Source organism: Arthrobacter sp. MAHUQ-56 (assembly GCF_019710585.1).
Lineage (GTDB): Bacteria > Actinomycetota > Actinomycetes > Actinomycetales > Micrococcaceae > Arthrobacter.
Window position 1 is genome coordinate 1 of the sequence record NZ_JAIFZQ010000021.1, and the last position, 113643, is coordinate 113643.

Below are 113643 nucleotides of genomic sequence, written 5' to 3' on the forward strand. Positions count from 1 at the left end.
AAATCGGTATCAACAAACATGGCACACTATTGAGTTCTCAAACAACAGACACACCCGGCACCACCCAAACCAAACATTCAGGATCGCTCCGGAGCAACTTTCCAAACTTACCCGACCCACCAGCACTTGGCAAATCCACGTTTCCGCGACCACCAACACCAGGATCAGCCCCCACCCACACAACAGCACGCTCAAAAGCGAACCATTTTCCAGGCCGTTCAGAAGGGGGTTTGGCCGCTATTTTTCCGCTTCAGCGGCGGCGACTCAGAAAACAATACACGCCCCACAACCCCACCGCAAATCCACCCTCCGGCGCCTCCGGTCCCCCGGAATTCCGCGGCAGAAGGGGCCATCGGGGCACCCCGCCGGCCCTCCGCCGTCGCAATGTCTTTGTGTGGGCTGCGGCACAGAAAGAGCAATGCCGTGGACACCTCCCGGAAGAGGTGTCCACGGCAGGATTCCCGAAGTCAGCTACTGACGCCAGCGGGATCGCGTATCTGTAGCCGACGGCTTACAGGTGTAGGTGGTCCCCTTGGCGCTTAGACCCATGGCCCCAGTCGGGGAACAAAACGCACCGGGGGTTACTCCGTCGACGGTCGCTTGCGCTTGTGCCGGTGCTTGGACCGGAGCGGGGACAGCCTTCTGGGCAGCTGCTTGCTCGGCGGCTGCCTTGGCAGCGGCATCCCGCGCGGCCTGGTCCGCGGCAGCCTTCGCCGCAGCGGCCTGTTCGGCAGCGGCCTTATCAGCGGCAGCCTTCGCCGCAGCGGCCTGTTCTGCTGCGACCTTGTCGGCTGCAGCCTTCGCCGCAGCGGCCTTCTCCGCAGCGATATCGTCAAGGCTCTTGACGCCGAGATGCACTGCGGAGCCCTTGGCCGCCTGTGCGCCGTTGGCGGGGTCCTGTGAAATCACCTGCCAGTTCTTCTTGACGATGACCGACTTGCCGTGGGCGGTGTCCACGGCCTCGACCTTGAGCCCGAGGCGTTCCAGCTGATCGGTCGCTTTGTCCAGGGTGAGGCCAACCACCCCGGGAACTGTGACGTTCTCCGTTGTCTGCGAAACAGCGGTTGCCGTGGCTGCCGGCTGCGTCGCCTCCTGCTTCCCGCCGCATCCAGTCAGCAGAAGCCCGGTCAGCACGGCCAGCGCCAGCGTCTTCTGCAACGTGCCGACGGCAGGTTTGGAACTTTCTTGCATGTTTCCCCCTGGGAATGGTTGTGATGGTGATGGAAGGACGTGGGCGCCGCTACTCGCAGGCAATGCCGTCGGAGTCACGGTCAAGTGCGGAGCGGTAGCCTGCCTGGCCGGCGTACAGCGGCGCAGCTCCCGCCGCCCGTGCCGCCGCGCAGTTGGCGTAGTAGGCAGCGGCCGGCGCAGGAGCCGGTGCAACAGGTGCCGGAGCAACAGGCGCCGGAGCTACAGGAGTGGCGGGAGCCACGGCAGCAGGGGCCGGAGCCGGTTCAATGACAGGTGCGGTCTGGTTTGTTGGCGCCAACTGCCCCGCGCAATCGCCCAGGATGCGGGCCATCGCGTCGTGTTCCGCCTGGGTGACCCACAAGCCGTACGTCGCCTTGACCGAAATCTGCCGGGCTACGTACTCGCACCGGAAAGCCTTGTTGGGCGGCAGCCAGGTGGCGGCGTCGCCGTCGCCCTTCTTGATGTTCGTGGGCCCGTCTGTCGCCTGCAGGTTCAACGGATCGTTGGCGAAGGCGGTCCGCTGCTCCACCGTCAGCTGCTGGGCACCCTTCTGCCAGGCATCGCTCAACGCCACCACATGGTCGATCTGCACGGCGCTGCTGGTGCCGGAACCGCGGACAAAGCTGATGCTCGTGCCCGTGTAGGGGTCGGCCAGGGTGCCCGACTGAACCTTGCAGGGCACGCTGTTCGTGTACGTGATGCCGGTCAGGTCCCGCTTGAGGATGTCGTTGCGGGTGTCGCAGCCGTTGCGGTCAACGTCCGCCCACGCCTGGCCGAACAGGGCACGGTCGTACCCCGTCTTCGGCGCCCGGCCCTTGATGGGAAGGGTGGCCAGCAGGTCCAGCGCCCTGGTGGCGTAGGCGGGCTGCGCGTTGGGCGCGGTGGCCGCAACACCTGCCGCCAGAACGTACGGGGTGTCCGGGTCCAGCGGTTCGCCGGGTTCCTGCGCCGCCGGGGTCGGCGTCGGAGTGGACGACGGCGACGGCTTGGACGGGGCGGTGGCGCTTGCCTTCGCGGTCGCCGCCTTGGCAGCGCTCCCGGACGACGCCGCCTCCAGGTCTGCGCTTGATACGTGCGGCAGAGCGATGCCCCCGCCGATGAAAAGGACAAGGGACCCGGCAAGCGCGACGGCCCCGGCCTTGCGCCGGGCGGGTAGCCATGCCCAGGAGCGCCGGCCAGTGGCAAGAACGTACAAACCGGTGAGCGCAGCGGTGATGGCCAGGAAGATGAGCGCCAGGCCGATCCCCCTGCTCAGTGCGCCGAGGAGCATGAACAGGGCGGTGATGCCGCCGACGATGAAGGTGGAGGCACGGGGCTTGCGCTGCGGCTCCGGCCGGCGCGCAGGCGGAACAGACCCGGGAAGGGTTCGGTGATCGGACATTGTTTCCCCATTGATGCGGACCACGAACAGGGCCCTGCATTTGCCGGGCCTGCTGCTAAGCCCGACAAACTTGTTGTCCGGAGCCTATGTCCTGTTCAGGGCGCCTTCGCCCCGCTTCCGCATTCCTCAGCCAACATTCAGCCACTCTTGATGCAACCTTGAGGAACCGTTGCATATTCGGGCTTCGGCACTTAACATCCCGGCGCAAAACCAGGTCCGGACAAACGCGGGACGGGACATCCCATTCCCAGCCGGATGCGTCAAGGCTAAAGTGGCCCGCATGCAGATGCGCCTCGAGGTTGTCCAGGTCCCGGTGTCCGACGTCGACAGGTCGAAGGCGTTCTACACCGAGAAACTCGGCTTCGTCCTGGACCACGACGTGGAGCACATTCCCGGGATGCGCGTGGTCCAGCTGACGCCTCCGGGTTCCGCGGCTTCGATCGTCATCGGCACGGGTATGACCGCCATGGCACCGGGCAGCCTCGAGGGGCTGCAGCTTGTAGTCCCGGACATCACGGAAGTCAGGAACGAGCTGGTAGGGCGCGGCGCGGCCATCAGCGACATCCAGGACCTTGGGGGCGTCCTGTTCGCCTACTTCAGCGACCCCGACGGCAACCGCTGGGTGGTGCAGGAGCAGACGCCGCCAGCAGTCCGCGGCGCCTACAACCCGTAGGCAGCCACAGGCAACGCGGGCGGCCTACTTCCCGGCGGGGGGCGCCGTCGAGCCACGCACCACCAGTTCGGTGCCCAGCTCGATCCGCTGCGGTAATTCCTCGTCCCCGTCCAGGTGGCGGAGCAGCGCCCGCATAGCCGTTTCGGCCATCTGCACCACCGGCTGGCGAATGGTGGTCAGCCCGGGCTCCACCCACTCGGCGGCAGGAATGTCGTCGAACCCGATGATGGACAGATCCTCCGGAATCCGGAGCCCGGCAGCCCGCGCCGCCCGGTAGGCGCCCAGCGCTTGGTCGTCATTGCCGGTGAAGATCGCCGTGGGCCGGTTTGGCAGCTCCAGCAGCTTGCGGGTGGCGGCCTCGCCGGCTTCGATCGAGAAATCGCCCGGCACCATGAGCGCCGGGTCCAGGGCAATACCGGCCCGGCGGAGCGCCGCACTGTAGCCGTCCTCGCGGGCGCTGCTGCACTGCAGGTCCTCGCGCCCGCCGATCATGGCGATCCTCTTGTGCCCCAGCTGCAGCAGGTGGTCGGTGGCCGAGTAGCCGCCTTCCCAGTTGGCCGCGCCCACCGTCATCAGGTCCGGACCGGGCTGGCCCACGGGATCGATCAGCACCACCGGGATTCCCAGTGACTTGACCCGTTGGATCTGCTTGGCGTCCAGCTGGTACACCGCCATCAGCAGGCCATCAGATTTCCGCTCGGCCAGGTTGGCCAGCCACGGCCGGATCCTGGAGCCGTCCAGGTTGAGGCTGCTCACCACGGTGCCGTACCCGGCGTCCTGCGCCACGCGCTCCACGCCCTCGATGATCTCCAGCGCCCACTCGGACCCGAGGCCGGGGAACACGAGGTCCACCAGGCCGGCCTTTTGCCGGCGCTTGGCAGGCCGGCGGGCGTAGTCCCGCCGGGCGATGATCTCCTCCACCCGCGCACGGGTCTCCGCCGCCACGTGGGCGTGCCCGTTCAGGACTTTGGAGACCGTGGGGACGGAAACGCCGGCCTCCCGGGCGATCTCGCTGATCGTCGCGCGCCTGGTGTCCTGCTTGCTCACCACGGAAACCACCTCTCAACCGGACTCGCCGGCGCTAGTTATCGGAAAGTTCCCACGTCTGGATCCGGCCGCACATGCCGTAGATCCTGAGGTTTTCCCGTTTTCCCATGGTAGTTCTGGCGTCGGCCAGATAGAAACTTTCTGCCGTGTCCAGGGCCGCCAATTGCTGCCGGGTGGCCGCTGCCTGCCGGGCCGCTCCCCCGGCCAGAAGTTCCGCCCATTGCCCGGTCCTGGCCCTGACCAGCCGGGCAGCCGCCGCGTGGAAGCCGGCCAGGGCGTCCGGCCCGGATTCCAGCACGGCCTCCTTGAGCGAAAAGTACCCTTCCAGCGCCAGGTCACGACGGCGGCGGGCGGCTTTCTCCCCGTCGGCCAGTCCGGCGTCGGCGTCCTTGTGCTCCAGGGCGGCAGCGCGGTGGTACCTTTCGGGGTCCGCAAGGTACTCCGGCGGGAAGGTCATCACAGCGTCGCCATGCTCGGGCAGTCCCGCGTTCTGCATCACCACCAGGACCTTCAGGTCGCCGGAATCATTGATGGCCCTGTGCACGGTCCCGGGGGTGAACCACAGGACCACGCCCGGGACCAGCGGGGTGGATGTGTAGCCGCGGGAGTCCAGGGTTTCAAGACGTCCGGAACCGGACAGCACCACGTAGGCCTCCGTGGAGGCGGTGTGCACGTGCGGGGAGCCGCCTGCGGCGCCGTCGGCTCCGGGCCAGTCGTAGATGCTGATCTCGGACAGTCCGGTGGCGCCCGGAAAGGTGGACCCCACACCTATGCCCAGCTGTTGAGTGCGGCCTGCGCGGCATCCGCCAGCCGCTGCGCACGTTCGGCGTCCACGCCGCCGTCGGCAATGACCACGGCGTAGCGGTACATCAGCGGCGAGCCCTCCCGCAGCGGCACCTCCGCGCTGAAGAACGGTGCCGAGCCCAGGCACGCGAACATGGACGACCTGGCAAACCACTGGTTGGGTGCTCCCGGGTTGCCCGCGTCTTCCACGAACGCAATGGTTGAGGACCGGCAGCTCCCGTCGTGTGTGCCGGTGAAGGCGATCCACGGCGAGCGCGTGCCCATGAATTCGTCAGTGCCCGTGCCGTCCTGGTTCCGGAACGTGCCGCCGGTGAACGAGCGGGGGCCGCGCCAGAACAGGCCCCCGTAGCCGGCGTTGTGGCGGCCCTCGGTGGTGGGGCTGCCGATGCTGATCTCCTCGCCGGAGATGTTGCTCATCCGGGTCTCGAAGAGGATGGCGTACGCACCCCCAGCGTGGCTGCCGGCTTCTCCTTCCAGCAGTTGAATGCCGAAGCGGCGGCTCTCCGCAATGACGGGCTCCCCTTCCTGCGAGGTCCAGGTGAGGGACTCCGAGGCGGTGATCCCGGCGTCGGACTGGTCGATCCCGGTGAAGGACCCATGGGTCATGGCGCCGTTGTTGTCCAGGTTGGCGTACTCGGTTGTGCGCGTGTAGGTGGCGCCGCCCCAGAAGTTGTGCCTGCCGACGTTCGGCAGTGCCCAGGAAAGTCCTTTGTGCCAGACGTGGTCCCACGGGCGGGAAATGGTGACCTCGTCCCCGCCCAGGGTGGTGAGCGGGTGGAAAAACGGCCGGGGGCTCTCGTACTGGTCATCGGCCGGTTTGTAGGTATAGGTGGCGATGGGCCGGCCGTTGGCGGTGAAGGTAAGGGCTGCTCCGTCATCGTCGAAGCTGAGCCGGCCCACGGTGGCTGCCCGGGGAACGGCGCTGGCTGGTGTGGTCATGGGGATCTCCTTGGAAGTTTAGGGGTCAGGCGCGGGCGGAATCGAAGGCGGTTTCGTTCAGGGCTGTGGCATCCAGGACCTCGGTGCCGAGGCCGCCGCCGTCCATGCCGCCGTAGAAGGGGTGTCCGGGAACGATCACCCCGCGCCGCACCGGTTGGCCGGTGAACGCCGAAGCGTAAATTGCGGCAGCGAGTTCCAGCGTCTGCCGCGCGGACTCCGCTCCGGCAGGAAGGGGACGGCCGGCGTCGAGCGCGTCATACATCGCCAGGAACTGGGCGCTGTGGCCGCTGCCGCGCTCCAGCGGTTGCGCGGCCCAGGCCCCGGCCACCTGCACCTCGTGGCCGGGCGCGCCGGTGATGGTCCAGTCGTCGGTGCTGTAGCCGTAGAGATGGCTCAGCTCCACGGTGGCGAATTCGCAGTCGATCCGGATATCGGAAGTTTCCCGGGGCGAGAGCAGGGAGTTGACGATGGTGGCCACGGTCCCGTTGCGGAACCGGACCAGCGCGGCGGACAGGTCCTCCGTGGAAGTGGCGCGTGCCTGCCGGCCGGCGACCGCCGTAACCTCCTCCCAGGGGCCGAGCAGGTGCAGCAGCAGGTCGAACTGGTGGATGCCGTGGCCCATGGTGGGCCCACCGCCCTCGGCACTCCACGTGCCGCGCCAGGGCAGGTCCCAGTAGCTGTCCGGGCGGTACCAGAGGGTGTCGCAGCGGGCCACCAGGGGACGGCCGAATTCCGCCCCGCCGATCAGCTGCTGCGCTGCCGCGGAAGCATCGCCGAAGCGGTGCTGGAACACGCAGGAGAATTGGGCGCCGCCCTTCAGCTGCGCCCTCTCCAGCCGGTCGAAGTCGGCAAGGCTCAACGCAGGCGGCTTCTCGGAGAGCACGTGGACCCCTGCCTCAAGGCATTCGATGGCCTGGTCGATGTGCAGCATGGGCGGGGTGCACAGGTGCACGATGTCCGGCCTTGCCTCCGCCAGGAGGTCCGCGAGGTTCAGGTACCTGCCGGGAATGCCGTGCGCGTCCGCGAAGGCGTCCAGCCGGCCCTGGTCCACGTCGCAGGCGGCCACGAGTTCTGCACGTCCACCCGTGCGCGCCAGGTTGTCCGCGTGTACTGCCGCGATGCCGCCGGTTCCTACGATGGCCACTTTGTACGTCCGCATGTTCTCTCCGTCTTTGCAGTAATCGCCTGTTGAAGCGGGTGGAAGGGCCGCGCGCAGAGAAAGTTTCGATCTCACGCTTGAACTTTCGGAACATTCCTTGGCCGCTGATGTCGCACCCGCTCTCAACCGTAGGAACGCCACGACGGAAGAGTCAAGGGAATTAGGCCTAGAAACTAAACAAAAGTTTCTGATACTTTCTTAGAAACCACTTCCCCACTGCGAGGAGAAGCCCGTGACCAGCGGTGCCGCCGAAAAGCAAGCCCCACCCATCCACGCGTCCAGCGAAGACGCAGGCCGCGCCGCCGGACGACCCTCCGTGGAAGACCTGGTCCGGGACATGACGCTGGAGGAAAAGCTGGCTCAACTGGCGGGCGTGTGGGTGAACGCGTCCACGGACGGCGATTCCGTGGCGCCGCTCCAGAACGAGATGGTTGGCGACGCCCGGTCCTGGGAGGACGTGATCTCCTCCGGGCTCGGCCAGATCACCCGGATGTACGGCACCGTTCCGCTGGAACCGCTGGAAGGCGCACGCCGGCTGGCGGCGGCGCAGGAACAGATCATGGCCGCCTCCCGCTTCCGGATCCCGGCGCAGGTGCACGAGGAATGCCTCGCCGGGCTGGCCGCCTGGAAAGCCACCGCGTTCCCCGTGCCCTTGGCCTGGGGTGCCACCTTCAACCCGGTCCTGGTGCACCGGATGGCCGGGCTGATCGGCACCCAGATGCGCGCGCTCGGCGTCCACCAGGGCCTGGCGCCGGTACTCGACGTGGTGCGGGACCTGCGCTGGGGCCGGGTGGAGGAAACCATCGGCGAGGACCCCTACCTGGTGGGCACGCTGGCCAGCGCCTACGTCTCGGGCCTGGAACAGTCCGGGATCGTGGCGACGCTCAAGCACTTCGTGGGCTACTCCGCGTCCCGCGCCGGCCGCAACCACGCTCCGGTGTCCATGGGGCCGCGCGAACTCGCGGACGTGATGCTGCCGCCGTTCGAGCTTGCCATCAAGCACGGCGGCGCCCGCTCCGTGATGCACGCGTACACGGACACCGACGGCGTCCCGGCCGCCGCGAACCGGGCCCTGCTCACCGCCCTGCTGCGTGACGAGTGGGGCTTCGCCGGGACGGTGGTGGCTGACTATTTCGGCGTCGCATTCCTGAACGTCACACATGGCGTCGCCGCCGATTCCGGCGAAGCCGCCGCCCTTGCCCTGGCGGCCGGGGTGGACGTGGAACTGCCCACCGTGAATTGCTACGGCACTCCGCTGCTTGAGCGCGTCCGGTCCGGCGCGGTTCCCGAGTCGCTGGTGGACACCGCGCTGCGCCGCGTGCTGCGGCAGAAGGAGGAAGCGGGACTGCTCGCACCCGACTTCAGCCCGGCTCCCCCGGTTCTCGCCGCCGGATCAATCGACCTGGACCCGGCGCCGAACCGCGCCCTGGCCCGGGAGATCGCTGCCCAGTCGCTGGTGCTGCTCACCAACAGGACGCACGACGGCGGGCCGTGCCTGCCGCTGCCCGGCCCGGCAACGGCACGGCCCGGGTCAGCCGGCCACACACTGGGCGTCGTGGGGCCCCTGGCCCAGGATCCGTTCGCGATGCTGGGCTGCTACTCGTTCGACGCCCATGTGGGTGCTTCCCATCCCGACGTGCCCATGGGCATCCGGGTTCCAACGGTGGCCGGCGCTGCCACCGAACGCTTCGGATCGGTCAGTACAGCCGCAACCGGAACCTGCGAGGTGATCACCGAGGAACAAATCCTCGAGGCGTGCGGCATCGCCGCGTCCGTGGATACCTGCGTGGTGGTGGTTGGCGATAACGCCGGCCTCTTCGGCCGGGGTACCTCCGGCGAAGGCAACGACGCGGCAGACCTTCGGCTTCCCGGCGACCAGCACGCCATGCTGGACCGGGTGCTGTCCGCAGCCGGGGCAGCCGGGACGCGCGCCGTCGTCGTGGTCCTGAGTGGGCGTCCTTACGCCCTGGGCGACTTCGCCGAGCGGGCCGGGGCAATCGTCCAGGGTTTCTTCCCGGGCGAGGAAGGTGCCGAGGCACTGTGGGACGTGCTGACCGGGGCGGTGAACCCGTCCGGCAAACTGCCCGTCTCCGTGCCACGCACCTCCGGCGGCCAGCCCGGCACCTACCTGCACAGCCGCCTGGCCGGCAGGACAGAGGTCAGTGCGCTGGACCCGTCCCCGCTGTTCGGCTTCGGCCACGGCCTGTCCTACACGACCTTCGAATTCTCCGACCATGCGTCGGGTTCGCCCACGCTGTCGACGTCGGGCACTGTCACGGTCGGCTGCACGGTCACCAACACCGGTGCCATCGATGGCGCTGAAGTGGTGCAGCTCTACCTGGAGGACCCGGTGGGCGAGGTGGTCCGGCCCCTGCGGGAACTGATTGGCTACGCCCGGGTGGAACTCGCCGCCGGCGCCTCGGCCCGGGTGGAGTTCACGGTGCACGCGGACCGGACGTCCTTCACCGGCGTGGACCTGAAGCGGGTGGTGACGCCGGGCTTGGTGAAGCTGCATGTGGCGACGTCCAGCACCGCCGATGTCCACACGCACGAAGTGACCCTGCACGGCGAGCGCCGCGTGGTGGGCTTCGAACGGGAGATGCTGACGCCGGTGGCGGTGACCCCGCAGTAGGGGTCTCTAACCAGCGGTGAAGTTCTCCTCCACGAGGCGCAGCAGCGGCCGGGAGTTCAGGCAGGCCAGGAACACCACGGCGCCGGCAATCACCGGCAGCAGGAACGCGGTGGTGGCCAGCAGCAGCGTGGCGGTGACAAACAGGATCCCGGCGTTCCCGAGGGCCACCCGCTTCTGCGCGCCGAAGCTGTACAGCGACAGGCGGAGCAGGTCCCGGGTCCGGAACGAGAACCGGGAGAGCAACAGCAGGGCGTGCAGGGCCGCGGTGGACACCAGCAGGGCCAGCACCAGCAGCGCCAACCGGAGGGCGGGCTCAGCGGGGCTCCCCGGCCCGACGGCGGCGGGCAGCGCGGTGAGGCTGGCCGCGGCCACAGCCAGGACGAGCAGGTACGGAAGCCAGACCCGGACGGCCTGGCCAAAGTTCATCCGGTAGCCGCGGATGAAGTCCCGGAACACCCCGGTCCCGTGCCCGGCCAGGAGCCGGTTGAATGCGTAGCTGCAGGCCGCCAGCGACGGCCCGAGCGGCACCAGGGCGGCCAGCAGCACCCAGCTGCCGGCGGCAGGAGCCACCAGCAGCGCCGGCACCAGCAGCAGGTTCGCCAGGACCAGGAGGGCCGAGCCCATCATCACGCCGGCCACGGTGCCGGCCACCCTGAACAGGGGGCCGGCACCGTACTCCGCCTTCTTCTGAACCACCTACAGCCTTTCGGTCACGGCGGAAGTCCCCGGGCCGCCGTCGTCCGCCCTATTTCTTGTCCGCGTACGCCTTGTACGCCTTGTTGGCCAACTCTACGTATTTGCCCATGCCCTTGCTGTCCAGCTCCTTGAGATAGGCATCGAACTCGGAGAGGGGCCGCTGGCCGGTGATGAACTTCAGCGTGTTCTGCTTGACGTGGTCCTTCAGCGGAGTGAGCACCAGCGTGGCCTGCTCGCGGTCAGCATCGGTGTACGGCACGGGCGGGGAAACCGGCCGCGGCTTCTTGCTCTTCATCGCCTTCTGGAACGCCAGCTCCTCCTCGTTGAAGGTGGACTGGAGCAGGTCGGTAGTGCCGCCATAGGCGAAGTTGCCGCCGGAGAACCCGTAATCCACGCGCAGGTCCTTGGTGCCTGCGGGGTTCAGGCCCTGGAAGTTGATGTCCTTGGCCAGGACACGCTTGCCGCCCTCCTTGGTGTAGGTGGTGCCCTCGACGCCCCACTTGGCGAACTCCTGGCCGGCGTCGCTGTAGAACAGCCAGTCGATGTACTGCATCAGCGCCACGAAGCTGTCCTTGTCCTTGACGGAGGAGTTCAGCATGATGCCGTTCTCCAGGCGCGAGCCGCCGATGATGTCGCCCGCCGGACCACCGGGGACGGTGATCTTGCGGACGGCGAAGTTGCCCTTGCCCAGGGACTGCTCCATGGACGTGCGGTAGGTGATGATGTTCTGCGAGTTGGCGCTGATCACGAACGACTTGCCCGACGTGAACTTCTGGATGGCCGAATCGTCCGTCTGCGTGAAGCTTTCCGGGTCCATCAGCCCTTCGGACACCAGCGAGTTGAAATACGTCACGAGGTCCTTGAACTGGCTGGTGCCGGCGCCGAAGGTGAACTCCTTCTTGCCCGCGTCGAAGCTCAGGCCGTCCACCAGCCCCCAGCCGGCCACGGTGCCGAAAGCGGTGCCGGCAATGTTCAGCACGCTGTTGCCGTTGAACCGGTCGGAGAAGGGCACGACGTCGGGGTGGGCCTTCTTGAGCTTGCGCAGCACCTCGCGGAACTCGTCCCAGGTCTTGGGCTCGGCAATGCCTTCCTTTTCCAGGATGTCGGTGCGGAAGGCCAGGGTGTAGTCAGGCCAGAGTTCCTCATGCAGACCGGGGAGGACGTAGTACTTGCCATCCGCCTGGGTGAGGCCGGCGATCTCCGGTTCCAGCTTCCACTTCTTGATCTTGTCCTGGTAGTGCGGCATCAGGTCCACGTAGTCGCTGACCGGCAGGACAGCGCCGGAGGACACGTAGGCGCTCTCCTGGCCGGGGTAGGTCTTGGCGATGATCTCCGGCGCCTTGCCGGAGCTGATGAGCAGGCTGCGCTTCTGCTCATAATCGCTGAACGGCACCACGGTTGTTTCCAGGGTGACATTGTTGTCGCTGGCCATCTTGGTGAACAGCAGCCAGTCCTTCTTGATGGGGTAGGTGGGCTGGTCGCTGAAAAGGAACGTGAAGCTCAGCGGCGTCGTCGCCTTGAACGTGTCCCCCACCCCGAAGCTGTCCATCGCACCGGTGCGTGCCTTGGAGGTGTCCACCTTGCTGCCGGAATCGGAGTCACACCCGGCCATGACCAGGCCGAAGGCTGCGAGCGCGGACAGGCCGAGGAAGTCTCGTCTGCGGATCATTGTTTTTCCTTTCATAACGGGTTATTCCTTGACGGAGCCGAGCATGACGCCCGAAAAGAAGTACTTCTGGACAAAGGGGTAGACGCACAGGATGGGGATGACGGTGAGGACGATGGTGACGGACTGGATGTTCGCGGCGATCTGGCCCACGTTCTCCGCCGTGCCGCCGGCAGATCCTGCCGTGGTGACGCCGGCGATCATGTTGCGCAGGTAGATGGTCACCGGGAAGAGGTCCGGGTTGTCCAGGTAGAGGAAGGCCTGGAACCAGGAGTTCCAGTTGGCCACCGCGTAGAACAGCACCATGGTGGCCACGATGGCCTTGCTCAGCGGCAGGACCACCTTGAACAGGACGCCGTACTGGGTGAGCCCGTCAATGGCCGCCGCCTCTTCCAGCTCCCTGGGCATGTTCTCGAAGAAGGACTTCATGATCAGCAGGTTGAAGACGCTGATGGCATTGGGCAGAACCACCGCCCAGAGCGTGTCCCGCATGCCCAGCGAGGTGATGAGCACGTAGTTGGGGATCAGGCCGCCGTTGAAGAACATGGTGAACACGGCAATGCCGATGAACACGCTGCGGCCCTTCAGGTCCTTCTTGGCGATGGCATACGCGAAGCTGGTGGTCAGGACCATGGAGATGGCGGTGGCCACCACCGTGTAGAGGACGGTGTTGCCGTAGTTCCGCCAGAAGGACGAGTCCGCCAGGATCAGCCGGTACGTCTCGGTATTGAAGCCCTTGGGGAAGAGGTTGACCTGGCCGGCGTTGATGAACCCCTCGCTGGAGAAGCTCTGCGCGATGATGTTCAGGAACGGGTACAGGGTCAGGAACACCACCACCAGCAGGAAGACCAGGTTCACCCCCCGGAACACGCGCATGGCGTTGGAGACTTTCATGTCCTTGACCAGGACGCCGGTTTCTTTCATGGTTGTCCCTTTCACCACAGGCTCGTTCCTGCGAGCCGCTTGGAGAGGGCGTTCGCGGAGAGGATCAGCGTCAGGCCGATCACGGATTCGAACATGCCGATCGCGGCGGCGTAGCTGAAGTTGCTGGACTCCAGGCCCACCCGGTACAGGTAGGTGGAGATGACATCCGAGGTTTCGTAGTTCAGCGGGTTGTAGATCAGCAGGATCTTTTCAAAGCCCACGGCCATGAAGGTGCCGATGTTCAGGATCAGCAGGGTGATGATGGTGGGCCGGATGGCCGGCAAGGTCACATGCCAGGTCTGCTGCCAGCGGTTGGCACCGTCGATCCGCGCCGCCTCGTACAGCGACTCGTCCACCCGGGTCAGGGCCGCCAGGTAGAGGATGGCGCCCCAGCCCATGGTCTGCCACACCTCGGAGCTGATGTACATGGGCCGGAACCAGGCGGCATCCTGGGTGAAGTTCACGGTGCTGCCGAAGACAGTGTTGGCGATCTGGTTGACGGTGCCGGTCATGGAGAAGTTCTGCAGGATCATGCCCGCGATGATCACCACGGACATGAAGTGCGGCAGGTACGCCACTGTCTGGACGAACTTCTTGAACTTCTGCGAGCGCAGTTCGTTGAGCATCAGCGCGAAGATGATGGGCATGGGGAAGCAGAACAGGAGGGTGAGGACGCCCAGGACGATGGTGTTCTGGAACGCCTGCCAGAAGCTGGAATCGTTGATGAACAGGGTGACGTATTTCAGGCCCACCCACTTCTCACCGAAGATGCTGCCGCCTGGCTGGAACTGCCGGAACGCGATCACGTTGCCGGCCATGGGCAGGTAGCGGAAGACGGCGAAGTACGCCAGCGGCAGCAGCACCAGGGTGTAGAGCCGCCAGTCGCGTTTGATGGCCAGCTTCCAGCTGCCGGGCTTGTTTTTTGGTTTATCGGTCCGCTTTGCCGGTTCCGTGGTGGCCGCCTCGGGCGGTACTTCCAATCGCATGGCCATAACTGCCTCCTACCGGCCTGTTTCCGCGGGTGCTGATGCTGATGGTGTTTCTTCGATGACCAGGACGCCGTTCGGGGCCAGCTCCACGGTGCCGGCCACTGCTGCCCCTGCCAGCAGGTCCGTGCCGCCGGCTCCGACGTCCACCAGGGCGGGGGCGTCGTTGTGGTTGAGGACCATCACGTAGCTGCGTCCGCTGCCTGCACGACGGCGGACCTGCACACCCAGCGGCGCGTCCAGTTCCGGGCGGACCCCGGCAGCGGCACGTTCGGCGGCGAGCAGTTCCGCCAGGAAGTTGCTGTCCACCCGCGCGGACAGATAGACGGCGCTGCCGCCGCCGAAGCTGTTGCGGGTAACGGCCGGGGCGCCGGCCAGCCTGCCCGAGGCGTAGCTGGCGAGGACGTCTGCCGTGGTGGCGTGCAGGTGCTCGGTCCAGTAGTCCGCGGAGGCCGTGCCGCCGTCGGCCGTTGAAAGTTTGACTTCCTCGCCATCGCCGGCGAGCGGGTGCATCTCCTCGCTCCACGCGCCCAGGACGTTGCGCAGCGCCCCGGGGTAGCCGCCAAGGCGGATGGTGTTGTCCGGATCCACGATGCCGGACAGGTAGCTGGCCACCAGCCGGCCGCCGCCCGCGACCCAGTCCTCAATGCGCTGGGCCGCCTCATCGCTCAACAGGTAGGTCGCGGGCAGGACCAGCAGGCTGTACTGGCTGAGGTCGCTCTTCGTGTCCACGAAGTCAATGGTGGCGTTGGCCTCGAAGAAGGGCCGGTACAGGCGGAGGACTTCCTGCGGGTAGTTCAGGTCCGAGCGCGGGGAGTTGCCCAGTTCCAGTGCCCACCAGCAGTCCCAGTCGAACACCATGGCCACTTTGGCCGTGGAGCGGGTGCCGGTGATGGCGCCCAGGTGCTTCAGTTCCTGCCCCAGGTCACAGACCTCACGGAAGATGCGGGTGTTGGGTCCGGCGTGGTTGACCATGCCGGAGTGGAAGCGTTCCGTGCCGCCCCTGGCCTGGCGCCACTGGAAAAAGAGGATGGAGTCGGCACCCTGGGCGATGGCCTGGTAGGAGCCCAGCCGCATCTTGCCCGGAAGCTTTGAAACGTTGACGGACCATTGGCTGACGGCGCCGGTGGCCTGTTCCATCACCAGCCAGGGCTGGCCCTTGCGCAGGGAGCGCATCAGGTCGAAGTTGAGGGCGGCGGCCACGTGGGCGTCGTCCTCGCGCGGGTCCGGGTAGATGTCCAGGGCCGCGGCGTCCTCCTCGGCGGCCCAGGCCCAGTAGTCGTTGTTCTTGTAGAAGCGCATGAAGTTGGTGACGATGGGCAGGTCCGGGGTGTGCCGGCGCAGGATGTCGCGTTCGGCCGTGTAATGGGCCAGCATGCTGTCCGAGGTGAAGCGGTGGAAATCCAGGCGGCGGGACGGGTTGGACCAGGTCCGCGGCTGGGCAGGTGCGCTGACCTGGGACCAGTCCGAGTAGACCTGGCCCCACACATCGGTGCTCCAGGCGGCATTGAGCTTGTCCAGGCTGCCGTACTTGTCCTGCAGCCATTCCCGGAAGGCCCGGTCCGCGTGCGGGCCATAGGAGACGGGGCCGTATTCGTTGTTGACGTGCCACATGCACAGGGCAGGGTGGCTGGCGTAGCGTTCCCCCATCTTCTCCGCCATGGCCAGCGACTTTTCCCGGTAGGCCGGGTGGGATACGTCGAAGTGCTGGCGGGAGCCGAAACCGAAGGTGGAGCCGTCCGCCAGGACCGGGAGGATGTCCGGGTGCCGGGCGATGAGCCAGGCGGGCGGGACGGCATCCGGGGTGGCCAGGTCCACGCCGATGCCGTTGGCGTGCAGGAGGTCCATGATTTCGTCCAGCCAGCCGAAGTCGTAGACCCCGTCCGCGGTTTCGAGCCGGCTCCAGGAGAAGACGGCCAGGGTGACCAAGTTGACGCCGGCTTCCTTCATGAGCCGTACGTCCTCCTGCCATACCTCCCGGGGCCACTGTTCGGGGTTGTAGTCCCCGCCGTAGGCGATGCCGCCAAGGCGTTCATGCAGGCGTCTGAGGCGGTGTTCGGGTGTGCTGGCGCTGGGCTCGCTGGTCATCATTGTCCTTTGTTTGGCTATGGCCGCGGGCTCCCCACCAGTGCGACCTGCATCACAGGGAAGAAACTATCGTAAAGTTTCAGCAATAACAACAGGTGACAACAAGTGGGAGGAGGCTATTTACCGCACGTCGCATTGGCGTGAGGGCGCTAACAGGAGCAGCACAGGCGCCCGGAGGTGTGCACGGAGGCGTGCATAGAGTCGAGGCCAGAAGTTGGTTTCCGCGCGAAAACCGGCGGAAACATGGAAACTATCGGAACGTCAATGCATCCGCGCGGCCTGGGCTGATACCGCCCGGCCTTCCATGGCGGACTACTCGTTGACGTCCTGGATTACTTCGTTCTGCCGCAGGAACCACGGCTTGAAGGGTGGATCGAAGCGGGCAAAACGGGGCGGCCCAACGGGGGTCAGGCCGGCAAGGGCAAGCGCCGCCTGCAGCCCCTCGTTGTGCCGCGCAAATCCTGCCGCCGATCCGCTGCCGGAGAAACGCACCGCCGCGGCAAGGGAGCCCGCCACCGCCCGTACGGCGACCCTGGGGTCCGTGGGTACCGGGGCAGTTTCAGCCGTCACTCCCGCCGGCAGCACAAAGGCCACAACAAATTCGGCGGGCTCCCCGGTACCGGGCAGGGGACCGCTCTGGATCACGGGCGCAGTCATCGCCAGCTTCTGCGGCGCCCCCTGCTCCCCCGTGACGTGTTCCTGGATTACCGGGGCAGTCATGGCCAGCCTCTGCCGGCCCGCGTTGTTTCCGCTGATGTAGTTGAAGAGGTGGCGGAAGGCTGCATTGCCGGCACGGTCGAAGTCCGCCGTGACCACAACCTCGGCCACGGCATACTCCGGATAGCGGCGCAGCTCGAAGTGCGGGTAGCGCCGGACCAGTTCAAAGGGCTGCTGCTCGGTCATGGTGCTTCAGAGCCTACGCCCGTCCACCGGGAGCAGCCAGAGCGAAGACCCCTCAAGGATCCCCCTATCTGCGCCCAGACCAAGGAGGTATGGCAGGAAGCACACCCGCAACCCGTTGCCCCGGGCAAGCAATGGGGGCATACTGATTAGCAGGACTAATTAGCAGTGCTAACTATCAGCAGCCTGATCGTCACCGCCACCAGGAGGCGCACCCGACCCCATGACATCCACTCAGCCGAAAGCTCTGAAAACCGTAGACCCCGCCGCACCGGACACCCTCGCCATCGACCTCCGCACCGCCGTCATGCGCACCTCGCGCAGGCTCCGCGTCGAAGCCACCGGCGACGTGATCACCCCCGGGCAGTACACCGTATTGGCCCAGCTGAACGAGTCTGGCTCCCGCACCCTCCGCGAACTCGCCGATCGCGAGCACGTCCAGGCCCCGTCCATGACCAGGATCGTCAACGCCCTCGCCGACCAGGGCTTCGTCGGCCGGTCCGCGCATCCAGAAGATGGCCGCCAGGTCCGGATCGACATCACCGACGCCGGCCGCACCGTCCTCGAAGAAGCCCGGAGCCAGCGCACCGCTTGGCTCGCCCAGCGCGTGGCCGGGCTCAGCGGGGAAGAGCGGCTGATCCTCAGCCAGGCCGCCCGCATCATGCAGGAAATGAGCGGCAAATGAGCGCGATGTTCCGGGCGCTGGAGAACCCCAACTACCGCATCTGGGCCAGCGGCGCCATCGTCTCCAACATCGGAACCTGGATGCAGCGGGTGGCCCAGGACTGGCTGGTGCTGACAGTCCTCACCGACCACTCGGGTGCCGCCGTGGGCATCACTACCGGCCTGCAGTTCCTGCCCATGCTGCTCTTCGGCCCCTACGGCGGGGTACTGGCGGACCGCTACCGCAAGAGCATCATCCTGCGCTGGACCCAGCTGGCCATGGGCCTGACCGGCCTGGCCATGGGGCTCCTGGTGGTTACCGGGACCGCCCAGCTGTGGCATGCCTACCTCGCAGCCTTCTGCCTGGGCGTGGCGAGCGCCGTGGACGCTCCGGCCCGGCAGGCCTTCGTGTCCGAACTGGTGGGCCAGGACAACATCGCCAATGCCGTTGCCCTGAATTCCGCGTCGTTCAATACGGCACGCCTCACCGGCCCCGCCATCGCCGGCGTACTCATCGCCTGGGTGGGAACCGGCCCGGTGTTCCTGCTGAATGCGGCCAGCTTTGCCGGCGTCCTGGTCTCGCTGTTCAGGATCCGCAGGTCCGAGCTCGCCCCGCCGGCCCGGCCCGCCCGCAGCAAGCACCAGGTGGCTGAGGGCATCGGCTACATCCGGCGCCGGCCGGACCTCATGCTCATCATGGTGCTGGTGGGGGCACTGGGCGCCTTCGGAATGAACTTCCCGGTCACGAACTCCCTGATGGCCACCACCGAGTTCCACATGGGCCCCAGCGAATTCGGCCTCCTCGGCTCCATCATGGCCGTTGGCACGCTGGGCGGCGCACTGCTCGCGGCGCGGCGGTCCGGGCCCCGGCTGCGGTACCTGCTCGGCGGGGCACTGGGGCTGGGCATCTTCACGCTGGTAGCCAGCGTGGCGCCGTCGTTCTGGCTCTACGCCGCCCTGCTGGTTCCCGTAGGCCTGGCGTCCATCACGTTCCTGAACAACTGCAACACCAGCATCCAGCTCTCGGTGGAGCCGCACTTCCGGGGCCGCGTGCTGGCCCTGTACTTTGCCGTTCTTCAGGGCGGGACGGCGGTGGGGGCGCCCCTGATGGGGTGGATCGGCAGCGAATTCGGCGCGCGCTGGGCCGTGGCTGCGGGCGGCATCGTGGTGCTGGTGGCGGGGCTGGCCGCGGTGATTGCGGTGACGCGGCGGAACCGCCTCAGCTTCCGGGACGCCGTCCGGCTGGCGCTGGGCCGGCGCGAACCCGCCGTCTAGGCATCAGGTGGGGTCAGTCCTTGCGGACGATGTCCACCGAGATTTCCACTGCCGGAACCGTGCCCCGGTTCTCAAGCCAGTGCAGGGTGTTCCGGTCTTCGGGCCAGCCCACTCCCGGGCCGTATTCGGTGGCGACGCCGTCCCGGTGGTCGGTGATGGTTCCCCGCAGGATATAGACGGTCCCGGGGCGGTCCTGATGGTCATGCAGCGGACCGAAGACACCGCCGGGCTCAATGGTCACCATCCGCATCCGCAGCTGGCGTCCCTCCATCCCCTCAATCTCGCCCGCCAGGTCCACGGTTGCCAGCAGTTCAACCCTGACGCCTTTCGAGGCCGGCACCACTTCATCGCCATCCACTGCGGTCCCCTTCCTGCGGCCCGTACGACGGCGGCGCCGGCCCGCCGCTGCGGCGCACCCGCGCAAGGGGTGCTTCGGGCGGCAAGTGCCGGCGTCGTTGTCCTATGTGCTGAGCCTGCTGCTGCAGGCCCTGGCCGTCAAGACGGGATCGAGGAAATGTTGAGGATGTTGCCTTCGGTGTCAAGGAACCAGGCACCCTTGCCCATGCCTTCCATGGTGGCGATGCCGTTCTCGGTCTTCAGGCCGGGCATGTCGTATTCTTCGAAGACCACGCCCCGGGCGCGCAGCTCTGCCACTTCTTTTTCGACGTCCTCGACGGCCCAGCCCATCTGCGTGTTCTTGGCAGAACCGGCGTTATCGGTCCTGTAGAGCAGGAACCCGGTTCCGTTGCCGCACCTGTAGATGAGGTTGTCATTTTCGACCGTCTGGGTGGGTTCCAGGCCGAGCTTGTCACGGTAGAACTCCCTGGCCCGGTCGATGTCCTTGGCTGGCAGTACAGCCATGACTTGCTTATCTGTGAGCATGACAATTCTCCTTGCCACATTTGTGATGGCGTTGCTCTCCCCCGGAGGCGGTCCGGCCGTCCCGCGCCGGGCCACGTGGCCGCCCGTGCGCCGACTGCCGGGGCGGCCACCTGGGACCCTTTTCCGCTGCGCCAGCCATCAGCAGCGCGGAATCCCCGAAGCCTATGAGGCCATTATGGAACCGTTTCTACCGGGGGGAAATAGGGGTTTTAAGTGGCTCCGGAAGGGCTATTTCCGCGCTGCGGCAATCGCCCGGGGCAGGGCCACGCCGGCAGCGTTCCGATGCGGCCGGGGCGCGTCGAACAAGTTGACCTGTCAGATCGTCTACGCCGTGCACTCGAGTTGGGGGGGTGGGGGTCCCTAATACCCGCCGGTAGCGGTTTCTCCGTTTGGGCCCGGATTTATAATTCAGGCGTGGGGCGCCGTGATGACGCGGCGTGAACCTTAGCGCACGGGCCTGGCTGGGGAACCCAGTCTCAATCCGCCGCAGCGATCAGGCGGTATAGCTAAACCTCGTGTCCTTTCCAGGAGACAACAATGTTAAAGCGCATTCTCGTTATTCTCGCTGCCGTTTTCACGGCGTTCTTCCTCATGGGAGGCCCCGCCCAAGCCGCACCTGACGGCTCTGGCGGCAACCCGCACTTCATCAAGAACGCCACAAGTGCGAGCCTTTCAGGGTCGAACCTCGTCGTTCAATTCAAGGAAACGGGCCTGCAATCAGGGGCTACCGAGTACGTCACTGCGTCAGCTGACTTCAGTGGCACCTACCAGTGCCTCACCAAGTCCGGGCACAACCCGTCTGACATCAAGAAGACGGTCACGGATGTCCCCGTGTACGCGTCCGGGTATTTCACGGCCGACAAGAACGGCAACATCGTCGGTTCGCTGACGTTGACTCCCCAGGATCCTGCCGCCGCTCTGGATTGCCCCTCAGGCCAGACGGCAACCCTCACCGCATGGTCTTACACCGACGTTGTCGTCACTGATAACACCAGCGGCGCGACCCTGGCCATCCCGGGCACCTACAGCGGTGGAACCCGCGTAGTCCGCTAAAGGCAACAGGAAGGTTATACGAAAAGGCCCGGCCCTTACCCGCCGGGCCTTTTCGCTGCACGATTCAGGCAAAGTCCTCCTCCCGCACAGATACGTCCGCGTGATCAGTAGTCTTCGTGGTCACGCTGCTGGAGGTCTCATATACGAACAGCTTTTCAAGACACTGCCTCCTTCCTGTCAAAGCCGAACCGGAGCACGTCAGGACGGGCATCTCGTTGTCTTGGAAAGTTGTCTCGCCGTGTTTTGTCTTGTGCGGGTGCCGGAAGGGGTTTCTGAGGCAGAATGAGCCGGTGAGGCACCCCGGATACATGCGGGTAAGCACCGCGGGCCAAGACGCCTAACTGCAGCTTGATGCACTCGTGGGCGCCGGGGTCCAAAAGCGTGATGTCTTCGCCGATGTCACGTCCGGAAGCAGGACTGCAGTCGAGCGGCCAGGGATGAATCGCCCAAAGTACGCCGGACTCCACGCCCATGTTCCTGACGGTGTCCACGGGTGACTCGAATGTATTTTCCATGACGTCAGCCTGCTTTTGAGCTGTCCGCCGAGCCATGCGTTAATTGCAGATTCTCCGTGTCATTCAGGATAGGTACTGGGATCATGCGTGGACGCCTGCAACGCAACCTGATTCGACGGCTGGTACTGCCCCCGGGGTCTTACTTGCGGATCTCCGCCAACCGCAGCCTGACGATGTCCCCGACCACGTCCTCCGGCACCGGGTGGTCCGCGGTGAAGCGGATGGTTCCCTTGGACAGCGAGTAGCCGTCCAGCCTCGGGGCCACCGCCTCCACCACGGCGGCAGAGAAGGGGAAGATGGAGAGGTGCCTGGCCGCGGCCACGGCGGCCAGCAGGGGCTTGCCATCCACCTTCAGCGCGGGCATGCCGTAGCTCATGCCCTCGGTGGCCTCCGGCGCCAGGGCTCGGGCGATCTCCACGACGCGCAGCAGGCAGCCGCGGTCCGGTTCCGCAACGGCGGCGATGGCCTCATCCACCAGGCCCACGGAACGATCAGCCCGTCTTCGCCGCCACGGCGGCGGACAGCGAGGCGAGTCCCCGTTCGAAATCGGTGCCCACCATCTTGTCCATGTTCATGAACAGGGCGAACACCCTGCCCAGGCCCTTGTTCTCGCCGGTCATCACCCAGGTGACCTCAGTTCCGCCGGGGACGGGTGCGAACGTAAAGGTTGTGGGGTTCAGCGCCTTGAAGGGCCTGGTGAACTGCAGCCGGATCCGGATGGTGCTGGGCGGCAGCGACTCCACGATCTCCATGGTTCCGCTGCCTGCCCTGCGGTTGCCGCTCCATTCGTACCCGGCCCCGGTGCCCGCGTCCGGGCCGAAGTAGCGCCGGCTCATGCCGGGATCCACCACCTCCCACGGGGACCACTTGGTCCACTCGTGGAAGTCGTTGACCAGCGGAAAGATATCTTCGGCGGCGGCAGGGATGACGGCACTGCGGCGGACCTCAAAGGTGGACATGGCCCAAGCATAGGAGCCCGGGCGCGCCCTGGGTAGCGCGGCGCGGAAGCACTACGGCAGCACTACGTTCACCGGGTCCTTGCCATCCAGCAGCAATCCGATCTGCTTCCGCACGAGCCGGACCATCCGTGGGAACATCGCCGAACTCGCCCCGCCCACGTGCGGGGTGATGAGCACGCCCGGCGTCGTCCACAGCGGATGGTCCGCGGGCAGGGGCTCGGGGTCGGTCACGTCCAGTGCCGCGCGAAGGCGGCCGCTTGAAGCCTCGGCCAGCAACGCGTCCGTGTCCGCCACCGGCCCCCGGGCCACGTTGACCAGCAGGGCACCGTCCGGCATGGCGGCGAGGAACTTCGCGTCCACGAGCCGCTCCGTGGCCTCACTCAGCGGGACGCTGACCACCACGATCTCGTGCAGCGGCAACTGCTCGTACAGTTCATCGATGCCGTGGATGGTCCCCCGGTCATCCTCCCGTGAGCGGCTGGCCATCCGGGTGACCTCCGTTTCGAAGGGCAGGAGCCTGGCCTCGATCGCCTTGCCCACTCCCCCGTAGCCCACCAGCAGCACGCGCCGGTCCGCGAGGCTGGGCCGCTGAGTGTTGTCCCAGGTCCCGCCGTCCTGGTTCCGGACGAAGTCCAGAAGCCCGCGCTGGGAGGCGATCATCATGCCCACGGCAAGCTCCGCCGTCGATGTCTCGTGGACACCCGCCGCGTTCGCGAAGGTGACGCCCGCGGGCAGGACGGAAGCGACGCCGTCGTACCCGATGGACTGGCTCTGCACCAGGCCGACGTCGACGCCCTCCAGCGCGGCGAGCGCCGTGGGCTTACCCATGTAGCCGGGCACGAGGAGGTCCACGCGGCCTTCCGGTGCAGGGCCGGACAGGTCCCAGAGGACGAACTCGACGCCGTCCATCGGCTCGAGCGCGTCGATGAGCTTTTGGTCGGGCAGGCACACCCGCAGCGGCGCCGTCACGCGGCAACCACGAGCTTGACGTTGGCGGCGCTGAGCGCCTTCTCGATTTCCCTGGGCGGCGGCGTATCCGTTACCAGGACATCCGCCGCATCAAAGGCCGCGAGCCGCGCCAGCGCGTACCGCAGCATCTTCTGGTGGGTTGCCACCACCACCACCTGCTCAGCCGAATTCATAAGGGCGATCTTAGTGGCGCGTTCCACGTCCCGCTCAATGTAGAACGCTTCATCGTGGATGCCGGACACCCCAATGAACGCCGTCCTGGCCCGCAGTCCCGCAGCGGCGCTGACAGTCATGGGCCCGTTGAACGCCTGGCTGTCCAGCAGGAGTTCCCCGCCAAGGCAGATGGTGCGCGCCGCGGTCAGTTGCAGGCAGCGCTGGATGGCGGGAGCGGAGTGCGTAATGATGGTGCCCGTGAACGACGTGGGCAGCTGCTGCGCGATCTGGTACGTGGTGGTGCCGGCGTCCAGGATGATCGCGTCCCGCTCCCCGACCATCGCCACGCACGCCCGTGCCACCCGCAGCTTGGCGTCGGAATCCTCCCGCACCCGCGCCGCGAAGTCGGCATTCTGCCCGTGCCCGTCGACCGCGCTGACGCCGCCGTGGACCACCCGGGCAAGGCCCAGCTTGGACAGCACGCGGGTGTCGCGGCGGACGGTCATGTCCGAAACTGCAAACGTCTCCGCCAGGTCGGTCGTGGAAATGAACCCGCGCCTGCCCAACTCGTCCAGGATGGTGCGCTGGCGGGGCGTCAGCGCACCCTCTTTCCGTGCGGTGCTCATATCCCCTTCTTTCCTCCCCAATATGCCGGGCCGGAGCCTGGCGGAGTGTTGCAATTCCAACACCAATCTACTTAGGAACGTACCCCGGAAGCGGCATTCGTAAGCTCCACGGGGCGGCCTTCCGTAATGGAACGTTCGGCGGCCAGGCCCATCCGGACCGACTGCAGGCCGTCCGCCACGGTGACTTCCACCGGCCCTTCGCCCAGGATGGCCTTACGGAAGCCCAGGTGCTCGTAGTAGGTGGAGCCGTGGTGGGCGCCTGCTGCGAGGACTGCCTCGTCCACCGGGACCTCGTGCTTTTCCGGGCCCAGCGGCGAGCGCGGGCTGAACTCCACCGTGGCCTCGGCCTCGTCCCCGGGGATCCAGTGGTTGGCGGCAACAGGAATCAGGGTCTCGATCTTGGCGGCATCACCCACGATGGAGATCCGCTCCTGGAACTTGGACCCCTCGGCGAACATGGACAGCTCGAGCATGGCCCGGCGTCCGCCCTTGAAATCGACGATCACGTAGGCGTTGTCCACCATGTCGGAGATCCGCCCGTCGTACACCTCGTCCATGTGGTTCACGTCGTGGCCGCCGCTGGCGTAGACGCGGACGGGCTCATCCTGCAGGATCAGCCGCATCAGGTCGAAGAAGTGGCAGCACTTCTCCACCAGGGTGCCGCCGGTCCGTTCGGCAAAGCGGTTCCAGGAGTCCACCTTGTGCAGGAACGGGAAGCGGTGCTCCACGATGGAGAGCATGTAGATGTTGCCGAGCTTGCCGTTGTGCGCGGCCTGGATGACCTCTTGCACGGGCGGCATGTAGCGGTATTCCATGGCCACCCACACCGGTGCCTGGTAGCCGGCGGCGAGCTGTTCGAGTTCGTCGGCCTGCTCCGCGCTCGTGCACACGGGCTTTTCCACGAGCACAGGCAGGTTGGTTCCGCTGGCGAAGATGTCCTTGAGGATGCCCAGGTGGGTGTCGTTGGGGCTGGCGATGACCAGCGCATCCACGAGGCCGGAGGCCAGCAGGTCCCGGTGTGAGTCGAAGGTCCGCACCTCATAGCCGATCTCCCGGGCGGTCTCCTCGAGCGAGGACGGCGTGGGATCGGACACTGCGGTGATCCGGCTCCCCGGAATCAGTGCAAGGTTCCGGACGTGTTCACGGGCCATATGGCCGGCTCCGATGAGCCCGTACCGGATGGTCCGGACCGTTTCCGCAGTAGGCAATGACATGAGCTGCTCCGTTTCTCTACGTTGAGTGGGGGGACCGCGGCGTTGCATCCCAAACACAACTATACAGAAAGTGTTGTTTTTCCAACATAGCGTGTGTATATTTCTTCAGTACCAGCCGCAACTACAACGAGGTGGAACGTGCCCCAACCGTCAACTGGACCCCTGCTCTTCGTAGGCTGCGCCACCCTTGACTCCATCGCCCTGGTGCAGGACTACCCCGCAGCGGACAGCCGCACCGTCGCCACGGATTTCGCGACGGCGGGCGGCGGCCCCGCAGCCACGGCGGCAGTCGCAGCGGCCCGGGCAGGCGCCAGCACCGCCTTCGCCGGCGTCCTCGGCACCGACGAAGAGGGTGACCGCATCGTCGCGGGACTCGAGGCCGAGGGCGTCGACACGTCGGCCGTCATCCGCGATCCGGGCGTCAAAACCGGTGCCAGCGTGATCATCGTGAGCAGGGCCACCGAAAGCCGGGCCATCGTCACCCGCCCGGTGCCCCCGGTCAGCTTTCCCGCCGGGAGCCGGTTCTTCGAACTGCTGGAATCAGCCGCGTGGGTCCACACGGACCACCTTGGCTGGAACGCCCTGGCCGGCACCCCCGCCCTGAACATCAGCGTGGACGCCGGCAACCCCATCCCGTCCTTCAGCCCACGCGGCGTCGCACTCTACGTCCCCACCATCGAACGGCTCGCCGCCGAGTACGGCGCGGACCTCTCCCCCGCGGCGCTCCTGGGCAAAGCGGTCGACGACGGCGCCTCCGCCGTGGTCGCCACCGCCGGCGCAGACGGGGCCTGGGTCCTGGAACGGGGCGGCGAACCCGTCCACGTGCCCGCCACGCCGGCAACGATCGTTTCCACCCTCGGCGCCGGCGACGTCTACCACGGCGCGCTCCTCGCCGCCGTCGCGGCCGGGCTGCCGCTGGTGGAGGCCGCCGCGTTCGCCGGCCGCACCGCCGCAGCATCCTGTGCCGGCCTGGATGGCCGCTCGGCCATCCCGCACCAGGCCGTCAACTCCGAACTTGCCACCAACCAACCTGCCTAGCCATCCCACCAGCCAGCTGAAAGAAGCAGCCCATGAGCCACACCGACCTTTCCCCCCTGCAGCGCCCCTCAGGCGCCTTCGCGATGCTCGCCGTGGACCAGCGCGAAGCCATGCGCAACATGTTCGCCGAGCACACGGACAAGCCCGTCACCGACGAGGACCTTCGCACCTTCAAGCTGGAGGCCGCACGGATCCTCAGCCCCTATGCCTCGGGAATCCTCATCGACCGGCAGTTCGCCCTTGACCAGGCCATCGAGGCCGGCGTCGTGGACCCCGGCTGCGGACTCATCGCCTCCGCGGACCACTTCGAATCCGCGCACGGCGAGCTGGTGGGCGAAGTGACCATCGACCGCCTGGTGGAGCCGCACAAGTACAAGGCCCTCGGCGCCAAGGCCCTCAAGCTGCTGGTGCTGTACCGCCCCGATGAGCCCGCCGAGGGCCGGGTGGCCATGGTCCGCGAATTCGTGGAGAGCTGCCGGTCCGCCGGGCTGATCAGCATCATCGAACCCGTCTCCCGCAAGCCACTTGCCGGCGGCGACTTCGACTGGAACGCCGGCATCCTCGCCGCCGCCAAGGAACTGGGCGGCCTGGGCGCCGACCTCTACAAGGCAGAGGTCCCCTTCAAGGGCCAGGCCCCCGAGGCAGAGGTCCGCGCCGCCTGCGCCGAACTGACCAAGGCCATCGACGGGCCCTGGGTGGTCCTGTCCTCGGGTGTCCCCGAAGACGTCTTCCCCGACGCCGTCCGGTGGGCCTGCCTGGAAGGGGCCAGCGGCTTCCTCTCCGGACGCGCCGTGTGGGCTTCCTGCATCGGCGCCCCCGACGTCGTCGAATCCCTCTCCACGGACGCTGTCCGCCGGCTGCAGCGCCTCTGCGCCGTGGTGGACGACGTCGTCTCCAGCCAACGGACCCACGCCTAGGCGCGGTTGGAGCACCGCAGCGTCGCCGGGGCAACCCCTCTCCGCAGCAAGCAAACAAGGCACAGCAAACACTCAACGAGGAGATTATTGTGAGTCAGATTTCACGCAGGCAGGCCATGGCCATTCTCGGCGCCCTGGGCTTCGGCGCCACCGCGGCGGCGTGCGCCGGGCCCGGCGGATCCACCGCGCCCGGAGGAGCCAGCGGACCGGCCGCCCCGTCCACCGGCGCCGTCACCGGCAAGGTCTCCTTCGCGCACTGGCGCGGCGAGGACAAAGCCGTGTTTGACGAGCTCATCAAGCGCTTCGCGGCAAAGCACAGCGGCGTGGAGGTCGCCCAGGACATCTCCACCTCCAACGACTACAACGCCCAGGCCCTGCAGAAGCTGCGCGGCGGCTCCATCGGCGACGCCTTCGCCACATTCCGCGGCGCCCAGTTCAAGAACTTCACCGAAGCCGGGATCTACACCGAGCTCAAGGACAGCCAGGCGGTGAAGAACTACCAGAAGGGCCTGCTCTCCGCCGGCCAGAACGGCGACAGCCAGCTGGGCCTGCCCTACCAGGTGGTCTTCCCCATGCCCATGGCCAACCTCGACATCTTCGACAAAGCCGGCGCCGAGACTGCCCCCAAGACCTGGGACGCCTTCCTGGGCATGTGTGAGAAGCTCGCCTCCGCGGGTGTCATTCCCATCTCCTGGCCCGGCGGGGACGTTGGAAACGGCGGGCAGCTGTTCAACTGCATGATCGCCAACAACGCCCCGGTGGACGACATGTGCGCCCAGATCGAGCAGGGCAAGCTCAAGGTCACCGACGACTGGTTCATCAAGATGCTGAACCAGTACAAGGACCTGGTCCCGTACCTGCAGCCCAACGCCACCGGAACCGCGGTGGAGCCTGCGCAGAACCTGTTCTCCCAGGGCAAGGCCGCCATGCTGGCCACCGGCTCCTACCACATCGCCGCCGTCCGTGGCCTGGGTGCGAAATTCCCCATCGACCTGGTGTTCCCCAACACCTCCTCCGACGGGAAAGCCAAGTATGAAGGCGTCTACAACGCCACCTTCATCCTGGGCGTCAACTCGGCCAGCAAGAACCAGGCCGCCGCGGCCGCCTGGATCGATTTCCTCTCCGAGCCCGAAAACGCCGGCTACTACGCCAACCAGACCGCACAGCACGTTTCCGTGGACAAGGTGGAGTACACCAACCCGGACCTGAAGCGCCTGAGCCCCTGGCTGCAAAAGAAGACCGCCCTTGCGGCACGGTTCCAGTTCAACAACCTGGACGTCCGCAACGCGGTGGAGGCCAGCGCCACGGCCGTCATCTCCGGCACCAGCCCGGAGCAGGCAGCCGCAGCCGCCCAGAAGATTGTTGACGAACGGCTATGAGCCTCCATCCCGGAACGGCTGCCAAACGCAAGGCACCGGACAGTCAACATGCCGACAACCCTGCCAAGGTGCGCCGCCGCTCTCCCACCCGGGTGAATCCGGCCCTGTACCTGTTCCCGCTGCCCGCCGTCGCCGTCGTCGCCTTCTTCCTGGTGATGCCTACGCTGCAGGCCTTCCAGTACGCCATCACGGACTGGAACGGCTTCTCGGCGGCGTTCAACTACGTGGGGCTGGACAACTTCATCCGCGCGTTCACCAAGGACTCGCTGTTCACCAACGCGCTGACCAACAACCTGAAGTTCGTGCTCCTGGTGGTGATCGCCCAGACCGCGTTTTCCCTGGTCCTGGCGCTGCTCCTCACCAAGAACTCGCGCGGCAGCATCCTGCTCCGGGCACTGTTCTTCTTCCCCACCATCCTGTCCTCCGTGTCCGTGGCCTTCATCTGGAAGTTCATCTACGACCCCAACTTCGGCCTGGCCAACTCGGTGCTGGGCGCGGTAGGCATCGACGGCGGCTCCTACCTCGGCAACGACGCCCAGGCCCTGTACTGGGTGGCCGTCACCCAGGTGTGGTTCCACGCCGGCCAGATGATGGTTGTCTACATCGCCGGCCTGCAGGCAATCCCCCGGGAACTCTACGAGGCTGCGGAAATGGACGGCGCCAACAAGTGGCAGCAGTTCAAGTCCATCACCTGGCCGTTCGTGGCACCGGCAACGTCCATTGTGGTGGCCTACACCACGGTGCAGTCGTTCAAGGCGTTCGACCTGATCCTCGGCATTGCCGGCAACCCGCCCAAGGCCGCCCTGGATATCCTCTCCACCCGCATTTACAGCACCTTTGCCAACTCGGAGTTCGGCTACGCCGCCGCCCAGTCGATCATCTTCATGGCGATGATCGCCCTGGTCACCTGGCTGCAGCGCCGCTTGCTCCGGCTGACCCCGAAGGGGGACTAGCAGCATGCTCGCCTCAATAAGCCGCCGCGCCATCCTGGCGATCTACGCGGTCATCATCATCGTTCCCCTGACCGTGGTGGCCTTCGGCAGCTTCAAGACCACGCAGGAACTGTTCGCCGGGCCGTTCAGCCTTCCGCACTCCCTCGCCCCGGACAACTTCGCGGAGGTGGTGGGCGGCCAGAACCTGGGCTCGTCCTTCATGAACAGCGTGATCGTCACGGCCGTCTCCGTGCCGCTCACCCTGTTCCTGGCCAGCCTGGCCGGCTATGCCGTGGCCCGGCTGAAGGGGTTCATGTCCTGGGCCATCTTCGGTTTCCTGGTCCTCGGCATGGCCATCCCGGCCCAGGCCAACATGGTGCCGCTGTACGTCCTCTTCGGCAGGCTGGGCCTGCTGGACAACCTGGCCGGCCTGATCCTGGCCAACGTGGTGTCCACCCTGCCCATCGCAGTGTTCATCCTGGGCGGGTTCATGCGGACGCTGCCCAAGGAACTCTACGAAGCATCTTCCATCGACGGCAGCGGACCGTGGAAGACCTACGCCTCCATCGCCCTTCCGCTCTCCGCCCCCTCCATCGCGGCCGCCGCGATCTTCCTGTTCGTCATCCACTGGAACGAGCTGCTGTACCCGCTGCTGTTCATCCAGACCCCCGGCAACCGCACCCTGCCGCTGGCGCTGCTGAGCTTCCAGGGCGAATTCCAGACCAACTACCCGCTGCTGTTCGCCGGCGTCATCCTGGCATCCCTGCCCGTGGTGGTGGCCTACGTCTTCCTGCAGCGCTACTTTGTTGCCGGCATCACCGCAGGCGCGAGCAAGGGATGAGAGCTGGCAAGGGATTGAGTACGACGACGACGGGCGGCTGCGCGGGTGGCCGCGCCCTCCCAGCCAACGAAAGGCAGAATCCATGAACCTCACATCGGCCCGGCACCTTGTCAACGGCAGCTGGCACGCCGCTGGAACCGCCAAGGACGTGACTGATCCCGGCAACGGCAGCACCGTGGGCGAGGTGGCGTGGGGTACCGCCGCCGACGCCACCAAAGCCGCCGACGCCGCTGCCGAAGCGTTTAGTTCCTGGTCCCGCACCACGGTCCGAACCCGGGCGGACCTGCTCCGGAACGCGGCCGACCTCCTGGCGGAGCGCCGCGACGAACTTGCGCACACCCTGGCACTGGAGGCCGGCAAACGGCTCCCGGAGGCCCAGGGCGAGGTGGACTTCTCGGTGGAGTATTTCCGTTGGTTCGCCGAGGAAGCCCGGCGTGCCACCGGCACCGTCAGCCCGCCGGAGCTGCAGGGCCGCCGGCACCTGAGCACCCGCAAACCCATCGGCGTGGCCCTCAGCCTCACGCCCTGGAACTTCCCGGTCTCCATCCAGGCACGGAAGCTCGCCGCGATGCTGGCCGCCGGCTGCACGGTGGTGGGCAGGGTGTCCGAGAAGGCTCCGCTGGCCGCCACCGCACTGTTCGAGGTCCTGCACGACGCCGGGTTCCCCGCCGGTGTGGTGAACCTGGTCCACGGCCCCTCCCGCGAGCTCACCGGGGCCTTGATGTCCCACCCTGCGGTCCGGGCCGTCAGCTTTACCGGCTCCACCGGAGTCGGCCGGCAGATCATGGCGTCAGCCTCCGAGCGCGTGGTGCGGCCCCTGCTGGAACTGGGCGGCAACGCACCGTTCATCGTGTTCGAGGACGCCGACCTGGACGCAGCAGTTGAAGGCGCCGTCCTGGGCCGGCTGCGCAACACCGGCCAGTCCTGCGTGGCCGCCAACCGGTTCCTGGTCCAGGACAGCATCGCGGACGAGTTCGCGCAGAAGCTCGGCGCACGCTTTGACGCGATGAGCATCGGCCACGGCGTTCCCGACGGCGGCGCACCGGTCCCGGACCTCGGCCCGGTCATCGACGCCGACCGTGTGTCCGCGGTGCAGGCGCTGGTGGACGACGCCCTGGAACGCGGCGCCCGCCAGGTCACCCAGCGCACGGCAGTACCCGGCAAAGGCACCTTCATGGCACCCACGCTGCTTGCGGACGTCCCCGACGACGCACCCCTGGTGGCATCCGAAGTGTTCGGCCCGGCCGCCGGCGTCGTCACCTTCTCCTCGGAGGACGAGGCGATCCGGAAGGCAAACGCCACCGAGATGGGCCTGGCCGCCTACGTGTGGAGCAGCAGCCCGAAGCGCGGCTGGGACATCCCCGAACGGCTCGAGGCCGGCATCGTGGGCGTGAACGACCCCCTGCCGTCCGTGGCCTTCGCCCCCATGGGCGGCGCCAAGCAGTCCGGACTCGGCCGGGAAGGATCAAGCCTGGGCCTCGAAGAGTTCGAGGAGGTCCAGTACGTGGCCTGGAGGCCATAAATGCTGACCACCGGGCTGGTGCTGGGCGCCGTCGTCATGGGAGCCGGGATGCAGCGCGTCACCGGCATGGGGTTCGCGCTGGTGGCTGCACCCTTCCTGGTCCTGCTCCTGGGCCCGGTGGAGGGTGTGGTGCTGGTGAACCTGTGCGGCGCCGTGACGGCGGGTGCCATCATCTTCCGGGTGGTCCGGGACATCGACTGGAAGCGGTACTTGCTGCTTGCGGCCTCGGCCCTGGTGGGGATCATCCCGGCGGCGATCCTGATCCGCCTCATACCGCCGGCCATCCTGGAGATCTCCATCGGGGTGCTCCTCGCCATCGGCCTGACCGTCCTGCTGGTCCTGAAAACCGCCACCCTGCCGGAGCGCCGCCGCTACCTCTTCACCGCGGGCGGCCTCAGCGGGTTCATGAACACGGCGGCGGGCGTGGGCGGGCCGGCCGTCAGCATGTACTCCATCGCCACCCGGTGGCAGCACAAATCCTTCGCGGCCACCATGCAGCCGTACTTCTTCACCATCGGCACGTTCTCCCTGGTCTCGAAGGCGATCACCGCTCCCGCCTCGTTCCCGGCGCTGCCGGTGGCCATGTGGGTCGCCGTCGCCGTCGCCTGCCTGGCCGGCCTGGTGCTCGGCGACCTCGCTTCAAAGCACGTCCCCGCCCGGGCCGCGCAGATCCTCCTGATCATCCTGGCCTACCTGGGAGCGGCCGCCACCATCATCCGCGGCGTATCCGACGCCGTGGGCTGACCTGACATTTTGCACCTTCACCAGAAAGAGGACATGACATGACCTGGCTCGACAGTGCCGCCCACGCACGATGGCTCGAGGCGGAAACCGACCGGCTCATCAATTTCGCCGCAGCCTCGAAGGTCCCCACCGGATTCGGCTGGCTGGACAACTACGGCAAGGTGTTCGCCGACAAGCCGACCCACCTGTGGATCACCGCGCGGATGACCCACAGCTTCGCCGTCGCCGCGCTGATGGGACGGCCGGGTGCTGCGACCCTGGTGGACCACGGCATCTCGGCACTCAACGGCGTCCTCCACGATGACGAGTTCGGCGGCTGGTACGCCGAGGTGGACGACACCGGCCCGGTCAACGACACCAAGTCCGGCTACCAGCACTCCTTCGTGCTCCTCGCCGCCGCCAGTGCCGTGGCCGCAGGGCGCCCGGGAGCCCGGGAACTGCTGGACGAGGCGCTGCGGATCGCCGATACGAAATTCTGGGACCACAAGGCCAACATGTGCTTCGACTCCTGGAACCGCGACTTCACCGACACTGAGGCATACCGCGGCGGAAACGCCAGCATGCACTCGGTGGAGGCCTACCTCATCGTGGCCGATGTGACCGGCGAGAACCGCTGGATCGAACGGGCCCTGCACATCGCCGAGGTGCTCATCCACGACTTCGCCCGCAACAACAACTACCGGGTGTTCGAGCACTTCGACCCGGAGTGGAACCCCATGCCGGAGTACAACACGGACGACCGTGCCAGCCAGTTCCGCGCCTACGGCGGAACGCCCGGCCACTGGGTGGAGTGGGCGCGCCTGCTCCTCCACCTCCGCGCGGGGCTCGAAGCCCGTGGCCTGGACGTCCCGGCGTGGTTGCTTGAGGACGCCCGCGGCCTGTTCGACGCCGCCATCCGCGACGCCTGGCAGCCGGACGGCCATCCGGGATTTGTCTACACCGTGGACTGGGAAGGCAAGCCCGTTGTCACCACCCGCATCCGCTGGGTGCCCGCCGAGGCAATCGGGGGCGCCGCCGCCCTCTACATCGCCACGGGCGAGAAGAAGTATGCGGACTGGTACGAGCGGATCTGGGACCACGCCCGCGACTGGTTTATCGACTACGAGCACGGATCCTGGAAGCAGGAACTCGACGAGAACGGCAACGTCACCTCCACCGTCTGGTCCGGCAAGGCGGACATCTACCACCTGTGGCACTGCCTGGTGGTCCCGCGCCTTCCGCTGGCGCCGGGCCTGGCTCCGGCAGTCGCGGCAGGCCTGCTGGACGCACGCCTCAACAATGCGGCCGGCCAGGGCGCCGAACCTGCCGCCCGCTAATTCCCCCTCAACACCTCGATCCGAAAGGCCACACCCATGTCTGCCATTGCCCCCGAAGAAACAGTCCTGCAGAGCTCCCCCACCGGCAATCGCCACGCCGGCAACAGCCCGGCCAACAACCGCCCCGTCAGCCTCCGCCTGGAAGCCGACACCCCGGTAAGCGTCCGGCTCGAGGTGGATGGAACCTGCACCTGCCGGGGTGCCTCCACCCGCCGGCCCGGAGCCTACACGGACACCGATTTTGGGGCCCGCCACTAGGAATCCGGCTCCTTCCCGGACAGGGCGCGGGCAGGGCGCCGTTCACGCACCGGACGCGGTGGAACACGCCGTGAGCCGCGCGGAGCAGGGGTTTTGATCCTGTAAATTTAAGGGAGGAATTGTCCGGCCAGCGAGCCGCGTTCCAACCCTCCCCTTGAATGGACCCTCCCCCATGCTTTCCGCGATTTCCGCGCCGTCCCCTGCCCGTTTTCCCTACGCCGCGATGGCGGTTTTGGCCACCATCGCCTTCACCGCGATCACCACTGAGCTGCTCCCCTCCGGTTTGCTGCCGCAAATCAGTACCGGCCTGAACGTTTCCGAGCCCGTGGCCGGTTACCTCGCAGCCGCCTACGCCGCCGTCATTGTGGTCACCGTGGTTCCGGTGGCGCGGCTGCTGGCCCGGATCCCCCGGCACGCGCTGCTGGTGGGCCTGGTGCTGACGTTCGCGGCCAGCAACGCCTGGGTGGGGCTGGCGCCCGACTTCACGACCGCGATGATCGCACGGATGGTGGGTGGCCTGGCGCACGGGCTGCTCTGGACCACCATGGCGCCGTTCGTCACGCGGGTGGTTCCGGCGGACAAGGTGGGCAAGGCCCTGGCGATCGTGTTCAGCGGCAACAGCCTGGGCCTGGCGATCGGCGCCCCGGTCGGGACGGCGCTGGGCGGTTTCCTTGGCTGGCGGGCGGCGTTCCTGGTGCTGGCCGGATTCGGGCTGGTCCTTGCCGTGCTTGCCTTCTTCCTGCTGCCGAGGGTCCGGCGCATTTCCGATGCCGCCCGGCCGTCCATCCGGCGTGCCATCGCCGAGCCGGGCGTGAAGGCGGTGGCCACGGCCTGGCCACTGCTGGTGCTGGCCCACTTCGCGCTGTTCACCTACATCGCCCCGTTCATCCGCGAAGCCGCGCTGCCCGACTACGCCACCAGCCTGTCGCTCACCATCCTGGGTGCCTCGGGCCTGCTGGGCATTTGGGTTGCCGGGCTCACCGTGGATTCGCGTCCGCGCCGTTCGCTGATTCTGACGACGACGGCGGTCGCCGCGTCGATGGTGCTGCTGCCTTTGGCCGTGGGCAACCTCGTGCTGGCGATGGTGCTCATGACCGTCTGGGGCGCGGGCCTGGGCGCGATCGGCATCTACAACCAGGCCGCCATCCTGCGCGCCGGTGGAGAGTACAGTGAGGCCGCCAACGGCCTGACGGTGCTGACCATCCAGCTGGGGATCACCGTTGGCGCCCTGTACGGCTCCGGTGCGCTGGTGGCGGGTGGTCCGCTGCTGGTGCCGGTGGCCGCAGCGGTTCCGGTGGTGGCCGCGCTGGTGATCACCCTTGCCGGCAAGAGGCACGCCTATCCGCCGGGACCGCGGGAACAGGTATGGCTCGAGCCCCGGCCGGTCAAGGAACGGTCGGAGCCGGCAGTGGAGGAACGCGCCTAACGCCCTGGACGGGAGCCCGACGCCAGGAAAATGACAAACCAGTCAAAAGACCTATCGCAAACCCGTAACCTCTGTGACCCGGATTTCGATCCATTAAGTGCGGGGACATCCCGCGAAGTTGATCGCAATCCATAAAATTCGTCAACGGAGGGTCTCATGGCTTTCTTTACCTTTTCAGGCAACAAGCTCGCAATGACCGTGCTCGCAGCAGGCGCCCTGGCGGTAGGCGGAACCGGGGTGGCCGCCATGGCGGAGTCGCTGCCGGACAGCCCGTCGGTACTCGCGGAGACGGAGTCACCGTCGCCCAGCCCCACGGCAACGGAAACCGAATCGCCGGATCCCAGCCCTACGGCAACGGAAACCGAGTCACCGGATCCCACCCCTACGGAGACCGAGACTGAGGCTCCGGAGCCTGCTCCGACCGAAACGGAAACCGAGGCCCCCGAGCCCGTCCCCACCGAAACCGCGGACCCGGCGCCCACCTCCACGGCGGCAGGGCCGGACGCCACGGGACCGGCCGCCGTCGGCCTCTGCAACGCCTTCGCCAATGGCGGGTTGAGCACCACGTCGGTAGCCTACGCCGCCCTCGCTGACGCAGCCGGCGGCGAGAGCGGAATCGACGCCTACTGCGGTACCGTGGCCGCTCCCGGGGACCGGGACGACGAGCCGGCCGGCTCGGAGCAAGACCAGGTCCAGCAGCAGCAGGCGCCGGAGCGCCACGCTGCCCCCGCCAACAACGGGGCGGCCGGACAGCAGGGCGGCAACGCAGCCCAGCACTCCGGCGGCGGACGGCGGTAGCCTGTCAGCAAGCACTGCCGTGCCGGGACGGCCTGGACGTCCCGGCATGGCAGCCACAAACCGGGCAACCGGATCTGCCGCAGGGGGGCGGATGCAAGGGACAAGGCACGAGGCGGAGCGGCCCGGGCAAACCGACGACGGCTACTTTTCCGCCGTCTACCGTGAGCTCTCCCCCGGCGTGCTCAGCTACCTTCGCTCACGCGGCGTCGAGGATCCGGAAGGACTCACCCAGGAAGTCTTCCTGGCCCTCTACCCGAAGCTCGGCGACCTGTCCGGCGGGATGAAGGGGGCAAAGTCCTTGGCCTTTTCCGTTGCGCATGCCCGTTACGTGGACGAGCACCGGCGCCGGCTCAAGGCCCCGCCGACCACCGGTTACGATCCCGCCGCGGACTCCCGCTGCAGCGACTCCGCAGAGGACCAGTTACTGGCGGTTGAAAGCTCGGCCAGCGTCACCTCATTGCTGAGCACCCTGCAGCGCGACCAGCAGGAGGTTATTGCCCTGAGGGTTGTTGCCGACCTGTCTGTCGAGGCCACGGCGGAGATCATGGGCAAAAGCCCCGGGGCCATCAAGCAACTGCAGCGCCGGGCACTGTGCCGGCTGCGCAAGCTCATCCCCTCACGGAGAGAGGACCAGTCATGACGGGCGACAACCATGCACGGCAGCAGCACCGGCTGGATGACCAGCGTGCGGTGGACGCGCTGCTTGCCGAAGCCGGCTGCGGGGACGATGCAGCGCTGCGGGACCTGCTGCTGCAGCTGCGAAGCCTGCGGACAGATGAGGTTCCGGCGCCGTCGGAGGAAGTCGCCGCTCTCCTGGCCTCCCCTTCCGGGACAGTAGCCCGGCTGGACCCCGGCCGGCCCCGGCGGAACAGGCGCTTTGTCTTCACCGCCCTGGGCGTCGCTGCCTCGCTCGGCGTCGCAGGCGGGGCAGCCGCCGGAAATGAGGACCTGCGGCGCGGAGCAGAGGGGACCGTGAAAGGCATTCTCCGGTCGTTCTCGCCTCCGGCGCCGCTGACTCCCGCTGCCCCCGCACCGGGGCCAGGGGCATCCACCCCGGCGCCCGCCGTCGTGCCTGTCTCCCCCGAAACCTTGCCCGCCGGTGTTCCGGCTGCTTCTCCCGCTGCTGATCCTGCCGTCCCGGAACCCGGGGAGATCAGCGGTCCAGCAGAGCATATGGCGACGTTCCACCCGGGCCCCGGGATGGAGGGCCCGGCCACCCGGGCGGAGGGCCAGAACGAGCACGCCAATCCTGCCGTCCCGGCCAAGGACTCGCGCGAGCCGGCGGAGCCTCCAGCGGCCAGCCAGGCGGCGGAGGTCGAACCCGATGCCCGTCCCGGCAGGAACGGAAACGGCGCGGTGCCGGGCGGGGACCAGCCCACCGGCCAGCCCGTCGGCCAGCCCAGCGAACAACCCGACGAACCGGGGGACAAAACCAACCCGTCGCGCTGACCCGCGCTCCGGAAGCAGTGGTCAGTCGCGGTGCTTGGCCACCGTGAACAGGAAGGTGGAGTCCTCCTCGGCGTCCAGGCTGTGCAGGCCGGGCGGGACGATCAGCAGGTCTCCGGGCTTGCCCTGCCAGGACTCCGTGCCTGCCCGCAGGTTGACGCAGCCCTGGATCACAAAGACCGTGGCATCGCCCGGGTTCTGGTGCTCACTCAACCGGGTCCCGGCGGTCATGGCCATCACCGTCTGGCGGAGGACCTTCTCGTGGCCGCCGTACACGGTGTCCGCCGCACGCCCGTTAGTGGAGCCGATCGCAGCCTCAAGCTGCTGCCGGGCCAGTGCTTCGATCGATATCTTCTGCATGCGCCCAAGGCTACCCGCGTTCTTCCCGCAAGGGAGCCACCCCCGCCGCCACGGTTCCGGCCCTTGCGGCCCTCCTCCTGCAGAAGCCGGGGCCCTCACCTCGTTGAGGGGACCCGTGCATCTTGACCTCCTCGGTACCCGGCCGGATACTTGGACTGCCGTAGCCTGTCGCGCCGCTTCGAGGCGCACTTTTTCGTTTTTCAACCGCCTGGATCGACGGAGATCCAGCACCCCTGGCGAGGTCGGATCATGGGTTCATTGGAGCGTGGCGAGCCGGAACGCCGGGTGGCCAGGGAACTGGAAGACCTGCGGACCCGGATCGCAGGCAGCGTGCTCGAACCGGGCGACGCAGGATATGACGGGGCCCGGCGCATCTGGAACGGGATGCATGACCTGCGGCCAAGGGCCGTTGCACGTGCCGGCTCAACTGCGGACATCCCCCCGGTCCTGGCCGCAGCACGCAGTACCGGCCTGCCGCTGGCGGTGCGCGGCGGGGGCCACAACGTGGCCGGGCACGGCAGCGTGGAGGGCGGCCTGGTCCTGGACCTGAGCCAGCTCCGGAAGGTCGCCGTGGATACGGAACGAAATCTGGTAACCGTGGAACCGGGCGCAACGCTGGCCGACGTGGACGGGGCCACCACGGAGCACGGCCTGGCAGTCCCTCTGGGCGTCATCAGTGCCACCGGGGTCGCGGGCCTTACCCTTGGCGGCGGCGTTGGCTGGCTGACCCGCAGTAACGGACTGACGCTGGACAACCTGGACTCCGCCACTGTAGTCACGGCCTCCGGTGAGCAGCTGCAGGCCAGCGGCGGGGAGAATCCGGATCTGTTTTGGGGGCTGCGCGGAGGCGGCGGCAACTTCGGTGTTGTGTCCTCCTTCACCTTCCGGGCCCGTCAGTTGCCCCAGCCCGTACTCGGCGGAAACCTCTTTTACCGGCCGGACCACTGGACAACCGCGCTGGCCGGCTTTGAGCGGTGGAGCCGGGACCTGCCTGACGAGATGAACCCCATCACCAGCTTCCTGGTCCTGCCGCCGGAGTTCGGGATGGGAAGTGACCCCTGGCTCATCCTCGCCTGTGCGTGGGCGGGCGCGGACCACCGGCCCGGACTGGCTCTGATCGACCAGCTGCGCACACTTGCCCCGCCGGACCAGGAGGAGGTGGGCCCGGTTTCCTGGGTTGAATGGCAGAGCGCCATGGACAGCCTTTTTCCCACCGGATCGAGGGGCTACTGGAAGAACGTCTCCTTTTCCCGCCTCGACGGGGAGGTCATCGACGTGCTGACCGGGTTCGCCTCCGAGGTGCGGTGGCAGGGCACCGGAATCGATATCCACCTGCTGGGGGGAGCCTTCGCGCGGGTTCCGGAAGAATCGACCGCCTACCCCAGCCGCTCCGCACGCTACCTGCTGAACGTCTACGGGTTCTGGGCTTCGGCAGAGGACGACCTGCGCCTTAGCGAATTTGCCCGCACAGCGCATGCACGGATGCAGCCCTTCGCCGAAACGGGCGAGTACCTTAACTTCCTGGGCAGCGAAGCCCGGCAGGACCCCAATGCGGTGCCCCTGACCTACGGGCCGGAGAAGTACGGGCGTCTCCTGGACCTCAAGCAGCGGTACGATCCCGACAACCTCTTCAGCCGCAACCACAACATCGCGCCACGCCAGCCTTCGGCCAACCCCTAGCAGGCACTGTTCCGGGACCGGTCAGACATCCCAGCGCCCCGCCCCCAATTTCAGCCCCTCCGGCCGCAGTTGATAGACGTTAAAGGATGCAAGACGTCCTGAACCCAGCACTGCCCCTTATCGCCATGGCCCTGGCCGTGGTGGCCGGACTCACCCTGTCCTGGCTGCTGCGCAAGATTGTCCTGCGGCTGAACCGGAAACGACCCGAACTGCAGGCCACCTCCCGGGTGGCCCGCCAACCGCTGCGGCTGGCACTGTGCCTGGTGGGCGTCCGTGCCGCGCTGGGAATGACGGCCGCCGGCGAAAGCTGGCACGGCGCCGTCGACCACTTCCTCCTGATAGCCCTCATCGGTGCCTTCGCCTGGCTGGCCATTGCGGTGCTGCTCATCCTTGAGGCCGTGGTGCTGAAGCGGCACAGCGTGGATGTGGCGGACAACCGGAGGGCACGCCGGCTGCGCACGCAGATGATCCTGGCCCGGCGGATCGCCGTGGCACTGGTGGTCGTGCTTGCCGTGGGCACCGCCATGCTGACCTTCCCCGCGATCCAGGCCCTGGGCACCGGGCTGCTCGCGTCCGCCGGCGTGATTTCCATTGTTGCCGGCCTGGCTGCCCAGACCTCGCTGGTGAACGTCTTTGCCGGCATGCAGCTTGCGTTCACCGATGCCATCCGCGTGGACGACGTGGTGGTGGTCCAGAAGGAGTGGGGCCGGATCGAGGAGATCACGCTGACCTACGTGGTGGTGCATCTTTGGGACGACCGCCGGCTGATCCTGCCGTCCACCTACTTCACCACCACCCCGTTCGAGAACTGGACCCGACGCCAGTCCGAGGTGATGGGCACCGTGGAGTTCGATCTGGACTGGCGCGCGCCCGTGGAGGACATGCGCACCGAACTGCGCCGCGTCCTGGCGGGCACCGAACTGTGGGACGAGCGGGTGGGCGTCCTGCAGATCACCGACGCCACGGGCGGTTTCGTCCGCGTCCGGATCCTGGTCAGCGCGGCGGACAGTGCCGCGCTCTTCGACCTGCGCTGCCTGGTCCGTGAAACCATGGTCACCTTCCTGCAGCAGGGGCACCCGGAAGCGCTGCCGCACCAGCGCTGGGAACAGGCGCACGACGGCGCGGCCGCCCGGCGCAGCGCACCACTGCACGGGCTGGGTGCGCCCTCGGCGGGCGGTGCGCGTCCCCCGGCGGACCCGCACGAATCGCAGCTGTTCACCGGCTCGATTGAAGCGGTGGAGCGGTCCCGGGCCTTCACCGGGCCCGGTGACGAAGTCTTCGAGGAACGGGACCGCAGCCTGGCTTCCCGCAACTGAAACCCTTGATAGGTGACCATATGGTCACCTATTATGGGGGTCATGGACGACGTGTTCAAGGCACTCTCCGACCCCACCCGCCGGGACCTGCTCGACGAGCTGTTCCGCGAGGACGGCCAGTCGCTGAGCGCCCTTGAGGCACGGTTCGACATGAGCCGGTTCGGGATCGCCAAGCACCTCCGCATCCTGGAGGACGCAGGCCTGGTGGTCACCCGGCGCCGCGGCCGGGAAAAGCTGCACTTCCTGAACCCGGTGCCCATCCGGCTGGTCCACGACCGGTGGGTCAGCAAATACGCAGAACCATGGGCCGCTGCCCTCAGCGACCTCAAATCCAGATTGGAAAGTCCCATGGAAAAGATCTTCGAGATTTACATCAAGACCACGCCGGAACGGCTCTGGGAAGCCATCACGGACAGCACCATCCGCAGCAACTACCAGTTCGGGAACACCATCGAGGCAGACTGGTCCCCGGGCGGCCGGTTCGTGATGAACAACCCCCGGGCGGGTGCACCGCTGGGCGAGGGCGAGAACCTGGAGGTGGATCCGCCGCGCCGCCTGGTCCAGACCATGCGGGCCCTCTGGGGTGAAGACGTCAAGGCCGAGGGCACCTCGAAGGTCACCTGGGAGATCGAACCGGTGGGCGATTCCTGCCATCTCACCGTCACGCACAGCGACCTGCGCGAGGGCGCCAACGAGCAGCTTTACGGCGGCTGGCCGATGATCCTCTCCGGCCTGAAGACCTGGCTGGAGACCGGCGAAAAACTCACCACGCCCGGGTCGCTGATGTACACGTAAAACGTCGACAACGGCGGCCGTCCCCTTGGTTGGGACGGCCGCCGTCGTGGTGGTGCTGGCGTGGAGGCACCCCGGGGCCTACGCCCGGGGAATGCGCACGATGGCTGGACCGGGACGGTCGGGTGACAGCGTCACCGTGAGCGCATCGCCGGAGGCCTCCACGGTTCCGCCGCCGCCCTCCACGGACGCCTGCGCCAGGGAGAACGCGTCCGCGTCCAGCGTCACCATGGCCTCGCTCTTACCGCCAAGCGAGTCAACGAAGGCGACGACTTCGGACCCCCGGTCCAGCCAGCGGACCCAGCTGTCCCCGTCACTGCCTGCCGCCGGGCCAGCCTGAAGCGGCCGCCCGCCCACCAGGAACTGCTTGGCGGTTGCCATCCAGTGGCCCAGCCCGGTCAGGGCCTGCCGCTGGATCTCCGGGATGGTGCCGTCAGCCCTCGGGCCAACGTTGAGCAGGAAATGGCCGCCCCGGGAGACAACGTCGGCCAGGTGGCGCGCCAGCTCCTGGCCGGTGAGCGACTGCTCCGGGCCTTCCACCTGGTTGTAGCCGAAGGAGAATCCGATGCCCCTGCAATTCTCCCACTCGGATTCGGACTCGTTCTCCCTGGCGGCTTCGTACTCGCTGGTGGCGTAGTCCTGGTGGGTGTCACCCCAGCGGTCGTTCACCACGCCGTCCGGAACAGCCGCGTAGAAACGTTCGAACAGGGTGCCGAGCCCATGCTCACCGAAGTGCTTGCCGGCGTCGGGCCATTCAATGTCATTCCACAGGACGTGGGGCCGGTACTTGTCCACCAGATCAGCCACGTGGTTGTACGCATACTCCGCGTAACCGGCGTCCTTGGGCCGGGAGGTGTCATGGACGCTTTCACTGGTGATGTGCGGCGGAAAGGGACGCTCATGCCAGTCCAGGCCGCCTGAGTAGTAAAGGCCCAGCTTCAGCCCGTTGTCCTCCACGGCCCGGGCGATTTCGCCGATCAGGTCCTTGCGCGGGCCACGGCGGACCGTGTTCCGCTCCCCCGTTCCCGGGGCGTCCCACAGGGCGATGCCGTCATGGTGCTTCGTGGTGGGCACCACGTAGTCGGCGCCGGCAAATTTGAACAGCTCCACCCAGTCCGCAGGATCAAACTGCTCGGCCTTCCACTGGTCCAGGAAGGCGTCATAGTCCTCGCCACCGTACACGTCCCGGTGGTGCTGCTGGGCAGGGCTGCCGTCGATGCGGATGGTGTTGTAGTACCACTCCGCGTAGGGGTTGTGGGTGAACCACTCGCGGTCCTCGATGGTGCCCAGGGCGCCAATGGGTTCAGCCCAGGCGGGAACGGAGTAGGCGCCCCAGTGGATAAAGATGCCGAACGGCGCGTTCTGGAACCACTCCGGCAAGGGCCGGGACAACTTGTTCCAGTCTTCAGGCGTGGCTGTGCTGTCAGTCATGCTGTACTCCAATTTCAGATAGGTGATTCTGGGAACCTGGGGTCAGGGTGGTTGTTCAGCGGCCGCCGAATCCTCCCATGCTGACGCCTTTGACCAGCTGGCGCTGCAGGAGGATCACGACCAACAGGCTGGGGATCACGGCTACGGTTGCGGCGGCCATCAAGGGCCCCCAGTCCGTTCCGCGTTCGCCGGAGAACATGGACAGGCCAAGCGGGATCGTGGCCCGGGAGACGTCATTGATGACGATCAGAGGCCACAGGAAGCTGCTCCAGTAATCGATGAAGCTGAACACAGCCACCACTGCGAGCGGCGCGCGGACCAGTGGCAGGATGACGCTCCACAGGATCCGGAGGGACCCGGCACCGTCTATCCGCGCGGCTTCTTCGAATTCGACCGGTAGGGAAAGCAGGAACTGCCGGATGAGGAACGCACCGAACGCACCGAACGCGAACGGAACGATAAGCGCCGGAAGGGAATTCACCTGGTCCAGCTTGTTCATCATGATGTACAGCGGGATGACCAGCACCTCCTGCGGCAGCACCAAGGTGCCCAGGAATACAAGGAACAGCTTGTCGCGGTGCTTGAACTGCAGCCGCGCGAAGGCATAGGCGGACAGCAGCGACACCACGGTGGTCAGGGCTGCCCCGGCAATGGACACCAGGAAGCTGTTGGCGATCACCTGCGCGAACGGTATGGCAGTCCAGGCGGTCACGTAGTTGGACCACTCCACGCGGGAAGCCAGGAAGTTGGAACCCGTGGAGAAGACCTCGGAAGTCGGCTTCAGGGATGTGGCCACCATCCAGAGGAACGGGAAGAAGAAAATGAGGCCTGCAAGGATAATGGCTGCCCTGCTGATGTAGGTTCCCGGCCGCTTCTTCCTGCGACGCGCAGGGGGTTGGCTTTTCAAGGTGCCGATGTTCGGGGTGGCACCTTTGGCCATCGTTTCAGTTGTCATAGTTGACCAGCCTCTTCTGCTGGGAGAACTGCAGTGCGGTGATAAGCATGACGATCACAAACAGCGCCCATGCCAGCGCCGAGGCATAGCCAAGCTTGTCGAAGGAGAATCCGTTGCGGTACAGGTAGAGCACGATGGTGTTGGTTGATTCACCGGGCCCGCCCAGTGTGAGCAGGTATGGCTGGGTGAAGACTTTGAAGGCTCCGATGATGGTCATCACCGTGCAGAAGAAAAGCGACGGCGACAGCATCGGCAGCACCACGCGGAAGAACCGTTGCCATGCCCCGGCACCGTCAATACGCGCCGCTTCCAGCAGGTTAGGTGAAATCCCGTTGAGCCCCGCGCCGAGGACGATGATGTTGTAGCCGATTCCCTGCCAGAGGGACATGGCGATCAGCGAGCCCATGGCCAACTGGCTGTTGCTGAGCCAGGACGGTCCGTGGATGCCGAAGTTGGCCAGGAAGCTGTTGACGACGCCGTCATCGGTAAGCATGAGCCGCCATACCAGCGCGTTGGCAACCATCGGCGTGACAACCGGGATGAAGAACAGGACCCGGAAGAACGGGCCCCAGCTCCCCAGGCTGTGCAGCCACGTAGATACCCCCAGCGCCAGGACGAGATTCAGCACGGTGTAGCAGACAGCGAAGAACAACGTGTTGCCCAGGACCGTCCAAAAGACCGGGTCCCCTGCCAGCATGCGGGTGTAGTTTTCCAGTCCGACGAATTTGGGGGTACCGAACAGGGGCCAGTCGAACAGGCTGATCACCAGGGAGGCGATGAGCGGAACCACGATGAAGATGAGGAACCCCAGCATGCCGGGGGCAAGGTACACAGCGGCGAGCTTCCCGTGGCCGGTAACCCTGGCCGGCTTCTTTGCGTTTTTCACGGCGAGCGTCGGTATAGCAGTCATCGTTGACCTATTCCTTGAGCGGGGCAGGCTCCGGGAATGGAGCCCGCCCCCGGAGGATTACTTGGCTGAGTTGGCGATGGTGGAGAGGATTTCCTGGGCTGACTTGCTGCCGCGGAACCCGTCGCCGGAGTACTGCGTGAAGTTCGTTTCCACCTGGTTCCAGGTGGGCGTCGTCACCAAAGGCCGGCCCGACTTCAGCAGCGCTTCGACCACTGCGACGTCGGCCGCGGGCTTGTTTCCGGCCCAGTCCTTGATCGCGGATTCCACGGACGGTACCGTCCCGCGTGCTGCCCCGACGGCTCCGACCACCTCGGGCGTCGTAATCTTCATGATGTTCTTGAAGGCCGTTTCCTTGTCCTTGCAGGACGCCGCGATGGCGAATGCGGAGCCTTGGATCATTCCGATGCTTTGCCCCGAGGTCGAAGGAACGACGGCGATACCCACCTTGCCCTGCGTCTTCGTGGTCAGCGTGTCGTACATCCAGGGGCCGTCGATGATCATGGCCGCCTTGCCGCTCATGAACTGCTGCTCGGGAACATCGCTGCCGTCCGACGCCTGCGGAGGCGCCGCCACCTTTTCCTTGGCGGCCAGGTCAAAAGCGAACTGCTGGTCCTGCACGAGACCCTGGTTGGTCAGGTCCAGCTTCCCGTCCTTGACCGGTTCGTTGCCGTTGGCAAAGGCCAATGGCAAGCCTGGGCCGGCGCCGAAGCCCGGCGGAACGGCCAGGCCCGTGACGCCATCCTTCGTCAGCGCCTTCAGGTCGGACGTGAACTGGGCGGTGGTGTAATTGAGCGTTGGTTCCTTCACTCCTGCTGCGGACAGGAGGTCCTTGTTGTAGTAGAGGACTACCGGCTCGGCGTCGTACGGGATGCCGCGGAGGCTTCCGTCCACCGTCAAGCCGTCAATCATCGCCTTGTTGTACATGGACACGTCAACGTTGTTGCTCTTGACCATGTCGTCAAGCGGCACCGTCAGGTCCTTGAGCTCCTGCGCACGGGCTGCCTGGGTGGTGATGATGCACGGCGCACCGGAACTGGACAACCGCGTCTTCACTTTGGTCCAGTAGTCGTTGAAGCTGGGGCCCTCGAGCGTGAGGTCGAACGCGGGGTCTTTCTTCTTGGCCGCGTCGACGAAGGCCTGCCATTGTGCCCGGTCGTTTTCATTGCTGATCCATGTGTACATCGAGGAGGCTTCCTTGCCCCCGTCGGATGATGAACCTGCGCTTGAACCGCAGGCACTCAAGGTGCCCGCCGCGAGGGCTGCCGCCGCTGCCGCTGTCAGCAGGCGGCCGGTAACGCGTTTGTTCGACACGATGATGTCCTTTCATAGCTGGGGACAAGGGCTGCCCGGCGACGTCCTCGTGGCCTGCCTGGTGTGATGTGCGCAACCCTCGTTCCAACAGAATGACCCGGGCCATCTCAGTAAGTCAAGGAATCATCTGATCTTTTATCGAAAATCTGAACTGGAATGCCAACGAATCGCGACTTTCACAGGTTTTTTGATGACAAGATCAGACGAATAGCCCTACGATGCGCTTTCCTCATCACTGAGGACCGCCTCGGTATCCCGCACCTCTCCCGCAAGGTCCGGTTCGGGGATGGCAGTGACATAATCCTCCACCGCGTACAGGTGGTTGGCCATCCGCGTCCGGGCGCGGTCCACATCATGCCGGCGCAGGGCTTCCAGGATGCCGAGGTGTTCGCGGTGCGTGGCCAGCAGGCCCTCACTGTCGTGGATGGACCGCCACATCCGTCCCCGGATGGTGTTGGTGGACACCGTCTCGATCAACGCGGACAGCACATGGTTGGCAGATGCCTCCGCGATCAACCGGTGAAATTCCACGTCGCACTGCATCGCCGCTTCATGCTGGACCGGTGCCGCGTGGATTGCGGAATGGGCGCGCTCCAGGATGCGTTCAGCCTGATCCAGCTGGTCTTTCCCGATGCAGATCGCCGCAGCGGCAGCCGCCTCTGTCTCCAAGGCCCTGCGGACAGTGTGCACCTGGTTTGCCCGCTCCCCGTCCTGGAGCCCCACCCAGAATTCCATGGCAGACAGGAGGGCCGAGGGTTCCAGCCGGGTCACGAAGGTTCCGGCACCTTGCTTGGTTTCCAGGATGCCCATGGTAGAGAGTGCGCGTACACCCTCGCGGAGCGAGCCGCGCGATACCTGCAGCTCTGCGGCGAGGTCCTTCTCGACGGGTAGCCGGTCGCCCGGCCGAAGCCGACGGGAGGACAGCATCCGCTTGACGCCCGTGATCACCACGTCGGTCTGGGACATCGAACCATTGGTTGCGCCGCTCGTCATAGCTGCCGCCCTTCATTGTGTTTCATAAGCAGCTTCCCATCAGGGAAATCCACTTTCATCTGATGTATTGCTTGGAAAATGCATCCTGCTCCTATATTCTCATCAAATACTTCCAAATACATCAGATGACGCTGGCATCGTTGCTGAGTGTCATCTTCATAGCCTGAATCTGGAGGGCTCACGATGCCACGCATCACCGGTTTTGACGTATTTGACGTGCGGTTTCCCACCTCGCTGTCCGCGGATGGCTCGGATGCCATGAATAAGAACGGGGACTATTCTGCCGCCTACATAGTGCTGAGGACCGATGACCCGGCCGTGTACGGCTGCGGGTTTACCTTCACCATTGGCCGCGGCAATGAAGTCTGCGCCGCGGCCATGGAATTGCGGGCCCGTCCCCTGATCGGACAGGATACGGACTCCATCGGCCGGAACCTCGGGGAGACGTACAGGGACCTGAAGCGCGATTCCCAGCTGCGCTGGCTCGGGCCGGACAAGGGGGTGGAGCACCTCGCCCTCGGGGCTGTGATGAATGCAGTGTGGGACCTCGCAGCGAGGACCGCGGGTAAACCCTTGTGGCGCCTCCTGGTGGACATGACCCCGGAGCAGATTGTTGACGCGGCCGACCTGACCTATCTCTCGGATGCCCTTACCCGCGACGAGGCACTGGGCCTGTTGGCACGCCTGGCACCGAGCCGGGAGGAGCGCATCCGGCAGCTGGCCCAAACCGGTTACCCGTGCTACACCACCTCGGCAGGTTGGCTGGGGTACTCGGACGAGAAGCTCCGGCGGCTTTGCCAGGAGGCGGTGGACCAGGGCTACCGCCACATCAAGCTGAAAGTGGGCGCTTCCCTGGAGGACGACATCCGCCGCCTCGGCATCGCGCGTGAAGTCATCGGCCCTGCCGGCAACCTCATGATCGACGCAAACCAGGTATGGGATGTCCCCCAGGCCATCGACTGGGTCAAGCAGCTTTCCGAGTTCAACCCCCTATGGATCGAGGAACCCACCAGCCCGGACGATATCCTCGGCCACGCTGAAATCCGCCGGGCGGTCCAGCCGATCGGAGTAGCCACGGGCGAACACGGCATGAACCGAGTCCTCTTCAAGCAACTTTTCCAGGCCGGGGCCATCGACTACTGCCAGCTGGATGCCTGCCGACTGGCCAGCGTCAACGAAGTACTCGCCGTCCAGCTGATGGCCGCCAAGTTTGGCATCCCCGTCTGCCCCCACGCCGGCGGGGTGGGGCTGTGCGAACTGGTCCAGCACCTGTCCATCTTCGACTTCATCGCCGTCTCGGGAGACCTCACCGGACGCGTCACGGAGTTCGTGGACCACCTGCACGAACACTTCGTGGACCCGTGCATCATCAGGGACGGCGCCTATGTCATGCCGGCAAACCCGGGGTACTCAGCCGAACTGAAAGAGCAGACGCTGCAGGAATACGCCTTCCCCTACGGGAGCTACTGGGCAGGAACCGACCCCGGCCGGGCTGAACAGGCCTGGCGGGCCGGCAACGAAGCAGGCCGGGTCGCTTTTGCGAGCGCTCGGCGGCAGGTGGAGGCATGATCAATTACACCCTCACCCATCCGGGCCTTTTGGCTGCGCTTGCCGAGTCAGGCCACGGCTCCCAAATCCTGGTTGCTGACGCCAACTACCCGCACAACACCGGTGCACCCGCGTCCGCCCGCCGGATTGCCCTGAACCTGCGGCCCGGCCTGCTGACCATCGACCAGATCCTTGAGGTGCTCATCGACGCCGTCCCGCTGGAGGCGGCGGAGGTGATGACTCCGCCGGACGGTAACTGGACGGACGCCGTCAAGGGCTACGAACGCGCCCTGGGCACGAAGGTGCCCATCACCTCCCACCAGCGCTTCGACTTCTACGACGCCGCACGCTCGCCGAATGTCGCCGTCGTCATTGCCAGCGGGGACACCCGGCACTATGCGAACCTCCTGCTGACGATCGGTGTCCGGCCCGATGGGACGTCGTGATGAGGGCGCCTTCATTGCGGGTCATCGATTCGCACGTCCACGTCTGGGATCCCGCCGGGCTCGACTACACCTGGCTGGAGGATGCGCCCACCCTGAACAAGCCGTTCCTTCCCCAAGACCTCCCGCACACCGGGGCAAACACCCGTGCTGCCGTTTTTGTCCAGGCCGACTGCCGTAATGACCAGGCCCTGCAGGAAGTGGACTGGGTATCGGGCCTGCACGCTGGCTGGCCGCAGCTGGCGGGGATTGTGGCCTTCGCCCCCATCAGCCGCGGTGACGCGGTAGCGGAGGACCTGGACCAGCTGCTGGAACGCCCCCTGGTACGGGGCGTCAGGCAGCTGTTCCAGGACCGGGACGCATCATTCATGGTGGACCCCAAGACGCTGGCCGGTGCACGGCAGGTGGCGGCGTCCGGGCTGGTATTCGATGCGTGCATCCGTGCCGGACAGCTCGGCGCCCTGGCGGAATTTGCCTGCCGCGTCCCTGAACTGCTGATTGTGTTGGACCACATGGGCAAGCCCCCTCTGGCCAGTGGCGACTTGGCGGCTTGGAGCAGGGGGATGCGCGAACTGGCCGGGCGCCCCAACGTCACCGTCAAGATTTCCGGGGCCGGCGCCGAAGCCGACCCGCAGCGTCCGCTGGCGCCTCAGGCACAGCCCGTCATCCAGGAAACACTGCGGCTTTTCGGTGCGGAGCGCTGCATGATCGGCAGCGACTTTCCCGTCTCGGTGACAAGCCCTGCCGCTTACCAGGACTGGATCACCATTGTGGAAGAGTCGATGGCAGGTGCTTCCGACGGCGAGCGCGCCAGCGTCACGCACCGGACGGCAGCCCGCGTCTACCAGCTCACGGAAGAGCCAGGACAGGCCCCCGACCAGGAGAAGGACTGATCATGCAAGAAACCCGCACCATCCCCGGCACGGACGTCCTGCTGCCGGTGCTCGGCTTCGGCGGGGCCCCCATCGGCAACCTCTACCGGCAGGTCCCGGAGCAGGAGGCGGTGGACGCCGTCAGCGCGGCCTGGGAGGGCGGCGTCCGCTATTTCGATACCGCCCCGCACTACGGGCTGGGGCTCTCGGAACGCCGCCTGGGCGCCGCGCTCGCAGGGCAGGACCGCGACAGTTACGTGCTCAGCACGAAGATCGGGCGGCTCCTGCGCCCCAACCCGTCCCCGCAGGGCAAGGACACCGAGGGCTTCGACGTCCCGGACGACCTCATCCGGGTCCGCGACTACTCCCGCGACGGAGTGCTGCGCTCCATCGAGGAAAGCCTGCAGCGGCTGGGGACCGACCGGATCGACATCGTCTACATCCACGACCCTGACGACTACTGGACCGAGGCCGTGGAGGGCGCCGCCCCGGCGCTGTCCGCCCTGCGGGACGAAGGGGTCATCAGGGCCTGGGGCGCAGGCATGAACCAATCCGGGATGCTCCACAGGTTCGTCACCGAAACGGACATCGACGTTGTCATGCTCGCGGGCCGGTACACGCTCCTTGAGCAGGGTGCAGCACAGGACCTGCTTCCTGCCTGCCTGGAGCGCGGGGTTGGCGTGGTGAACGTCGGTGTCTTCAATTCGGGCCTGCTGTCCAAGGAGCGGCCCGCGGCCAACGCCACCTATAACTACGCCCCGGCCCCGCAGGAACTGCTGGACAGGGCCAACCTGCTGGCAGACGTCTGCGAATCCCACGGCACCACGCTGCCCGCCGCCGCCCTCCACTTCCCCTACCAGCACCCCGCCGTCACCAGCGTTGTCCTTGGCATGCGGACGCCGGCACAGGTGAAGCAAAACCTGGACCTGGCCTCGCAGGCCGTCCCGGACCAGCTGTGGGCTGACCTCCGGGACCGCGGACTGATCTCCTAAAAAGCACAATCACGTACAACCAAGAAAAGAAGAAACGAATGCAATTTGCACGCATAGGTGCCCCCGGCAAGGAAGTCCCCGCCCTGCTGCACGGGAAGAAGTACTACTCCCTGGAACACGTGGCCCGGGACATCGACGCCGATTTCTGGGAATCCGACGGTCCCGGCCGCGCGGCAGCGGCGCTGGCCGCGGGGGAACTGGCGGAACTCGCCGTGGACGGCGCCCGGATCGGCGCTCCGATCGCCAGGCCGTCCTCCGTGATCTGTGTGGGCATGAACTACGCCGCGCACGCCGCCGAGTCGGGGTCTGCTCCCCCTACCGTGCCCATCATCTTCCACAAGGCCCCCAACACCGTGGCTGGCCCGTTCGATGCCGTGGCGATTCCGCGTGGTTCCACGAAGACCGACTGGGAAGTCGAACTGGGCGTGGTCATCGGCCGGCGCGCCTCGTACCTGGAATCCCCTGCGCAGGCCCGGGACTATATCGCCGGCTACGTCACCGTCAATGACCTGTCCGAGCGCACGTTCCAGCTGGAAGTGTCCGGCGGCCAATGGTCCAAGGGAAAGAGCTGTGCAGGATTTTGTCCCACCGGACCGTACCTGGTCACCCCCGATGAGGTGGATGCCGGGGACCTTCGGCTGCGCAGCTGGGTCAACGGCGAAATCCGCCAGGACTCCAGCACCCGGGACCTGATCTTCGGTGTGGAGCAGGTGATCTATGACCTGAGCCAGTTCCTGGTCCTTGAACCGGGTGACCTGGTCTGCACCGGCACCCCGGAGGGAGTAGCCCTGTCCGGGCGCTTCCCGTACCTGAAGGCCGGGGACGTCGTCGACATCGAAGTGGCGGGACTGGGCCGCCAGCGCCAGGAATTCTTCCAGGGCTAACCACGAGAGGACAAACAATGGAGTTTGCGGGACTTAAGGCAATCGTCACCGGCGGAGCCTCCGGCATCGGGGCCGCGACGGCGAAACTGCTCCAGGAGCGCGGAGCCGATGTCGCCGTGCTGGACCTCAACCCGGACCAGGCGGCGGGGGTCAAAGCCATCCGCTGCGACGTCTCCGACGACGCCTCGGTCCGCCGGGCTGTCGAAGAGGCCGCGGAGCAACTGGGCGGGATCGACGTCGTGGTTAACAACGCCGGGGTGGGTGCCCAGGGCACCATCGAGGCGAACGACGACGACGAATGGCACCGCGTGTTCGACATCAACGTGCTGGGGATGGTCCGCGTTTCCAGGGCCGCCCTGCCCCACCTGCGCCGGTCCGGCCACGCGGCGATCGTGAACACGTGTTCGGTCGCAGCCACCGCAGGGCTCCCCCAGCGGGCCCTCTACAGCGCGACGAAGGGCGCCGTACTGTCACTCACCCTGGCCATGGCCGCCGACCACCTGCAGGAAGGCGTGCGGGTCAACTGCGTCAATCCGGGGACGGCAGACACCCCCTGGATCGGCAGGCTCCTCTCCAGCGCACCGGATCCCGCGGCGGAACGGGCGGCGCTGGAGGCGCGCCAGCCGCACGGGCGGCTGGTCTCCCCGGAGGAAGTGGCGGCAGCCATCGTTTACCTGGCCAGCCCGCTTTCCGGTTCCACCACCGGAGTGGACCTTGCCGTGGATGGTGGCATGCAGGCGCTCCGGCTGCGGCCCCGCTCCGCCTCCTGACGGCGCCGCCGCCTCCCGACGAAGGCCGTCCAAACCCGGCCGCCACGGGAGCCGCGGGCCGGTAATGTCATGTCATGGACAGCAGTGCCCTGCTCAACGTCGCTTTGGTTCTCGGTTTCGTGCTGCTCGGCGGGGTCTTCGCTGCCGCCGAAATGGCGCTCGTCTCCCTCCGCGAAAGCCAGGTCCGCCGGATTGAAAAGTCCGGGGACCTCGGTGCCCGGACTGCCGACCTGGCACGCAACCCGAACCGGTTCCTTTCCACCGTCCAGATCGGGGTGACCCTGTCCGGATTCTTCTCCGCAGCGTACGGCGCCTCGGCGATCGCGCCCGCCGTCGTGCCCCTGCTGGAAGCCCTCGGGCTGGGGGCGGCGGCCGGGCCCGTGTCCTTTATCGGCATGACCCTGCTGGTGGCCTACCTGTCGCTGGTGCTCGGTGAACTGGCGCCCAAGAGGCTGGCGCTGCAAAGACCCGTCCCCTTCACCAAAATCCTGGCCCCGCCGCTGATCATCCTCGCCAAAATCATGCGGCCGGTTATCTGGCTCCTGTCGGTATCCACCAATGCGGTGGTCCGGCTGGTGGGCGGCGACCCACACGCCAGGCGGGAAAGCATCAGTTCCGAAGAGCTCTGGGACATGGTGGCGGAGAACGAACTGATCGAAGAGAACAGCCGGACCATCCTGGCCGACGTGTTCGGCGCCGGCGACAGGACGCTGCAGGAAGTGATGCGGCCGCGCACGGAGGTCATCTTTATCGACGGTGCCATGACGGTGGCCGAGGCCCGCAGGATGGTCAGGGACGGGCCCTACTCCCGGTTCCCCGTCATCGGCAGAAACCCCGACGACGTGCTGGGCTTCGTGCACATCCGCGACCTGATGCCCCGGGATGAGGCGCAGGACCAGGCGCCGGTGCGCGACATCGCGCGGGAAATCCTCCCACTGCCCGGCACGAACCGGGTGCTGCCGTCGCTGTCCCGCATGCGCAGGACCAACCAGCACATCGCGCTGGTGGTGGACGAGTACGGCGGCACGGACGGTGTGGTCACGCTCGAAGACCTGGTGGAGGAACTGGTGGGCGAGATCTATGACGAGTACGACACCGGCACGGAGCACGAGGACCGCGTCAGCGTGGCCGACGGGACCATCGACGTGGATGGCGGCCTGATCCTGCAGGAGTTCAGGGCGGCCGCCGGGATCGACCTGCCGGAGGGCCACTACGAGACGGTGGCCGGGTTCATCATGGACCGGCTGGGCCGCCTGCCCAAGACCGGCGACAGGGTCCAGATTCCCGGACACGTGCTGACAGTCCTTGCCATGGACCGGCTCCGGATTGCGCGGGTCCGGGTCACCCCGCTGGGTGGCCAGCCAGGATGACAGGCACACCAGGCCGCAACCCGGGGACCAATGGCCCTTGGGCGTGAGGGTGCGGGGCGGACACAGTTAAGGCGTCTTGTTCCCCCCGCCCGGCAGATAGGACCACCATGTTCACCAGAGGCACCACCATCATCGGAACCCTTTTGGCGCTCGGCGCAGCAGCCATCGCTGCGCCGGCATACGCGGCAAGCAGCGACGGCGCGGACGTCGACAGGCTGGATGAATGCCAGACCTACGAGAATTATCAGGTGTGCCGTACCGGCATGGTGGTCAGCAATATTGTCCAGACCCCGGCTGGCATGGACTCCACTTCATCATCCAGCAACTATGTCGACAGCTATGTGGATGGCCAGACTGCCGGGTCCACCATCGGGACGCAGACGCACTCCCATATCCTCGTCCAGAACGGGGAACTGATCGAGGTGGGCCAACACTACACGGAGTCCAGTCCGGCCAGTCCGGACGGCAACGGCCAATGCACGGACCGGGAGGACAACCACCAGGTCAGGGACAGCCTGCAGTACGACCTCGAGGTCTACTTCTGCAAGTGACGCTCCAGGAACGCGAGGGTGCGGGTCCAGGCGTCCGCCGCAGCCTCGGCGTTGTAGGTGTATTTGTTGGTGTCGTTGAAGAAGGCGTGGCCCGTCCCCGGGTACACCACGGCTTCGAACTCCACGCCGGCCACCTGCATCCGCTTCTTCAGCCCGGGCAGCTCCTCCATGAGCGCGCTGTCATTCTCCCCGTAAAAGGCCAGGACCGGGCAGGAGATGGCACGCAGCTCCGAGTCCCTGAACTCGGCGTGGCCGTAGAACGGGACGGCGGCCCGCAACCGGGGCTCGGCAACGGCCAGTGAGAACGTGTAGGTCCCGCCCAGGCAAAAGCCCGTGGCCGCCACCCTTCCGGCCAGTCCCGGCACGCCCTCAAGGTGGTCGAAGCAGGCGCGGAGGGCGGCGACGGCGTGCTTGGCGTATTCCGGGGAGCGGATGGGGGCCATGTGTTTCCGCAGCCGCGGCTGGGCGTTGCTGCGCTGCTGGGGATCGAACGCCGCCTCCTGCAGCTCTCCGGTGAGGTCCGCCGTTCCCCCGGCACCGGTCAGCAGGTCGGGCGCCACCGCCAAGTACCCCTCGGCGGCGAACCGGTCCGCGACGTCCTTGGTATGGCCCACCAGGCCCCACACCTCGTGGACCACCACCAGGCCGCCCCTGGGCGTCCCGGCGGGTTCACTGACGTAGGCATGCACCGACGTCGAGGCGTTTCCGAGCGTCATCATGTTTCCCATGGGGCCAGCATGGCACGCGGACAGGGCGGTTCCTAGGGGTTGGTTTGCTGCTTCCAGAACACCGAGATGCCCAAGGTCACCGCGCAGAGGACCAGCATGGCCAGCACCATCCGCATCCAACCGGCCTGGTCCACCCCACCGGAGGCGAACACGCCGATCATGACCGTGGCGGTGATGGCTCCCACGTACCGGCAGGTCTGATAGATGCCGGCGGCGATGCCGCGGTCCTGCGGCCGGGTGGAAAGGAACATGCCCTGGTTGGAGGCGATGCTGACGGTCCCGTACGGGACGCCCATCAGGGCGGTGAGCACCACCACGAACGGAATGGCCAAGGTGCCGGTCAGCAGCCACATCAGCGCGGCCACCACGGTCAAGAGGACGACGCCGGCAATCAGCACCCGGCGCACCCCGAACCGTCCCATCGCGGAGACTGCCCACGGGGTGGCCACCACGGACATCCCCGCCAGGGGCAGCATCAGCAGCCCCACCAGGCCCGGATCGTAGCCGCCAGCCTCCTGCAGCAGCTGCGGCAGGCCGAAGAAGACGAAGTAGTAGACGCTGCTGAACACAGCGAAGGCCAGGTACACCAGCATCAGGGGCCGGTTCCGCCCCAGCAGGCGCAGGTCCAGGAAAGGCCTGGCGAAGCGCAGCTCACGCCACGTGAACAGCGCCGCGATGACGGTTCCGGCGGCCAGCATCCACCAGCGGTAGGCCGGGGCGACGTTGAGCGCGGCCATCATCACCAGCAGCAGGGCCCCGATGAAACCGGCGATCCCGGGAATGTCCGAGTCCCGCAGCAGCTCCGCCACACTGCCGTGCTCCCTGGCCTGGTCCGGCGGCGCCGCACGCCGGACGATCAGCAGCGCAGCCAGCGCCAGGGGAACGTTGATCAGGAAGAGCGCCTCCCAGCCCACAAGCGCCACCAGCAGGCCGCCGACGACGGGCCCCACCGCGGCAGCCGAGGTGTTGACCATCTGCAGGCGCCCCAGGGGCCGCGCCGAGTCCACTTTCGCCCGGTGCGCCAGCGCGCCGACCATCACCACGGCACTGGGGTATGCCGTTGCCGTGCCGAGGGCCATGACCGCGCGCGCCACGCAGAGCAGCGCGAAACTTGGTGCCAGCGGCGCCAGGGCACACGTCACAGCCACCAGTGCCATCCCGACCATGAACATCCGCCGCGGTCCGAACCGGTCCGCCAGCCTGCCCATCACCGGCTGGCCCGCGGCGGAGGCGAGGTAGAAGGAGGTAATCACCCAGGTGACGGCAGCGACGTCGAGCCCGAAGTCGGCGCGCAGCACCACCAGGGCCACGGCGATCATGGAGGAGTTCAGCGGGTTCAGTGCCGTGCCCAGGCTGAGGCCGGCGACGGCCAAGGCAGTCCGGGATTTGTTGCTCACGGTAACAGTCTGTCCTAAAGCGCGAGGCGCAGGCGACTTTGAGGCCCCGCGCGGCCTGTGGCGTGCCTTACCTGGGCGCCGTCACCGCCGGGAACAGGGCGTCCTCCACGGCCCGCGTCAGTGCACGGATCACGTCCGCCTGGCCGTCGCCCTGCACACCGTCGGGGTTCTCGGTGTAGATCACCAGCGCAAACGTTGAACCGCGGTACGTCACGAGCGCCGCATCGTGCAGCTCCCCGGACAGTTCCCCGTATTTGTGGTGCACCTCCACGCCTGCTTTCGAACCGGCAGGAATGAGGTCCTCGTTGTTGGTGTCCTGCATGTAGCTGAGCAGCTCTTCGGTGTTGTCCTCGTTGAGCAGTTCCCCCGCGTACAACTTCTTCAGCACCAGAGCCATGTCCGCGGCGGTCAGGAGGTTCTGCTCAGGGTCGTAGGTGACCCCGATGGACTTTGCGTAGTCGATCAGCCGGGGGTAGCCAACCGCGTCCATGAGCAGCAGCCAGGAGTCGTTGTTGCTGTCGTTGACCATCGCCTTGAGCTGGAAGGCTGCATCATAGTCGCCCAGGGGTTGGTCCAGGCTGGCCTCGCCGTTTTCCACCAGATGGTAGTAGGCGGCAGCGGTCAGGATTTTCGCCGTGCTGGCCGCGGTGAAGGCCTCCTCGTCGCCGAAGGTGCGTTCCGCTCCCCCGTTGACGTCGGCCAGGGCCAGCCCGATTCGGTATTCGTCCGCCTCGCTGAGGATGGATTCCACCCTGTCCTGCAACGACGCCGGGGCTGCCGCCACCGGGGAGGCAGGCACCGCCGGCTGGGCCGGCACAGCTGCACCTGACCGGGGTTCGGAGCGGGACACGGCGAGGGTGAGGGTGCCGCCGATGACCAGCACCACGGCGACGAACAGCAGCACCAGCCGCCGGGCGGCCTGCCGTTTACCGGGCTGCCGTACACCAGGCCCCGGCGGAGGTGCGTCGCGGACTGGCGTGGGCACCGTGGGGTGCACGGACATACAAGGGCTCCTGTCCCGGATCAGCATTCACAAACAACGTCAGCGCGGTCCGAAACCACGCTGACAGAGGTGATTAAATCACTGGATTTTGGGAGCTTCCTGATGGCCGGCGGAGTGTCTTCCGGAGCGCCCAGCGGGGATGGGCTGCGGGAGGATTCCGCTGCGGGAAGTAGGTTGCCCGGGAAGTCAGGCGCGGGTGCGTGCCGCGAGCGCCGCTTCCAGGAATTCCAGGTGGGCCGGCGTCACGGCCACCACGCTGCCCAGGTACTCGGGGTGCTTTGCGACGAACTTCTTGATGAACGGGCAGACGGGGACGATCCCCATGCCTGCGTCCACCGTGCTGTCCAGTGCAACCCCCGCCAGCCGGCCCGCCAGGCCCTGGCCGCCGTATTCCTCGTTGATCACCGTGTGGTAGAAAATCCGCTGCGGTGCCGTCCCGCCGTCGTAATCCTTGTACGCCGCCTTGCCGATCCGGTTCCCCGCGTCAAGGATCTCGAAACGCTGGCGTTCAGGGTTGTGGCGGACGGTGATGTCACTCAAGGGAAACTCCTTCGTTGCGGATAGTGCTGCCGGTGCAAAGCCTAACCCGGCCCGGGCCGCACTTATTTCCGCAAACGACGGCTCCCAGGCGGCATCCCCGTCCGCCCGTCGGGTCAGCTCAGGTAGCCGTTCGGATTCAGGACGTACTTGGTGGCAGCACCGGCGTCGAATTCGGCGTAACCCTGCGGTGCTTCCTCAAGCGTGATCGCCTTTGCGTTCACGTTCTTGGCGATGTTCACCCTGTCGTTCAGGATGGCCATCATCAGCTGCCGGTTGTACTTCATCACCGGGCACTGGCCGGTGGTGAAGCTGAGCGACTTCGCCCAGCCCGTGCCCAGGCTGAGGCTCAGTGAGCCCTTCTTGGCAGCTTCATCGATGCCGCCCGGGTCGCCCGTGACATACAGGCCGGGAATGCCGAGGGCGCCGCCTGCGGCGGTGATGTCCATGAGGTCGTTCAGGACGGTCGCCGGGGCTTCCTGGGCGCCCTTTCCGTGGCCGCGCGCTTCGAAGCCCACGGCGTCCACACCGCAGTCCACCTCAGGCACACCCAGGATCTGTTCAATCTGGTCCTTGGGATCACCCTTGGTGAGGTCCACCGTTTCGCAGCCGAAGCTGCGCGCCCGCGCCAGCCTGTCCTCATTGAGGTCGCCAACAATAACGACGGCGGCGCCCAGCAAATGCGCGCTGGTCGCCGCTGCGAGGCCAACAGGACCTGCGCCTGCGACATACACCGTGGAGCCCACGCCGACCCCGGCGGAGACCGCGCCGTGGAACCCGGTGGGGAAGATGTCCGAGAGCATGGCCAGGTCCATGATCTTCTCCATGGCCCGGTCCTTGTCCGGGAACTTCAGCAGGTTCCAGTCCGCGTACGGCACCAGCACATAGTTGGCCTGGCCGCCCACCCAGCCGCCCATGTCCACGTAGCCGTAGGCACTGCCGGGCCGGTCCGGGTTCACGTTGAGGCAAATGCCGGTCTTGCGCTCCTTGCAGTTCCGGCAGCGGCCGCAGGCGATGTTGAACGGCACCGAGCACAGGTCGCCCACTTTGATGAATTCGACGTCCCGGCCCACTTCCACCACTTCGCCGGTGATTTCGTGGCCGAGCACCAGGTTGGGCGGAGCTGTGGTGCGGCCGCGGACCATGTGCTGGTCGGACCCGCAGATGTTGGTGGCCACCGTTTTGAGGATCACGCCGTGGTTGACCGCCCGCCCCACGTTCGCGGGGTTGACCCCCGGTCCGTCCTTGAGCTCAAACGTTGGGTAATCAATGTCAATTACTTCGACCTTGCCGGCTTCTTTGTAGGCAACGGCTTTGTTCCCTGTCATCAATTTTCTCCTATAGTCAGGCGTCCGGTGGGACGGCCATGATCTGGGTAGGTGAGACATCCCGTGCGGGGAACAGCCCTGGCCCTGTGGTGCTTCCTGATGTTTGGCATGGTCAGGTACCAGTTCCCGGGTGGGGATTCGCCCAGTCTAGGCACGCTCCCCATAGGGGTCTAGGGGTAGGAAGCCCCTTGTTTTTCGAGGCAACTCCAAGGGTGGGCACTTATAGTGGCGTACGCTGCACCAGCCGGCTTCCGCAAATGCCGCCCGGCCGGTTCCCGAGCAGGTTCCACCTTGAAGGAGAACGGCATGAAAACGCGCACTATTGGACAACTGACGGTTTCCGCCCTGGGCCTTGGCTGCATGGGCATGAGCGAGTTCTACGGCGACGGGGACGAGCAGGAGTCGATCGCCACCATCCATGAGTTCCTGGACGCCGGCGGGACCCTGCTCGATACTGCCGACATGTACGGCCCCTTCACCAACGAGGAGCTGGTGGGCCGTGCCATCGCCGGACGCCGCGACGACGTGGTGGTGGCCACCAAATTCGGCAACGAACGCCGCGAAGACGGTTCGTGGGTGGGCATCAACGGCCATCCCGACTACGTCCGGGCAGCCTGCGATGCCAGCCTCAAGCGGCTGGGAGTGGACCACATCGACCTCTACTACCAGCACCGCGTGGACAAGACCGTGCCCATCGAGGACACGGTGGGCGCCATGGCGGAACTGGTGCAGGCAGGAAAGGTCCGGCACCTGGGCCTGTCCGAAGCTTCGGCGGAGACCATCCGCCGGGCTCACGCCGTCCATCCCATCACGGCGCTGCAGACCGAGTATTCACTGTGGGAACGGGAGCCCGAGACCAAGGTGTTCCCCGTGCTCGCGGAGCTGGGCATCGGCTTCGTGCCCTACAGCCCGCTGGGCCGCGGCTTCCTCACCGGGCAGATCCGCAGCGTGGACGACTTCGCCGAGGACGACTTCCGCCGGCACTCCCCCCGCTTCCAGGGTGAGAACTTCGCCCGGAACCTGGAACTCGTGGACCGGGTGAAGGAGCTGGCCGACCGTAAGGGCTGCACGCCGGGGCAGCTGGCGCTCGCCTGGCTGCTGGCGCAGGGTGAGCACGTTGTCCCGATTCCCGGCACCAAGAAGCGCGAACGGCTGCGGGAGAACCTGGGCGCGGTGGACATTGAGCTCGGCGTGGAGGACCTCCAGCTACTGGAGCAGATGGCACCCGCCGGGGCGACTGCCGGCGCCCGCTACCCCAACATGTCCAGCATCGACACATAACCGTCCCTGGAACCCTGCGACCGGCCTGGGCCCGCATCGGCGTTGCTGGCCAGCGCCGCCCATGCGGGCCCAGGCCGGTTATGAGCCACATTGAAAACGCGTAGGGTGGACGTACGGCTGAAGCAGGCGGCCGCTGTTTACGTCTGTCCGGAGTCCAGTTCCATGTCCGACGATTCGGCCCTCAGCGCCCTCGCCGCTTCCTCCTTGTCCCTGCCCCACCTCCGCGACGGCCAGCTGGCCGGTATGGGCGCCCTCGTGGACGGCAGGGACGTCCTGGCCGTCATGCCCACCGGATATGGCAAATCCGCCATCTACCAGGTCGCAGCCCTCCACCTGCACAACGCAACGGGACGTCCCGCCGTCGTGGTTTCACCCCTTATTGCCCTGCAGGAGGACCAGCTGGACGCGCTGGCCGGGAACCTGGGCCCGGATACCGCCGTCGCCATCAACTCATCCCACAGCGACTCCGAGGTGGAGGCCGCATGGGAGGCGGCCGAAGCCGGCAAGGCCGTGTTCGTTTTCCTGGCCCCCGAGCAGCTGGCCAAGCAGTCCACGGTGGAGCGGATCGCCGCACTGGACATCTCCCTGTTCGTGGTGGACGAGGCCCACTGTGTTTCCTCCTGGGGCCATGACTTCCGTCCCGACTACCTGGGCCTGGGCAACGTCCGCACGCAGCTGGGAAATCCGCCGGTCGCCGCACTGACCGCCACGGCCTCACCGCCGGTGCGGGATGAGATCGTGGAGCGGCTGGGCATGGTGGACCCGCTGGTCCTGGTCCGCGGCTTCGACCGGCCCAACATCAGCCTGGACGTGGTCCGGCACCACGAAGACAAGGGCAAGCGCAAGGCAGTACTGGCGCAGGTGGTGGACTTTGCAAAGCAGGGGCCGGGGCTCCTGTATGCGGCCACCCGGAAGGACACCGAGAAGTACGCAGCCAAGCTGGCCAAGGAAGGGCTGCGCGCGGAGGCCTACCACGCCGGGCGTTCCGCCGCCGACCGGGAACGCATCCACGAAGAGTTCCTGGCTGACGGGCTGGACGTGGTGGTGGCCACCACGGCCTTCGGCATGGGCATCGACAAGCCGAACGTCCGGTTCGTGGTCCATGCCGACATCCCCGAATCCCTCGACGCGTACTACCAGGAGATCGGGCGCGCGGGCCGGGACGGCAACCCGGCATCTGCCGTGCTGCATTACTGGTCGGAGGATCTGGGACTGCGCAAGTTCTTTGGCACCCATTCGCCAGATCCCGATTCCCTGCTGGCAATGCTGAAGGTCCTCAAAGCGGCCAGCGCTCCCGCGCCCAAGTCCTCCCTCGCCGAGCTGACCGGCTTCCCTGCCCGGCGCATCACCTCACTGGTCAACCAGCTGCAGGAAGTCGGTGCCGTCAGCATCGGCAAGCGCGGCATCCGGCTGAAATCAAAAGCCAAGCTGCCCGCCCTGGTGAAGGACGCCGTCGAACGCGCCGAAGCCCGGCAGCGCGTGGACCATTCCCGGCTCACCATGATGCGGGCCTACGCGGAGACGGACGGCTGCCGGCGGCAGTTCCTGCTGGGCTACTTCGGCGAGGAATTGCCTGGGCCGTGCGGGAACTGCGACGGGTGCACCGCGGCCACCGGCCACGACAAAGCGCAGCCGGGCACGGACCAGCCGGGCAGGGCGTCCGACGGCGGCCGGCCGGCTTCCGCCGCCGACGAACCGTTCCCGCTCCAGTCCGCCGTGGTCCACAAGGACTGGGGGCCGGGACTGGTGATGCGGCACGAGGACGACGTGATCACGGTCCTTTTCGAACACGAAGGGTATAAAACCCTGTCGCGGTCCGCCGTCATGGAGCACGAACTCCTGAAGCCGGCTTAGGTAGGCTGGGGGGACAACCCCGACGAAAGGCCCGCCGCGTGGAAGTACCTGCTTATGTTTGGACCGTGACCATAGTGGGAATCGTGGGGCTGCTGGCCTTCGATTTCTTCTTCCACGTCCGCAAGGCGCACACCCCGTCCCTCAAGGAGTCCGCCACCTGGTCCGCGATCTACGTGGGCATCGCGCTGGTGTTCGGGCTCGGGGTGCTGGTGTTCGGCGGCCCCACCATGGGCACCGAGTACTTCGCCGGCTACGTCACCGAAAAGGCGCTGTCCGTGGACAACCTCTTCGTGTTCCTGATCATCATGGCCAGCTTCAAGGTGCCCCGCGCGGACCAGCAGAAGGTGCTGCTGTTCGGCATCGTATTCTCGCTGATCGCCCGTACTGCGTTCATTTTCCTTGGCGCTGCGTTGATCACCAGTTTCGCCTGGGTGTTCTACATCTTCGGGCTCATCCTGCTGGTGACTGCCGGCAACCTCCTCAAGCCGGACAGCCACGACGACGACTCCGACGGCCTGGTGGTGCGGCTCGCCAAGAAGTTCCTGCCCGCCTCGCAGCACTACGACGGAGACAAACTCTTCACCGTGGAGGACGGCAAGCGGGTCCTGACGCCGATGCTGCTGGTAATGGTGGCGATCGGCGGCACTGACATCCTGTTCGCCCTGGACTCGATTCCGGCAATCTTCGGCCTCACCCAGAACGTCTTCATCGTGTTCACCGCCACCGCGTTCTCCCTGATGGGCCTGCGGCAGCTCTTCTTCCTGATCGACGGCCTGCTGGACCGGCTGATCTTCCTCTCCTACGGCCTGGCCGTGATCCTGGGCTTCATTGGCGTGAAACTCATCCTGCACGCGCTCCACGAGAACACGCTGCCGTTCATCAACGACGGCGAGCACGTCAACGTGGTGGAGGTGAGCACCGGCCTCTCCCTGAGCGTGATCCTCGGCGTCCTGCTGGTCACCATCCTGGCTTCCATCTTCAGTCCCAAGGGCAAGGCCAAGAACGCCGTTTCGGGTGCCCGGCGGCACGCCACCGAGTACCTGGACCTGAACTACGAGACGGACATGGCGGAGCGGGACAAGATCTTCACCCGGATGGTCCGCGAGGAAGAGCAGATCCGCAAGCTTCCGGAGAAATACAAGCGGCTGGTCCGGCACGAATCCGAGTTCATGGAGCTGCTGCGCAACGCCCACACCGAGCACGACAAAGCCCAGGTGCGGGCGGACGCCAAGGGCTGACCCTGCCGGGCCGTCACGGATGGCTGCGGCCGGACCCGTTTGTCAGTGCCCCTTGCTACGTTTGAAGCAGCTGTTCACCAGGGCCGGGGAACAGTCCACCGGCCCGGAAACCATTGTGGAGGCCCCGTGTTCCTGCTCGAAGCTGCCGGTGTTGATGGCGGGGCCGGCGCGCCGCCGGACCTGGTCTTTTCCGCCAGCGACCTCGTGGCCGCCAGCGAGTGTGAGTACCGTACGCTCCGGATCCTGGACGAAAAGCTGGGGCGAACCCCCAAGGCAGAGTTTCCCGCCGACGACATGCAGGCCAGGGCAGGCGAGCTTGGCGACCGGCACGAACAAACCGTCCTGGCCAGCCTCGTGGGGAAGTACGGCGAGTGGGACGCCAGCCGCGGGACGGGAGTGTACTCGCTGGAACGCGGCCAGAACCAGCGCGCGGAGCTGCAGGCCAAGCACGCGGAGACGGAGCTTGCCCTCCGCGCGGGCGCCGACGTCGTCTTCCAGGCCACATTCTTCGACGGCGAGTTCCTCGGTTATGCCGACTTCCTCGTCAACGAATCCGCAGGGACCGGCACCCCCGGCCGCTACGAGGTGTGGGACACCAAGCTGGCCCGCCACGCCAAGATGGGGGCCCTGCTGCAGCTTGCCGCCTATGGCGACCAGCTGTTGGCGATGGGACTGGAGCCCTCCCCCGTCGTCACGCTGGTCCTCGGCACCCGCGTTGGGGACGACTGGCTCCGCAGCAGCCATTCGCTGCCCGATCTGCTGCCCGTCTTCAGGGACCGGCGACGCCGCTTCCGCGAGCTCACCGCCGGCCACCGGGCCGGTGACGCCGCTGTGCAGTGGCAACAGCCCGGCGTCGTCCACTGCGGCCGGTGCGACTACTGCTCTGAACAGGTGCAACTGCACCGCGACCTGCTGATGGTGGCCGGCATGTCGGTGGTCCAGCGACGAAAACTGCAGGCGGCCGGCATCGGTACGATCGACCAACTCGCCGCCATGCCGGCCGGCGAGGCACACAACTCCGTGGCCCGCCTCCGCGCCCAGGCAAGGATGCAGCTTGGCCTGGACCAGGCCGCCGGATCCCGGACGTTCACTAAGGACGGCTCGCCCCACACCGTTTCGTACACCGTCCTTCCCGAGCACACGATCGGTTCCCTGCCCCCACCCAGCGACGGCGATATCTTCTTCGACTTCGAGGGTGATCCGCTCTGGCAGGACCCGGCCACCGGCGCCTGGGGCATCGAGTACCTGTTCGGCGTCGTCGAGGTTCCGGTGCCGGGGGACAGCGCGCCCGCCTTCAAGCCATTCTGGGCCCACACCCGGGCCGGGGAGCGGCGCGCCTTCCTGGACTTCCTGGACTACGTGGAGAAGCGCCGCGCCCGGTATCCGGACATGCACGTCTACCACTACGCAGCCTACGAAAAGACGGCACTGCGCAACCTCTCACTGGCCCACCAGGCCGGCGAGGACATCGTGGACGACTGGCTGCGGCACGGACTGCTGGTGGACCTGTATGCCACGGTGAAGCAATCCCTGCGGATCTCCGAGGCGTCGTACTCGATCAAGAAGCTGGAACCCCTTTACATGGGCGACAACCTGCGCTCGGGAGACGTCAAGGACGCGGGCGCGTCCGTGGTGGCCTATGCAGCCTACTGTGCCGCCCGCGACGCCGGACACAGGGAGGAAGCCGGCGCGATCCTCGCTTCCATCTCCGACTACAACCAGTACGACTGCCTGTCCACCCTCCGCCTCAGGGACTGGCTGCTGCAGATCGCGCCCCAGGCCCCTGCCGGCGCCCACTCCACGGCAGAAGGCCCGGCTGCTGCGTCGCTGTCCCTGGCAGGCGGTCCCGTGACGGAGCCTGCGGGCGACGGAAGCCCGGACGCGGCGGACGGGCCCCCGGAAGAACAGCGTTTGCGGGAGTACCTGGCCAGCCTGCCGGACAGCCGGCCCTGGACGGATGATGAACGTGCCATCGCCATGGTGGCTGCTGCCACCGGCTACCACCGCCGGGAACGCAAGCAGTTCTGGTGGCAGCACTTCGACCGGGTGGAGGCGCCGCTGGAGAACTGGTCGGAGCAGAGGAACGTGTTCGTGGTCTCGTCCGCGGAAGTCACCAGCGACTGGGCCCTTGCCAAGCCCCGTGAACGCATGCGCACCCGGGTGCTGAAGCTCCGTGGCACCATGACGGAAGGGTCGGACTTCCGTGTGGGCTCCAGCTGGTGCCGGCTGTACGATCATCCCGGACCGGACGGGATGTCGTTGCCGGACGCTGTTCCCGGCACCCGCGCTTACACATTCGGCACCAGGATCAGCGAGCTGGAGGCCGCACCGGACAACCCGGAGCACACGCTGATCACCATCGCGGAGCGCGAATCCGGGAAGGTCGCCGCCTACCCGCACCTCCCGGTGGCGCTCACCGAGGACCAACCCCTGGGCACCGCCAGCATCGAGGCGGCCATCGCCGGGATAGCCCGGACGGTCGGTTCGTCGGTGCCGTCGCTGCCCGCCCAGCCCGGCCTGGACATCCTTCGGAAGCTGCCGCCGCGCTTCCGCACCCGCCCCGGCCCCGCGGAAGTACTGCACGGAGATGACGGCGCCGCCGACTACGCAACGGCGATTACCGAAAGCCTGCGGGACCTGGACCAGTCCTACCTGGCGGTGCAGGGGCCCCCGGGGACGGGCAAGACCCACGTGGGTGCCCATGTGATTGGCGCGCTGGTGGCTGAGGGCTGGAAGGTGGGCGTTGTTGGCCAGTCACACAACGTGGTCGAAAACATGCTCTGCTGTGCCATCGCCAAGGGCGGGGTGGACCCCGCCCGCGTGGCTAAGAAGCTTACTGCGCCGCATGATGTGCCGTGGAAGGCGACGGCCGACCGTGATGTGTCCCGGCTGCTGGCCTCCCCCGGCGGCTGCCTGGTAGGCGGGACCGCCTGGACCATGACCGGGAAGGAAGTCCCGGCCGGATCGCTCGACCTGCTGGTCATCGACGAGGCCGGCCAGTTCTCACTGGCCAACACCCTGGCGGTCAGCCGTGCCGCGGCCAGGCTGCTCCTGCTCGGTGATCCGCAGCAGTTGCCCCAAGTGACGCAGGGAGCCCACCCGGAACCTGTTGATGAGTCCGCCTTGGGCTGGCTCGCGGCCGGCCATGCCACGCTGCCTGCGCGCCTGGGCTACTTCCTGGCGGACACCTGGCGCATGCACCCGGAGCTCTGCCGTGCGGTGTCCAACCTCAGCTACGAGGGGAAGCTCCAGTCGGCGCCGGCCGCGTCCCAGCGCGAGCTGGAGGGTGTCGCGCCAGGGGTCGAGACGGTGTTCGTGAACCACAGCGGCAATGCCACGGCCTCGAAGGAAGAAGCTGACGAGGTGGTGCGGCAGGCCCGCCGCCATCTTGGCTTGAAGTGGAAACCGGGGGCGGACAGCGAAGCCCGTCCCCTGGAGCAGCAGGATCTGCTGGTGGTGGCTGCCTACAACGCCCAGGTCCACCTGGTCCGGAAAGCCCTGGCGGAGGCCGGCCTGCCGGACGTGCGGGTGGGCACCGTGGACAAGTTCCAAGGTCAGGAAGCACCGGTGGTCCTTGTGTCCATGGCGTGCTCAGCCATGGCCGAGGCACCCCGCGGCGCCGAGTTCCTGCTCAACAGGAACCGGATTAACGTGGCAGTCTCGCGCGGGCAATGGCGGGCCGTCATTGTCCGTCCGCCGGAACTGACCAGCTACATGCCGCATAAGCCCGCCGCGCTGGAGGAGCTGGGAGCCTTTATCGGCCTGAGCCCCCGGGAATAGGGCCAGCAGGTATCAGTGGGCCCGGAAGCCGCGGAATGTGCCTGAGGCTGCGGACATCGAGGCCTCCACGTTGTCCACGCGGCCCGGGGTCCGGCCGGAGTTGAGCCACTCCAGGAGTTGGCGCACCTTCTGCTCGGGCCCTTCCGCCACCACGGAGACCGACCCGTCGTCGAGGTTCTTCACCTCACCCGACAACCCGAGTTCCTCCGCCTGGCCCATCGTCCAGTAGCGGAAGCCCACTGCCTGCACCATCCCGTGCACGCGGGCGTCCAGCCGGACGGCATCCTGTGCCGAGCCGTCCTGTGCTGGACCTAGGTGCCTGGCCATGGTGCCTCCCCTCCCGTCAGCGCCTCCCCTGCCCAACCAGGTAGCAGTAGGTGTCGTTTTGAGCGCCCAAACGACACTTGGCGCTACCTGGTTGGGCGGAAGGAGGCAGTTAGTTGATGGTGATGTCGCGGGTGGCGTGGTTGTAGCGGATGGTGACCGTGCCGCCAGCGTGGTGCAGCTCGTGGTTGGGGCCATCGAACGCGCCAAACGCGCCGTAGTTCTCTGCCCAAGAACGGTTCAGGGCAATCTTGAACGTGTAGTAGCCGGCGGGCAGGTCGGCGCTCTTCTTCCACTGCTGGTCCAGGAAGTCGAACTCCATCTGCGCTTCGTCATACTGCGGCGCCCAGTTCTCCGGGGCACCCAGGATGGTGTTGAAGTCGCCCGCGACGGCAACCGCTTCAGGCTGCGGGTGGGTCTCGACGTCCGGGCCTTCGAACGGCTCGGCCGGTGCGCCGGCGGCGGCTTCGGCGTCTGCCTTCTTCGCCGGTGCCTTGCGGGTGCGGACAGCCTTCACAACAGGCTCGACGGCGTCCTCGAGTGCCTTCGCGGCCTTGCCCACGGCGGCTGCAGCCTTCTTCGCGGGAGCCTTCTTGGCAGGCTTCTTGGCAGTGCCCTCGGCGGCTGCCGGCTCAGCGGCGGCCGGTGCGGAGAACTTGCGGACGAATCCGGCTGGAGCGGCGGGAACCGGGGTGTCGGCGGGCACCGGGGTGCCGGCGTCGAGGGCGGTGGCAAACGAGACGGGGTCGGGGAAGGCGACCGTGGCGCGCATGCCGTCGTCGGTGATGGTCCAGCCGGAGCGGCCCTTGACCAGCCAGCCGGCCTTGACAAGCTTGGCGGTGGCCGAGGTGAGGGTCTTGTGGCCGCGGGGAATGCCGCCGCTGAGGAGTTCGGCCTCGTGGTCGTTGAACGGCACGCGGGCGGTGGCCTCTGCGAGGACCTGGCCTGCGTTCAGTGCATCGCCGGACCACACGCCTTCGGTCAGGACATCCAGGACGGTCTTGAGTCGAAGGAACGTGTTTTCTGCGGTGGACTTGGCCATGATTCCCCTTTTATGAAAGCGATCGGTCTTAGGCATCATGCCAAGTGCCCATTAAATCGCGCGACTTTAATTGGTTAACTCTTTGTGTCGTGACCGACTATGAAGCGGATGGTGCCGCAAGTGAGGCGGAGGTCTCGGGTAAGGGCTGTTTGCTTAACCCTCGAGCGTTGACACGGGTACTGCCATGCACTCCCCCGGACACGCCTGCGGCATTTAGTTTACCGGGCAGAAAGCCCCGCTGTTGCGCCCGACACAGCAGGGGTCAGGAGGCCAGTTCCCGGCCGTTCAATTCCGCCAGCAGCTCGGCCTTCCGTTCCTCGGTGGCGAAGGAGGAGTGGATGGAGTTCGCGGCGAGGCGGGCCCTGTCGAAATCCGAGAGGTCGAACACTGTGGTGAGCTGGGCAAAGTTGTCGTCCACGTATCCGCCAAAGTAGGCAGGATCATCAGAGTTGACGGAAACGTTGAGCCCGGCGGCCAGCATGGCCGGCAGCGGGTGGTCGGCCAGCGTGTCGACCGCACGGAGCCGGACGTTGGACAGGGGGCAGACAGTGAGCGGAATCCTGGCATTGACGAGGCGCTCCACCAGGTCGGGATCGTCCATGCACCGGATGCCGTGGTCAATGCGCTCGACCCCCAGGACGTCCAGGGCTTCGGTGATGTAGGACGCCGGGCCCTCCTCCCCCGCGTGCGCGGTCAGCCGCAGGCCTGCTTCCCGGGCCTGGTCGTAGAGCCGCTCGAACTTGGACGGCGGGTTCCCCACCTCGGCCGAGTCCAGGCCGATGGCGCCGATCGGCGCGTTCATGGCCAGCAACTGGCCGAAGACTTCCAGGGCCGACTCCTCGGGCAGGTCCCGCAGGAAGGCGGCGATCAGCATGGTGGAGATGCCGAACTTCTCCTGGGACGTGGCAAGCACCGAAGCGACACCGTTCACGCAGACCTCAAGCGGGATCCCACGGGAGACGTGCGCCTGCGGATCCATCATGATTTCGGCGTGCCGCACCCCGGCAGCGGCAGCGCGCTCCAGGTACGCGCGGGTCATGTCCGCGAAGTCCTGCTCGGTGCGCAGCACGGCCATGTTCGCGTAGTAAAGGTCCAGGAAGGACTGCAGGTCGGTGAACTCGTACTTTTCCCGGAGTTCCTCCAGCCCCGAGTACGGCAGGGTGATGCCGTTGCGCTCGGCCAGGGCAAAGATGAGCTCAGGCTGCAGCGTGCCTTCGATGTGCAAGTGCAGTTCGGCTACGGGGAGGGGCTTGGCGGGGACGCCAGGAACCGCTGCGTCTGTTTCGGTTTCGGGCACGGTGCTGCCGCCGGCAAAGTTGTCCATCCGGTCAGGATAATGCAACACGCCAGCAGCGGTTTCGATTTGATAACGCCAGGTCGATGTCCTAGCGTGAAAAGCATGCCCGTACGGCGGGCTCATTGATTGCCAGGTGCTGCCTTCACCAGAACTGCCCAGCGGCAGCCACCGACATTGACCTCTATTCGTCAGGGGCGGGCAGTGGCGCGACGATCTCCGGGGACGGAACCAGCGCTGGTGGCCTTCAGGAGCATCACCATCATGAAAAACACCAAATTCCGTACTGCCGCGCGCCGCGGAGTCACCCTGGCTGCCGTCTCAGCGGCGGGTCTGGCTCTCTCCGCCACTGCGGCCAACGCAGCAACCCCGACCTCCACATGGGATGCACTTGCCCAGTGCGAAAGCGGTGGCAACTGGTCCATCGATACCGGAAACGGCTTCTCCGGCGGCCTGCAGTTCACCTCCAGCACCTGGGCTGCCTACGGCGGCACCGGGTCTCCCGCGGACGCCAGCCGCGAACAGCAGATTGCGGTAGCTGAGCGGGTCCAGGCCTCCCAGGGCTGGGGAGCCTGGCCCTCCTGCGCATCCCAGCTCGGCCTGAGCGGCGGGGGCGGCGCGCCGGTGCAAAGCGCACCGATCCAGAGCGCACCGGTCCAGAGCGCACCCGTGCAGGTCCAGAGCGCCCCGGCCCAAAACGCAGCAGTGCAGCAGGCCCCGGCGCCGCGGCACGCCACCTCCGTTGCCGTCAGCGGCGAGACCTACACCCTTCAGGCCGGCGATACGTTGAGCATCGTTGCCCAGAAGCTCGGCATCGAGGGCGGCTGGCAGCACCTTGCCGACGCCAACCTGGACACCATTTCCGATCCGAACCTCGTGTTCGAGGGACAGGTCATCCAGCTCCCGGCTTAAACCGGGACGGCGAGAGCCGCACCGCCTCCCAAGGCGACAAAAGCAGGTCGGCGATAGACAAATTCCGTCGACCAAACAACGACGCCGGCACATCCCCAGAAGGGATGTGCCGGCGTCGTTCCTTAATTCTGCAGGCCCTGCCGCGGGCGGCGAGGCCAGGTGCGGTCAGGAGGCGGGCAGTTCCCGCACGATCCGCACCTTCCAGGCGTGCTCGTCGCTGGTGTCCAGGAGGGCGACGGTGCCGTGGGCGAGGTTCAGGGCAACCCGCTTGACGGCCAGCAGCTCCAGGTAGAGATGCTCGTTCATGCGGCTGGGGGTGTCGATCATGTACTTCACGGCATCGCGCACCTTGCGGTAGTTGGCGCTGCGTTCACGGTGCATGTGCAGCTCCAGGGCCGAACGCTGCTTGAGCCGCGGCTCGTGCCGGTTCAGCAGCGTCACGGCGGTGTGCACTGCGACCACAAGGGTGAGGGAAACGCCGTAGATCCACCATCCGCTGGACAGCAGGAACAGGGGCAGGTTGCCGATGGCAACCAGGGCAATCACCACGCGCAGCGCGGCAATGCGGCGCACAGTGCGGGCGACGGCGGCCACGCCGTCACGGAAACGGTGTTGCTCCTTGCGGGCGGCTGCGGGGTCGATGGTGAACTCGTCGAGGACCAGGATGCCCTTCGCTTCCGGCCCGAGCATCTGCCCATACCGGGGCAGGGCTGGGCGGATGGTTCCAACGGTCTTTTCAGGTGTAGATGTCATGAGAGAGCTTCCAAAACGCGGGGGTGGTTGCGGAGATCTTAGTGGTTTAACCTGAGTGCCGTATGCAGGCGTCCATTATTTGGACATCAGGGGTGCCCTCCTGTGGCCGGCCGCACAGCAATTGGCACTTCGGGCCGGTGCCGTCAGACTGAATAGATGCAAACCTTCCTCCCGTACCCCGATTTCCGGCAAAGCGCCGCAGCCCTGGACACCGCACGGCTGGGCAAGCAGCGGGTCGAAGCGCTGCAAACGCTGCGCGCCCTGGTGATCCCCGAGTACGGCTGGCAGACCCATCCCGCGATCCGAATGTGGATGGGGCACGTCCCGGCCCTCACCATGTACGGCCTGGCGATGGTGGACGAGTGGATCGGGCGCGGCCACCCGGACAACACCCGGGCGAACATCGCGGAGTTCGCGCCGCAGGCCGCCCACCCCGACTACGCCTCGAAAATCATCCTGCCCCCGTGGCTGGGGGACCCGGATTTCCACCTCAGCCACCGTTCCAAACTGGTGCACAAGGAACCGAAGTTCTACACCACTGTCTTCCCGGACGCAGTTCCGGAGATGGAGTACGTCTGGCCCGAGCCCCGGCACGAGTTCCTCCCGCAGGAACCCGAGGGGGAGGTCCTGTGGATCCTCCGGGACCCGCACGACGACGTCGATCCCCAGGCGCTGGACACGGTGGCCCTTCCGCCGGTGAACCGCAGCGCTGCTGCCGCGGCATCCGCCGGCGACGACGGGTACACCCCGGTCTACATCGAGGACGGTTCGAGGCGGCCCTCACGCGCCCCCAGGAAGGCGCCGCCGAAGCCGCAGGAGAAGAAGCCCACCCGCAAGCGGCTGGCGCAGGAAGAGGCGTTCCGCACCCTCCCGGGCAAGACCCCGGTGGCCGTCCCGCTGGAGGGCGGGGCCAGGTTCGCCGTGGGGCACGTCCTGGGGCGGCCCATCACGCTCGACGACGGCCGGTTCGGACGGAACTTCGAGGTCACGGAAATCATCGACCGTTCCGCGTTCGCGTATCCCGCACTCCTGCAGGATCCCCGGGTGTTCTTCCCCGTGGAAGCCCCGTAGTGACGGTCCTCCTTGCCGGATGCGGTGACCTCGGAACCGAGGCCGGCCTGCGCTTCGCCGGCCTCGGCCACAAAGTCGTGGGCTGGCGGCGCTCCCCCGCGAAGCTGCCGTCGGCCATCCAGGGTGCCGCGGCTGACCTGGGAACCCCTAACCTGCCACCCGTCCCGGCGGACACCTCCGCCGTCGTCATTGCCGTGGCCGCCGACGAACCCACCGAGGAGGCGTACCGCGCCGCCTACCTGCGCGGAGTCGCCAACGTGCTGGACGCGCTGGAGCGCGACGGCGTGGTGCCCGGGCGGGTCCTCTTTGTCTCCTCAACGGCGGTCTATGGCGACGCCGGAGGCGGCTGGGTGGATGAAGCCACCCCGGCGGCTCCAGGGGGCTTTTCCGGCCGGGTCCTGGTAGAAGCCGAGGAACTGCTTCATGGACGGCTCGCCGGCACCGGTACGTCGACGGTGTCCCTTCGGCTGGGTGGGATCTACGGGCCGGGAAGGACCCGGCTGATTGACCAGGTGCGCGGCGGTTCGGCAATTGTCCCCCGGGACGTCCGCTACACCAACCGGATCCATCGGGACGACGCCGCGGCCGCCATCGTCCACCTCGCCACCATGGCTGCCACACCCGCACCGACGTACATTGGCGTGGACAACGACCCCGCCGATCTCGGCACCGTACTCCGGTTCCTGGCCCTGGAGCTGAGCCTCGGGGAGCCGCCCGTCGGCGACGCCGGCCCCGCCCGCGGCGGCAACAAACGCTGCCGGAACGACCTGCTCCGGAGCACCGGCTTTGGCTTCACCTTTCCGTCCTTCCGGGAAGGGTACCGGGACATCCTGGCAGGCAACGGCGTGCGCCACCCCTAGTGTCCCCCTCCAACTTTTGAGGGGATCCGAAGGCCGCTCCCGGCAGCACAGACTGCAGTAAAGTGCCCTTATTGTGGAGAAGTCCCGCCGCCACCTGATGGTGCGCTTTCTCGTTGCGGCAGCCGTTGTGCCGGTCCTGGCATTCGGCTCAGTGAGTTGCGTCCCGGAGGCCACACCCGCTCGAAGTGCTGCACCGGAAGCGGCGGCGCATGCGGTCGGAAACTCCCCCTCCGCCATCCCACCCAGCGGTCCCTCCCCCAGCGGTGAGGCCATGCCCGTGGGAGACCTGCCCGGATGGACCCAGGTCTTTACGGAGGATTTCCTCAGCGGGAACGTGCCGGTGGGTGGATTCCCGGGCGCCGCCTACGGCGCGAAGTGGAGCGCCAATTACGCTGACGGTACGCCGGACACCGCCGCCCAGTTGTTGCAGTCAAAGTCCGGCTATTACCCGTCAAAGGTCCTAAGCGTCAGCGACGGCGTCCTGGACATGTACCTGCACTCCGAAAACGGCGTCTCGATGGGTGCAGCTCCCGCCCCCAAGCTCACCCCGATCAGCGGGCGCCCCTACAACAGCCAGCTGTATGGACGCTACTCGGTGCGGTTTCGCGCGGACGCCCTCGCGGGGTTCAAGGCAGCATGGCTGCTCTGGCCCGACAGCAAGCAATGGCCGGAGGACGGCGAAATAGACTTCCCCGAGGGGGACCTCGCCGCCCACATCTATGCCGCCATGCATGGCACCGGCAGCCCGGGCGGCGGCGCCGTCGACGTATTCCACACTGCGGTTACCTTCGCGTCCTGGCACACGGCAACCACCGAGTGGAGCCGCGGACGGGTCGAGTTCTTCCTCGATGGCACCTTGATAGGCACCAGTACGGCGGCCGTCCCGGACACCCCGATGCATTACCTGCTGCAGACCGAGTCCTGCCTGCCGACCTGTCCCGAGCCGGAAACCAGCGGCCACGTGTACGTTGACTGGGTGGCCATCTGGAAGAAGGACTAGCCGCGGATGCTGTCGGGCCTCCAGTACCGCAGCCCGCCGCTGGTGGACCCGTCACGGGCCACCTTGACCACGGCATATGGGAATGCCCCGCGGTCCGTCTGGTCCGGTCCCCGGCCTCGGACGTCGGAACACCACGTACCGGTGTTGATGTATCGGGTGCGGCAGCCGTCGAGCGCGGATTCCAGGGCCCGGTGGGTGTGCGCGGTGACGTACCAAGCCACTCCCGATCCGTGGGCCTTCAGCGTCCGTGCCACCCGCCCGGCCGCGGCAGGGGCGTCCTCGCTGGCGATGCTCCACCCCGCGGCGCCCAGCACCATGCGGGTGGCGGCGACGGGGAGCGCCGAGACTGTCCGGAACCGGGACAGGCGCGCCAGCTCCCGGAGGGTTGCCCCGTCGAGCGCCAGCCGGCGTGACTCGGTCTGCAGCAGCTCGCCGTAGGCGGAGCCCCGGATGCGCAGTTCCGCCAGTTCGGATGCAACGCAGGCCCGGGCAACGTCCCCGGCGCGGCTCAGCGGGGAGCCCGAGGGATGCGCGTGCCAGGCAGCGAGCGGTGGCAGGCCCAGCCCGTCGGTGCCGTTGACCGCCGTACGGAGCACCTCCGGCAGCCGGTGCAGCGAGTGGTGCTGGTGCCCGTGCTCGGCCACCAGCACGTGCGGCACGTGCAGCATCCACGGATGCACCCTGACCCGTGCCGGGTCACGGGGTGACAGCAGGGCCGACAGGCGGGCGGCAACGGCTGGACGGGCCAGCTCGACGTCGTGGTTGCCGCACACGAAGTGCAGCTCCACGCCGCGGGCCGCGGACTCCTCCAACGCCCAGAACGTGTCCAGGTGCCGGGCCAGGATGGACTCGAGCCGGCCCAGGCTCTCGTCCTCGCCGTACCTGGCCAGTTCGAACGTGTCACCGACGAACACGACGTGCTTCCGCCGGCCGGGAGCGGGGAAGACCTTGCCCGCCAGGAACTCGGGCAGGATCTTGCCGGGGTTCCTGGGATCGTCGTCGGACAGTCCCAGGTGAAGGTCGCTGAGCAGCCACCACCGGGCCGCGCTGCTCATGCGAGCAGTCCCATCACGCGTGGCAGGAAGAGGAGCAGGTAGGTCGCCCACATGATGGCGACGGCCCTGGGATTGAGGACGCGGCCGGCGAATCCCGGGGGCGTGGCGCGCCCGGCATCCGGCCCGACCCGCCGGACCTCGAGGGTGACGAGGGTGACGAGGAGAACGGCAGCGGCGAGCAGCCCTGCCAGGTTGATGATCATGTTTCCTCCTGCCGGGCGCGTTCCAGGCACGCCAAGACGGTAATGACTGACATGGCGACGACGCACGCCTGCCACGACCACACGGCGAGGTAGAACATCGCGGTGGACACGACTGTGAGCGTGGCGAAACCGAGGACAGGAACCAGCAGTGCGCCGAGCGCGCGGTCGGCCACGTGCAGGAGCCGCGCCAGCGCCTGCCCGGGAAGCAGGACGAGGACGGCTGCGGCCGTTAGGGCCTGGAGGGGCGCCGGCAGTCCGACGAGCGCCGCCACGGACAGCACGACGGCGGCGAGGCCGAGTGCCAGGGTCAGCCTGCTGACCCTGCCGCGATTCATGGCGCCACCCCAAAGGGAGCCAGCCGGTAGGCCCGCGCGTCGGGGTTGCTGAACACGAGCTGCACGGAGTCCTGGCTGCGCAGCCACTGCTCGAATTCGTCGAAGCCCTGCTTGCTGATGTCGCCCTGGACCACCAGGCTTGCCTCTGACGACCGGGTCAGCAGGATCACGCCACCGGCCGGGTTGTGCCGGGCGTAGTCGTAGACGAGTGGCCCGCACGTCGCCACGGACAGACCGGCCTTGCAGAGGTCATCGATGGTCCGGTAGCGGTGGTCAAGGTAGCCCTCGTTGCGCCACGGCGTCGGGTGCGCCGCCGAGATGACCGCCGAGCCGGGAGGTGCCAGGCGCTGCACCGCATGGACGGCGGTGAGCTCATTGTCAGTGAAGACGTCAAACCGGGCATTTCCGAACCGGCCCGTCACGGTCATCACGGCCAACAGGCAGCAACAGAGCGCAAGGGCGCCGGTGGCAAGGAAGGAGGGGCGGGTGCCGCCACGGGCAGGCAGCAGGACCGAGGATGCCTGCATGGCAATGAAGGGCAGCGCGAACAGTGAAACGCGGATCAGCATTTCCCCGCCGTACGACTGCGTGGGAAAGAGCAGCAGCGGGGTGACGGCCAGGAGCACAACCCTGATGTCCAGGCGCTTTTTGCGCCAATCCCACAACGCACCCGCTATGGCGAGCGCCCACAGGATGACGGTGAGGAGCATCCGCACCTGCACCACCAGCAAGTGGCCGGGAGACCCGCTGACCCGGTCGACGATGTTGGCCTGGGTCGCGGCCTGGAGCCCGGCGTCCGCCAGCGGCGGATGGCCGTCGAGATAGGCGCTCGCGGGGTAGGCGAGCCAGAGCGCCAGCACGACGGCGGCGATGAGGGGCAGCCGGCTGGGCCACACATGTCCCGTCAGGGTGAGCGCAGTGATGGCGATGAGCACCATGAACGGCGTCAGCTGGTGGCTGGCGCTGATGACGACGACCAGCAGGAGGGTCACCACGAGTGCGCTCAGCCGGTGCCGCGCCCGGGACTCGGCTGGCGATCGGCCGCGCCACCACACGGCGAGCCCGGCAGGCCGGAAACCGGGAAACTTCGGAGGCTTCGCGCCCAAAGGGCCGATCACCAGTGCGATCACGACGAGGTAGAGGAAGAGCCCGAAGGCCTGGGGCGAGAGGTAGTCCTGGTCCTGCCAGTTCCCGAGGCAGAAGATCCAGAGCACCAGCCAGCGGCGCCGGGGATCGGTGGTCAGGTGGCGCATCAGCACTCCGAGCGCCGCCAGCCACAGCCCTATGTCCACCACCGGTGCCCACAGGGCCACGGACACCGGGTCGATGCCGCTGGCCCGCAGCAGCGTCGCAAGGAGTGCGAAGAACCCCGGCCAGTTGAAGTACGCATCGATGTCCGGATTGATGTCTTGGGTGCTCGCGAGGGCGTCGGCGATGCCCAGGTGGCGGAAGGCAACCTCGCCCCGGGGGATGTCGGTCACGAAGATGGCCGTTCCGAAAAGCATGAGCACCAGCACCGCGATGAGCCAGATCATTACCGGGCGGCTCGCCGGTCCCGCGGCGTTGCCCCGCAGCGCAGCGACGAAGGCGAGGTTCAGGAGCACCACCCCCGCCCAGAACGGGTAAGGCAGCACGGCGACAAGACCAAGGTCGCTGTCGATGGGCACGGTCACTGTGGAGGCGGCCCAGATGGCGAGCGCCAGCGCCACGGCTCCTGCCAGGGCGCACAGGATGTCGCGGGACTTGATCCGGCCCTTGGTGGGGCTGGCCGGTTCAACCACGGAGATCATTGCGCCTCCAGCTTGATCCGCCGGAGGACCATGAGCAGCCGCGCGCCCACGGCCGCGGCGCCGACGGAGAGCACCACCAGCCACGCCAGGGCCATGGTGGTGGCCCCACTGCCGGCGGCCAACAGCGCTGCGGTGCAGAGGGTGCCTCCGAGCGTTACGCCGACCACGATCGCCTCGGTGTAGCGCCCCCGGGCACGGCACACAGCGTTGTAGGCCTGCAGTACTGCGTACGGCACCAGCCCGGCTGCCAGCAACTGCAGGGCGCCGGCGGACGCGTCGGCGTACCGCTCCCCGAGCAGGCCAAGCAGCGGGCGGGCGAAGAGCACGAGGACGACGGCGGCAAGGCCTCCCACGATGAGCGACCACCGCAGGCTGGCCCAAGTGGTTGACACGAGGCGTGCGGGATCGCGGACACCCTCGGAAAATTGGACAATGCCCATCAGCACCGGCGCCGTGTACGCGGCCCAGGCCATCATCCATGCGGGATACCAGTAGGCAGCGGCCTCCGGCGCCACCGTGTGGGCGAGCAGGAGCGGCAGCAGCAGTCCGGGGGCGCGCTCGGTGAGGGTGAGGAGCTGATTCGGGATGCCCACGGCCAGGAGTGGGCGCTCGCGCATGGAGCGTAGGGACGGCCTCGGACGGTATCCCACCAGCCGTCGCAGCTGGACTGCACCGACCACGCATGCCACGGCCGTCGCCAGGGTCCAGCAGGCCAGCAGCACGTCGGCGGGGGCACCCCGGGCGAGCCAGGCCACGAGCGCCGCGGCTCCGAGGGAGACCGCGCCACCCAGCGCGTACCTTGAGGTGGCGCTGGCACCGCGGCCCAGCGCCACGAGCGCCTGGTCCAGCACGATGACCACCGTTCCGGTGACGGCCGCCAAAAGGAACATGGCCCAGAAGAGAACCGATGTCGAGGCCGTGTCCGGGGCCGCCGCCGACTGCAGGGCGAGGTAACCGAGGGCCAGGACGCTGCCTGCTATTCCCACGGTGGCGAACGCCGAATCGAGCAGCCGGGCGGGCGGCTCACCGCGCCCCACCGAGACGATCACGGCCGACCCGGCGCCGAGCACCGCGAGCTGGGTACAAATCATCACCGCCGAGACGGCAGCAGCGGTCAGCCCGACCTCGCGGTCGGAGGTGGCGCGCGCGGCCACGATCCAGAAGGCGAAGCCCGTGCCCGTCTGGGCGGCCTTCGCCAGGACGAGGCCGAGCGAGCTGCGCAGGGCGGAGTGCCGGACGCCCGAGGCGTCCGAAACAGCCGTCCCGCGCCCGGCCCTCACGAGGCCAGGCCCCTTGCCAGGCCAGCGTAGTTGTACCAGCAAAAGGCGAGGTAGTACCTCAGCCACCGGGGCTGGCCGGCGGCCAAACTCAGGGCGCTGCCGCGGACTGCCGCAGCGGCGGGCAGCAGAGCCAGCCTCGCGCCACGCCACCCGTGCTTGCGGATCATCCGCCCCAGCCCGGTGCCGTCCATGAGGAACTGGTCGAGCGCGAAGGCGAAGTCGTCGGCGGCGAACCGGTGTTCAACAACCACCCGGCGTGATACGGCCGTGCGCAGTCCTGACTGCCGCATCCGCCAGCGCAGTTCGATGTCCTCGCCCGATTTGAACGAATCATCGAAGCCCATGCCAAGCATCAGTTCCCGGTCCACGACGGTGGCCACCAGCCCGAACCAGTTGCGGCTGCGGCCGGTGCGGTGGTGGTGGGCCAGCGCCTGCCCCCAGTAGCCCGGGCCGCCCACGCTCTCCAGGCCGGCCTGGAGAGCGTCGTAGCCGTCCTCCACCAGCTCCGTGAGCAGGTCGGCTACACCGTCAGGCCCGAACACGACGTCGGTGTCGACGAGCAGGACCCACCGGGTGCTGCTGTTGCGCACGCCCAGGGTCCGGGCCCATGGCAGGCCCCTGCCCTCGTCGCTGAGGACCCGTGCCCCGGCTGCGCGGGCGATGTCGGCGGTGCCGTCGGTGGACAGTCCGTCCACCACGATGATTTCGGCGACACCGGACTGGCGCAGGGCCTCGAGGCATCGTGGGAGCATGTCCTCCGCGTTACGGGCCGGGACGACTGCGGTGACCTCGGCTGGGCTGGGAGCCATGGTGTCCCGCCCTCAGGCCCGCTCGTCCAGGACCGATGGCAGCAGCTGCTCGAGATAGCGGACGATGTCATCCGACGCCTCGTCCGCCGTGTATGCGGAGGGCACCTGGAGCAGGTGGCAGGGCCGGCCGTCCAGCGCCTTGCTCAGCACGATGCCCTTCGTGCTGAAGTGCTCGCGCCAGGGGACGACCGACGTGGCCGCCAATCCGGTGACCACCCGCTGCGAGAAGGCCGCCATCTCGATATGGAAGTTGCCGAGCATACGGTCCACCATCCACTCGCTCGTCCGCTCGACCAGCCGGGACCGCGTGCCCTCGAACCGCTCGACATAGATGGCAGCGGCGAGCGGGGCCGAGGTGGTCACCTCCCGTCCCGGGAATGCGGTGGCCGGGGTGACCATGCGGTGTTCGGGTGACCACCGGCGGGAGAAGTCCGCGAGGCGCGGATAGCGGATCACGTACGGGTGCACCAGGGTGGTGAGGCGGCTGACGCTGTTGGAGAGCTGTGAGGGGACGAGGGGTTTCCGGACGCCTTCGAACAGGTGCGGGTAGATGGCCCGGTGGTGGGGCTTGATGAACATCGGCTTTGCATAGCCCAGCAGGGTGGCGTCCTCGGCGAGGAAGGCCCAGTCATCGCCCATGAAGGACCATCCGTCCCGCCGCATCAGCTTGGCTACGGTGCTCGTCTTGCCGGTGCCCCCGGCGGCGGGAAGCGCGATCGCGTGGCCCCGGTACGCCATCGTCGCCGCGTGGATCATGCCTGCCCCCTTGCCGACCATGGCTGCGTCGAGGATGGGAACCACGGAGGTCAGCAGCTCGCCGGGACCGTGGATGCGCCATTGGTCGGTGTCCCTGACGATCTGCACCCGGTCGGCCTGGAACCGCACGCTGTTCGCCGTGTAGGCGAGTTCGTGCTCCACGAGGCCCGCATCAGGCATCGGTTCGGGCCGGTCGTCGACGAGGATGTCGGCGGGCCGTTCGGTGTCGGAGGCGAAGCATGCCAGCATGCTTTGGAGTTGGGCCGCTGCCGGCGCCTTGGCGTCGACGCGGATCGTGATGCGGCCGTGGATATCGAAGTGCGGTGCCTTGGTCTGCCGGGTGCGCATGGGTCGTCCCCTGTCTCGGTGGTGTTGGTCGGTTGGTCTTGCTGCGGCGGTCGCTCTCTGCCGGGTCAGCCGGGCCGTCGCGGCGGCGGTCGCCTGGTGGGCCGGTTCACTTCACTTCCCGCCACGGACTGACACCGGCCAGTGCCGGCTGGTTCAGGCGACGGCCCGGCACATGCGCCATCCGCCGTCCCCGAAGGTAGCCTGCCGACGTGCAGGCCACGACCGCCACCAGTGCGGCCGCCCGGCTGAGTCCGCCGGGCTTTCCGCGGCTCCAGTCGCTTATTCCGGTAAGGAAGGCCCGGGTCAGGACGTTGCGGATATAGCGGCGTTCGGGGCCCAGGGCCCTTTTATGCCCGACAATGTGGGCGACCTGCGCCTTCGAGATCCCTTCGGACCAGGACCTGGCAAGCATGTACCGGACTGTTCCCCTGTAAGCCGGAACGTGGTGGCGTACCAGCGCGGCCGGCTCGTAGACGATGCGGGACCCAGGGGAACCCATCTTCGACCGGATGCATATTTCCGTCTCCTCGCAGCCCAGGGGGACGGAGCCCCGGCGTCCCAGGGCGAGGTTGAAGCCACCCGCCTGCCTCACGACGTCAAGCCGGAACGACATGTTGGCGCCGATGACGTTCCTGACCTCGGATGCCACCCGCGGCAGGCCCCGGTGGCTGCAGCCGACGATCCAGTCGAGTTCTTCACCAAAGAAGCGGGGGCGCCCGGCCTCCCACACAGGTTCCACCCGGCCACCGACTGCAAGCACTTCGGGGTCGTCATAGAGCGCCAGGATGCGCTCAAGCCAGTCCGGCGCCGCCTCTGCATCGTCATCAAGGAAGGCGACGATATCGGAGTCCGCCAGGCCTACGCCGGTGTTGCGTGCCCCGGAGAGCCCGCGCGGTCCGGTGTTCCTGACGATGGTGACGTCATCCACCGTCTCGGTCAAAAGGTCGAAAAGCTCCTCGTTGTGGTCAATGACCACCAGGACGTCCTTGGGCGCGCAGGTCTGGGCACGGAGGGACTCGAGGACATCCAACAGCCAGCCCCAGCGCTCCGAGGTATATGCGCAAACGATCACGGTGACACTTGGCGAAGGAATGGGTGTCATTTTAGGGCCCGCTCACCACGGACAGAACACTCGTTGGATCGGTGGGCGTCCGCGGGAAGCTTACCCTGGCGTATGCGTATTTGACGCGGCGCAGCGCCTCCGGCCGGGCGCCGGCGGTGGGCGCCTCCCAGAAGAAGAACTCGTGGGCCATCGTCCCCAGCACCCGCCAGCCGTCCCGGAAGGTTTGGAGGTTTGAGGCGCCGGAGATGCGGTCCAGTTCCAGGCTGGGGACCTCGGCAATGCGGAGGCCGGCCTTCGCCGCCCGAACGATCAGTTCGGTCTCGATCTCGAATCCGTCGGACTCCAGCTGCAGGACTTCCAGGCATTCGCGCCGGAAAGCCATATAGCCGTAGCAAAGGTCAGAGTAGTTGCTGTGCAGCACCGTGTTGGCCAGACCGGTCAGCGCACGGTTTCCGGTCCGCCGCAGCCAGGTCAGGTCCTCCGACCCCCCGCCCGTAACGTATCGGGAGCCCTTGACGAAGTCGTAGTCATGCTGGAGCGGGGAAACGAACCAGCCGATTTCCTGCGGATCCATGCTGCCATCGGCATCCAGCATCACGATGATGTCGCCTTTGGCGGCGGCAAATCCCGACCGCAGCGCGACGCCTTTGCCCTTGCGCAGCTCGTCGACCACAACGACGTCTTTGCGGATGGCCCGTGCCACCCCAACGGTATTGTCCGTGGAACGGCCGTCAACAATCACGACCTGATCCACGTACAACGGCATCCGCCGAAGGACCCAGGGAATGTTTTGGGCCTCGTTCAAAGTAGGAATTACTACGCTGATGGACGCTCTCAGGGGCACTGCCGCCGGCTTGGGAATCGAACTTGGGGGCTGGGTGGAAATCGACAAAAGCCTCACCACTTCATGGCGCAATAATGACGATTGCCATCGGGCAGCCCGCACCGTTGAGGGCACCCGTCGGCTCTGACCGGACCAGGTCTTTCCGCGGTCCCGGCACTTGATGAACCGGCTCCTCAAGAGGGAATAGAACCCCCGACCAGTGGATCTAGAGATTGTCTGTCCGTGGCAAGAGCATAGGAGGTGTCCGGCGGGAGAGGCACCAGTAATGGGTACTCTGTTTTGATATCGCCTTCTACGTGGGGATTTCGGCCCCGTGCGGCACAGGGGTTAGGTACATTGGGGGAAACACCCCTCGCCTTAGGTAGAGAGGCACATGGATCACCGTTCGAAAGCCGCTTCGCTCTGGCCCGATCCACCGGAGCTGCGGCCGCCTGCCATCATGGACCAGCGCTGGGCCGAGGCCGTCTTCCTGCACTGGCGCATCCCCGGAGATGCCGCCGCACCCTTCATGCCGCCCGGGGTGCAACCGGATCTCTTTGACGGCAGTTCATGGGTTGGACTGATCGGGTTCAGGATGGAGGATGCCGGAATCGGGCGCGGCCCGGGAATCCCGTATCTGGGCAGCTTCAATGAGGTCAACGTGCGCCTCTACTCCCGGGAACCTGATGGGACCAAGGGCGTGGTCTTCCTGAGCCTGGACGCGGACCGGCTGCCCGTCGTGCTTGCAGCGCGGGCAGCGGAAATCCCCTACGTGTGGTCGCGGATCCGCCGTACCCAAGCACTGCCGGACTCACCGGACTCGGCCATCGGCTACACGGTACGGCGGTTGCGGCAGGGAGCAGGAAGCAGCTTCGCCGTCGTGCCCCAGCGGGAGGCCGCGGCCGACGACCCGTTATCCGTCTTTCTCACGGCCAGGTTTGGCATGCACGGGACATTCCGGGGTCGCAGCATCTACATACCCAACACACACCGGCCATGGCCCCTGCGTGCTGCGCGTTTGCACCATCTGAAGGATGGCCTGGTTGCGGCCGCCGGGATCAGCGTCAGCGGGCCGCCGGAATCGGTCCTCTACTCCCCCGGGGTGCGGACGCAGTTCGGCCGGCCGAGGCCGGTGCGCAGCCCCGGCCGATCCGCAGGCGGAAAGGCCTAGGCGTCCTGCCAGCCGCGGCCTTCGCTGAAGGTGGCAACGAGCGTGCCGACGCCCGCCTGGAGGGAGTCGGAGGGGTCGAAATACAGGGACGCCTCGGACGCCCGGCTGTGGGTGATCAGCTGCTCGGCCTCGAGCTTCGCCTCCGGCACCGTGGCGCCGATGATGCCGGTCCGGGCAGGGAGGTCCGGCGTGTGAACCACCTCGGCGCCCGTCTGGGTCAGCGGGACGGTGGTGCCGGAGTTGATCTCGTCGTGGGCGAACTCGAACTCGGACTCACCGGGTGCAGCGGGAACGGTGTACTCCAGGAAATAGGTCATAACCCCACCTTTGCAGAAAAGCCGGTGCCGCCAAAAGCCCGGCACGGCTACTTGCCCAGCCCCGCCTTCCGCAGCGCCTCGGCCATCGCCGTGTTCACCGGCTGCGGTGCAGGGACCTGCCGCGCGGCACCGCCGCCGGTCCGGGACCCGGCTTTGCGCTGGCCAGGCGTCGCCCGTTCAGGCGTTCCCCGTTCAGGCGTCGCCCGTTCAGGCGTTCCGCGCCTGCCGGCGTCCGTCCGTCCTGCGCCGCGCCGTCCGGAACCGGCCCCGCCGCCGGACGGTTCGTCGTCGAGCCTCAAGGTCAGGGAGATGCGCTTCCGCTCCGGGTCCGCCTCAAGCACCTTGACGCGGACCACCTGGCCGGACTTCACCACTTCGCGGGGGTCGGAGACGAAGCGGTTGGCCAGGGCAGAGACGTGGACCAGGCCGTCCTGGTGGACTCCCACGTCCACGAATGCCCCGAAGGCTGCCACGTTGGTGACCGTTCCTTCCAGGATCATGCCCGGTTTCAGGTCTGAAATCTTCTCAATGCCCTCGGAGAAGGTGGCCGCGGCAAAGGCCGGACGCGGGTCCCGGCCGGGTTTGTCCAGTTCTGCCAGGATGTCCTGGACGGTGGGAAGGCCGAACGTGTCGTCGACGAAGTTCCGCGGGTCCAGGGATGACGCAGGCGCCGAACCGGCGGCCGCCCGGATCTTACGGGCCACTGCGTAGGCTTCGGGGTGCACGCTGGATGCGTCCAGCGGCTCCGATCCCCCAGTGATCCGGAGGAACCCGGCGCACTGTTCGAACGCCTTGGCGCCGAGCCGCGGAACCTTCTTGAGGTCGGTGCGCCTGGCGAAAGGGCCGTGTTCGTTCCGGTAGGCCACGATGTTTTCGCTCAGCAGGGGCCCGACGCCGGCCACCCGGCTGAGGAGCGCGGGCGAGGCAGTGTTGACGTCCACCCCCACGGCGTTCACGCAGTCCTCCACCACCGCGTCCAGGCTGCGGTCCAGTTTCGAGGCCGTCACGTCGTGCTGGTACTGGCCCACACCGATGGACTTCGGATCGATTTTCACCAGTTCGGCCAGGGGGTCCTGCAGGCGCCGCGCGATGGACACGGCCCCGCGGAGGGACACGTCCATGCCCGGCAACTCGGCGGCGGCGAGGGCGGAGGCGGAGTAGACGGACGCTCCGGCCTCGGACACCACGAGTTTCTGCGGCTTCCGGTCCACTTCGGGCAGGAGCTTGATGAGTTCGGCGGCCAGCTTGTCCGTCTCACGGGAGGCGGTGCCGTTGCCAATGGCCACGAGTTCGACGGTGTGCTGCCGCGCCAACCGGACCAGCGTGGCCAGCGCTTCGTCCCATTTACGGGCCGGGGCATGGGGGTAGACGGTATCGGTAGCCACCACCTTGCCGGTGCCGTTCACGACCGCGACTTTCACGCCGGTCCGGAGCCCGGGGTCCAGGCCGAGGGTGGGTCGGTTCCCGGCCGGCGCGGCCAGCAGGACATCGCGGAGGTTGGCGGCGAACACGCGGACGGCTTCATCCTCCGCGTCCGCGAACATCCTGGCGCGGAGGTCGGAGGTGAGGCGCGCCAACACGCGGGAGCGCCACGCGACCTGTGCGGTCTGCATCAGCCAGCCGTCGGCGGGCCGGCCGCGGTCGGCGACCCCGAGGAACCTGGCCACCGCGGACTCGTAGCGGGCGCGGGCGGCGGCCAGGGCGGCGTCGTCCGCGGGATCGGCTTCGGCGAGGTCGAGCTCAAGGACGCCGTCCTTCTCCCCGCGGAGCAGGGCGAGCACCCGGTGCGAGGGCATGCCGGCCGGCGCCTGGGCGAACTCGAAGTAGTCGGCGAACTTCTGGCCTTCGGCTTCCTTCCCCTTCCTGACCCGGGAGACCATGCGGCCCTGCGTCCACAGCCGGTCGCGCAGCGTGGCGGCCAGGTCGGGATCCTGGGCCACCCGCTCCACCAGGATGGCACGGGCGCCGGCCAAGGCAGCGGCAGCGTCCTCCACCCCGCGCTCACTGCTGAAGTACTTTGCCGCTTCGCGTTCCGGGTCGAGGTCCGGACGCTTCAGCAGGGCATCCGCGAGGGGCTCCAGGCCTGCTTCACGGGCGATCTGTGCTTTGGTGCGCCGCTTGGACTTGAATGGCAGGTAGATGTCCTCAAGCCGGGACTTGGTGTCCGCCGCAAGGATCGCTTTGCGCAGTTCCGGCGTCAGCTGGCCCTGCGCCTCTACCGCTTCAAGGACCGCGCGGCGCCGGTCGGCGAGTTCGCGGAGGTAGCGGAGCCGCTCGTCGAGCTCGCGGAGCTGGGTGTCGTCGAGGGTGCCGGTGGCTTCCTTGCGGTAGCGGGCAATGAAGGGGACCGTCGAGCCGCCGTCGAGCAGCGCAACGGCCGCCTTCACCTGCCAGGCCTTCACGCCCAGTTCGGCAGCGATCTGGGCAAAGATGGCGTCCTCCGATGCCGGGGCGGCAGCAGGAGCAGGGGAAGGAGTTGGCTGTTGGGTCACCAGAACATCTTGCCTTACCCGGCTCCGGCGCTCCACCGGCCGCGGGCGCGGTGCAGCGCTGTCATGGAGGCGCCGGGTATTCCGCTGGGGGCGCCAAAGTGCTGTAGTGGACATGCCGTCGCAGGCACCAATTGCTCAAGGAAGAGGCCACCATGCGGGAACTGCTTATCGTGTTTCAGGAGGGGTTCGACGAGGCCAACATCACCGTCACGGTCAACGGCAAGGAAGCCCGGCGCGACCTGGGCGTTTCCACGAATCCCATCCTTGGCATCGCCAACGAGATTTCGGTGGAGCTGCCGGTGCGGGGGGCGCAGGTGGGGGTTGAGGTAACCAACCGGGGCCTGAAAGCCATTACCAAGGTCAGCGGGCGGCCCAAAAGCGTGCTGGTCTCCATCGAGGACGGGCGGCTGGTGATGAAGGAAGGCACCGGCCGCGAGGCTGTCCTGTAGCGTCCGGATGCCGCGCCGAATCAGGCTCTGGTAAGAGTCCATTCGTTGGAGTAGCATCTGATCACCGCCGGCTTCCAGTGGGGTCCGGCGGGCCAAATCCACAGTTCTTCAGCCCGGGGTCGTCGGATGGCTTCGGGCGCCGGCTGCCAGGACCAGCACCCCGGACAGCCCACGACGGCGGCACCCAAGCAGGTGCCGCCGTCGTCGTTATTTTTGGCTTGCTTGGCCGTTTAGCCCTGGTATGCCGGGTAGTCCGTGTAGCCGGTGGCGCCCTCGGCGTAGAAGGTGGACGGGTCAGGCTCGTTGAGTGGAAGGCTTTCCTTCCAGCGGCGGGCAAGGTCCGGGTTGGCGATCGCGGGCCGGCCCACCACTACAGCGTCGGCATGGCCATCGGTCACCAGGTTCACGGCTTCTTCCCGGGTGGTGACCACCCCGAAGCCGGTGTTCACCAGGAAGGTGCCGCCGAAGCGGGCGCGGAGGTCCTGGACCAGCTCACCGGCGGGCTCGTGGTGCAGGATGCTGAGGTAGGCCAGGTTGAGCGAGGCGATGCTGTCAACGAGGACCTCGTAGGTGGCGCGGACATCCGCGGCATCGGTTTCGGCGATGCCCTGGACGTTGTGCTCAGGCGAGATGCGCAGGCCCACGCGGTTGGCGCCGAGTGCTGCCACCACCGCGTTGATGGTTTCGATGACGAAGCGTGCGCGGTTCTCCGGCGATCCGCCGTACGAGTCCGTCCGGACATTGGAATTGGGCGCCAGGAACTCGTGCAGGAGGTAGCCGTTGGCGGCGTGCAGTTCCACGCCGTCGAAGCCCGCCTCGATGGCATTCAGGGAGGAGTTGACGAACTCCTGGATGACCATGGGCAGTTCGTCGGTTGTGAGTGCGTGCGGCACCGGGTACGGCTTCTTTCCAGCCGGGGTGCGCACCACACCGTCGATGGCGACGGCGCTGGGAGCCACGATCGGCAGGCCGCCGGTGATGTCCGGGTGGGAGACGCGCCCGCCGTGCATGATCTGGGCGAACATCCGGCCGCCTTCGGCGTGGACGGCGCCGGTAACCTTCTTCCAGGCGGCAACCTGTTCAGCGGTGACGATCCCTGGCTGGCCGGGGTAGGCCTGCCCGGCGGGGGCAGGGTACGTGCCTTCGCTGACGATCAGGCCGAGGCTGGCGCGCTGGCGGTAATGCTCGACGACGAGGGGGCCCGGGACGCCTTCCTCACCTGCGCGGAGGCGGGTCAGGGGTGCCATCACCAGGCGGTTCGGAAGTTCAAGTTCGCCGAGGGTGAGTGGGGAAAACAGCATGCGCAGTTCCTTTCGAAGGCTGAAGACGTACTGCCTGTGCCAACTGTGGGGCGCGTGCAACTATTCCGGATGTTAGGCGAATCACACCTGTCGGTCAGCGTCCCGTCGCAGCGCCGGGGCAGCCCTGGCCCTGCGGGTTTGCGTTGCAGTCATCGGCATAGTTGCGGGTCAGCGACCGCCACACGCTGATGGCCTGGGGCGGGGCGCTGAACTGGCCCTGGCCCGGAATCGGCAGCGGCGGCCCGGAATTTACCGAGTAGGTTCCCTGGAACGACGTTGTCAGGACCACTTGGAAGTCTCCCGTGGAAGCATATGCGTGGCTGGTCCTGGTCTTCTCGCCCCACCGGTCCTGCGGCAGCGGGCCGCCCATGGACGGCTGCGGGCCGAAGACGGTGCCGTCACCGTAGTTCCAGGTGTACTGCACGGGCGTGGCCACCACGTGCACTTTCTGTCCGAACATGGTGATGTCGAACTGCTGTTCAGCCGCCTCCGCATAGAAGTTGGTCTCGGCGCCGCGGAGTGTGTGCGGGCTGGGCTGGGCCACAACAGCTCCGGCGTTCACCGGGAGGTTCTGGAACTGTTTCTGGATGTCGGCGGCGATGCGGGGCAGGAGGTCCTCGGGCTTGGGGTCGTACAGGCAGGTAGGTCCTGAGTGATGGGCCCACACCGCCCCGGCTACGCCCCGCGGGCGGGACAGCCACATGACCGGGATGCCTTTGGCTCCGTCCTCACGGTCCTTGCATTCCATCTGGCGGGCGAGGCAGGGAGTATCAAAGTCTCCCCCGCCAAGATGGCATTGGAGTTCGTACTTGTACTCGTTCGGGTCGGTCGGCACAGTGCCAGGTTCAGCGCGCACTAGTTTCCCGGTACTTGCGTCCTTGACCCATTGATCAGCCCCCACTGACAATCCCCTGTCCTCATAGCCGATTGAGACGTCAGCCTGCGCTGCTGAAGGAGCAAAGACGAGGAGGAGCGTAGCTACACACAGAACCTTGAGTCCGAGGGCTTTCATCGTGGCTATCGAATTAGACCGAGGTCCGTCATTACCCAACCCGTTGGGCCGAAGGTCAGGCCTGCTCGGCTTCCGGTGTTAGTTGCAGGAGTAGGTTCCTGCAACAGACTTCCGTCGGGCCTTCTGATCTCAATCGTCGCCTGTATGACCTGGACTTCGGCGTGAGCCTGGGCTCCCGACTCCACGGTTGCTGTGATAGCTGGCGTCTGGATCGTTCCGCCCGATATCCACCGACCTTCACTCCAAGCCTCGTCTATGCCGTCCTTCAGCCCCTTACAAAAGACGCAGCCCGGGCCGCTTACATTTTCCAGCTTCCTAGAGTTACCGGTCTCATACGCATAGCTCAAGGTTTCGTACCAGTACTTCGTGAAGGCTTCTGCCCCCTCCTTCGTCTCCGTCTTGGCCACCTCGGGCAGCACGGGTACGGGGACGTTCTGGGCAGGGCCAGATGCGTCAGCCGGTTTGTAGGCAGCACTGGGCGTGGGGGTTGGAGTGGCCGAGGCGCTGGGTGTTGCGGCCTCCGTTGCCGCCTGGGAGGTGGCCCCTGGATCTGCGGGCGCTCCGCCGGCACAGCCAGCCAGCACCAGGGCGCCGGCAACAAGAACGGCTCCGGCAGTGGAACGCACGGCAAGTGGCGCAAAGAGGTTCTGTGATGTCATGGGCCGCTATTCCCCCAGTAGTTTCAAGACGGCTTGCTCCGGACAGTGCCTTAAGGGTAGCCCACGTCACAATTCGCCGATCAAACTTATCCACAGGCACCCGCGCCCCGTTCCACCACCCCTGGCAGGCCAGAAAAAAGTCAAAGGAAAGCCGGCGCACCGTTGATGCGCCGGCTTTCCTCCCCCAACTACCTGCGCGGCTACTTCTGCGCGGGCAGCACCAACTCCCCTGTCTTGTCCGTGGACAGGGCGAGCGAAGAAACGTACTGCGGGCCGCCGTCGGGCGCGTCCTGGGCCGAGCGCACCATGTCCGGCCGTTCGAACTCGATCCCGGTCACGTGGCACAGGAGCTTGGCGTCACTGGGGTTTCCGTCGGCGTCGAACATGGGCAGGTCGATGCCGTCGTCGGTGCGCCGGAGGTAGTAGCGGCCGCGGGTCACCACAGCCAGAACCGGCGGCAGGACCAGGGCCAGGCCAACGGCGAAGATCGGCGAGTACGGCTGGATGGCTGAACCAAAGGCGCCGAAGAACACCGCGATGGAGATTCCGGCCGAGGCCAGCATGGACCCAAACCCCACGGGGTTCACGGCGTAGAGCATGCCGCGCCGGAACTCCGGGACCTTCGGGGAGATCTTGAGCAGGTACTTGTTGATGGCGATGTCGGCCGCCACCGTGACCACCCAGGCCATGGCGCAGTTGGCGTAGAACCCGAGGATGGTGTTCAGGAAGTCGAACATGTTCGCTTCCATCAGGACCAGCGCGATGACCAGGTTCACCACCACGAACACCATCCGGCCCGGATAGGTCTTGGTGATGCGAGTGAAGGAGTTGGTCCAGGCCAGCGAGCCCGAGTAGGCGTTGGTGACGTTGATCTTGATCTGTGAAATGACCACCAGCACCACCGCAAGCGTCATGGCCAGCCAGGCCGGCATCATTTCCTGGTACACGCCCAGGAACTGGTGCACGGGCTCGTTCGCGGTGGCGGACGCGGCAGGATCCAGCGTGGCGATCAGGTAGACGGCGATGAACAGGCCCACGATCTGCTTGATCGCACCGAAGATCACCCAGCCCGGACCCGCCAGGATCACGGCCCTCCACCAGGCACTGCGGTTCGCGTCCGTGCGCGGCGGCATGAACCTCAGGTAGTCGATCTGCTCGGCGATCTGCGCCATCAAGGACAGGCACACCCCGGCCGCGAGCATGACGGACGCCAAGTTGGGGCCGCCGTCGCCGCTGGCGCCTGTGTACGCGAAGAAGCTGTTGATGCTCTCCGGGTGGGAGACCAGCAGGTAGCCCACCGGCACCACCATCAGCAGCAGCCAGAGCGGCGTGGTCCACACCTGCAGTTTGGCCAGCGTGTTCATGCCGTAGATCACCAGCGGAATGATGATCACCGTGGACGCGGCATATCCCAGCCACTGTGGAATACCCAGCCCCAACTCCAGGCCCTGCGCCATGATGGAGCCCTCCAGCGCGAAGAAGATGAAGGTGAAGGTGGCGAAGATGACGTTGGTGACCACGGACCCGTAGTACCCGAAGCCGGAGCCGCGGGTGATCAGGTCCAGGTCGATGTTGTAGCGGGCTGCGTAGTACGCCAGCGGGAAGCCGGTGGCGAAAATGACGACGGCGGCCACCAGGATGCCGAGGATCGCATTGACGGTGCCGTACGAGATGCCGATGTTCGCGCCGATGGAGAAGTCGGCCAGGTAGGCGATGCCGCCCAGCGCACTGGTGGCCACCACCCCGGCGCTCCACTTGCGGTAGGAGCGCGGGGCGAACCGCAGTGTGTAGTCCTCGAGGCTTTCCTTGGTGGCGTTGAGGGCGGCGGCGTTGCCCGCCGTCGTGGTGGCCGGAGAACCTCCGACGACGGCGGCAGCGGGCGGCGCCGTCGGCTCCAGTAATTGCGTCGACTGTGTGTCGTTGTCCATGAAGTGGGTCGCTTTCGTTGGCAGGCTTTTCGTTGTCTGCGTGCGACGCTATCCAGCTGGGAAGACAGCCCGGTCACAGCATCATTTCGGGAGTGTTAAGTCTTGACCAGTCTTGTCAACAAAAGCCGTGGCCGCCGGTTGTGGCCGCCCCACAAAAACGGACGGACAGTGCAGGGCTAGCGTCGGGAAGAGAATTTCCTCCCGAGACAAAGGACCATTGATGACGCAGCACGCAATCCTGGAAACAGCCCGCCGGCAGGTCCTGGAGCAGGGCATCGGCCTGTCCGAGGCACAGCTGGTGGAGGTCCTCCGCCTGCCCGACGACGCGCTCCCGGCCGCCCTGGACCTGGCCCACCAGGTCCGCCTGCGCCACTGCGGCGAAGATGTGGAGGTGGAGGGCATCATCTCCATCAAGACCGGCGGCTGCCCCGAGGACTGCCATTTCTGCAGCCAGTCCGGCGTGTTCGACAGCCCGGTGCGCGGCGTCTGGCTGGACATCCCGGAACTGGTCGAAGCCGCGAAGGAAACAGCCGCCACCGGCGCTACCGAGTTCTGCATCGTGGCAGCGGTGCGCGGCCCCGACGTCAGGCTGATGAACCAGATCAAGTTCGCGATGGACCGCATCCGGGAAGTTGTGGACATCAACATCGCCTGCTCGCTGGGCATGCTCACGCAGCGGCAGGTGGACCAGCTGGCGGAGTGGGGCGTCCACCGTTACAACCACAATCTGGAAACGGCGCGCAGCTACTTCCCGCAAGTGGTCACCACCCACACCTATGAAGAACGCCTCGAAACCTGCGCGATGGTCAAAGCGGCGGGCATGGAACTGTGCTGCGGGGCGCTGATCGGGATGGGCGAAACGCTGGAGCAGCGGGCAGAACTCGCCGCCCAGCTCGCGGCGCTGGAACCGCATGAAGTACCGCTGAACTTCCTCAACCCGAGGCCCGGCACGCCGCTCGAACACCAGGAACTCATGGACGGCAAGGACGCCCTCCGCGCCATCGCCGCGTTCCGCCTGGCAATGCCCCGCACCGTGCTGCGCTACGCGGGCGGCCGCGAGCTCACCCTCGGCGACCTGGGCACCAGGGACGGACTCCTCGGCGGCATCAACGCCGTGATCGTCGGCAATTACCTCACCACCCTGGGGCGCCCCGCGGATGCGGATCTCAGCCTCCTGGTGGACCTCAACATGCCCATCAAGGAACTGCAGAGGACCCTGTGAACAGCCCCGCCCCACGGCGGGCCGAGGGGCCGTACTGCGGACTCTGCGGCAAGCCCGCAAGCAAGGCAACGGACGACGGCGGCGACCTCCCGCCGTCGAACGCCCACCTTGGCTGCGCCAGCCTTCTCCTCCTGGAACCACCGCGCTTCTGTGCCTCCTGCGGACGCCGCCAAAAGGTGCAGGTGTCACCACGGGGGTGGTGGGCCACGTGCTCCCGACACGGTGTGACAGCCTCAGATTAGGTGCCAAAGGCCTCTAGCGCCTTTCTACTGAAGGTAGAAGAATGTCCACATGATGTTTGAACACGCCGACGGCAACCCCGTCCTGGAACTCGATGATGAGCAGTCGTGGCGCCTCCTGGCGGCAACCAAACATGGCCGCCTGGTGGTCTCGGTGGCCGGGGAGCCGGACATCTTCCCCGTCAACTACGTGACCTCGAACCGCAAGGTCTACCTGCGGACGGCACCGGGCAACAAGCTGGCCCAACTGACCATCAACGCCCAGGTCCTCTTCGAAACCGACGGCATCCTTTCCGAGGAAGCGTGGTCGGTTGTCCTGCGCGGGAGCGCGCGCGTCCTCAGCAACTCGAACGAGCTGGCAGCCGTGGAAGAGCTCGGCCTGAAGACCTGGGTCCCCACCCTCAAGGACTTCTACGTGGAGATCGAACCCAAGTCCGTCAGCGGACGGCACTTCGTGTTCGGCGAACAGCCGGAACGGGAGATCTAGCCGCTCCTACACTGGAGGGGTGGCTGACAACACCAGTGCGGACAGGCTCACGCCGGAGCAGCGCAGCTGGAACATGTCCCGCATCCGCGGAAAGAACACCAAGCCGGAGCTCGTGGTGCGCCGGCTCCTGCACGCCAAGGGCTACCGCTACCGGTTGCATGGGACCAGCGGCGGCAAGCGGCTGCCCGGAAACCCCGACCTCGTCTTCGCCGGCCGCCACAAGGTGATCTTCGTCAACGGCTGCTTCTGGCACTTCCATGACTGCCGGGTGGGCCAGCACGCGCCGAAAGCCAACGCGGAGTTCTGGGCCGCCAAACGTGCCCGCACGCGGGAGCGCGACGCCGGCCAGCGGCGCCAGCTGGAAGACGCCGGCTGGGAGGTCCTGACCGTCTGGGAGTGCGAGCTCAAGGACGGTTCCGCCCTTGAAGCGCACCTGGTGCGCTTCCTGGAGGCCCGCCCCTAGCTGTGCCGGGCCAACAGGTCTGCGCCGTTAGGGCGCCCAAAAAACCGCAGTCTCATCAAGAAACCCACAATTCTCCTCCCGGCCCCGGTTGCGGGGAGGGAACAGCCCTAACCTGATCAAGAACACACATACCCCGCCTCTTCACCCTGTTCCCCGAGGGTGGGAAAACCAGCAGAAAGGAGTGTCATGAGCACCCCGGATGATGCGCCCAAGCCGCTGGTGGACCAGTCCGTTTTGGACCGGCTGCGGGAGGAACTTGATGAGCAAGAGGGGTACAGCAGGGTCTTCGTGGGGAACTTCATCGACTTCCTGCCGACACGGCTCGACCGGCTACGGCTCGCCCTGACCACCGGGGACCTGGAGGGTTCCATGGACGCTGTCCTCAGCCTGAAGACCTCCAGCCAAATGGTGGGGGCAGAACGCCTGGCCGGCCTGGCCATGGACCTGGAGGCCGAGATCCGGGCCGAGGCCCGGCACGCCGACATGGCTGTGGCGCTGCCGAGGCTGGCTGCAGCGTTCCTGCGGCCGATCACCCTGTGCAGCCGGCAAACCACGCACCGGCTGCAGGCTCAGTGCTGTCCCGGCGCCAAGCGGTAACCCACCCCGCGGACGGTCTGCAGCCACCGTGGCTGCTGGGGCGAATCTCCCAGTTTCTTCCGCAGGTTTCCCATGTGCACTTCAACCGAACGCTCGTCGGCCTCGCTGATGTAGCTGCCGACGTCGTAATCCTCATCGCGGAGCCGGCGCACCAGGTCCGACTTGGTCCGCACGGTGCGGCCCGCTTCAAGCAGGGCGTACAGGAGTTCGAACTCCGTGCGGGTCAGGTTCATCTCCTTGCCGTCCACAGTGACGGTGCGGGACGCGTAGCTCAGCTCCAGCCCGTTATGGCTGAAATTGCCCCTTTCCGGATGGGCGGAGCCATCCGCTGCGGGATCCACGGCAACGTCACCGGGATCGGGTGCTGATCGCGGCCGCCGCATCATGGCGGCAACCCGAGCACGGAGCTCCCGCGGCCGGAAGGGCTTGGTGAGGTAGTCGTCCGCGCCGGACTCAAGCCCGATCAGGGTATCCAGCTCCTCGGTGCGCGCCGTCAGCATCACGATGTAGGCATCCGAAAACTCGCGGATCTGGCGGGAAACTTCGAAGCCGTCGATGTCCGGCAGTCCCAGGTCCAGGGTGATGACATCCGGGTTCAGGGTTTTGGCCAGGAGGACCCCCTCGGCTCCGCCGCTGGCGACGGTCACCTCAAACCCGGCCTGGGTCAGCACCGTGCGAACCAGTTCCCGAATGTCGTGGTCATCCTCGATGACCAGACCCACACGTGCCTCACTCATAGAGCCCCCTCAGCAGCCGACGTCTGAAGTATAACCGGCTGCGGATATCCTGCTGGTATGGCCACACGCACCCCGACTTCCACGCCTCCACGCGATGAGTGACCCCGTGGCCTGGTCCTCGGGGATGCGGCTCTTCAAACGCCCCTTCCACGAATACCGGCTCACGGACCGGGTGGCGATGAGCCAGATGCCCTTGTTCGTGACGAGCCTCCTGACAGCGTTCCTGGTCTGGGCGTTCTTCACCGAAACCATGAACAACCCACTGTTCGTGACCTTCCTGGTATCGCAGCTGGTCCTCACGGCACTGTGCTACCTGGTCCCGTGGGACCGGCTGCCCTATACGAGCTTCCTGGCCATCCCCCTCCTGGATTTCGTCTCCATCGCGCTGGGCAGGGAGGGCGGCCAGGAAAGCCTCACCGGCATCAGCCTGCTGGCGGTATTTCCGGTCATCTGGATGTGCGCATCCGGCTACTATCCCAGGGCTGCCCTCTGGTTCTCCTTCCTGGGGCCACTGGCCATCATCTGGGTCCCGCTGCTCCTCAAGGGCAACTACGCACCGCAGGACTTCGCCCGCTCCCTGCTCCTGCCGGTAATGATGCTGGGTATCGGTGTGTCAGTGAGCGTCCTGACCCTGAGCATGATGCGGCAGCAGAGCCAGCTGGAGGAGAAGGACGAGCAGCTGCGGGCCAGCCTGCGCACCAGCAAACGCCAGGAAGAGCTGCTCAACACGGTGCTGGAAACCGTGCACCTGGGCGTGCTCGCGGTGGACGCGGACGGCCACGACATCCTGATGAACCGGAAACAGCGGGCCAACCATGAACTGGCCCGGCCCAAGGACATTGCAGACCCCAACGAATCCCAGCTGCTGGTGTTCGGCGCGGACCGGAAGACCCCGATTCCGGTGCAGGAACGCCCGGTGCGCCGGGCCGTCCTGGGCGAAACCTTTACCGACTACCTGGTATGGCTGGGAGAGGGGAAGGAGCAGCGGGCCGTAGTGACGACGGCACGTGCCATGACGGACAGCGAGGGCAACTTCGCCGGGTCCGTGATCGTCTTCAGTGATGTGACCGACCTCGTAAACGCCCTCACCGCCAAGGATGATTTCGTCGCCAGTGTTTCGCACGAGTTCCGGACGCCGCTGACATCCATCCTGGGCTACGTGGAGATCCTGCTGGCTGACGAGCCGGAAGGAACGCAGCGTGGCATGCTGGAGATCATCCGCCGGAATTCCGAACGGCTCCTCACCCTGGTCTCGGACCTGCTGTCCAGCCGCAACGGCCAGCTCATCGTCACGCCGCACACGGTGGACGTTGCCGACCTGGTGCGCGCCAGCGTATCCTCCGCGATGCCCCGGGCCGCGGCGGCCGGAGTGGTGCTGGAGGCCAGGACACCCGGGACGCTGGAAGCCAAAGTGGACAGCGCCCGGATCTCCCAGGTCCTGGACAACCTGGTGTCCAACGCCATCAAGTACTCCCCGGACGGCGGCAAGGTTGTGGTTTCCCTCGCCCGGGAAGACGGACACCTGGCCTGCCGGGTCAGCGACACCGGAATGGGCATGAGCCCGGAGGACTCTTCGGAGGTCTTCGCCAAGTTCTTCCGCACCAGCAGCGTCCGGCGAACCTCGATTCCCGGCGTGGGCCTGGGCCTGCCCATCAGCAAGGCGATCGTCGAGGCCCATGGCGGGACGATCGGCGTGGAAAGCACCCTGGGCGAAGGGACGACGTTTACGTTCCGCGTGCCGGTGTCGCCGTCCTGAGCACCTCGCCCCACGACTGGTGGGCAAGGTCCCGGATGGCGGCCAGGATGTCCGACGGCGGCTGGCTGAGGTCCAGGGGGAATTCCACGATGTCGATATCGGTGTTCAGGATGCGGCGGAGCTTGGTCTCCCCCTTCCCGGCATACACCAGCCACGCGGTGGGTACGGCCAGCGCCGTGCAGTGGGCCAGCATCTGGTAGTGGTCGGCCGTCAGGGATGCACCCCCATCCGACGCGGCACGGTATTTGGCGTTGTACGCCACCACCGGGCGTCCGCCGAGCATGTGGACGGCGTCCGGGCGCACCGACAGCCGGTCGGAGTCGCGGACGGCCTCGCTGAGGAGGGCGTTGAAACGGAGGCGCAGCTCCCCCGGATAGGCGGACATCGCCCCGCGCAGGGCGGTGCCGACGAAGTCCTCGAACACCTGCGCCATGTCCACCACGAAGGACGCGGTCTGCTGCCTGCCCTCCCCCGTTTCGGCAGAGGCATTGCGCAGGATCAGCTCGGCGAGCCTCAGCACTGCGTGGTAGCGCAGGTTCATCCGGGTGGCTTTCCACGGCGGAAGCGGGGCGCCGGACCGAAGGCGCGTGACGCCGTCGAGCTTTCCCTTCAGCAGGCGCAGCCGGCCCAGCACCTCCGGGCGCACCCCCGGCACCTGCGCCATCCGCTCCAGGGCGGCGCGCAGGATCCGGTTCTCGGCGATGTCCTCGGTGAACTCGTCGTAGGAGACCTCCAGGGGGACCAGCATGCCGGGGCGGCGGGAGATCTGGTCCGAAATCCGGATGCGGCCCTTGACCGTCCGCAGGGACTCGTCCACGGTGAGGTAGCCCTGCAGGACGCCGCGGCCCAGGGCCCGTTCGGCCAGCTGCGCGAGGGACTCGGCCAAGGCGCTCCACAGCTCCCGGTCCTCGTCCGCCGCCACGGTTTCCGGACGGAACCCCTGTTCCCCCGCGTAGCTGAGGAGGAACAGCAGCCGGCTGAGGCCCAGCCGGTCCTTCGGCCGCACGTCGAGCTGCACCGTGGGTGTCCGCACGGACCCCACTTTGCCCACGGGTTCGATCCGGTACAGCCCCATGCCCATGGGTGAGGCCTTGGCCAGGCCGCTGGAGTTCAGGTAGGCCGCGCTTGGCGCGTCCAGCCGTTCGACCAGTCCGCTGGAGAGCTCGTCCAGGACCAGGTGCCGCACCGCGCCGGTTGAAGTGCCGGTGCCGCCGCGGCTAGCGGGCAGCAAGGCGTCCCAGCAGCTGGTCCAGCCCGAAGCGCTCCTCCAGCTGCGCCCGGGTGAGCTGGCCGTGGTAGTGCTCCTCCAGCAGCGGCATGAGCTCGTACTTCCAGATCCGGCGCAGCCCGGCGGGTGTCTGGGCGGCCGGCTTCATGAAGTAGGACGGCCCGATCATCAGGTCGCGGTCCCACTCGTCGATGGCCCCGTTGAGGGCGTCCAGCAGCAGCGCCGGGGTGGGGTCCAGCCGGCGGGCCTGCAGGAAGCGGTGCAGGGATCCCTTGACGGGTTCGGTTTGCGGGTGCAGTTCGATGAAGGAGAAGCGGCGGCGGATGGCGGCGTCCATCATGGCGATGGACCGGTCCGCGGTGTTCATGGTGCCGATGATGTAGAGGTTGTCCGGCAGGGTGAACGGCTCGTTGGGGCTGTACTGCAGGTAGATCCGGTCGTCCCGGTATTCCAGCAGGAAGTACAGCTCGCCGAAGACCTTGGCGAGGTTGGCCCGGTTCATCTCGTCGATGATGAGGAAGTACGGCTTCTTCTCGTTCCCCGGCTTGGCCGCTTCCTCCGCCAGGCGGCGCAGCGGGCCGGCCACGAGCTTGAAGGACACCTGGCCTTCGTCCGTCTTGTCCGGGCGGTAACCCTCGAAGAAGTCCTCATAGGCGTAGGACGGGTGGAACTGGACCAGCTTGACCCGCTCATCGGTGGTGTCGTCGGCGAGCTCGGCGGCGAGGTGCTTGGCCAGGTAGGTCTTGCCCGTGCCGGGCGGACCGTACAGGACCAGCTGGCGGTTCTCCTCCAGGAGGTCGGCGATCTCCTGCAGGGGTTCCAGCTCCATGTGCAGGGAGGCGGCGAATTCCGGCGTCAGGGCACGGAAGCCTTCCTGGGCAGGGAGGACGACGGCGGGGCCTTCCGCCTCCGCGTCCGGCTCGGTTTCCGCCTCGGCAGGCAGCAGCGCCTGCAGCGCCTGCACCACCCGCGTCACGTCCACCACGATGCCGGGGGTTGCAAGCTGGCGCTGGACGTGGCGGGGCAGGCTGGTGGTGGTGTGGCCGTCGTCGAACCAGCGCACCTTGCGCCGCAGCCGGCGGTTGTCATCGTTGTACTCGGGCTCCCCCAGGACGCCGCCAAGCCGCACGCTCCCGGCGTGCTGGTACAGCACCAGGTCTCCCGGCTTCATGACCGTCAGGAAGGCGAAGACCGCCGTCTTGGTGTCCTCGCGCTCCACATAGCCAAGGTGCTTGTAGTCCTCATCCACGGCATGCTGGACCACGCCCGCCGTCACACCCGGGTCCAGGTGGCGGAGATGTTCGACGTCGAGGGTCACCTTCTCCTCACCGTGCCAGGCGGTCAGCAGCTCGGCGTGGTCGCTGTGCGTCCGGAGCAGCCAGGCCCGCCGCCCGGGGTCGCCCACCTTGCGCCACTGGCTGACGAGCTGGCGCGAGTACCAGTCGATGCGCTGGCCCGCCTGCTCGTCCAGGTGCAGCCTGATGCGGTGGATGTCGGCGGTGATGTCCTCTTCGCTGTCGCCGTTCGCTCCGCCCACCAGCGATGCGAAGGCGTCACGGATTTCCTGCCGTTCCACATCGGCCACCACCGGCTCGAAGTAGCTGGGCCAGGCCAGGAATTCGACGCTGCGTCGGATGGCCGGCTGGTCATCCGGGGTGGATGCGGCGAGGCGGTGGAACTGCAGCGGATCCTTGATGGCCGCCTGCACCACGTGGGCCGGCCGCTGGGCGACGTTCCGGACGAACCGGCAAAGCCACTTGAGGTGGTCCCAGATGGTCCAGTTGAATTCGGCGGTCCGGTCCCGGATGACGCCGTGGTCCGTCATGCCCGCGTACAGCTCTTCGGGCAGTTCCAGCGGCGGCTCCAGCCATCCCGCTGCCTCGGCCACGCGCGCCCGTTTGACCTTGAGGGACTTCACTTCGTGGGCAAGCGGAAGGGACTGCAGGAAGAGCAGTTCCACGGCAAGCTGCTTGGCCCCGCGGGATGCGCCCTCCAGGTTGTCCCGAAGGTTGGTCATCATGGGGGCCTTCGGGTCCGGGGTGCCCCGCTCCAGGCGGTCGAGCAGCTCCGCGGCCGCGGGGACCGACCACGTCCTGGTCCGGCCGTCCAGGGGCGACGCCTTTCCCTGGAGACCGGGTCCCAGCACGAACCACGCCGCGTCCTCAATCTCTTTGGAGATGCCCAGGGCACGGGTCATGGCAACAGTGGCGGTGGGGGTCATGCCCCCAAATTTACAGGGTCAAGCTGGACGCCCGCCAAAAGCCCCCGGGCGCCCTGCTGCCGAGCCTGGATGCTAGCTGGCCGAGGCGCGCTTGCGGCCGAAGATGAAGTACCCCATGGGCCCGACGAAATTGATGAAGGACGCCGCCCGCCACGCAGCCTTCGGCCCGTTGATCAGGGCGGCAGGCCGCCGGGAGATGTCGCGCTGCGCCGCCACCAGCAGTGACACCTGGACGATGCCCACCAGAATGGTGCCCACCTTGGACGACGTGGACATCTCCTTCCATGTCTTCTTCTTCCTGGCGGTGCGGGTCTTGTTCTTGTTCTTGGCCATCGGTTCTTCCTTTCGCTGTTGGAGGTACTTCCAGTCCAGTGTTGCCTGTCCGGTCTTGCCCAGAGTCTTAGTGCCTGTAGGGGGCCAACCGTTCCTTCTGCTCGCTTGTAAGCCGCTGCACCCGGCCCGTGGACTCGTCCACGAAGGCCAGGTGGCTGCTCGCCGTCACGCAGTCTTCACCCGTAACGGGGTCCTGGAGCAGGTAGTGGATATCGAAACTGGCACCCTTGACGGCACCGATCCACACCTGCGCCACCGCCGGAACGTTCCGGTACTCCAGGGTCCGGACGTACCGGATCTTGTGGTCCACCACCAGGGCCATGGTTCCCTCGGGGACGTCGTTGAAGAGCGACACCCGTGGCTCAACTCCCGGCAGCCCGGCTCCCCGTGGCGGACCGAACGCCGCGATGCGTGCCTCCTCCAGCATCCGGACGATCTGAACGTTGTTGATGTGGCCGTAGGCGTCCATGTCTCCCCAGCGCATCGGCACCAGGACTTCGATCCGTTTGCCCCCGTGCGCACTCAACTGCGAACCGCCGTCGAATCATCCACCACAGTTTCGCCGGCGTCCGCCCCGGCAAACTGCGACATGTACAGGCGGTGGTAGGCGCCCCCGGCAGCGAGCAGCACCTGGTGGCTGCCCTGTTCAACGATCCGTCCGTTCTCCATAACCAGGATCGTATCGGCATCGCGGATGGTGGAGAGCCGGTGGGCGATCACAAAGCTCGTCCGGTCCGTGCGCAGGGCTGCCATGGCCTTCTGCACCAGCAGTTCGGTGCGGGTGTCAACGGAGCTGGTGGCCTCGTCGAGGATCAGCAGCGAAGGATTCGCCACGAAGGCCCGGGCGATGGTGATCAGCTGCTTCTCGCCGGCGCTGACGTTGTTTCCTTCTTCGTCGATCACCGTGTCATAGCCTTCGGGCAGTGCCCGCACGAAGCGGTCCACGAACGTGGCCTTCGCGGCGGCCATGACCTGCTCCCGGGTGGCGTCCAGGTTGCCGTACTGGATGTTGTCGTAGATGGATCCGCCAAAGAGCCACGCATCCTGCAGCACCATGCCCACCTTGGACCGCAGTTCCGAACGGCTCAGGTGGGTGATGTCGACGCCGTCCAGCCTGATGGACCCCGAATTCAGCTCATAGAAGCGCATGACCAGGTTCACCAGGGTGGTCTTTCCGGCACCCGTCGGCCCCACGATCGCCACGGTGTTCCCGGGTTCGGCGGTGAAGGACAGGTTCTCGATCAGCGGCTTGTCCGCCGTGTAGCTGAAGGTGACGTTGTTGAAGTCGACGTGCCCGTCGGTCTTGGCCGGGAGGTGCTCGGTGGCCGTTTCGTGGTCCTGCTCGTCGGCGTCGAGGAATTCGAAGACGCGCTCGGAAGACGCCACCCCGGACTGCAGCATGTTGGCCATGCCCGCCATCTGCCCCAGCGGCTGGGTGAACTCGCGGGAGTACTGGATGAACGCCGTGGCGTCGCCAAGGGACATGGCACCCGATGCCACGCGGAGGCCGCCGACCACCGCAATGCCCACGTAGCTGAGGTAGGACACGAACTGCATGACGGGGAAGATGATGCCCGAGACGAACTGGGCCCCGAAGCTTGCCTTGTAGAGGGCCTCGTTGCGTTCTTCGAACCGGGCCAGCATGTCCGCGTCGCGGCCGAAGACGCGGACCAGGTCGTGCCCGGAGAAGGACTCCTCGATCTGGCCGTTCAGGGCGCCGGTGTTCTTCCACTGCGCGGCGAAGAGCTTCTGGCTCCGCACCCCGATGAGCGCTGCGGCCACCCCGGACAGCGGAAGCGCAACCAGGGCGATCAAGGCCAGCTGCCAGGAGACGATGAACATCATGATCACGATGCCCGCCACGGTCAGCACGGAGTTGACCAGCTGCGCGAAGGCCTGTTGGAGCGCCTGCTGGATGTTGTCGACGTCGTTCGTGACCCGCGACAGGACGTCACCGCGCTGGCGGGTGTCGAAGTAGTTCAGCGGGAGCCGGTTCAGCTTGCTTTCCGTTTCGTCGCGCAGCCGCCTGATGACCTTCATGACGATGCGGTTCAGCACGTACCCCTGCAGCCACATGAAGATGTTGGCTACAAAGTACATGAGCAGGACCACGGCGATGAGCATGGTGAGCTTGTCGAAGTTGATGCCGGCGCCGGGCACCAGCTCCATCCGCGACAGCATGTCCGCGAGGTTGTCCTGGCCCTGCTGGCGCAGGCCCGCGACGAACTGCTCCTTGCTGGCGCCGGCGGGCAGTTGTTTGCCCACGACTCCGGCGAAAATGACGTCCATGGCCTGGCCCAGGATTTTGGGCGCGATGACGTTCAGCACCACGGAGACGATCACCAGCCCGACCACCAGGGAGATGCCCAGCACCTCTGGGTTCAGGAGCCCCATCAGCCGCTTCGCGGAGGGCCAGAAGTGCTCCGCCTTCTTTGCGGGCATGGCACCGAACGCGCCGCCGTCGGCTTCAGTGGGCTGGAACTCCTCCTCGACGAAGTCGTCGTCCAGTACGGTTCCGCCCTGGGCCGGGTTGGCCGGAGCTGCCCCGGAATTGGGGGCGGAGTCCTTCCTGCGGGGGCTCATGCCACTTCCTCCACGCTCAGCTGGGACTCGACAATCTCCTGGTACGTGGGCGAGGTTTCCAGCAGTTCCTCGTGCGTGCCGCGGTCCACAATCCTGCCGTTGTCCAGCACCAGGATCTGGTCGGCGTCGGTGATGGTGGAAATCCGCTGGGCCACGATGATGACGGTGGCGTCGGCGGTGCTTCGCTTGAGGGCGGCGCGCAGCCGGGCGTCCGTGGCGACATCCAGGGCGGAGAAGGAGTCGTCGAAGAGGTAGACCCGGGGTTTGGTGACCAGCGCACGGGCGATGCAGAGGCGCTGCCGCTGGCCGCCGGAAACGTTGGTCCCGCCCTGGGCGATCCTGGAGTCCAGGCCGTTCTTCTTCTCGCGGACGAACGATGCGCCCTGGGCGATGTGCAGGGCGTCCCACAGTTCCTGGTCCGTCGCCTCGGTCTTGCCGAAGCGGAGGTTGTGCGCGATGGTGCCGGAGAACAGGTAGGGGCGCTGCGGCACCAAGGCAACCCGTTTGGTAATCCCGGCACGGTCCAGCCGGTCCACAGGAACACCGTCCAGAAGGACCTGCCCCTCCGCTGGGTCGTACAGCCGCGGCAGCAGGGACAACAGGGAGGTCTTGCCAGCGCCGGTGGATCCGATGATGGCGATGGTTTGGCCGGGACGGGCAGTGAAGCTGATGTTGCTGAGCACCGGGGATTCGGCGCCCGGGTAGGCGAAGGTGACGTTGCGGTACTCCACCACGCCGGCAAGCGCGGCCGGAGCCTCGGGATGCTGGGGGTCGTGGATGGAGGGCTCCACGGCGAGCACTTCGCCGATGCGGTCGGCGCAGACTGAGGCGCGCGGGATCATCATGGTCATGAAGGTGCCCATCATGACGGCCATCAGGATCTGCAGCAGGTACTGCAGGAACGCAGTCAGCGACCCCACCTGCATGGCGCCGGCGTCCACCCGCTGGCCGCCGAACCACAGAACCGCGGCGGTGGACAGGTGCAGGATCATGCTGATGGCCGGGAACATGAGGACGAACAGGGCGCCGATCCGGAGGGAGACATCCGTAAGCTCGCCGTTTGCTTCGCCGAAACGGCGGGTTTCGTACGGTTCCCGCACGAAGGCACGGACCACCCGGATACCGATGATCTGTTCGCGCAGCACCGCGTTGATCCGGTCGATCTTCTTCTGCATGGAGCGGAACAGCGGCATCAGCCGGACCACCAGGTAGCCCACAACCACCACCAGCAGCGGCACGGAAACCCACACCAGCCAGGACAAACTGATGTCCTCGCGCAGTGCCATGATGATGCCGCCGACGCACATGATGGGTGTGGCCACCATGAAGTTGAGCCCCATCAGCAGGAGCATCTGTACCTGCTGGACATCGTTGGTGCCGCGGGTGATCAGCGTGGGGGCACCGAAGGCGTTGACGTCCCTGGCCGAAAAGCTGGTGACCTTCCCGAACACGGCACGCCGGAGGTCCCGCCCCACAGCCATGGCGGTCCTGGATCCGAAGTAGACACCCGCGATGGCTGCGGCAAGCTGCGCGAAGGCCACCAGCAGCATCACGCCGCCGGTGCGCCAGATGAAGTCCGTGTCGCCGCGGGAGACCCCTTCGTCGATGATCCGGGCGTTCAGGCTGGGAAGGTACAGGGCCGCGATGGTGGACGCGAGCTGGAAAACGACGACAGCCAGGATGTACGGCAGATACGGTCTGGAGTACCGCCGTATGAGGGTGAGGAGCATGAGCTCAACTCTAGTGATGCCCACCGACAATGGATCCCCCAAAAAAGCCCCTCTCCTCGGCACCGGCGCGTCACCATCGAGGCGGAAAAGCCGCAGCACCCGGCCCGGGTGGCGGGACGGGTGCTGCGGCGGGGTACGGGCATGGACGCCCTCTTGGCGGCGGAGCCTAGGCTCCGTGGCCGTCGGGGCCGGACTGGGCCGTCCCGGACTGGACCGTCGTTGGTTGGGCCGTCGCGGACTCGACCGTCGCCGGCTGGGCAGCGGCGCTGTGCTTGCCGTGGCCTGCGATGTAAAGGGCGGCGGCCGCCTGGATCTTGCGTTCCTTCAGGAGCTTGCGCTGCAGCCTCCTGAGCTCCGCCGCCGTGGCCGCCTGCTGCGCGGCGACGGCCTGCTGGGACCGCAACTGTTCCTGGATGTCCAGGACCAGGCCACCCAGGTCCACCTGCTGGCGGGCCAGCAGGTGCTGGGTGTCCTGCAGTTTCTGCAGCGTGGCGGCGGCGCTGGCCACCGCGTCTGCGGCCTTGTCCAGGCTGCCGGCGGACCGGAGGTCCAGCCCCTCGGAATGGAAGCTGCGTGCGAAAGCCTCCTCGAGGTCGTCCGTGGCAACCCGGCCGGATGCGGCGGCAGCAGCGGCAGCGCCGCCGTCGTACATCTTTGCCGGCGTGCCGGCAAGGGAGGTGGCACGTGCTGCGGAGACCGCCGGCAGCTGCCCGGTCATGGCGGTCATGCCGGCCTCGCCTGCGGCGTTGGCCTGCAGCGAGGCCTCGGGGGTAATGTCGACGGTCTTGCGCAGCGGCACTTCCTTGATGAAGATCACGGCGATCAGGGCCACGACGCTGACAGCGGCGGAGATCATGAAGATCCCGGCGGTAGCGTCACCGTAGGCAGCGCGCATGACGTCGGCGATCGGTGCGGGCAGGTCCTTCAGGTCCATGGTGGCACCGCTGTTGCCGCCGGCCTGGAGGCCGAGCTTCGCGAGCCCGTCGGTAGCCAGGTCCTTGACATGGTTGGCCATGACGGCCCCCAGGACGGACACGCCGATGGCCCCGCCTACCGAGCGGAAGAACGCAACGGAGGCGCTGGCGGAGCCGATGTCCGTGGCGCGGACAGTGTTCTGGACGGCGAGGACCAGGTTCTGCATGAGCATGCCCAGGCCGATGCCGAAGATGCCGGTGTAGAGGCCGGTCAGCCACAGCTCGGTGGTGTGGTCCATGGTTCCGGCGAGCGCCAGGCCGCCGATCAGCAGGATGGTGCCGCCGATCAGGAAGCGCTTCCACTTGCCGTAGCGGCTGATCAGCTGGCCGGAGGCGACCGAACCGACCAGGTTGCCGGCGATCATGGGCAGGGTCAGCAGGCCGGCCTCGGTGGGCGTGGCGCCGCGGGCCACCTGGTAGTACTGGCCAAGGAAGGTGGAGGAGCCGAACATGGCCACGCCGACGGCCACGGAAGCGACGATGGCCAGGGCCGTGGTGCGTTCGGAGATGATCTTCAGCGGGATGATCGGCTGGGACACCTTGGATTCAACCAGCACCAGCAGTGCGAGCAGGAGGATGCCGCCGCCCACCATCACTGCGGTCTGCCAGGACCACCAGTCGTAGTAGTCGGCCTTGCCGGCGAAGGAGACCCAGACCAGGAGCAGGCTGACGCCGGAGGTGAGCAGGATGGCACCGAACCAGTCGATCTTGGCGGGGCGCTTGACGTGCGGGACCTTCAGCGTGACCTGGAGCAGGATCAGGGCGACGACGGCGAGCGGCACGCAAACGAAGAAGGTCCAGCGCCAGCCAAGGGAGCTGTCCACGATAAAGCCGCCCAGCAGCGGGCCGCCGGCGGTGCCGACCGCCATCACGGCGCCCATGTAGCCGGAGTACTTGCCGCGTTCGCGCGGCGGAATGATGGAGCCGATGATGGCTTGTGCCAGGGCCGTGAGGCCACCCATGGCGATGCCCTGGATCACGCGGGCGGTGAGCAGGAACGGGATGTTTTCGGAGAAGCCGGCCATGACGGAGCCGGCAACGAAGATCACGATGCTGAGCTGGACCAGGAACTTCTTGTCGAAGAGGTCTGCGAGCTTGCCCCAGATGGGGGTGGTGGCCGCGTTGGCCAGCAGCGCCGCGGTGATGACCCAGGCGAAGTCCGTCTGGGTGCCCTTGAGCTCGGACATGATGGTGGGCAGCGCGTTGGCAACGATGGTGCTGCTCAGGATCGCAGTGAAGAAGGCGGCGAGCAGGCCGGTCAGGGCCTCCATGATCTGCCGGTGGTTCATCGGGGTGCCGGGTTCGTGGCGCTTGGACTGCCGCGACTCCTGGTGCGCGGCGCGTTCGAGCCGTCGCTCCTGTCCGTGTTCCGCGGCGGCGGTGACGTTAGCCATTATTGGACTCCTGCGGTTGGTCTTCGTTGGTGGTTCCGGCCGCCCTTGCCCGGATGGAATTCTTCAGGGATGAGGTGAGTTTGCTCAGCATGGCCGCCGTTGCGGCGGCGTCGTCCTCGTTCCAGTCGGAGAGGTACGCCTGCAGCGTCTCCGCCCGGTGGCGCACCAGTTCCGCGAGCTTCGCCTTGCCCCGTGGTGACAGGGCCAGGAGCTGCGCCCTGCCGTCATCCGGGTCCGGCCTGCGGACCACCAGGCCCGCGTCCGCGAGCTCGGCCACGTGGCGGCTAAGCACCGGCGGACTGACCCCCAGGCGCTCGGCCAGGTGCGCGGCCCGGGTCTCCCCCTCGCCAATGAACCTGAGCACGCCCTGGAGGGCGATGCCGGTGTCCTGGCCCTTGACGTTGATCATGGTGACGCAGCGCAGCGCGCGCTGGAGGTCATAGATGTGGCTGACGAGGTCGGCTGCGGTGGCCGGTGCGACAGACATGACCCTCCCTCAAAGAATTAGTTGCTGAAAGCAACTGTATCAGGAAAAGGTTGCTTAGGGAAACGAAGTTACTGGGAGGCTGCCGGTTAAAACGGCGAACTCCCCCACTTCCGACGGGAAGTGAGGGAGTACTGCCGCAGCAGGGTGCTTAGTCGCCCAGGTGGGTGGGTTCGAACATCCTTAAGAGGGTTTCCACCACGACGACGTTCGGCCCTTCGGCGGCGAACCCCGCCTTGAGCGCGTCCCCCACGTCTCCGGGGGCCACCCTCGTGGCCGGGACGCCGAAGGATTCGGCGAGCTTGACGAAGTCCGGCCGGGCGAGCTCCGTAGCCGTGGCCTTGCCAAAGGCACCCACCATGTATTCGCGCAGGATGCCGTAGCCGCCGTCGTCGATGATCAGCCAGGTGACCGGCACGTTGTGCTGTTTCGCCGTGGCCAGTTCGGCGATGGAGTACATGGACGAGCCATCACCGGAGACCGCCAGCACCCGGGCGGGTTTTCCCAGCGTTTCAAGCCCCACGGCCGCACCGATGGCCCCGGGGAAGGCGAAGCCCAGGCCGCCGGCGCCCTGGGCCGAGTGGAACTGACCCTCACGCGCATCCCAGCAGGACCAGCCCCAGTAGGCGGCGATGGTCATGTCCCAGAACGTCTGCATGCCCGCGGGGACGGCCTCACGGATATCCGCCATGAACTTCAGTTCCTTGCCCAGGTCCTGCGACTCGAGCCTGGCCCGGACCTTCGCCAGGGATTCCTTCACCAGCTGCTGCGGCGTGGATCCATGCCAGTTCGGGCTCGCGCTCCGCACCGGCAGGGCCTCATCAAGGGCCGCGAGCGCCTGTCCGGCGTCGGCGCGAATCCCCAGGCCCGGGCGGTTGGATTCCAGGACCCGCGGCTCGGCGTCGATCTGGATGATCCTGCCCCGCGGTTCGAAGGTGAAGTAGTTGGAGGTAACCTCGCCCAGGGAAGAACCCACCACCACCAGCACATCGGCGTCCTCGAGGACCTCGGTCATGTACCGGTCCTCGATCCACGACTGCAGCGACAGCTCGTGGTTCCAGGGGAAGGCGCCGTTGCCGCCCGGGGTGCAGATCACCGGCGCCTGCAGTTTCTCCGCAATCGAGAGCAGCGACTTTTCGGCGCGTCCGCGGCGGGTGCCGCCGCCGGCAATGATCGCCGGACGCTCCGCCGACTCCAGCCATTTAACGGCTTCTCGGACCAGTTCCACCCGCGGCGGATTGTCTGCCGCCTCCGCCAGGGCGTCCTCCACAGGCGGAACCATAATCGGGTCCAGCAGGACATTCTGCGGGATCTCCAGCCACACTGGGCCCTGCGGCGAGGAGATCGCCTCCGTCCAGGCGTCCTGGATGGCCGAGGGAATGCCGGACGCGTGCTGGATCAGCCGCTGGCTCTTGGTCACGTTCGCCGCCGAAGCCTTCTGGTCATCCAGTTGGTGCAGCATGCCCTTGCGCCGGGCCCCCAGGCCTTCCAGCGGGATCTGGCTCGCCACCACCACCATCGGCACGCCCGTGGCGTAGGCCTCCTGCAGCCCGGCCAGCGACGTCAGCGCGCCGGGGCCGGTGGACAGGAACAGAACGCCAACCTCGCCCGTGGCGCGGGAGTAGCCGTCAGCAGCGAAGGCGCTGTTGTTCTCCACCCGGGACGAGACAAAGTGCAGCTTGCCCCGGCCCATCGCATCGAAAAGTCCCAGGGCGTGCTGGCCCGGGATGCCAAAGACGGTTTTCGCGCCGAGCGCTTCCAAGGTTTCGACGACGAGGTCCCCGCCATTGCGGACGCCCGCTTCCTTGGGGGCCGGGGTACCCGGGCCGTGGTCAGCCACGGCGCTACTCCTTGGTGGCGGCCGCGAAGCCTGCCGGCTGGCGGACCTCATGGCCCAGGGCCTGTGCCTGGTACCCCGTATCGGCACCGAACCGGCTGCCGGGCGTTGCATTGTCCGCCATCAGGGTGACCAGTTCGTAGGCGACGTGGCTGGCGGCAACGCCGGTGATTTCGGCGTGGTCGTAGGCCGGGGATACTTCCACGACGTCGGCGCCCACCAGGTTCATGCCGCGGAACCCCCGGATAATCTCGAGGAGTTCGCGGCTGGTGATGCCGCCTGCTTCAGGGGTGCCGGTGCCCGGCGCGTGGGCCGGATCCAGGACGTCGATGTCCACGGAGATGTACAGGGGCCGGTTGCCGATGCGGTCCCGGACCTTGGCCACCGTCTCAAGGACGCCCTGGTAGTAGACGTCCGCGGAGGTGACGATGCCGAACCCGAAGCGGTGGTCGTCGTCGAGATCCTTCTTGCCATACAGCGGGCCGCGGGTACCGATGTGGCTGATGGCCTCGGTGTCCAGGATGCCCTCCTCGACGGCGCGGCGGAAGGGGGTGCCGTGCGTGTACTCGGCACCGAAGTAGGTGTCCCAGGTGTCGAGGTGGGCGTCGAAGTGGAGCATGGCGATGGGTCCGCCTGCGCGTTCGGCCGCGGCGCGCAGCAGGGGAAGCGCGATGGTGTGGTCCCCGCCCAGGGTCAGCAGCTTGCTCCCGGCAGCCGTGAGGTCCAGGGCGTTCTGCTGGATGGTCTCGATGGCTTCGTTGATGTTGAAGGGGTTGACCGCCATGTCCCCGGCGTCGGCCACCTGGATGTTTTCAAAGGGGCTCACGTCCCAGGCCGGGTTGTAGGGGCGCAGCAGCCGGCTCGCCTCGCGGACGTGGTTGGCGCCGAAACGGGCACCTGGCCGGTAGGAAACGCCGGAATCGAAGGGGACGCCGACCACCGTGACGTCCGCCTTGTCCACCTGGTCAAGGCGCGGAAGACGTGCATACGTGGCGGCTCCGGCATAGCGGGGAATCCGGGATGAATCGATGGGGCCAAGGTTGCCGTTGGCTTCGATGCGCAGCTCTTCCAATGGAGGCGCCTCCTTCGAGGAGTTGGGAACGGTTGTGACTGCCATCATACACCCGGGTTTTCTAATGAGAATCAACTGTTTACCTGCCGCCTTCAGCTTGCTGCGTTCCTGCCCAGTTACTCCCTGGGCCGCGCCGACTCAGCTTTCCCGCGCCGCGATTTTCCGGCATTGCTGCCGTCGCGACCCGGCAGCACGGAAAAGCAACTGGGAGGGACCGCACGAAGCACTCAGGGAGTTGTCCACATAGGGCCCGTGCATCGTTCCTGGTGTTCCCCGCGCGGCCTCCAATGGCCTGATGGACATCATTGATTACCTGAAACAGGCCGGTGGCGTTGCCCGCTCCGCGCAACTCCTCAACGCCGGGTTCCCTCGCCGGGAGCTCCTGCGCCTCCAGGAGTCCGGCGCCTCCCAACCCAGGCGCGGGGTCTTCGTCCTGCCCGAGTGCGACGAAGGAATCCTCGGGGCAGTCTTGAACAACGGGAGGCTGAGTTGTGCCAGCGCTGCTGCCCATTACGGACTCTGGCTGCGCAAACCTCCCGCCCGGCTTCACCTCGCCTGCAATCACGGCCACGGCAGCGGTTTCGTCCGGCACCGCACCATCCGGCTCCAAGGGCATCCGCTTTTGCCAGTGGCCGCAGTCGAGGATGTGGCACTTCACGCCTTGGGATGCCTGCCGACCCCGGCCTCCACCGCAATGGCGACCTCGGCCATCAGATTGCACGGCGTGCCGCGGGAACTGCTCGCATCCCAGCTCCTGGCTGACCGGTCCGGGACCGCCCGACGTGTCTTACGGGAAGTCGACATCCGTGCGGAATCCATCGTTGAGGTCGACCTTCAGCACCTGTTCCAGAAACGCGGGATCGAGTACGCGTCCCAGGACTTCCTGCCTGGGATCGGCCGGGT

General features: G+C 66.8%; 105 protein-coding genes and 1 pseudogene (1 of these 106 only partly in view). 46 read left to right on the top strand and 60 right to left on the bottom strand.

All coding sequences use genetic code 11. From position 1 onward, the window contains the following. Window positions 1–471 precede the first annotated feature (471 nt). Both K4G53_RS17640 and K4G53_RS17645 read right to left on the bottom strand, forming a co-directional pair. Window positions 472–1191 carry a PASTA domain-containing protein gene (locus K4G53_RS17640; protein WP_221386983.1) on the bottom strand — a complete coding sequence of 240 codons (720 nt, stop codon included), beginning with the start codon at window positions 1189–1191 and terminating at the stop codon, window positions 472–474. Window positions 1192–1240: 49 nt separating this feature from the next. Then, window positions 1241–2572 (bottom strand): DUF1524 domain-containing protein, encoded by a 1332-nt coding sequence (locus K4G53_RS17645; RefSeq protein ID WP_221386984.1) that lies wholly within the window; start codon window positions 2570–2572, stop codon window positions 1241–1243. Window positions 2573–2852: 280 nt separating this feature from the next. Between K4G53_RS17645 and K4G53_RS17650 the strand changes: the two genes are divergently transcribed. After that, window positions 2853–3245 (top strand): VOC family protein, encoded by a 393-nt coding sequence (locus tag K4G53_RS17650; protein WP_221386985.1) that lies wholly within the window; start codon window positions 2853–2855, stop codon window positions 3243–3245. A 24-nt stretch (window positions 3246–3269) separates the two neighbouring features. Here the strand turns inward: K4G53_RS17650 and K4G53_RS17655 are convergent, their stop codons facing one another. From K4G53_RS17655 to K4G53_RS17670, 4 genes are read right to left on the bottom strand one after another with little or no spacing between them, the layout of a single operon-like run. Continuing rightward, entirely contained in the window at window positions 3270–4295 is a 1026-nt protein-coding gene (locus K4G53_RS17655; protein ID WP_221386986.1) for a LacI family DNA-binding transcriptional regulator, read from the bottom strand. Between the two features lie 31 nt (window positions 4296–4326). Then, window positions 4327–5058 carry a cupin domain-containing protein gene (locus tag K4G53_RS17660; protein WP_221386987.1) on the bottom strand — a complete coding sequence of 244 codons (732 nt, stop codon included), beginning with the start codon at window positions 5056–5058 and terminating at the stop codon, window positions 4327–4329. Window positions 5059–5060: 2 nt separating this feature from the next. After that, window positions 5061–6035 carry a PmoA family protein gene (locus K4G53_RS17665; RefSeq protein WP_221386988.1) on the bottom strand — a complete coding sequence of 325 codons (975 nt, stop codon included), beginning with the start codon at window positions 6033–6035 and terminating at the stop codon, window positions 5061–5063. Window positions 6036–6060: 25 nt separating this feature from the next. Then, entirely contained in the window at window positions 6061–7194 is a 1134-nt protein-coding gene (locus tag K4G53_RS17670; RefSeq protein WP_221386989.1) for a Gfo/Idh/MocA family protein, read from the bottom strand. A gap of 232 nt (window positions 7195–7426) precedes the next feature. Between K4G53_RS17670 and K4G53_RS17675 the strand changes: the two genes are divergently transcribed. Beyond that, window positions 7427–9826, top strand: coding sequence for a glycoside hydrolase family 3 N-terminal domain-containing protein (locus K4G53_RS17675; RefSeq protein ID WP_221386990.1), 2400 nt, complete (start codon window positions 7427–7429; stop codon window positions 9824–9826). A gap of 6 nt (window positions 9827–9832) precedes the next feature. Here K4G53_RS17675 and K4G53_RS17680 read toward each other — a convergent pair whose 3' ends face one another. The 6 genes from K4G53_RS17680 to K4G53_RS17705 form a co-directional block, all read right to left on the bottom strand. Further along, a complete protein-coding gene (locus K4G53_RS17680; RefSeq protein WP_221386991.1) occupies window positions 9833–10522 on the bottom strand; it encodes a DUF624 domain-containing protein in 690 nt (229 codons plus the stop codon). A gap of 49 nt (window positions 10523–10571) precedes the next feature. Continuing rightward, window positions 10572–12206, bottom strand: a complete 1635-nt coding sequence (locus tag K4G53_RS17685) for an extracellular solute-binding protein (protein ID WP_221386992.1) — start codon at window positions 12204–12206, stop codon at window positions 10572–10574. A 6-nt stretch (window positions 12207–12212) separates the two neighbouring features. Next, window positions 12213–13112, bottom strand: coding sequence for a carbohydrate ABC transporter permease (locus K4G53_RS17690; protein ID WP_221386993.1), 900 nt, complete (start codon window positions 13110–13112; stop codon window positions 12213–12215). An 11-nt stretch (window positions 13113–13123) separates the two neighbouring features. After that, entirely contained in the window at window positions 13124–14104 is a 981-nt protein-coding gene (locus K4G53_RS17695; protein ID WP_221386994.1) for a sugar ABC transporter permease, read from the bottom strand. 9 nt (window positions 14105–14113) lie between these two features. After that, window positions 14114–16186, bottom strand: a complete 2073-nt coding sequence (locus K4G53_RS17700) for a beta-galactosidase (protein ID WP_221386995.1) — start codon at window positions 16184–16186, stop codon at window positions 14114–14116. 312 nt (window positions 16187–16498) lie between these two features. Continuing rightward, complete coding sequence (locus K4G53_RS17705) at window positions 16499–17089, bottom strand: heme-binding protein (RefSeq protein ID WP_221386996.1); 591 nt, start codon at window positions 17087–17089, stop codon at window positions 16499–16501. A gap of 220 nt (window positions 17090–17309) precedes the next feature. On the opposite strand from K4G53_RS17705, the gene K4G53_RS17710 reads away from it, so the two are divergent. Both K4G53_RS17710 and K4G53_RS17715 read left to right on the top strand, forming a co-directional pair. Next, window positions 17310–17771: a MarR family winged helix-turn-helix transcriptional regulator gene (locus K4G53_RS17710; RefSeq protein WP_221386997.1), complete on the top strand. Its 462-nt coding sequence runs from the start codon at window positions 17310–17312 to the stop codon at window positions 17769–17771. Further along, window positions 17768–19024, top strand: coding sequence for an MFS transporter (locus K4G53_RS17715; protein WP_221386998.1), 1257 nt, complete (start codon window positions 17768–17770; stop codon window positions 19022–19024). Before K4G53_RS17710 ends, K4G53_RS17715 begins: the two co-directional genes overlap by 4 nt. A gap of 13 nt (window positions 19025–19037) precedes the next feature. On the opposite strand, the gene K4G53_RS17720 is transcribed toward K4G53_RS17715, so the two are convergent. Both K4G53_RS17720 and K4G53_RS17725 read right to left on the bottom strand, forming a co-directional pair. Then, entirely contained in the window at window positions 19038–19382 is a 345-nt protein-coding gene (locus K4G53_RS17720; RefSeq protein ID WP_221386999.1) for a cupin domain-containing protein, read from the bottom strand. 137 nt (window positions 19383–19519) lie between these two features. After that, window positions 19520–19906: a VOC family protein gene (locus tag K4G53_RS17725; protein WP_221387000.1), complete on the bottom strand. Its 387-nt coding sequence runs from the start codon at window positions 19904–19906 to the stop codon at window positions 19520–19522. A gap of 537 nt (window positions 19907–20443) precedes the next feature. Between K4G53_RS17725 and K4G53_RS17730 the strand changes: the two genes are divergently transcribed. Continuing rightward, complete coding sequence (locus tag K4G53_RS17730; protein ID WP_221387001.1) at window positions 20444–20959, top strand: hypothetical protein; 516 nt, start codon at window positions 20444–20446, stop codon at window positions 20957–20959. A 290-nt stretch (window positions 20960–21249) separates the two neighbouring features. Beyond that, window positions 21250–21405, top strand: a pseudogene (locus K4G53_RS21370) (recombinase family protein); the annotation flags it as partial. Window positions 21406–21613: 208 nt separating this feature from the next. Here the strand turns inward: K4G53_RS21370 and K4G53_RS17735 are convergent. From K4G53_RS17735 to K4G53_RS17755, 5 genes are all read right to left on the bottom strand, one after another. After that, window positions 21614–21958: an iron chaperone gene (locus tag K4G53_RS17735; protein WP_221387002.1), complete on the bottom strand. Its 345-nt coding sequence runs from the start codon at window positions 21956–21958 to the stop codon at window positions 21614–21616. Window positions 21959–21965: 7 nt separating this feature from the next. Next, window positions 21966–22433 (bottom strand): SRPBCC family protein, encoded by a 468-nt coding sequence (locus tag K4G53_RS17740; protein WP_221387003.1) that lies wholly within the window; start codon window positions 22431–22433, stop codon window positions 21966–21968. Window positions 22434–22484: 51 nt separating this feature from the next. Further along, window positions 22485–23402, bottom strand: coding sequence for a 2-hydroxyacid dehydrogenase (locus tag K4G53_RS17745; RefSeq protein ID WP_221387004.1), 918 nt, complete (start codon window positions 23400–23402; stop codon window positions 22485–22487). After that, on the bottom strand, window positions 23399–24181 hold the full coding sequence (locus tag K4G53_RS17750) for a DeoR/GlpR family DNA-binding transcription regulator (RefSeq protein ID WP_221387005.1): 783 nt from the start codon (window positions 24179–24181) through the stop codon (window positions 23399–23401). The genes K4G53_RS17745 and K4G53_RS17750 overlap by 4 nt, the downstream gene beginning before the upstream one ends. A gap of 71 nt (window positions 24182–24252) precedes the next feature. Beyond that, the gene (locus K4G53_RS17755) at window positions 24253–25395 is read right to left on the bottom strand and encodes a Gfo/Idh/MocA family protein (RefSeq protein ID WP_221387006.1); all 1143 of its coding nucleotides are present in this window, start codon (window positions 25393–25395) and stop codon (window positions 24253–24255) included. A gap of 138 nt (window positions 25396–25533) precedes the next feature. On the opposite strand from K4G53_RS17755, the gene K4G53_RS17760 reads away from it, so the two are divergent. The 13 genes from K4G53_RS17760 to K4G53_RS17820 all read left to right on the top strand — a co-directional run bounded on the left by K4G53_RS17760 (window position 25534) and on the right by K4G53_RS17820 (window position 38015). Next, window positions 25534–26433 carry a PfkB family carbohydrate kinase gene (locus K4G53_RS17760; RefSeq protein WP_221387007.1) on the top strand — a complete coding sequence of 300 codons (900 nt, stop codon included), beginning with the start codon at window positions 25534–25536 and terminating at the stop codon, window positions 26431–26433. Window positions 26434–26465: 32 nt separating this feature from the next. Next, window positions 26466–27350 (top strand): aldolase, encoded by an 885-nt coding sequence (locus K4G53_RS17765; protein ID WP_221387008.1) that lies wholly within the window; start codon window positions 26466–26468, stop codon window positions 27348–27350. Between the two features lie 89 nt (window positions 27351–27439). After that, the gene (locus K4G53_RS17770; RefSeq protein WP_221387009.1) at window positions 27440–28729 is read left to right on the top strand and encodes an ABC transporter substrate-binding protein; all 1290 of its coding nucleotides are present in this window, start codon (window positions 27440–27442) and stop codon (window positions 28727–28729) included. Then, window positions 28726–29682, top strand: a complete 957-nt coding sequence (locus tag K4G53_RS17775) for a carbohydrate ABC transporter permease (protein ID WP_221387010.1) — start codon at window positions 28726–28728, stop codon at window positions 29680–29682. Before K4G53_RS17770 ends, K4G53_RS17775 begins: the two co-directional genes overlap by 4 nt. A 4-nt stretch (window positions 29683–29686) precedes the next feature. Next, a complete protein-coding gene (locus tag K4G53_RS17780) occupies window positions 29687–30502 on the top strand; it encodes a carbohydrate ABC transporter permease (protein ID WP_221387011.1) in 816 nt (271 codons plus the stop codon). Between the two features lie 82 nt (window positions 30503–30584). Then, a complete protein-coding gene (locus K4G53_RS17785) occupies window positions 30585–32024 on the top strand; it encodes an NAD-dependent succinate-semialdehyde dehydrogenase (protein ID WP_221387012.1) in 1440 nt (479 codons plus the stop codon). Continuing rightward, window positions 32025–32768, top strand: a complete 744-nt coding sequence (locus K4G53_RS17790) for a sulfite exporter TauE/SafE family protein (RefSeq protein WP_221387013.1) — start codon at window positions 32025–32027, stop codon at window positions 32766–32768. It begins immediately after the preceding gene. A gap of 38 nt (window positions 32769–32806) precedes the next feature. Further along, window positions 32807–34084 (top strand): AGE family epimerase/isomerase, encoded by a 1278-nt coding sequence (locus tag K4G53_RS17795; protein ID WP_221387014.1) that lies wholly within the window; start codon window positions 32807–32809, stop codon window positions 34082–34084. A gap of 36 nt (window positions 34085–34120) precedes the next feature. Continuing rightward, window positions 34121–34342 carry a hypothetical protein gene (locus tag K4G53_RS17800; RefSeq protein ID WP_221387015.1) on the top strand — a complete coding sequence of 74 codons (222 nt, stop codon included), beginning with the start codon at window positions 34121–34123 and terminating at the stop codon, window positions 34340–34342. Between the two features lie 172 nt (window positions 34343–34514). Further along, complete coding sequence (locus K4G53_RS17805; protein WP_221387016.1) at window positions 34515–35768, top strand: MFS transporter; 1254 nt, start codon at window positions 34515–34517, stop codon at window positions 35766–35768. 156 nt (window positions 35769–35924) lie between these two features. Then, on the top strand, window positions 35925–36566 hold the full coding sequence (locus K4G53_RS17810) for a hypothetical protein (RefSeq protein WP_221387017.1): 642 nt from the start codon (window positions 35925–35927) through the stop codon (window positions 36564–36566). Window positions 36567–36657: 91 nt separating this feature from the next. After that, window positions 36658–37206 (top strand): RNA polymerase sigma factor, encoded by a 549-nt coding sequence (locus K4G53_RS17815; protein WP_221387018.1) that lies wholly within the window; start codon window positions 36658–36660, stop codon window positions 37204–37206. Beyond that, window positions 37203–38015, top strand: a complete 813-nt coding sequence (locus K4G53_RS17820) for a hypothetical protein (protein ID WP_221387019.1) — start codon at window positions 37203–37205, stop codon at window positions 38013–38015. Before K4G53_RS17815 ends, K4G53_RS17820 begins: the two co-directional genes overlap by 4 nt. A 21-nt stretch (window positions 38016–38036) precedes the next feature. Here K4G53_RS17820 and K4G53_RS17825 read toward each other — a convergent pair whose 3' ends face one another. After that, window positions 38037–38372: a cupin domain-containing protein gene (locus tag K4G53_RS17825; RefSeq protein ID WP_221387020.1), complete on the bottom strand. Its 336-nt coding sequence runs from the start codon at window positions 38370–38372 to the stop codon at window positions 38037–38039. Window positions 38373–38621: 249 nt separating this feature from the next. Here K4G53_RS17825 and K4G53_RS17830 point away from each other — a divergent pair, with 249 nt between their 5' ends. The 3 genes from K4G53_RS17830 to K4G53_RS17840 all read left to right on the top strand — a co-directional run bounded on the left by K4G53_RS17830 (window position 38622) and on the right by K4G53_RS17840 (window position 42163). Continuing rightward, window positions 38622–40052 carry an FAD-binding oxidoreductase gene (locus K4G53_RS17830; RefSeq protein WP_221387021.1) on the top strand — a complete coding sequence of 477 codons (1431 nt, stop codon included), beginning with the start codon at window positions 38622–38624 and terminating at the stop codon, window positions 40050–40052. Window positions 40053–40138: 86 nt separating this feature from the next. Next, on the top strand, window positions 40139–41368 hold the full coding sequence (locus tag K4G53_RS17835) for a mechanosensitive ion channel family protein (protein ID WP_260323801.1): 1230 nt from the start codon (window positions 40139–40141) through the stop codon (window positions 41366–41368). A 42-nt stretch (window positions 41369–41410) separates the two neighbouring features. Next, window positions 41411–42163: a metalloregulator ArsR/SmtB family transcription factor gene (locus tag K4G53_RS17840; RefSeq protein ID WP_221387022.1), complete on the top strand. Its 753-nt coding sequence runs from the start codon at window positions 41411–41413 to the stop codon at window positions 42161–42163. A 78-nt stretch (window positions 42164–42241) separates the two neighbouring features. Here the strand turns inward: K4G53_RS17840 and K4G53_RS17845 are convergent, their stop codons facing one another. From K4G53_RS17845 to K4G53_RS17865, 5 genes are all read right to left on the bottom strand, one after another. Further along, complete coding sequence (locus K4G53_RS17845; RefSeq protein ID WP_221387023.1) at window positions 42242–43591, bottom strand: alpha-L-fucosidase; 1350 nt, start codon at window positions 43589–43591, stop codon at window positions 42242–42244. 55 nt (window positions 43592–43646) lie between these two features. Beyond that, window positions 43647–44546 (bottom strand): carbohydrate ABC transporter permease, encoded by a 900-nt coding sequence (locus tag K4G53_RS17850; RefSeq protein WP_221387024.1) that lies wholly within the window; start codon window positions 44544–44546, stop codon window positions 43647–43649. Further along, window positions 44536–45456, bottom strand: coding sequence for a carbohydrate ABC transporter permease (locus tag K4G53_RS17855; protein WP_260323802.1), 921 nt, complete (start codon window positions 45454–45456; stop codon window positions 44536–44538). The genes K4G53_RS17850 and K4G53_RS17855 overlap by 11 nt, the downstream gene beginning before the upstream one ends. 57 nt (window positions 45457–45513) lie before the next feature. After that, window positions 45514–46767 carry a sugar ABC transporter substrate-binding protein gene (locus tag K4G53_RS17860; protein WP_308287921.1) on the bottom strand — a complete coding sequence of 418 codons (1254 nt, stop codon included), beginning with the start codon at window positions 46765–46767 and terminating at the stop codon, window positions 45514–45516. A 213-nt stretch (window positions 46768–46980) separates the two neighbouring features. After that, on the bottom strand, window positions 46981–47760 hold the full coding sequence (locus K4G53_RS17865; RefSeq protein ID WP_221387025.1) for a FadR/GntR family transcriptional regulator: 780 nt from the start codon (window positions 47758–47760) through the stop codon (window positions 46981–46983). Between the two features lie 183 nt (window positions 47761–47943). Between K4G53_RS17865 and K4G53_RS17870 the strand changes: the two genes are divergently transcribed. The 8 genes from K4G53_RS17870 to K4G53_RS17905 all read left to right on the top strand — a co-directional run bounded on the left by K4G53_RS17870 (window position 47944) and on the right by K4G53_RS17905 (window position 55190). Next, window positions 47944–49329 (top strand): L-fuconate dehydratase, encoded by a 1386-nt coding sequence (locus K4G53_RS17870; protein ID WP_221387026.1) that lies wholly within the window; start codon window positions 47944–47946, stop codon window positions 49327–49329. Further along, window positions 49326–49754 carry an RbsD/FucU family protein gene (locus tag K4G53_RS17875; RefSeq protein ID WP_221387027.1) on the top strand — a complete coding sequence of 143 codons (429 nt, stop codon included), beginning with the start codon at window positions 49326–49328 and terminating at the stop codon, window positions 49752–49754. Before K4G53_RS17870 ends, K4G53_RS17875 begins: the two co-directional genes overlap by 4 nt. Beyond that, entirely contained in the window at window positions 49754–50644 is an 891-nt protein-coding gene (locus K4G53_RS17880) for an amidohydrolase (RefSeq protein WP_260323803.1), read from the top strand. The genes K4G53_RS17875 and K4G53_RS17880 overlap by 1 nt, the downstream gene beginning before the upstream one ends. A 2-nt stretch (window positions 50645–50646) precedes the next feature. Next, window positions 50647–51615 (top strand): aldo/keto reductase, encoded by a 969-nt coding sequence (locus K4G53_RS17885; RefSeq protein ID WP_221387028.1) that lies wholly within the window; start codon window positions 50647–50649, stop codon window positions 51613–51615. Between the two features lie 38 nt (window positions 51616–51653). Next, on the top strand, window positions 51654–52499 hold the full coding sequence (locus tag K4G53_RS17890) for a fumarylacetoacetate hydrolase family protein (protein WP_221387029.1): 846 nt from the start codon (window positions 51654–51656) through the stop codon (window positions 52497–52499). Between the two features lie 17 nt (window positions 52500–52516). Further along, complete coding sequence (locus K4G53_RS17895) at window positions 52517–53269, top strand: SDR family NAD(P)-dependent oxidoreductase (protein WP_221387030.1); 753 nt, start codon at window positions 52517–52519, stop codon at window positions 53267–53269. 74 nt (window positions 53270–53343) lie between these two features. Further along, window positions 53344–54639 carry a hemolysin family protein gene (locus K4G53_RS17900; RefSeq protein ID WP_221387031.1) on the top strand — a complete coding sequence of 432 codons (1296 nt, stop codon included), beginning with the start codon at window positions 53344–53346 and terminating at the stop codon, window positions 54637–54639. 107 nt (window positions 54640–54746) lie between these two features. Beyond that, window positions 54747–55190, top strand: a complete 444-nt coding sequence (locus tag K4G53_RS17905) for a hypothetical protein (protein WP_221387032.1) — start codon at window positions 54747–54749, stop codon at window positions 55188–55190. On the opposite strand, the gene K4G53_RS17910 is transcribed toward K4G53_RS17905, so the two are convergent. The 5 genes from K4G53_RS17910 to fdhA all read right to left on the bottom strand — a co-directional run bounded on the left by K4G53_RS17910 (window position 55175) and on the right by fdhA (window position 60183). Continuing rightward, the gene (locus K4G53_RS17910) at window positions 55175–55918 is read right to left on the bottom strand and encodes a dienelactone hydrolase family protein (protein WP_221387033.1); all 744 of its coding nucleotides are present in this window, start codon (window positions 55916–55918) and stop codon (window positions 55175–55177) included. The genes K4G53_RS17905 and K4G53_RS17910 overlap by 16 nt on opposite strands. Before the next feature lie 32 nt (window positions 55919–55950). After that, window positions 55951–57315: an MFS transporter gene (locus K4G53_RS17915; protein ID WP_221387034.1), complete on the bottom strand. Its 1365-nt coding sequence runs from the start codon at window positions 57313–57315 to the stop codon at window positions 55951–55953. Window positions 57316–57382: 67 nt separating this feature from the next. Further along, window positions 57383–58318 (bottom strand): serine hydrolase, encoded by a 936-nt coding sequence (locus K4G53_RS17920; RefSeq protein WP_221387035.1) that lies wholly within the window; start codon window positions 58316–58318, stop codon window positions 57383–57385. Window positions 58319–58504: 186 nt separating this feature from the next. Further along, window positions 58505–58858: a GNAT family N-acetyltransferase gene (locus K4G53_RS17925; RefSeq protein ID WP_221387036.1), complete on the bottom strand. Its 354-nt coding sequence runs from the start codon at window positions 58856–58858 to the stop codon at window positions 58505–58507. A 113-nt stretch (window positions 58859–58971) separates the two neighbouring features. Then, a complete protein-coding gene (gene fdhA / locus K4G53_RS17930; protein ID WP_221387037.1) occupies window positions 58972–60183 on the bottom strand; it encodes a formaldehyde dehydrogenase, glutathione-independent in 1212 nt (403 codons plus the stop codon). 306 nt (window positions 60184–60489) lie between these two features. Here fdhA and K4G53_RS17935 point away from each other — a divergent pair, with 306 nt between their 5' ends. The 4 genes from K4G53_RS17935 to K4G53_RS17950 all read left to right on the top strand — a co-directional run bounded on the left by K4G53_RS17935 (window position 60490) and on the right by K4G53_RS17950 (window position 68336). Next, window positions 60490–61464: an aldo/keto reductase gene (locus K4G53_RS17935; RefSeq protein ID WP_221387038.1), complete on the top strand. Its 975-nt coding sequence runs from the start codon at window positions 60490–60492 to the stop codon at window positions 61462–61464. A 162-nt stretch (window positions 61465–61626) separates the two neighbouring features. After that, complete coding sequence (locus K4G53_RS17940; protein ID WP_221387039.1) at window positions 61627–63318, top strand: ATP-dependent DNA helicase RecQ; 1692 nt, start codon at window positions 61627–61629, stop codon at window positions 63316–63318. 38 nt (window positions 63319–63356) lie between these two features. Beyond that, window positions 63357–64556, top strand: coding sequence for a TerC family protein (locus K4G53_RS17945; RefSeq protein ID WP_221387040.1), 1200 nt, complete (start codon window positions 63357–63359; stop codon window positions 64554–64556). Between the two features lie 126 nt (window positions 64557–64682). Next, the gene (locus K4G53_RS17950; RefSeq protein ID WP_221387041.1) at window positions 64683–68336 is read left to right on the top strand and encodes a TM0106 family RecB-like putative nuclease; all 3654 of its coding nucleotides are present in this window, start codon (window positions 64683–64685) and stop codon (window positions 68334–68336) included. 12 nt (window positions 68337–68348) lie between these two features. On the opposite strand, the gene K4G53_RS17955 is transcribed toward K4G53_RS17950, so the two are convergent. From K4G53_RS17955 to K4G53_RS17965, 3 genes are all read right to left on the bottom strand, one after another. Continuing rightward, window positions 68349–68663 carry an acylphosphatase gene (locus K4G53_RS17955; protein WP_221387042.1) on the bottom strand — a complete coding sequence of 105 codons (315 nt, stop codon included), beginning with the start codon at window positions 68661–68663 and terminating at the stop codon, window positions 68349–68351. Between the two features lie 109 nt (window positions 68664–68772). Then, a complete protein-coding gene (locus K4G53_RS17960; protein ID WP_221387043.1) occupies window positions 68773–69702 on the bottom strand; it encodes a glycosidase in 930 nt (309 codons plus the stop codon). A gap of 262 nt (window positions 69703–69964) precedes the next feature. Beyond that, window positions 69965–71026, bottom strand: coding sequence for an adenosine deaminase (locus K4G53_RS17965; RefSeq protein ID WP_221387044.1), 1062 nt, complete (start codon window positions 71024–71026; stop codon window positions 69965–69967). Window positions 71027–71260: 234 nt separating this feature from the next. On the opposite strand from K4G53_RS17965, the gene K4G53_RS17970 reads away from it, so the two are divergent. Then, window positions 71261–71908 carry a transglycosylase family protein gene (locus tag K4G53_RS17970; protein ID WP_221387045.1) on the top strand — a complete coding sequence of 216 codons (648 nt, stop codon included), beginning with the start codon at window positions 71261–71263 and terminating at the stop codon, window positions 71906–71908. A 165-nt stretch (window positions 71909–72073) separates the two neighbouring features. On the opposite strand, the gene K4G53_RS17975 is transcribed toward K4G53_RS17970, so the two are convergent. Next, a complete protein-coding gene (locus tag K4G53_RS17975; protein ID WP_221387046.1) occupies window positions 72074–72661 on the bottom strand; it encodes a hypothetical protein in 588 nt (195 codons plus the stop codon). Between the two features lie 156 nt (window positions 72662–72817). On the opposite strand from K4G53_RS17975, the gene K4G53_RS17980 reads away from it, so the two are divergent. The 3 genes from K4G53_RS17980 to K4G53_RS17990 all read left to right on the top strand — a co-directional run bounded on the left by K4G53_RS17980 (window position 72818) and on the right by K4G53_RS17990 (window position 75592). Next, window positions 72818–73732 carry an MSMEG_6728 family protein gene (locus K4G53_RS17980; RefSeq protein ID WP_221387047.1) on the top strand — a complete coding sequence of 305 codons (915 nt, stop codon included), beginning with the start codon at window positions 72818–72820 and terminating at the stop codon, window positions 73730–73732. Then, on the top strand, window positions 73732–74592 hold the full coding sequence (locus K4G53_RS17985; RefSeq protein WP_221387048.1) for an SDR family oxidoreductase: 861 nt from the start codon (window positions 73732–73734) through the stop codon (window positions 74590–74592). Before K4G53_RS17980 ends, K4G53_RS17985 begins: the two co-directional genes overlap by 1 nt. A 271-nt stretch (window positions 74593–74863) precedes the next feature. Then, window positions 74864–75592 carry a glycoside hydrolase family 16 protein gene (locus tag K4G53_RS17990; RefSeq protein ID WP_260323804.1) on the top strand — a complete coding sequence of 243 codons (729 nt, stop codon included), beginning with the start codon at window positions 74864–74866 and terminating at the stop codon, window positions 75590–75592. On the opposite strand, the gene K4G53_RS17995 is transcribed toward K4G53_RS17990, so the two are convergent. The 9 genes from K4G53_RS17995 to K4G53_RS18035 form a co-directional block, all read right to left on the bottom strand. After that, window positions 75589–76647: a hypothetical protein gene (locus K4G53_RS17995; RefSeq protein ID WP_221387049.1), complete on the bottom strand. Its 1059-nt coding sequence runs from the start codon at window positions 76645–76647 to the stop codon at window positions 75589–75591. The two genes, K4G53_RS17990 and K4G53_RS17995, sit on opposite strands and share 4 nt — an antisense overlap. After that, on the bottom strand, window positions 76644–76850 hold the full coding sequence (locus K4G53_RS18000; RefSeq protein ID WP_221387050.1) for a hypothetical protein: 207 nt from the start codon (window positions 76848–76850) through the stop codon (window positions 76644–76646). The genes K4G53_RS17995 and K4G53_RS18000 overlap by 4 nt, the downstream gene beginning before the upstream one ends. After that, the gene (locus K4G53_RS18005) at window positions 76847–77185 is read right to left on the bottom strand and encodes a hypothetical protein (RefSeq protein WP_221387051.1); all 339 of its coding nucleotides are present in this window, start codon (window positions 77183–77185) and stop codon (window positions 76847–76849) included. The genes K4G53_RS18000 and K4G53_RS18005 overlap by 4 nt, the downstream gene beginning before the upstream one ends. Continuing rightward, a complete protein-coding gene (locus K4G53_RS18010; RefSeq protein WP_221387052.1) occupies window positions 77182–78975 on the bottom strand; it encodes a glycosyltransferase in 1794 nt (597 codons plus the stop codon). Before K4G53_RS18010 ends, K4G53_RS18005 begins: the two co-directional genes overlap by 4 nt. After that, entirely contained in the window at window positions 78972–80255 is a 1284-nt protein-coding gene (locus tag K4G53_RS18015) for a lipopolysaccharide biosynthesis protein (RefSeq protein ID WP_221387053.1), read from the bottom strand. Before K4G53_RS18015 ends, K4G53_RS18010 begins: the two co-directional genes overlap by 4 nt. Beyond that, the gene (locus K4G53_RS18020) at window positions 80252–81064 is read right to left on the bottom strand and encodes a glycosyltransferase (protein WP_221387054.1); all 813 of its coding nucleotides are present in this window, start codon (window positions 81062–81064) and stop codon (window positions 80252–80254) included. Before K4G53_RS18020 ends, K4G53_RS18015 begins: the two co-directional genes overlap by 4 nt. A gap of 12 nt (window positions 81065–81076) precedes the next feature. Continuing rightward, window positions 81077–82168: a hypothetical protein gene (locus tag K4G53_RS18025; RefSeq protein ID WP_221387055.1), complete on the bottom strand. Its 1092-nt coding sequence runs from the start codon at window positions 82166–82168 to the stop codon at window positions 81077–81079. Between the two features lie 106 nt (window positions 82169–82274). Further along, the gene (locus K4G53_RS18030; RefSeq protein ID WP_308287922.1) at window positions 82275–83240 is read right to left on the bottom strand and encodes a glycosyltransferase family 2 protein; all 966 of its coding nucleotides are present in this window, start codon (window positions 83238–83240) and stop codon (window positions 82275–82277) included. A 31-nt stretch (window positions 83241–83271) separates the two neighbouring features. Then, window positions 83272–84177 carry a glycosyltransferase family 2 protein gene (locus K4G53_RS18035; RefSeq protein WP_308287926.1) on the bottom strand — a complete coding sequence of 302 codons (906 nt, stop codon included), beginning with the start codon at window positions 84175–84177 and terminating at the stop codon, window positions 83272–83274. 271 nt (window positions 84178–84448) lie between these two features. Between K4G53_RS18035 and K4G53_RS18040 the strand changes: the two genes are divergently transcribed. Further along, a complete protein-coding gene (locus tag K4G53_RS18040; protein WP_260323805.1) occupies window positions 84449–85225 on the top strand; it encodes a YqjF family protein in 777 nt (258 codons plus the stop codon). On the opposite strand, the gene K4G53_RS18045 is transcribed toward K4G53_RS18040, so the two are convergent. Both K4G53_RS18045 and K4G53_RS18050 read right to left on the bottom strand, forming a co-directional pair. Continuing rightward, a complete protein-coding gene (locus tag K4G53_RS18045; RefSeq protein WP_221387058.1) occupies window positions 85222–85542 on the bottom strand; it encodes a hypothetical protein in 321 nt (106 codons plus the stop codon). The two genes, K4G53_RS18040 and K4G53_RS18045, sit on opposite strands and share 4 nt — an antisense overlap. A 47-nt stretch (window positions 85543–85589) precedes the next feature. After that, window positions 85590–88034 carry a Tex family protein gene (locus K4G53_RS18050; protein ID WP_308287923.1) on the bottom strand — a complete coding sequence of 815 codons (2445 nt, stop codon included), beginning with the start codon at window positions 88032–88034 and terminating at the stop codon, window positions 85590–85592. A 152-nt stretch (window positions 88035–88186) separates the two neighbouring features. Here K4G53_RS18050 and K4G53_RS18055 point away from each other — a divergent pair, with 152 nt between their 5' ends. Next, entirely contained in the window at window positions 88187–88483 is a 297-nt protein-coding gene (locus tag K4G53_RS18055) for a hypothetical protein (protein WP_260323806.1), read from the top strand. Between the two features lie 230 nt (window positions 88484–88713). Here K4G53_RS18055 and K4G53_RS18060 read toward each other — a convergent pair whose 3' ends face one another. The 4 genes from K4G53_RS18060 to K4G53_RS18075 form a co-directional block, all read right to left on the bottom strand. Further along, window positions 88714–89784, bottom strand: a complete 1071-nt coding sequence (locus K4G53_RS18060) for an alkene reductase (RefSeq protein ID WP_221387061.1) — start codon at window positions 89782–89784, stop codon at window positions 88714–88716. Between the two features lie 94 nt (window positions 89785–89878). Then, on the bottom strand, window positions 89879–90619 hold the full coding sequence (locus K4G53_RS21375) for a PKD domain-containing protein (RefSeq protein ID WP_308287924.1): 741 nt from the start codon (window positions 90617–90619) through the stop codon (window positions 89879–89881). Between the two features lie 182 nt (window positions 90620–90801). Further along, entirely contained in the window at window positions 90802–91455 is a 654-nt protein-coding gene (locus K4G53_RS18070) for a DUF6318 family protein (protein ID WP_221387062.1), read from the bottom strand. Window positions 91456–91655: 200 nt separating this feature from the next. After that, complete coding sequence (locus tag K4G53_RS18075) at window positions 91656–93383, bottom strand: cytosine permease (protein WP_221387063.1); 1728 nt, start codon at window positions 93381–93383, stop codon at window positions 91656–91658. Window positions 93384–93603: 220 nt separating this feature from the next. Between K4G53_RS18075 and bioB the strand changes: the two genes are divergently transcribed. The 4 genes from bioB to K4G53_RS18095 all read left to right on the top strand — a co-directional run bounded on the left by bioB (window position 93604) and on the right by K4G53_RS18095 (window position 96391). Then, entirely contained in the window at window positions 93604–94605 is a 1002-nt protein-coding gene (gene bioB, locus K4G53_RS18080; RefSeq protein ID WP_221387064.1) for a biotin synthase BioB, read from the top strand. Window positions 94606–94896: 291 nt separating this feature from the next. After that, complete coding sequence (locus tag K4G53_RS18085) at window positions 94897–95331, top strand: pyridoxamine 5'-phosphate oxidase family protein (protein ID WP_221387065.1); 435 nt, start codon at window positions 94897–94899, stop codon at window positions 95329–95331. A gap of 19 nt (window positions 95332–95350) precedes the next feature. Further along, entirely contained in the window at window positions 95351–95794 is a 444-nt protein-coding gene (locus tag K4G53_RS18090; RefSeq protein WP_221387066.1) for a very short patch repair endonuclease, read from the top strand. Between the two features lie 186 nt (window positions 95795–95980). Continuing rightward, window positions 95981–96391 (top strand): Hpt domain-containing protein, encoded by a 411-nt coding sequence (locus K4G53_RS18095; RefSeq protein WP_221387067.1) that lies wholly within the window; start codon window positions 95981–95983, stop codon window positions 96389–96391. Here the strand turns inward: K4G53_RS18095 and K4G53_RS18100 are convergent. Continuing rightward, the gene (locus tag K4G53_RS18100; RefSeq protein ID WP_221387068.1) at window positions 96364–97128 is read right to left on the bottom strand and encodes a response regulator transcription factor; all 765 of its coding nucleotides are present in this window, start codon (window positions 97126–97128) and stop codon (window positions 96364–96366) included. The genes K4G53_RS18095 and K4G53_RS18100 overlap by 28 nt on opposite strands. A 94-nt stretch (window positions 97129–97222) precedes the next feature. Here K4G53_RS18100 and K4G53_RS18105 point away from each other — a divergent pair, with 94 nt between their 5' ends. Then, entirely contained in the window at window positions 97223–98884 is a 1662-nt protein-coding gene (locus tag K4G53_RS18105) for a cell wall metabolism sensor histidine kinase WalK (protein ID WP_221387069.1), read from the top strand. On the opposite strand, the gene K4G53_RS18110 is transcribed toward K4G53_RS18105, so the two are convergent. The 10 genes from K4G53_RS18110 to speB all read right to left on the bottom strand — a co-directional run bounded on the left by K4G53_RS18110 (window position 98853) and on the right by speB (window position 112740). After that, window positions 98853–100055: an McrC family protein gene (locus K4G53_RS18110; RefSeq protein WP_221387193.1), complete on the bottom strand. Its 1203-nt coding sequence runs from the start codon at window positions 100053–100055 to the stop codon at window positions 98853–98855. The genes K4G53_RS18105 and K4G53_RS18110 overlap by 32 nt on opposite strands. A 46-nt stretch (window positions 100056–100101) precedes the next feature. Continuing rightward, window positions 100102–102333: an McrB family protein gene (locus K4G53_RS18115; RefSeq protein WP_221387070.1), complete on the bottom strand. Its 2232-nt coding sequence runs from the start codon at window positions 102331–102333 to the stop codon at window positions 100102–100104. Window positions 102334–102405: 72 nt separating this feature from the next. Next, complete coding sequence (locus K4G53_RS18120; protein ID WP_221387071.1) at window positions 102406–102666, bottom strand: PLDc N-terminal domain-containing protein; 261 nt, start codon at window positions 102664–102666, stop codon at window positions 102406–102408. Window positions 102667–102733: 67 nt separating this feature from the next. Then, window positions 102734–103150: a thioesterase family protein gene (locus K4G53_RS18125; protein ID WP_221387194.1), complete on the bottom strand. Its 417-nt coding sequence runs from the start codon at window positions 103148–103150 to the stop codon at window positions 102734–102736. Window positions 103151–103188: 38 nt separating this feature from the next. Continuing rightward, the gene (locus tag K4G53_RS18130) at window positions 103189–105249 is read right to left on the bottom strand and encodes an ABC transporter ATP-binding protein (protein ID WP_308287925.1); all 2061 of its coding nucleotides are present in this window, start codon (window positions 105247–105249) and stop codon (window positions 103189–103191) included. Beyond that, window positions 105246–106979 carry an ABC transporter ATP-binding protein gene (locus K4G53_RS18135; RefSeq protein WP_221387072.1) on the bottom strand — a complete coding sequence of 578 codons (1734 nt, stop codon included), beginning with the start codon at window positions 106977–106979 and terminating at the stop codon, window positions 105246–105248. The genes K4G53_RS18130 and K4G53_RS18135 overlap by 4 nt, the downstream gene beginning before the upstream one ends. A 166-nt stretch (window positions 106980–107145) precedes the next feature. Then, a complete protein-coding gene (locus K4G53_RS18140; protein WP_221387073.1) occupies window positions 107146–109347 on the bottom strand; it encodes an MDR family MFS transporter in 2202 nt (733 codons plus the stop codon). Beyond that, entirely contained in the window at window positions 109340–109834 is a 495-nt protein-coding gene (locus tag K4G53_RS18145) for a MarR family winged helix-turn-helix transcriptional regulator (protein ID WP_221387074.1), read from the bottom strand. Before K4G53_RS18145 ends, K4G53_RS18140 begins: the two co-directional genes overlap by 8 nt. A 148-nt stretch (window positions 109835–109982) precedes the next feature. Next, window positions 109983–111671 (bottom strand): thiamine pyrophosphate-binding protein, encoded by a 1689-nt coding sequence (locus K4G53_RS18150; RefSeq protein WP_221387075.1) that lies wholly within the window; start codon window positions 111669–111671, stop codon window positions 109983–109985. Window positions 111672–111675: 4 nt separating this feature from the next. Beyond that, complete coding sequence (gene speB, locus K4G53_RS18155) at window positions 111676–112740, bottom strand: agmatinase (RefSeq protein WP_221387196.1); 1065 nt, start codon at window positions 112738–112740, stop codon at window positions 111676–111678. A 295-nt stretch (window positions 112741–113035) separates the two neighbouring features. On the opposite strand from speB, the gene K4G53_RS18160 reads away from it, so the two are divergent. Further along, on the top strand, window positions 113036–113643 hold the 5' portion of the coding sequence (locus tag K4G53_RS18160) for a DUF559 domain-containing protein (RefSeq protein WP_221387076.1). 304 nt of this gene lie beyond the right edge of the window; the window shows 608 of its 912 coding nt (coding positions 1–608); its start codon is at window positions 113036–113038; the stop codon falls past the right edge of the window.

Coding starts and splice junctions, on each gene's coding strand:
- K4G53_RS18020 (WP_221387054.1), bottom strand. CDS start 81,064: ATGGCTCCCAGCCCAGCCGAGGTCACCGCAGTCGTCCCGGCCCGTAAC.
- K4G53_RS18025 (WP_221387055.1), bottom strand. CDS start 82,168: ATGCGCACCCGGCAGACCAAGGCACCGCACTTCGATATCCACGGCCGC.
- K4G53_RS17910 (WP_221387033.1), bottom strand. CDS start 55,918: ATGGGAAACATGATGACGCTCGGAAACGCCTCGACGTCGGTGCATGCC.
- K4G53_RS17905 (WP_221387032.1), top strand. CDS start 54,747: ATGTTCACCAGAGGCACCACCATCATCGGAACCCTTTTGGCGCTCGGC.
- K4G53_RS17670 (WP_221386989.1), bottom strand. CDS start 7,194: ATGCGGACGTACAAAGTGGCCATCGTAGGAACCGGCGGCATCGCGGCA.
- K4G53_RS17740 (WP_221387003.1), bottom strand. CDS start 22,433: ATGTCCACCTTTGAGGTCCGCCGCAGTGCCGTCATCCCTGCCGCCGCC.
- K4G53_RS18040 (WP_260323805.1), top strand. CDS start 84,449: ATGGATCACCGTTCGAAAGCCGCTTCGCTCTGGCCCGATCCACCGGAG.
- K4G53_RS17875 (WP_221387027.1), top strand. CDS start 49,326: ATGATCAATTACACCCTCACCCATCCGGGCCTTTTGGCTGCGCTTGCC.
- K4G53_RS17990 (WP_260323804.1), top strand. CDS start 74,864: ATGCCCGTGGGAGACCTGCCCGGATGGACCCAGGTCTTTACGGAGGAT.
- K4G53_RS17650 (WP_221386985.1), top strand. CDS start 2,853: ATGCAGATGCGCCTCGAGGTTGTCCAGGTCCCGGTGTCCGACGTCGAC.
- K4G53_RS17785 (WP_221387012.1), top strand. CDS start 30,585: ATGAACCTCACATCGGCCCGGCACCTTGTCAACGGCAGCTGGCACGCC.
- K4G53_RS17890 (WP_221387029.1), top strand. CDS start 51,654: ATGCAATTTGCACGCATAGGTGCCCCCGGCAAGGAAGTCCCCGCCCTG.
- K4G53_RS17810 (WP_221387017.1), top strand. CDS start 35,925: ATGGCTTTCTTTACCTTTTCAGGCAACAAGCTCGCAATGACCGTGCTC.
- K4G53_RS17710 (WP_221386997.1), top strand. CDS start 17,310: ATGACATCCACTCAGCCGAAAGCTCTGAAAACCGTAGACCCCGCCGCA.
- K4G53_RS17870 (WP_221387026.1), top strand. CDS start 47,944: ATGCCACGCATCACCGGTTTTGACGTATTTGACGTGCGGTTTCCCACC.
- K4G53_RS17775 (WP_221387010.1), top strand. CDS start 28,726: ATGAGCCTCCATCCCGGAACGGCTGCCAAACGCAAGGCACCGGACAGT.
- K4G53_RS17880 (WP_260323803.1), top strand. CDS start 49,754: ATGAGGGCGCCTTCATTGCGGGTCATCGATTCGCACGTCCACGTCTGG.
- bioB (WP_221387064.1), top strand. CDS start 93,604: ATGACGCAGCACGCAATCCTGGAAACAGCCCGCCGGCAGGTCCTGGAG.
- K4G53_RS18140 (WP_221387073.1), bottom strand. CDS start 109,347: ATGGCTAACGTCACCGCCGCCGCGGAACACGGACAGGAGCGACGGCTC.
- K4G53_RS18055 (WP_260323806.1), top strand. CDS start 88,187: ATGCGGGAACTGCTTATCGTGTTTCAGGAGGGGTTCGACGAGGCCAAC.
- fdhA (WP_221387037.1), bottom strand. CDS start 60,183: ATGACAGGGAACAAAGCCGTTGCCTACAAAGAAGCCGGCAAGGTCGAA.
- K4G53_RS17795 (WP_221387014.1), top strand. CDS start 32,807: ATGACCTGGCTCGACAGTGCCGCCCACGCACGATGGCTCGAGGCGGAA.
- K4G53_RS17940 (WP_221387039.1), top strand. CDS start 61,627: ATGTCCGACGATTCGGCCCTCAGCGCCCTCGCCGCTTCCTCCTTGTCC.
- K4G53_RS17765 (WP_221387008.1), top strand. CDS start 26,466: ATGAGCCACACCGACCTTTCCCCCCTGCAGCGCCCCTCAGGCGCCTTC.
- K4G53_RS17820 (WP_221387019.1), top strand. CDS start 37,203: ATGACGGGCGACAACCATGCACGGCAGCAGCACCGGCTGGATGACCAG.
- K4G53_RS18100 (WP_221387068.1), bottom strand. CDS start 97,128: ATGAGTGAGGCACGTGTGGGTCTGGTCATCGAGGATGACCACGACATT.
- K4G53_RS18070 (WP_221387062.1), bottom strand. CDS start 91,455: ATGACATCACAGAACCTCTTTGCGCCACTTGCCGTGCGTTCCACTGCC.
- K4G53_RS18010 (WP_221387052.1), bottom strand. CDS start 78,975: ATGATCTCCGTGGTTGAACCGGCCAGCCCCACCAAGGGCCGGATCAAG.
- K4G53_RS17955 (WP_221387042.1), bottom strand. CDS start 68,663: ATGGCCAGGCACCTAGGTCCAGCACAGGACGGCTCGGCACAGGATGCC.
- K4G53_RS17895 (WP_221387030.1), top strand. CDS start 52,517: ATGGAGTTTGCGGGACTTAAGGCAATCGTCACCGGCGGAGCCTCCGGC.
- K4G53_RS17935 (WP_221387038.1), top strand. CDS start 60,490: ATGAAAACGCGCACTATTGGACAACTGACGGTTTCCGCCCTGGGCCTT.
- K4G53_RS17825 (WP_221387020.1), bottom strand. CDS start 38,372: ATGCAGAAGATATCGATCGAAGCACTGGCCCGGCAGCAGCTTGAGGCT.
- K4G53_RS17645 (WP_221386984.1), bottom strand. CDS start 2,572: ATGTCCGATCACCGAACCCTTCCCGGGTCTGTTCCGCCTGCGCGCCGG.
- K4G53_RS17980 (WP_221387047.1), top strand. CDS start 72,818: ATGCAAACCTTCCTCCCGTACCCCGATTTCCGGCAAAGCGCCGCAGCC.
- K4G53_RS17965 (WP_221387044.1), bottom strand. CDS start 71,026: ATGGACAACTTTGCCGGCGGCAGCACCGTGCCCGAAACCGAAACAGAC.
- K4G53_RS17790 (WP_221387013.1), top strand. CDS start 32,025: ATGCTGACCACCGGGCTGGTGCTGGGCGCCGTCGTCATGGGAGCCGGG.
- K4G53_RS17750 (WP_221387005.1), bottom strand. CDS start 24,181: ATGAGCACCGCACGGAAAGAGGGTGCGCTGACGCCCCGCCAGCGCACC.
- K4G53_RS18075 (WP_221387063.1), bottom strand. CDS start 93,383: ATGGACAACGACACACAGTCGACGCAATTACTGGAGCCGACGGCGCCG.
- K4G53_RS17725 (WP_221387000.1), bottom strand. CDS start 19,906: ATGCTCACAGATAAGCAAGTCATGGCTGTACTGCCAGCCAAGGACATC.
- K4G53_RS18105 (WP_221387069.1), top strand. CDS start 97,223: ATGAGTGACCCCGTGGCCTGGTCCTCGGGGATGCGGCTCTTCAAACGC.
- K4G53_RS17960 (WP_221387043.1), bottom strand. CDS start 69,702: ATGGCCAAGTCCACCGCAGAAAACACGTTCCTTCGACTCAAGACCGTC.
- K4G53_RS18120 (WP_221387071.1), bottom strand. CDS start 102,666: ATGGCCAAGAACAAGAACAAGACCCGCACCGCCAGGAAGAAGAAGACA.
- K4G53_RS18115 (WP_221387070.1), bottom strand. CDS start 102,333: ATGACCCCCACCGCCACTGTTGCCATGACCCGTGCCCTGGGCATCTCC.
- K4G53_RS18005 (WP_221387051.1), bottom strand. CDS start 77,185: ATGAATCGCGGCAGGGTCAGCAGGCTGACCCTGGCACTCGGCCTCGCC.
- K4G53_RS18125 (WP_221387194.1), bottom strand. CDS start 103,150: ATGCGCTGGGGAGACATGGACGCCTACGGCCACATCAACAACGTTCAG.
- K4G53_RS17665 (WP_221386988.1), bottom strand. CDS start 6,035: ATGACCACACCAGCCAGCGCCGTTCCCCGGGCAGCCACCGTGGGCCGG.
- K4G53_RS17850 (WP_221387024.1), bottom strand. CDS start 44,546: ATGACAACTGAAACGATGGCCAAAGGTGCCACCCCGAACATCGGCACC.
- K4G53_RS17865 (WP_221387025.1), bottom strand. CDS start 47,760: ATGACGAGCGGCGCAACCAATGGTTCGATGTCCCAGACCGACGTGGTG.
- K4G53_RS17995 (WP_221387049.1), bottom strand. CDS start 76,647: ATGAGCAGCGCGGCCCGGTGGTGGCTGCTCAGCGACCTTCACCTGGGA.
- K4G53_RS18130 (WP_308287925.1), bottom strand. CDS start 105,249: ATGAGCCCCCGCAGGAAGGACTCCGCCCCCAATTCCGGGGCAGCTCCG.
- K4G53_RS17815 (WP_221387018.1), top strand. CDS start 36,658: ATGCAAGGGACAAGGCACGAGGCGGAGCGGCCCGGGCAAACCGACGAC.
- K4G53_RS17690 (WP_221386993.1), bottom strand. CDS start 13,112: ATGAAAGAAACCGGCGTCCTGGTCAAGGACATGAAAGTCTCCAACGCC.
- K4G53_RS18045 (WP_221387058.1), bottom strand. CDS start 85,542: ATGACCTATTTCCTGGAGTACACCGTTCCCGCTGCACCCGGTGAGTCC.
- K4G53_RS18095 (WP_221387067.1), top strand. CDS start 95,981: ATGAGCACCCCGGATGATGCGCCCAAGCCGCTGGTGGACCAGTCCGTT.
- K4G53_RS17700 (WP_221386995.1), bottom strand. CDS start 16,186: ATGACCAGCGAGCCCAGCGCCAGCACACCCGAACACCGCCTCAGACGC.
- K4G53_RS18145 (WP_221387074.1), bottom strand. CDS start 109,834: ATGTCTGTCGCACCGGCCACCGCAGCCGACCTCGTCAGCCACATCTAT.
- K4G53_RS17920 (WP_221387035.1), bottom strand. CDS start 58,318: ATGTCCGTGCACCCCACGGTGCCCACGCCAGTCCGCGACGCACCTCCG.
- K4G53_RS18060 (WP_221387061.1), bottom strand. CDS start 89,784: ATGCTGTTTTCCCCACTCACCCTCGGCGAACTTGAACTTCCGAACCGC.
- K4G53_RS17970 (WP_221387045.1), top strand. CDS start 71,261: ATGAAAAACACCAAATTCCGTACTGCCGCGCGCCGCGGAGTCACCCTG.
- K4G53_RS17755 (WP_221387006.1), bottom strand. CDS start 25,395: ATGTCATTGCCTACTGCGGAAACGGTCCGGACCATCCGGTACGGGCTC.
- K4G53_RS17805 (WP_221387016.1), top strand. CDS start 34,515: ATGCTTTCCGCGATTTCCGCGCCGTCCCCTGCCCGTTTTCCCTACGCC.
- K4G53_RS17685 (WP_221386992.1), bottom strand. CDS start 12,206: ATGAAAGGAAAAACAATGATCCGCAGACGAGACTTCCTCGGCCTGTCC.
- K4G53_RS17715 (WP_221386998.1), top strand. CDS start 17,768: ATGAGCGCGATGTTCCGGGCGCTGGAGAACCCCAACTACCGCATCTGG.
- K4G53_RS17695 (WP_221386994.1), bottom strand. CDS start 14,104: ATGGCCATGCGATTGGAAGTACCGCCCGAGGCGGCCACCACGGAACCG.
- K4G53_RS17900 (WP_221387031.1), top strand. CDS start 53,344: ATGGACAGCAGTGCCCTGCTCAACGTCGCTTTGGTTCTCGGTTTCGTG.
- K4G53_RS17640 (WP_221386983.1), bottom strand. CDS start 1,191: ATGCAAGAAAGTTCCAAACCTGCCGTCGGCACGTTGCAGAAGACGCTG.
- K4G53_RS18135 (WP_221387072.1), bottom strand. CDS start 106,979: ATGCTCCTCACCCTCATACGGCGGTACTCCAGACCGTATCTGCCGTAC.
- K4G53_RS17975 (WP_221387046.1), bottom strand. CDS start 72,661: ATGACATCTACACCTGAAAAGACCGTTGGAACCATCCGCCCAGCCCTG.
- K4G53_RS17800 (WP_221387015.1), top strand. CDS start 34,121: ATGTCTGCCATTGCCCCCGAAGAAACAGTCCTGCAGAGCTCCCCCACC.
- K4G53_RS17730 (WP_221387001.1), top strand. CDS start 20,444: ATGTTAAAGCGCATTCTCGTTATTCTCGCTGCCGTTTTCACGGCGTTC.
- K4G53_RS17855 (WP_260323802.1), bottom strand. CDS start 45,456: ATGACTGCTATACCGACGCTCGCCGTGAAAAACGCAAAGAAGCCGGCC.
- K4G53_RS17885 (WP_221387028.1), top strand. CDS start 50,647: ATGCAAGAAACCCGCACCATCCCCGGCACGGACGTCCTGCTGCCGGTG.
- K4G53_RS17830 (WP_221387021.1), top strand. CDS start 38,622: ATGGGTTCATTGGAGCGTGGCGAGCCGGAACGCCGGGTGGCCAGGGAA.
- K4G53_RS17840 (WP_221387022.1), top strand. CDS start 41,411: ATGGACGACGTGTTCAAGGCACTCTCCGACCCCACCCGCCGGGACCTG.
- K4G53_RS17705 (WP_221386996.1), bottom strand. CDS start 17,089: ATGACCGAGCAGCAGCCCTTTGAACTGGTCCGGCGCTACCCGCACTTC.
- K4G53_RS18085 (WP_221387065.1), top strand. CDS start 94,897: ATGATGTTTGAACACGCCGACGGCAACCCCGTCCTGGAACTCGATGAT.
- K4G53_RS17835 (WP_260323801.1), top strand. CDS start 40,139: ATGCAAGACGTCCTGAACCCAGCACTGCCCCTTATCGCCATGGCCCTG.
- K4G53_RS17780 (WP_221387011.1), top strand. CDS start 29,687: ATGCTCGCCTCAATAAGCCGCCGCGCCATCCTGGCGATCTACGCGGTC.
- K4G53_RS17845 (WP_221387023.1), bottom strand. CDS start 43,591: ATGACTGACAGCACAGCCACGCCTGAAGACTGGAACAAGTTGTCCCGG.
- K4G53_RS18000 (WP_221387050.1), bottom strand. CDS start 76,850: ATGATCATCAACCTGGCAGGGCTGCTCGCCGCTGCCGTTCTCCTCGTC.